116 protein-coding genes, 1 tRNA gene and 1 pseudogene (2 of these 118 cut by a window edge) are annotated in these 112990 nt (G+C 70.7%); 86 read left to right on the top strand and 32 right to left on the bottom strand.

Features of this window, described 5'->3' with window-relative positions:
• The 4 genes from ACIBFB_RS18145 to ACIBFB_RS18130 form a co-directional block, all read left to right on the top strand.
• A protein-coding gene (locus ACIBFB_RS18145) for a MaoC family dehydratase N-terminal domain-containing protein (protein WP_397231469.1) crosses the window boundary here: on the top strand, window positions 1-32 show its 3' portion. 409 nt of this gene lie to the left of the window's left edge; the window shows 32 of its 441 coding nt (coding positions 410-441); its start codon lies off the left edge, out of view; the stop codon is at window positions 30-32.
• Between the two features lie 34 nt (window positions 33-66).
• Window positions 67-489: a MaoC family dehydratase gene (locus ACIBFB_RS18140; RefSeq protein ID WP_397231467.1), complete on the top strand. Its 423-nt coding sequence runs from the start codon at window positions 67-69 to the stop codon at window positions 487-489.
• A 64-nt stretch (window positions 490-553) separates the two neighbouring features.
• Window positions 554-1636, top strand: coding sequence for a UDP-N-acetylmuramate dehydrogenase (locus ACIBFB_RS18135; RefSeq protein WP_397231465.1), 1083 nt, complete (start codon window positions 554-556; stop codon window positions 1634-1636).
• Window positions 1637-1969: 333 nt separating this feature from the next.
• Window positions 1970-2563, top strand: a complete 594-nt coding sequence (locus tag ACIBFB_RS18130; protein WP_397231463.1) for a TMEM165/GDT1 family protein — start codon at window positions 1970-1972, stop codon at window positions 2561-2563.
• Window positions 2564-2583: 20 nt separating this feature from the next.
• Here ACIBFB_RS18130 and ACIBFB_RS18125 read toward each other — a convergent pair whose 3' ends face one another.
• Both ACIBFB_RS18125 and ACIBFB_RS18120 read right to left on the bottom strand, forming a co-directional pair.
• Window positions 2584-3633 carry an adenosine deaminase gene (locus ACIBFB_RS18125; RefSeq protein WP_397231462.1) on the bottom strand — a complete coding sequence of 350 codons (1050 nt, stop codon included), beginning with the start codon at window positions 3631-3633 and terminating at the stop codon, window positions 2584-2586.
• Window positions 3634-3822: 189 nt separating this feature from the next.
• Window positions 3823-5031, bottom strand: coding sequence for a pyridoxal phosphate-dependent aminotransferase (locus ACIBFB_RS18120; RefSeq protein WP_397231460.1), 1209 nt, complete (start codon window positions 5029-5031; stop codon window positions 3823-3825).
• Between the two features lie 217 nt (window positions 5032-5248).
• Between ACIBFB_RS18120 and ACIBFB_RS18115 the strand changes: the two genes are divergently transcribed.
• The 5 genes and pseudogenes from ACIBFB_RS18115 (at window position 5249) to rplA (ending at window position 8227) form a co-directional block, all read left to right on the top strand.
• Window positions 5249-5321, top strand: a tRNA-Trp gene (locus ACIBFB_RS18115).
• Between the two features lie 99 nt (window positions 5322-5420).
• A pseudogene (secE, locus tag ACIBFB_RS18110) lies at window positions 5421-5654 on the top strand (preprotein translocase subunit SecE); the annotation flags it as partial.
• 299 nt (window positions 5655-5953) lie between these two features.
• Window positions 5954-6763: a transcription termination/antitermination protein NusG gene (gene nusG, locus ACIBFB_RS18105; protein ID WP_397231458.1), complete on the top strand. Its 810-nt coding sequence runs from the start codon at window positions 5954-5956 to the stop codon at window positions 6761-6763.
• 240 nt (window positions 6764-7003) lie between these two features.
• Entirely contained in the window at window positions 7004-7432 is a 429-nt protein-coding gene (rplK, locus tag ACIBFB_RS18100) for a 50S ribosomal protein L11 (RefSeq protein WP_397231456.1), read from the top strand.
• Window positions 7433-7549: 117 nt separating this feature from the next.
• On the top strand, window positions 7550-8227 hold the full coding sequence (gene rplA / locus ACIBFB_RS18095) for a 50S ribosomal protein L1 (RefSeq protein WP_397231454.1): 678 nt from the start codon (window positions 7550-7552) through the stop codon (window positions 8225-8227).
• Window positions 8228-8316: 89 nt separating this feature from the next.
• On the opposite strand, the gene ACIBFB_RS18090 is transcribed toward rplA, so the two are convergent.
• Window positions 8317-9162 (bottom strand): hypothetical protein, encoded by an 846-nt coding sequence (locus tag ACIBFB_RS18090; protein ID WP_397231452.1) that lies wholly within the window; start codon window positions 9160-9162, stop codon window positions 8317-8319.
• 443 nt (window positions 9163-9605) lie between these two features.
• On the opposite strand from ACIBFB_RS18090, the gene rplJ reads away from it, so the two are divergent.
• From rplJ to truA, 41 genes are all read left to right on the top strand, one after another.
• On the top strand, window positions 9606-10133 hold the full coding sequence (rplJ, locus tag ACIBFB_RS18085) for a 50S ribosomal protein L10 (protein WP_397231450.1): 528 nt from the start codon (window positions 9606-9608) through the stop codon (window positions 10131-10133).
• A gap of 96 nt (window positions 10134-10229) precedes the next feature.
• On the top strand, window positions 10230-10619 hold the full coding sequence (rplL, locus tag ACIBFB_RS18080; RefSeq protein WP_397231448.1) for a 50S ribosomal protein L7/L12: 390 nt from the start codon (window positions 10230-10232) through the stop codon (window positions 10617-10619).
• A 767-nt stretch (window positions 10620-11386) separates the two neighbouring features.
• Window positions 11387-14854, top strand: a complete 3468-nt coding sequence (rpoB, locus tag ACIBFB_RS18075; RefSeq protein ID WP_397231446.1) for a DNA-directed RNA polymerase subunit beta — start codon at window positions 11387-11389, stop codon at window positions 14852-14854.
• Window positions 14855-14888: 34 nt separating this feature from the next.
• A complete protein-coding gene (locus tag ACIBFB_RS18070) occupies window positions 14889-18767 on the top strand; it encodes a DNA-directed RNA polymerase subunit beta' (protein WP_397231444.1) in 3879 nt (1292 codons plus the stop codon).
• A gap of 140 nt (window positions 18768-18907) precedes the next feature.
• Entirely contained in the window at window positions 18908-21757 is a 2850-nt protein-coding gene (locus ACIBFB_RS18065) for a hypothetical protein (protein ID WP_397231442.1), read from the top strand.
• A 486-nt stretch (window positions 21758-22243) separates the two neighbouring features.
• Window positions 22244-22615: a 30S ribosomal protein S12 gene (gene rpsL, locus ACIBFB_RS18060; RefSeq protein ID WP_014912437.1), complete on the top strand. Its 372-nt coding sequence runs from the start codon at window positions 22244-22246 to the stop codon at window positions 22613-22615.
• A gap of 2 nt (window positions 22616-22617) precedes the next feature.
• Window positions 22618-23088 (top strand): 30S ribosomal protein S7, encoded by a 471-nt coding sequence (gene rpsG, locus ACIBFB_RS18055; RefSeq protein WP_017598533.1) that lies wholly within the window; start codon window positions 22618-22620, stop codon window positions 23086-23088.
• 39 nt (window positions 23089-23127) lie between these two features.
• Window positions 23128-25239, top strand: coding sequence for an elongation factor G (fusA, locus tag ACIBFB_RS18050; protein WP_397231439.1), 2112 nt, complete (start codon window positions 23128-23130; stop codon window positions 25237-25239).
• Window positions 25240-25321: 82 nt separating this feature from the next.
• The gene (gene tuf / locus ACIBFB_RS18045) at window positions 25322-26515 is read left to right on the top strand and encodes an elongation factor Tu (RefSeq protein ID WP_397231437.1); all 1194 of its coding nucleotides are present in this window, start codon (window positions 25322-25324) and stop codon (window positions 26513-26515) included.
• A gap of 248 nt (window positions 26516-26763) precedes the next feature.
• Window positions 26764-27072 carry a 30S ribosomal protein S10 gene (gene rpsJ / locus ACIBFB_RS18040; protein WP_358565284.1) on the top strand — a complete coding sequence of 103 codons (309 nt, stop codon included), beginning with the start codon at window positions 26764-26766 and terminating at the stop codon, window positions 27070-27072.
• 12 nt (window positions 27073-27084) lie between these two features.
• On the top strand, window positions 27085-27735 hold the full coding sequence (gene rplC / locus ACIBFB_RS18035; RefSeq protein ID WP_358565287.1) for a 50S ribosomal protein L3: 651 nt from the start codon (window positions 27085-27087) through the stop codon (window positions 27733-27735).
• Window positions 27736-27738: 3 nt separating this feature from the next.
• On the top strand, window positions 27739-28407 hold the full coding sequence (gene rplD / locus ACIBFB_RS18030; RefSeq protein ID WP_397231434.1) for a 50S ribosomal protein L4: 669 nt from the start codon (window positions 27739-27741) through the stop codon (window positions 28405-28407).
• Window positions 28404-28694, top strand: a complete 291-nt coding sequence (rplW, locus tag ACIBFB_RS18025) for a 50S ribosomal protein L23 (protein WP_075928305.1) — start codon at window positions 28404-28406, stop codon at window positions 28692-28694. The genes rplD and rplW overlap by 4 nt, the downstream gene beginning before the upstream one ends.
• A gap of 56 nt (window positions 28695-28750) precedes the next feature.
• The gene (gene rplB, locus ACIBFB_RS18020; protein ID WP_017598540.1) at window positions 28751-29590 is read left to right on the top strand and encodes a 50S ribosomal protein L2; all 840 of its coding nucleotides are present in this window, start codon (window positions 28751-28753) and stop codon (window positions 29588-29590) included.
• A 12-nt stretch (window positions 29591-29602) separates the two neighbouring features.
• Complete coding sequence (gene rpsS / locus ACIBFB_RS18015) at window positions 29603-29881, top strand: 30S ribosomal protein S19 (protein WP_073700518.1); 279 nt, start codon at window positions 29603-29605, stop codon at window positions 29879-29881.
• Window positions 29882-29953: 72 nt separating this feature from the next.
• Window positions 29954-30322 (top strand): 50S ribosomal protein L22, encoded by a 369-nt coding sequence (gene rplV / locus ACIBFB_RS18010; protein ID WP_075928304.1) that lies wholly within the window; start codon window positions 29954-29956, stop codon window positions 30320-30322.
• Window positions 30322-31113, top strand: coding sequence for a 30S ribosomal protein S3 (gene rpsC / locus ACIBFB_RS18005; RefSeq protein WP_397231430.1), 792 nt, complete (start codon window positions 30322-30324; stop codon window positions 31111-31113). The genes rplV and rpsC overlap by 1 nt, the downstream gene beginning before the upstream one ends.
• Before the next feature lie 3 nt (window positions 31114-31116).
• Entirely contained in the window at window positions 31117-31530 is a 414-nt protein-coding gene (gene rplP, locus ACIBFB_RS18000; RefSeq protein WP_075928302.1) for a 50S ribosomal protein L16, read from the top strand.
• On the top strand, window positions 31530-31784 hold the full coding sequence (gene rpmC, locus ACIBFB_RS17995; protein ID WP_017598545.1) for a 50S ribosomal protein L29: 255 nt from the start codon (window positions 31530-31532) through the stop codon (window positions 31782-31784). The genes rplP and rpmC overlap by 1 nt, the downstream gene beginning before the upstream one ends.
• On the top strand, window positions 31781-32053 hold the full coding sequence (gene rpsQ / locus ACIBFB_RS17990) for a 30S ribosomal protein S17 (RefSeq protein ID WP_017598546.1): 273 nt from the start codon (window positions 31781-31783) through the stop codon (window positions 32051-32053). Before rpmC ends, rpsQ begins: the two co-directional genes overlap by 4 nt.
• Window positions 32054-32295: 242 nt before the next feature.
• The gene (gene rplN / locus ACIBFB_RS17985) at window positions 32296-32664 is read left to right on the top strand and encodes a 50S ribosomal protein L14 (RefSeq protein WP_075928301.1); all 369 of its coding nucleotides are present in this window, start codon (window positions 32296-32298) and stop codon (window positions 32662-32664) included.
• Between the two features lie 3 nt (window positions 32665-32667).
• The gene (gene rplX / locus ACIBFB_RS17980) at window positions 32668-32973 is read left to right on the top strand and encodes a 50S ribosomal protein L24 (protein WP_397231426.1); all 306 of its coding nucleotides are present in this window, start codon (window positions 32668-32670) and stop codon (window positions 32971-32973) included.
• Entirely contained in the window at window positions 32973-33548 is a 576-nt protein-coding gene (gene rplE, locus ACIBFB_RS17975; RefSeq protein ID WP_358565308.1) for a 50S ribosomal protein L5, read from the top strand. Before rplX ends, rplE begins: the two co-directional genes overlap by 1 nt.
• Window positions 33549-33561: 13 nt before the next feature.
• Window positions 33562-33747, top strand: a complete 186-nt coding sequence (locus ACIBFB_RS17970) for a type Z 30S ribosomal protein S14 (RefSeq protein ID WP_017598549.1) — start codon at window positions 33562-33564, stop codon at window positions 33745-33747.
• A gap of 283 nt (window positions 33748-34030) precedes the next feature.
• Window positions 34031-34429 carry a 30S ribosomal protein S8 gene (gene rpsH, locus ACIBFB_RS17965; protein WP_397231647.1) on the top strand — a complete coding sequence of 133 codons (399 nt, stop codon included), beginning with the start codon at window positions 34031-34033 and terminating at the stop codon, window positions 34427-34429.
• Window positions 34430-34446: 17 nt separating this feature from the next.
• Window positions 34447-34986 carry a 50S ribosomal protein L6 gene (gene rplF, locus ACIBFB_RS17960; RefSeq protein ID WP_397231422.1) on the top strand — a complete coding sequence of 180 codons (540 nt, stop codon included), beginning with the start codon at window positions 34447-34449 and terminating at the stop codon, window positions 34984-34986.
• Between the two features lie 2 nt (window positions 34987-34988).
• On the top strand, window positions 34989-35369 hold the full coding sequence (gene rplR / locus ACIBFB_RS17955) for a 50S ribosomal protein L18 (RefSeq protein WP_397231420.1): 381 nt from the start codon (window positions 34989-34991) through the stop codon (window positions 35367-35369).
• Window positions 35370-35419: 50 nt separating this feature from the next.
• Window positions 35420-36022 (top strand): 30S ribosomal protein S5, encoded by a 603-nt coding sequence (gene rpsE, locus ACIBFB_RS17950; RefSeq protein ID WP_017598553.1) that lies wholly within the window; start codon window positions 35420-35422, stop codon window positions 36020-36022.
• A 2-nt stretch (window positions 36023-36024) separates the two neighbouring features.
• Entirely contained in the window at window positions 36025-36210 is a 186-nt protein-coding gene (gene rpmD / locus ACIBFB_RS17945; protein ID WP_017598554.1) for a 50S ribosomal protein L30, read from the top strand.
• Window positions 36207-36671: a 50S ribosomal protein L15 gene (gene rplO / locus ACIBFB_RS17940; protein WP_397231417.1), complete on the top strand. Its 465-nt coding sequence runs from the start codon at window positions 36207-36209 to the stop codon at window positions 36669-36671. Before rpmD ends, rplO begins: the two co-directional genes overlap by 4 nt.
• 283 nt (window positions 36672-36954) lie before the next feature.
• Window positions 36955-38268 carry a preprotein translocase subunit SecY gene (gene secY / locus ACIBFB_RS17935; protein WP_397231415.1) on the top strand — a complete coding sequence of 438 codons (1314 nt, stop codon included), beginning with the start codon at window positions 36955-36957 and terminating at the stop codon, window positions 38266-38268.
• Entirely contained in the window at window positions 38269-38934 is a 666-nt protein-coding gene (locus ACIBFB_RS17930; RefSeq protein ID WP_397231413.1) for an adenylate kinase, read from the top strand.
• Window positions 38934-39758 (top strand): type I methionyl aminopeptidase, encoded by an 825-nt coding sequence (gene map, locus ACIBFB_RS17925; RefSeq protein ID WP_397231411.1) that lies wholly within the window; start codon window positions 38934-38936, stop codon window positions 39756-39758. Before ACIBFB_RS17930 ends, map begins: the two co-directional genes overlap by 1 nt.
• A gap of 60 nt (window positions 39759-39818) precedes the next feature.
• Complete coding sequence (locus tag ACIBFB_RS17920) at window positions 39819-40283, top strand: DUF1707 domain-containing protein (protein ID WP_397231409.1); 465 nt, start codon at window positions 39819-39821, stop codon at window positions 40281-40283.
• Window positions 40284-40587: 304 nt separating this feature from the next.
• Window positions 40588-40809, top strand: a complete 222-nt coding sequence (gene infA, locus ACIBFB_RS17915; RefSeq protein WP_013156135.1) for a translation initiation factor IF-1 — start codon at window positions 40588-40590, stop codon at window positions 40807-40809.
• A gap of 53 nt (window positions 40810-40862) precedes the next feature.
• Window positions 40863-40976 (top strand): 50S ribosomal protein L36, encoded by a 114-nt coding sequence (gene rpmJ / locus ACIBFB_RS17910; RefSeq protein ID WP_013156136.1) that lies wholly within the window; start codon window positions 40863-40865, stop codon window positions 40974-40976.
• A gap of 207 nt (window positions 40977-41183) precedes the next feature.
• Entirely contained in the window at window positions 41184-41564 is a 381-nt protein-coding gene (rpsM, locus tag ACIBFB_RS17905) for a 30S ribosomal protein S13 (protein ID WP_075928291.1), read from the top strand.
• 62 nt (window positions 41565-41626) lie between these two features.
• Window positions 41627-42034 carry a 30S ribosomal protein S11 gene (gene rpsK, locus ACIBFB_RS17900; protein ID WP_017598561.1) on the top strand — a complete coding sequence of 136 codons (408 nt, stop codon included), beginning with the start codon at window positions 41627-41629 and terminating at the stop codon, window positions 42032-42034.
• 181 nt (window positions 42035-42215) lie between these two features.
• Window positions 42216-43238, top strand: a complete 1023-nt coding sequence (locus ACIBFB_RS17895; protein WP_075928290.1) for a DNA-directed RNA polymerase subunit alpha — start codon at window positions 42216-42218, stop codon at window positions 43236-43238.
• A gap of 70 nt (window positions 43239-43308) precedes the next feature.
• Window positions 43309-43782, top strand: coding sequence for a 50S ribosomal protein L17 (rplQ, locus tag ACIBFB_RS17890; RefSeq protein ID WP_397231404.1), 474 nt, complete (start codon window positions 43309-43311; stop codon window positions 43780-43782).
• A 99-nt stretch (window positions 43783-43881) separates the two neighbouring features.
• A complete protein-coding gene (gene truA / locus ACIBFB_RS17885; protein ID WP_397231402.1) occupies window positions 43882-44727 on the top strand; it encodes a tRNA pseudouridine(38-40) synthase TruA in 846 nt (281 codons plus the stop codon).
• A 61-nt stretch (window positions 44728-44788) separates the two neighbouring features.
• Here the strand turns inward: truA and ACIBFB_RS17880 are convergent, their stop codons facing one another.
• Window positions 44789-45583 (bottom strand): hypothetical protein, encoded by a 795-nt coding sequence (locus ACIBFB_RS17880; RefSeq protein ID WP_397231400.1) that lies wholly within the window; start codon window positions 45581-45583, stop codon window positions 44789-44791.
• Window positions 45584-45742: 159 nt separating this feature from the next.
• Here ACIBFB_RS17880 and ACIBFB_RS17875 point away from each other — a divergent pair, with 159 nt between their 5' ends.
• The 5 genes from ACIBFB_RS17875 (at window position 45743) to ACIBFB_RS17855 (ending at window position 50691) form a co-directional block, all read left to right on the top strand.
• The gene (locus ACIBFB_RS17875; protein WP_397231398.1) at window positions 45743-46216 is read left to right on the top strand and encodes a hypothetical protein; all 474 of its coding nucleotides are present in this window, start codon (window positions 45743-45745) and stop codon (window positions 46214-46216) included.
• An 842-nt stretch (window positions 46217-47058) separates the two neighbouring features.
• Window positions 47059-47508, top strand: a complete 450-nt coding sequence (rplM, locus tag ACIBFB_RS17870) for a 50S ribosomal protein L13 (protein WP_358565357.1) — start codon at window positions 47059-47061, stop codon at window positions 47506-47508.
• A gap of 37 nt (window positions 47509-47545) precedes the next feature.
• Complete coding sequence (rpsI, locus tag ACIBFB_RS17865; protein WP_397231395.1) at window positions 47546-48055, top strand: 30S ribosomal protein S9; 510 nt, start codon at window positions 47546-47548, stop codon at window positions 48053-48055.
• A 161-nt stretch (window positions 48056-48216) separates the two neighbouring features.
• Entirely contained in the window at window positions 48217-49554 is a 1338-nt protein-coding gene (gene glmM, locus ACIBFB_RS17860) for a phosphoglucosamine mutase (RefSeq protein WP_397231393.1), read from the top strand.
• Between the two features lie 156 nt (window positions 49555-49710).
• The gene (locus tag ACIBFB_RS17855) at window positions 49711-50691 is read left to right on the top strand and encodes an ROK family glucokinase (RefSeq protein WP_397231391.1); all 981 of its coding nucleotides are present in this window, start codon (window positions 49711-49713) and stop codon (window positions 50689-50691) included.
• 200 nt (window positions 50692-50891) lie between these two features.
• Here ACIBFB_RS17855 and ACIBFB_RS17850 read toward each other — a convergent pair whose 3' ends face one another.
• The 3 genes from ACIBFB_RS17850 to ACIBFB_RS17840 form a co-directional block, all read right to left on the bottom strand.
• Window positions 50892-51350 carry an ATP-binding protein gene (locus ACIBFB_RS17850; RefSeq protein ID WP_397231389.1) on the bottom strand — a complete coding sequence of 153 codons (459 nt, stop codon included), beginning with the start codon at window positions 51348-51350 and terminating at the stop codon, window positions 50892-50894.
• Window positions 51351-51728: 378 nt separating this feature from the next.
• Window positions 51729-52325: a Uma2 family endonuclease gene (locus ACIBFB_RS17845; protein ID WP_397231387.1), complete on the bottom strand. Its 597-nt coding sequence runs from the start codon at window positions 52323-52325 to the stop codon at window positions 51729-51731.
• 106 nt (window positions 52326-52431) lie between these two features.
• On the bottom strand, window positions 52432-53199 hold the full coding sequence (locus ACIBFB_RS17840) for a GntR family transcriptional regulator (RefSeq protein WP_397231385.1): 768 nt from the start codon (window positions 53197-53199) through the stop codon (window positions 52432-52434).
• A 189-nt stretch (window positions 53200-53388) separates the two neighbouring features.
• On the opposite strand from ACIBFB_RS17840, the gene ACIBFB_RS17835 reads away from it, so the two are divergent.
• From ACIBFB_RS17835 to ACIBFB_RS17770, 14 genes are all read left to right on the top strand, one after another.
• The gene (locus tag ACIBFB_RS17835; protein WP_397231383.1) at window positions 53389-54393 is read left to right on the top strand and encodes a Gfo/Idh/MocA family oxidoreductase; all 1005 of its coding nucleotides are present in this window, start codon (window positions 53389-53391) and stop codon (window positions 54391-54393) included.
• Window positions 54394-54515: 122 nt separating this feature from the next.
• The gene (iolC, locus tag ACIBFB_RS17830; protein WP_397231645.1) at window positions 54516-55448 is read left to right on the top strand and encodes a 5-dehydro-2-deoxygluconokinase; all 933 of its coding nucleotides are present in this window, start codon (window positions 54516-54518) and stop codon (window positions 55446-55448) included.
• Complete coding sequence (locus ACIBFB_RS17825; RefSeq protein WP_397231381.1) at window positions 55438-56331, top strand: aldolase; 894 nt, start codon at window positions 55438-55440, stop codon at window positions 56329-56331. The genes iolC and ACIBFB_RS17825 overlap by 11 nt, the downstream gene beginning before the upstream one ends.
• Window positions 56328-57218: a 5-deoxy-glucuronate isomerase gene (iolB, locus tag ACIBFB_RS17820; protein ID WP_397231379.1), complete on the top strand. Its 891-nt coding sequence runs from the start codon at window positions 56328-56330 to the stop codon at window positions 57216-57218. Before ACIBFB_RS17825 ends, iolB begins: the two co-directional genes overlap by 4 nt.
• Window positions 57218-59107, top strand: coding sequence for a 3D-(3,5/4)-trihydroxycyclohexane-1,2-dione acylhydrolase (decyclizing) (gene iolD / locus ACIBFB_RS17815; protein WP_397231377.1), 1890 nt, complete (start codon window positions 57218-57220; stop codon window positions 59105-59107). The genes iolB and iolD overlap by 1 nt, the downstream gene beginning before the upstream one ends.
• A gap of 26 nt (window positions 59108-59133) precedes the next feature.
• A complete protein-coding gene (locus ACIBFB_RS17810; protein ID WP_397231375.1) occupies window positions 59134-60630 on the top strand; it encodes a CoA-acylating methylmalonate-semialdehyde dehydrogenase in 1497 nt (498 codons plus the stop codon).
• 92 nt (window positions 60631-60722) lie between these two features.
• Window positions 60723-61634, top strand: coding sequence for a TIM barrel protein (locus ACIBFB_RS17805; protein ID WP_397231373.1), 912 nt, complete (start codon window positions 60723-60725; stop codon window positions 61632-61634).
• A gap of 114 nt (window positions 61635-61748) precedes the next feature.
• Window positions 61749-62738, top strand: coding sequence for a substrate-binding domain-containing protein (locus tag ACIBFB_RS17800; RefSeq protein WP_397231371.1), 990 nt, complete (start codon window positions 61749-61751; stop codon window positions 62736-62738).
• Complete coding sequence (locus tag ACIBFB_RS17795; protein WP_397231369.1) at window positions 62738-63802, top strand: ABC transporter permease; 1065 nt, start codon at window positions 62738-62740, stop codon at window positions 63800-63802. The genes ACIBFB_RS17800 and ACIBFB_RS17795 overlap by 1 nt, the downstream gene beginning before the upstream one ends.
• A gap of 14 nt (window positions 63803-63816) precedes the next feature.
• Complete coding sequence (locus tag ACIBFB_RS17790) at window positions 63817-64704, top strand: ATP-binding cassette domain-containing protein (RefSeq protein ID WP_397231366.1); 888 nt, start codon at window positions 63817-63819, stop codon at window positions 64702-64704.
• 115 nt (window positions 64705-64819) lie between these two features.
• Window positions 64820-65827, top strand: a complete 1008-nt coding sequence (locus ACIBFB_RS17785; RefSeq protein WP_397231364.1) for a Gfo/Idh/MocA family protein — start codon at window positions 64820-64822, stop codon at window positions 65825-65827.
• A 16-nt stretch (window positions 65828-65843) separates the two neighbouring features.
• Window positions 65844-66710: a sugar phosphate isomerase/epimerase family protein gene (locus tag ACIBFB_RS17780; RefSeq protein ID WP_397231362.1), complete on the top strand. Its 867-nt coding sequence runs from the start codon at window positions 65844-65846 to the stop codon at window positions 66708-66710.
• Between the two features lie 242 nt (window positions 66711-66952).
• Window positions 66953-67453, top strand: coding sequence for a hypothetical protein (locus tag ACIBFB_RS17775; protein ID WP_397231360.1), 501 nt, complete (start codon window positions 66953-66955; stop codon window positions 67451-67453).
• A 14-nt stretch (window positions 67454-67467) separates the two neighbouring features.
• Window positions 67468-67950 carry a hypothetical protein gene (locus ACIBFB_RS17770; RefSeq protein ID WP_397231358.1) on the top strand — a complete coding sequence of 161 codons (483 nt, stop codon included), beginning with the start codon at window positions 67468-67470 and terminating at the stop codon, window positions 67948-67950.
• A gap of 53 nt (window positions 67951-68003) precedes the next feature.
• Here ACIBFB_RS17770 and ACIBFB_RS17765 read toward each other — a convergent pair whose 3' ends face one another.
• Entirely contained in the window at window positions 68004-70556 is a 2553-nt protein-coding gene (locus ACIBFB_RS17765) for a M48 family metalloprotease (protein WP_397231356.1), read from the bottom strand.
• Window positions 70537-71046 (bottom strand): hypothetical protein, encoded by a 510-nt coding sequence (locus ACIBFB_RS17760; RefSeq protein ID WP_397231354.1) that lies wholly within the window; start codon window positions 71044-71046, stop codon window positions 70537-70539. Before ACIBFB_RS17760 ends, ACIBFB_RS17765 begins: the two co-directional genes overlap by 20 nt.
• 423 nt (window positions 71047-71469) lie before the next feature.
• Between ACIBFB_RS17760 and ACIBFB_RS17755 the strand changes: the two genes are divergently transcribed.
• On the top strand, window positions 71470-72243 hold the full coding sequence (locus ACIBFB_RS17755) for an SDR family NAD(P)-dependent oxidoreductase (RefSeq protein WP_397231352.1): 774 nt from the start codon (window positions 71470-71472) through the stop codon (window positions 72241-72243).
• Between the two features lie 10 nt (window positions 72244-72253).
• The gene (locus tag ACIBFB_RS17750; protein WP_397231350.1) at window positions 72254-73018 is read left to right on the top strand and encodes a crotonase/enoyl-CoA hydratase family protein; all 765 of its coding nucleotides are present in this window, start codon (window positions 72254-72256) and stop codon (window positions 73016-73018) included.
• A gap of 76 nt (window positions 73019-73094) precedes the next feature.
• Here the strand turns inward: ACIBFB_RS17750 and ACIBFB_RS17745 are convergent, their stop codons facing one another.
• Complete coding sequence (locus tag ACIBFB_RS17745; RefSeq protein ID WP_397231348.1) at window positions 73095-74522, bottom strand: DUF418 domain-containing protein; 1428 nt, start codon at window positions 74520-74522, stop codon at window positions 73095-73097.
• Window positions 74523-74640: 118 nt separating this feature from the next.
• Window positions 74641-76776, bottom strand: coding sequence for an acyltransferase family protein (locus tag ACIBFB_RS17740; protein WP_397231346.1), 2136 nt, complete (start codon window positions 76774-76776; stop codon window positions 74641-74643).
• A gap of 612 nt (window positions 76777-77388) precedes the next feature.
• Here ACIBFB_RS17740 and ACIBFB_RS17735 point away from each other — a divergent pair.
• On the top strand, window positions 77389-78450 hold the full coding sequence (locus ACIBFB_RS17735) for a CDP-alcohol phosphatidyltransferase family protein (RefSeq protein ID WP_397231344.1): 1062 nt from the start codon (window positions 77389-77391) through the stop codon (window positions 78448-78450).
• Between the two features lie 33 nt (window positions 78451-78483).
• Here the strand turns inward: ACIBFB_RS17735 and ACIBFB_RS17730 are convergent, their stop codons facing one another.
• The 5 genes from ACIBFB_RS17730 to ACIBFB_RS17710 all read right to left on the bottom strand — a co-directional run bounded on the left by ACIBFB_RS17730 (window position 78484) and on the right by ACIBFB_RS17710 (window position 84842).
• Window positions 78484-80034: an NCS1 family nucleobase:cation symporter-1 gene (locus ACIBFB_RS17730; RefSeq protein ID WP_397231342.1), complete on the bottom strand. Its 1551-nt coding sequence runs from the start codon at window positions 80032-80034 to the stop codon at window positions 78484-78486.
• Between the two features lie 250 nt (window positions 80035-80284).
• Window positions 80285-81295, bottom strand: a complete 1011-nt coding sequence (locus tag ACIBFB_RS17725) for a TIGR03842 family LLM class F420-dependent oxidoreductase (RefSeq protein WP_397231340.1) — start codon at window positions 81293-81295, stop codon at window positions 80285-80287.
• Window positions 81296-81309: 14 nt separating this feature from the next.
• A complete protein-coding gene (gene hydA, locus ACIBFB_RS17720; RefSeq protein WP_397231338.1) occupies window positions 81310-82716 on the bottom strand; it encodes a dihydropyrimidinase in 1407 nt (468 codons plus the stop codon).
• 12 nt (window positions 82717-82728) lie between these two features.
• On the bottom strand, window positions 82729-83571 hold the full coding sequence (locus ACIBFB_RS17715; protein WP_397231336.1) for a nitrilase-related carbon-nitrogen hydrolase: 843 nt from the start codon (window positions 83569-83571) through the stop codon (window positions 82729-82731).
• 383 nt (window positions 83572-83954) lie between these two features.
• On the bottom strand, window positions 83955-84842 hold the full coding sequence (locus tag ACIBFB_RS17710; RefSeq protein ID WP_397231334.1) for a hypothetical protein: 888 nt from the start codon (window positions 84840-84842) through the stop codon (window positions 83955-83957).
• A gap of 272 nt (window positions 84843-85114) precedes the next feature.
• Here ACIBFB_RS17710 and ACIBFB_RS17705 point away from each other — a divergent pair, with 272 nt between their 5' ends.
• Together ACIBFB_RS17705 and ACIBFB_RS17700 are read left to right on the top strand one after the other, a co-directional pair.
• Entirely contained in the window at window positions 85115-85573 is a 459-nt protein-coding gene (locus tag ACIBFB_RS17705) for a flavodoxin family protein (RefSeq protein ID WP_397231332.1), read from the top strand.
• A gap of 288 nt (window positions 85574-85861) precedes the next feature.
• Window positions 85862-86161: a hypothetical protein gene (locus tag ACIBFB_RS17700; protein ID WP_397231330.1), complete on the top strand. Its 300-nt coding sequence runs from the start codon at window positions 85862-85864 to the stop codon at window positions 86159-86161.
• An 81-nt stretch (window positions 86162-86242) separates the two neighbouring features.
• On the opposite strand, the gene ACIBFB_RS17695 is transcribed toward ACIBFB_RS17700, so the two are convergent.
• Both ACIBFB_RS17695 and ACIBFB_RS17690 read right to left on the bottom strand, forming a co-directional pair.
• Window positions 86243-87007, bottom strand: a complete 765-nt coding sequence (locus ACIBFB_RS17695; protein ID WP_397231328.1) for a peptidoglycan recognition family protein — start codon at window positions 87005-87007, stop codon at window positions 86243-86245.
• A 159-nt stretch (window positions 87008-87166) separates the two neighbouring features.
• Complete coding sequence (locus ACIBFB_RS17690) at window positions 87167-88714, bottom strand: hypothetical protein (RefSeq protein WP_397231326.1); 1548 nt, start codon at window positions 88712-88714, stop codon at window positions 87167-87169.
• Window positions 88715-88981: 267 nt separating this feature from the next.
• Here ACIBFB_RS17690 and ACIBFB_RS17685 point away from each other — a divergent pair, with 267 nt between their 5' ends.
• On the top strand, window positions 88982-89437 hold the full coding sequence (locus tag ACIBFB_RS17685; protein WP_397231324.1) for a DUF6069 family protein: 456 nt from the start codon (window positions 88982-88984) through the stop codon (window positions 89435-89437).
• 70 nt (window positions 89438-89507) lie between these two features.
• Here ACIBFB_RS17685 and ACIBFB_RS17680 read toward each other — a convergent pair whose 3' ends face one another.
• Entirely contained in the window at window positions 89508-90884 is a 1377-nt protein-coding gene (locus ACIBFB_RS17680; protein ID WP_397231322.1) for an aspartate aminotransferase family protein, read from the bottom strand.
• A gap of 233 nt (window positions 90885-91117) precedes the next feature.
• Here ACIBFB_RS17680 and ACIBFB_RS17675 point away from each other — a divergent pair, with 233 nt between their 5' ends.
• The 7 genes from ACIBFB_RS17675 (at window position 91118) to ACIBFB_RS17645 (ending at window position 99025) form a co-directional block, all read left to right on the top strand.
• Complete coding sequence (locus ACIBFB_RS17675) at window positions 91118-92566, top strand: gamma-aminobutyraldehyde dehydrogenase (protein ID WP_397231320.1); 1449 nt, start codon at window positions 91118-91120, stop codon at window positions 92564-92566.
• Window positions 92567-92672: 106 nt separating this feature from the next.
• Window positions 92673-93833 (top strand): ABC transporter ATP-binding protein, encoded by a 1161-nt coding sequence (locus ACIBFB_RS17670; RefSeq protein ID WP_397231318.1) that lies wholly within the window; start codon window positions 92673-92675, stop codon window positions 93831-93833.
• Between the two features lie 69 nt (window positions 93834-93902).
• On the top strand, window positions 93903-95171 hold the full coding sequence (locus ACIBFB_RS17665) for a PotD/PotF family extracellular solute-binding protein (protein ID WP_397231316.1): 1269 nt from the start codon (window positions 93903-93905) through the stop codon (window positions 95169-95171).
• A 5-nt stretch (window positions 95172-95176) separates the two neighbouring features.
• Window positions 95177-96031 (top strand): ABC transporter permease, encoded by an 855-nt coding sequence (locus ACIBFB_RS17660; protein ID WP_397231314.1) that lies wholly within the window; start codon window positions 95177-95179, stop codon window positions 96029-96031.
• Window positions 96028-96900, top strand: coding sequence for an ABC transporter permease (locus tag ACIBFB_RS17655; protein ID WP_397231312.1), 873 nt, complete (start codon window positions 96028-96030; stop codon window positions 96898-96900). The genes ACIBFB_RS17660 and ACIBFB_RS17655 overlap by 4 nt, the downstream gene beginning before the upstream one ends.
• A 219-nt stretch (window positions 96901-97119) precedes the next feature.
• Entirely contained in the window at window positions 97120-98544 is a 1425-nt protein-coding gene (locus ACIBFB_RS17650) for an NAD(P)/FAD-dependent oxidoreductase (RefSeq protein WP_397231310.1), read from the top strand.
• Window positions 98545-98725: 181 nt separating this feature from the next.
• Window positions 98726-99025: a hypothetical protein gene (locus tag ACIBFB_RS17645; protein WP_397231308.1), complete on the top strand. Its 300-nt coding sequence runs from the start codon at window positions 98726-98728 to the stop codon at window positions 99023-99025.
• A gap of 295 nt (window positions 99026-99320) precedes the next feature.
• Here the strand turns inward: ACIBFB_RS17645 and ACIBFB_RS17640 are convergent, their stop codons facing one another.
• The 11 genes from ACIBFB_RS17640 to ACIBFB_RS17590 all read right to left on the bottom strand — a co-directional run bounded on the left by ACIBFB_RS17640 (window position 99321) and on the right by ACIBFB_RS17590 (window position 107187).
• A complete protein-coding gene (locus ACIBFB_RS17640) occupies window positions 99321-100886 on the bottom strand; it encodes a polyamine aminopropyltransferase (RefSeq protein WP_397231306.1) in 1566 nt (521 codons plus the stop codon).
• A gap of 71 nt (window positions 100887-100957) precedes the next feature.
• Window positions 100958-101386, bottom strand: coding sequence for a DUF350 domain-containing protein (locus tag ACIBFB_RS17635; RefSeq protein ID WP_397231304.1), 429 nt, complete (start codon window positions 101384-101386; stop codon window positions 100958-100960).
• Window positions 101387-101464: 78 nt separating this feature from the next.
• The gene (locus ACIBFB_RS17630) at window positions 101465-101761 is read right to left on the bottom strand and encodes a hypothetical protein (RefSeq protein WP_397231302.1); all 297 of its coding nucleotides are present in this window, start codon (window positions 101759-101761) and stop codon (window positions 101465-101467) included.
• A 206-nt stretch (window positions 101762-101967) separates the two neighbouring features.
• A complete protein-coding gene (locus ACIBFB_RS17625) occupies window positions 101968-102480 on the bottom strand; it encodes a DUF2617 family protein (protein ID WP_397231299.1) in 513 nt (170 codons plus the stop codon).
• A gap of 7 nt (window positions 102481-102487) precedes the next feature.
• Window positions 102488-103114 carry a DUF4178 domain-containing protein gene (locus ACIBFB_RS17620; protein ID WP_397231297.1) on the bottom strand — a complete coding sequence of 209 codons (627 nt, stop codon included), beginning with the start codon at window positions 103112-103114 and terminating at the stop codon, window positions 102488-102490.
• 165 nt (window positions 103115-103279) lie between these two features.
• Window positions 103280-104140, bottom strand: coding sequence for a sulfurtransferase (locus tag ACIBFB_RS17615; protein ID WP_397231295.1), 861 nt, complete (start codon window positions 104138-104140; stop codon window positions 103280-103282).
• An 87-nt stretch (window positions 104141-104227) separates the two neighbouring features.
• Window positions 104228-104674 carry a hypothetical protein gene (locus ACIBFB_RS17610; protein WP_397231293.1) on the bottom strand — a complete coding sequence of 149 codons (447 nt, stop codon included), beginning with the start codon at window positions 104672-104674 and terminating at the stop codon, window positions 104228-104230.
• Window positions 104667-105029, bottom strand: a complete 363-nt coding sequence (locus tag ACIBFB_RS17605; RefSeq protein WP_397231643.1) for a hypothetical protein — start codon at window positions 105027-105029, stop codon at window positions 104667-104669. The genes ACIBFB_RS17610 and ACIBFB_RS17605 overlap by 8 nt, the downstream gene beginning before the upstream one ends.
• 172 nt (window positions 105030-105201) lie before the next feature.
• Window positions 105202-105567 (bottom strand): CU044_2847 family protein, encoded by a 366-nt coding sequence (locus ACIBFB_RS17600; protein ID WP_397231291.1) that lies wholly within the window; start codon window positions 105565-105567, stop codon window positions 105202-105204.
• Window positions 105568-105642: 75 nt separating this feature from the next.
• Window positions 105643-106161 carry a hypothetical protein gene (locus ACIBFB_RS17595; RefSeq protein ID WP_397231290.1) on the bottom strand — a complete coding sequence of 173 codons (519 nt, stop codon included), beginning with the start codon at window positions 106159-106161 and terminating at the stop codon, window positions 105643-105645.
• 54 nt (window positions 106162-106215) lie between these two features.
• On the bottom strand, window positions 106216-107187 hold the full coding sequence (locus tag ACIBFB_RS17590) for a serine protease (RefSeq protein WP_397231288.1): 972 nt from the start codon (window positions 107185-107187) through the stop codon (window positions 106216-106218).
• 559 nt (window positions 107188-107746) lie between these two features.
• Between ACIBFB_RS17590 and ACIBFB_RS17585 the strand changes: the two genes are divergently transcribed.
• Together ACIBFB_RS17585 and ACIBFB_RS17580 are read left to right on the top strand one after the other, a co-directional pair.
• The gene (locus tag ACIBFB_RS17585; protein WP_397231286.1) at window positions 107747-108541 is read left to right on the top strand and encodes a DUF4352 domain-containing protein; all 795 of its coding nucleotides are present in this window, start codon (window positions 107747-107749) and stop codon (window positions 108539-108541) included.
• Window positions 108542-108644: 103 nt separating this feature from the next.
• Window positions 108645-110141, top strand: coding sequence for an NAD(P)H-hydrate dehydratase (locus ACIBFB_RS17580; protein ID WP_397231284.1), 1497 nt, complete (start codon window positions 108645-108647; stop codon window positions 110139-110141).
• Window positions 110142-110143: 2 nt separating this feature from the next.
• Here the strand turns inward: ACIBFB_RS17580 and ACIBFB_RS17575 are convergent, their stop codons facing one another.
• Window positions 110144-110629 carry an NUDIX domain-containing protein gene (locus ACIBFB_RS17575; protein WP_397231282.1) on the bottom strand — a complete coding sequence of 162 codons (486 nt, stop codon included), beginning with the start codon at window positions 110627-110629 and terminating at the stop codon, window positions 110144-110146.
• A complete protein-coding gene (locus tag ACIBFB_RS17570) occupies window positions 110626-111300 on the bottom strand; it encodes a TetR family transcriptional regulator (protein ID WP_397231280.1) in 675 nt (224 codons plus the stop codon). The genes ACIBFB_RS17575 and ACIBFB_RS17570 overlap by 4 nt, the downstream gene beginning before the upstream one ends.
• A 100-nt stretch (window positions 111301-111400) precedes the next feature.
• Between ACIBFB_RS17570 and ACIBFB_RS17565 the strand changes: the two genes are divergently transcribed.
• On the top strand, window positions 111401-112426 hold the full coding sequence (locus ACIBFB_RS17565) for a hypothetical protein (RefSeq protein ID WP_397231278.1): 1026 nt from the start codon (window positions 111401-111403) through the stop codon (window positions 112424-112426).
• Window positions 112423-112990: the start of a methyltransferase family protein gene (locus ACIBFB_RS17560; RefSeq protein ID WP_397231276.1), read on the top strand. The gene runs 725 nt beyond the window's last position; the window shows 568 of its 1293 coding nt (coding positions 1-568); it begins with the start codon at window positions 112423-112425; its stop codon lies off the right edge, out of view. The genes ACIBFB_RS17565 and ACIBFB_RS17560 overlap by 4 nt, the downstream gene beginning before the upstream one ends.

Raw genomic sequence — 112990 nt, 5'->3', positions numbered from 1 at the left:
CGGGCATGATGCTCGTCGTCCGCGGCGAGTGACCCTTCCGACCAGCAGAACGTGAGGAACGCGACCGTGAGCCTGCGCCACGCCGACGTCGAGGTCGGCGCCGACATCCCCGAGCGGACCTTCCGCGTCCGCCGCCTGGACCTGGTCCGCTACGCGGGCGCCTCGGGGGACTTCAACCCCATCCACTGGAACGAGCGCTTCGCGAAGTCCGTCGGTCTGCCCGACGTGATCGCGCACGGCATGTTCACCATGGCCGAGGCGGGCCGTCTGCTCACCGACTGGACGGGGGACCCGGGCTGCGTCGTCGACTACTCGGTGCGCTTCTCCGCGCCCGTGGTGGTCCCCGACGACGAGGAGGGCGCCGAGATCACCGTCGGCGGGAAGGTCAGGACCAAGAACGACGACGGCACCGTCAACGTGCTCCTGACCGCGCGGTCCGGCGGCGCCAAGGTCCTGGCCAAGTCCACCGCCGTCGTGCGCCTGGCCTGACCGCCGGGCCCGCGCCGCTCCCCGCGACGGCGGCGCGGCGGCAGTACCCAGTGAGGGAGAACCCGTGTCCACACTCTCCGGAGCCCCGCTCTCCGACCACACCACGCTCGGGCTGGGCGGCCCGGCCAAGAGCCTCGTCGCCGCGTCCACCACCGCCGCGCTGGTGGACGCGGTCGCCGCGGCCGACCGGGACGGCGACCCGCTGCTGATCCTGGGCGGCGGGAGCAACCTGGTCATCGCCGACGACGGCTTCCCCGGAACCGTGGTGCGCGTCGACACGCGCGCCGTCTCCCTCGCCGAGGCCGGACACGACCCCGAGACCGGGGAGACCCTCGTCCACCTGCGCGCCGAGGCCGGCGTCGAATGGGACTCGCTGGTGGAACTCACGGTCGGCGAGGGCCTCAGCGGTGTCGAGTTCCTCTCCGGCATTCCGGGACGGGTCGGCGCCACCCCCATCCAGAACGTCGGCGCCTACGGGCAGGACGTCAGCCAGACCGTGCGCGAGGTGTCCGTGTACGACCGGCGCACCGGCGAGCGCCGGACCATGACCAACGCCCAGTGCGGGTTCACCTACCGCGACAGCGTCTTCAAGGGCGGGGACCGGTACGTGGTGTGCGGGGTCGTCCTCGAACTGCGCCGCTCCGAACTGAGCCGCCCGATCCGGTACGCCGAGGTGGCCCGGACCCTGGGCGTCGAGTCGGGCGAGCGTGTGCCGCTGGAGAGGGCCCGGGAGACCGTCCTGGCCCTGCGCGCGGGCAAGGGCATGGTCCTGGACCCCGGCGACCCCGACACGCGCAGCGCCGGATCGTTCTTCACCAACCCCGTGGTGACCGCGGAGCAGTTCGCGGCCGTCCGCGACCGCGTCGCGGCTCGTCTCGGGACGGACGTCGAGGTCCCCGGGCACCCCGACGGCGACGGCAACGTCAAGCTCTCCGCCGCGTGGCTCATCGACCAGGCCGGGTTCACCAAGGGATACGGGAGCGGCCCCGCGCGGATCTCCGGCAAGCACACGCTGGCGCTGACCAACCCGGGCGGCGCGACCACGCGCGACCTGCTCGACCTGGCACGCGAGGTGCGGGCGGGGGTCGAGGAGGCGTTCGGCGTCCGTCTGGTCAACGAGCCCGTGATGATCGGCGTGACCCTGTAAGGAAAGCCCCAGCCTTTCGAGGGCCGTACCCAATTCTTGAGTTGGGTACGGCCAACTTGTTTTTCAGGACATCCTGATAAACAAATTCGCCGAGCTGATGAATTGCTATTCCACGGTGTTTTGCTAAAGTCGTGGGAGTCGAAGGGGAGTAGTCCCCAATGCGCGCGATCGACACACTGGCCGCCCGGCGGCCCGGTCGCGCGAGCCCATCGCCCCAGCGCCGGACAGGCGCGGCGCAGGGCGGACGAGACCTTTGACCCGGTAGGAAACAGCCGGGTTGAAGGGGCGTCCGCACCCTCCTTCCGCCCGAAACCCCTGGTCGGAGGAGGACGAGTGTCGGCATTTCTCACGGGCCTGGCGGTCAGCACCGTCGCCATTCTCGTCGCGGAGATGGGGGACAAGACCCAATTGGTGGCGATGTCCCTCGCGACCCGCTACCGCGCTCCCACCGTCATCCTCGGCATCACCGCGGCGACCGCCGTCGTCCACGCGGGCAGCGTGCTGCTGGCCGAGGTCCTGGGCGCCAGTATCCCCACCGACTGGCTGACCTTCGTCGCCGGACTCGCCTTCGTCCTCTTCGGGTTCTGGACCCTGCGCGGGGACGAGATGACGGCCAGGGACGAGGAGCGCGCCGCCTCCCGGCGGATCCGCTCCGGACTCCTCACCGTCTTCGTGGTCTTCCTCACCGCCGAGCTGGGCGACAAGACCATGCTCGCCACCATCACCGTGGGCACCCAGCACCACTGGCTGGCCGTGTGGATCGGGTCCACCGTCGGCATGGTGGCGGCCGACGCGGTCGCCATCGTGCTCGGCGCGGTCCTGGGAAAGAAGCTCCCCGAACGGGCCGTGCGGGTGGGCGCCGCGGTGCTGTTCTTCGCGGCGGGGACCGTCATGGCCGGCCAGGGCGCCTGGCTGCTCCTGGCCTGAGCCGACGGGCGGGGCGCCGCTCAGGAGCCGTCGTCCTCCGGCGGCGCCGCCAGCCACGCGTCGATCCCCGACAGCAGCTCCTTGCGCACCGCCTCCGGGGCCCCCGAACCGCGCACCGACATCCGCGCCAGCTCGGCCAGCTCCGCGTCCGAGAACCCGAACACCTCCCGCGCGATCCGGTACTGCTCGACCAGGCGGGGACCGAACAGCAGGGGGTCGTCGGTGCCGAGCGCGATCTGCACCCCGGAGTCGAAGAGCCTGCGCAGCGGCAGGTGCTCCAGCTTCTCGAACACCCCCAGCCCGACGTTCGAGGTCGGGCAGATCTCCAACGTCACGCCCTGGGTGGCGATCCGCTCCACCAGGTGCGGGTCCTCCACCGCGCGCACACCGTGGCCCACCCGGTCGGCGTCGAGGTCGTCCAGGCACTCACGGACGCTGCGCGGCCCCAGGAGCTCGCCGCCGTGCGGCGCCGACAGCAGCCCCGCGCGCCGGGCGATCCGGAAGGCGGCCTCGAACTCGCGCGCCCGCCCCCGCCGCTCGTCGTTGTTCAGGCCGAAGGAGACCACGCCCCGGCCCGCGTACTGCCGCGCCAGCCGCGCCAGGGCCCGGGCGTCCATCGGGTGCCGCGTGCGGTTGGCGGCCACCATCAGGCCGATGGGGACGCCGGTCGCGTTCTCGGCGGCGCGCGCGGCGTCCAGGATCAGCTCCAGGGTGGCGGTCAGGCCGTCGAACAGTGCGGCGTACCCGCTCGGGTCCACCTGGATCTCCAGCCAGCCCGACCCCGCCGCGCGCTCGTCCTCGGCGGCCTCCCGCAGCAGCCGGTACACGTCCTCGGGTCTGCGCAGCACCGAACGGGCGATGTCGTAGAGGCGCTGGAACCGGAACCAGCCGCGTTCGTCCGTGGCGCGCAGGCGGGGCGGCCACTCGTCGACCAGGGCCTGGGGGAGGCGGATCCCGCGCTCCTCCGCGAGTTCCACGAGGGTCGAGTGGCGCATCGATCCGGTGAAGTGCAGGTGCAGGTGCGCCTTGGGCAGCCGGTCCAACCGGCGGGCGCTGGTCGGTGTCTCCATGACCCAAGCCTGCCGTACACCGCGCGCGCGTGGTACCGGGACCGGAAGACCGACCGGGAAACGGCGGTCGAACGCGGGCGCCGCGCCGCAGGCGTCCGTCGAGGATGCCCGCCCCGCCGCGGAGCGGCCCCCGGGTGGCGGCGGGCGACGGGAGGTCCCAGGCGGAGCGGAGGCCCGAAGCGGGCGCGGCTACTCGGCCTCGGCCAGCAGCTTCTGGATGCGGCTGACGCCCTCGACGAGGTCCTCGTCGCCGAGCGCGTAGGACAGGCGGACGTAGCCGGGGGTGCCGAACGCCTCACCGGGCACGACCGCGACCTCGGCCTCCTCGAGGATGAGCTCGGCCAACTCGGCGGAGGTGCTCGGCCGCTTGCCGCGGATCACCTTGCCCAGGACGCCCTTGACGGACGGGTAGGCGTAGAAGGCCCCCTGCGGCTCCGGGCAGAGCACGCCGTCGATCTCGTTGAGCATCCGGACGATCGTCGTGCGGCGGCGGTCGAAGGACTCGCGCATGGCGTCCACGGCGGACAGGTCGCCGGAGACGGCGGCCAGCGCGGCGGCCTGCGACACGTTGGCGACGTTGGAGGTGGCGTGCGACTGGAGGTTGCCCGCCGCCTTGATCACGTCCGCGGGGCCGATGATCCACCCCACGCGCCAGCCGGTCATCGCGTAGGTCTTGGCCACGCCGCTGACGATCACGGTGCGCTCGGCCAGCTCCGGAACCTCGACGGGGATCGAGGAGAACTCGGCGTCGCCGTAGACCAGGTGCTGGTAGATCTCGTCGGTCAGCACCCACAGGCCCTTGTCCAGAGCCCACTGGCCGATCGCGCGGACCTGCTCGCGCGGGTAGATCGCGCCGGTCGGGTTGTTCGGGGAGACGAACACCAGGACCTTGGTGCGTTCGGTGCGCGCGGCCTCCAGCTGCTCGACACTGGCGAGGTAGCCGGTGGTCTCGTCGGTGGTGACGTACACCGGTACACCGCCCGCGAGCTTGATCGACTCGGGGTAGGTGGTCCAGTAGGGGGCCACGACGACGACCTCGTCGCCCGGGTCGAGCATCGCGGCGAAGGCCTCGTAGATCGCCTGCTTGCCGCCGTTGGTCACCAGGATCTGGGAGGGCTCGACCTGGTAGCCGGAGTCGCGGGCGGTCTTCTCGGCGATGGCCTTCTTCAGCTCGGGAAGGCCGCCGGCCGGGGTGTAGCGGTGGAAACGCGGCTCGCGGGCCGCCTCGACGGCGGCCTCGACGATGTAGTCGGGGGTCGGGAAGTCGGGCTCTCCGGCTCCGAAGCCGATGACGGGACGCCCCTCCGCCTTCATGGCCTTGGCCTTCGCGTCGACGGCGAGGGTGGCCGACTCGGAGATAGCGCTGATACGTGCAGAGACTCGCGGTCGCTCAGTCATGCCCTCCATGGTGTCATGCGCCCCCGACCAGGGTGGCGGGGGACGGTACGGGGCGCCCACGGGGGTGTGCGGGGGCGGTGTTCGGGGAAAGCGGTTTGGTCCCGGGAGCACGCAGGCCTTACACTCGTGCGAGCCGACCGGTCGACGGGTCGCGTTCCACGGCGTGGGGTGCGGACCCGGTGACGACCGGCTATGGTGGGGACGCAGTTTCCGTCCGAGGGCAGTGGCTCAATTGGTAGAGCACCGGTCTCCAAAACCGGCGGTTGGGGGTTCGAGTCCCTCCTGCCCTGCACGAACGCGCGGTGTGGCGGTCGTTTCGGCCGCCGCACCACGCGGGGCGTTACGGAACTACGGGGATGACCAGCAGCCCGCGACCCTAAGGACCCCAGGTGACCCAGACTGACGCCGACGCCAAGCCCGACAAGGAGCCCAAGCGTCGTACCGGTCCTGTGACCTTCACCAAGCAGGTCGTCGGAGAGCTCCGCAAGGTCCGCTGGCCCACGCGCCGCGAACTGGTCACCTACACCATCGTCGTCCTGGTGTTCGTCGTCCTCGTCCTCAGCTACGTCTCGCTGCTCGACTTCGTCTTCGCCGAGCTCACCACGTGGCTCTACGCCGGGTTCAGCCTCGAGGGCGAGTTCCAGGCCCTGCCGCTGTGGACCAGCATCGCGACCGGCGGTCTCGCGGTCATCCTCGGCGCCATGGGCATCATGCGCAGCAGGGGCGACTAGCCCCCCGGGTACACGAGCCCGCGCGGGCACGACGGCGGTCCGGATGTGACACCGCTCGCCGTCGCTCCGCACCTGTGCCTGGTCCCATCCCGCGCGCCGAGACCGTAAGCTGGCAGGACGGGGTTCGACGTCGACCGCTGTCCGGCGCGCGTCGGCCCGCAGTAGCGCATCCGACGAGAGAAAGAGCAGCCGTGTCCGAGTCCCCACTGACCCCTGACGACTTCCCCGAAGAGGAGCCGGGTCAGCCGTCGGAGGAAGAGACCGGCCTGGCGGGCGAGCTGTCCGAGGACGCGGCCGAGCAGTCCGAGACCGAGGGCCAGGAGCTGGCCGACGAGGCGGACGAGCAGGCCGGTGACGCGGACGAGGAGGCCGGGCAGGAGCCCGAGCTCCCCCGGCTCGACCCCGTCGAGGAGTTCCGCGCCGAGCTGATGCTGCTCCCCGGCGACTGGTACGTCGTGCACACCTACGCCGGGTACGAGAAGCGGGTCAAGGCCAACGTCGAGAGCCGCACCCAGTCGCTCAACATGGAGGAGTACATCTTCCAGGTCGAGGTGCCCGAGCACGAGGTCACCGAGGTCAAGAGCGGCAAGCGCCAGCAGGTCACCGAGAAGGTCCTGCCCGGCTACGTGCTCGTGCGCATGGACCTGACCGACGAGTCCTGGTCGGCCATCCGCAACACCCCGGGCGTGACCGGTTTCGTGGGCCTGTCCAACAAGCCCGCCCCGCTCAGCCTCACGGAGGTCGCCAAGCTCCTGGCCCCCGAGCCGGAGGAGGAGCCGGAGGAGGAGCGCAAGGCCAAGGCCGCCGGCGCCGGCGAGGCGCGTTCGGACGTCGCCTACGAGGTCGGGGAGTCCGTCACCGTCATGGAGGGCCCGTTCGCGACCCTGCCCGCCACGGTGAGCGAGATCAACCCCGACACCCAGAAGCTCAAGGTGCTCGTGTCGATCTTCGGCCGCGAGACCCCGGTCGAGCTGTCGTTCAACCAGGTCGCCAAGATCTGACCCGTCCGGGCAGTGATCCGGCCGACGTAGACTTGGTGGGTCCGCCTCCGGGCGGACCCGCTCGTGCGCTCCGCCCAGCGCGGGGCGCCCCGGCCCGCCCGGTCCCGGCGGGCCGCCGTCCCCGTGCCCGGGGACGCGCCCTCCCCGGCAGCGGCGCCCGGTGCGGTCCACGCGACCGCGCGGCGCCGTCAGGAGGGCCAGGGGACCAGCACACACCGCATATCAGGCAAAGGACCCGACATGCCTCCGAAGAAGAAACTGGCCGCACTCGTCAAGGTGCAGCTCCCCGCCGGTCAGGCCACCCCGGCGCCGCCCGTCGGTACCGCTCTCGGTCCGCACGGCGTCAACATCATGGACTTCTGCAAGCAGTACAACGCTGCCACGGAGTCCCAGCGCGGCAACGTCATCCCCGTGGAGATCTCCATCTACGAGGACCGTTCCTTCACGTTCGTCACCAAGACGCCCCCGGCGTCCGGGCTGATCCTGAAGGCCGCCGGTCTGGACAAGGCCGCGACGGACCCGGGCCGCAGCACGGCCGGTTCGATCACCGCCGACCAGGTCCGCGAGATCGCGCAGACCAAGCTGCCCGACCTCAACACCGACGACGTCGAGGCCGCCGCCAAGATCGTCGCCGGCACCGCCCGCTCGATGGGCATCGAGGTCAAGTAGCCCCCTCGCACCGGGGCGCCGGGCGACCGCCCGCGCCGCGTGGGGTGCCGACGTCAAGCACCGACAGTGGCAGGGCCAGGCGCTGGCCCACCGACCACACGTTCCTAGGAGAACCGCGTGAAGCGCAGCAAGAACCACCGCAAAGCCAGCGAGCTGGTGGACCGTGACAAGCTCTACAGCCCCGCCGAGGCCGTGAAGCTCGCCAAGGAGACCTCCACCACCAAGTTCGACGCGACCGTCGAGGTCGCCCTGCGTCTGGGCGTCGACCCGCGCAAGGCCGACCAGATGGTCCGCGGCACCGTGAACCTGCCCAACGGCACCGGTAAGACCGCTCGGGTCCTGGTCTTCGCGACCGGTGAGCGTGCGGAGCAGGCTCGCGCCGCTGGCGCCGACCACGTCGGCGACGACGACCTCGTCCAGGAGGTCCAGAACGGCTTCCTCGACTTCGACGCCGTCGTCGCCACCCCGGACCTCATGGGCAAGGTCGGCCGCCTCGGCCGCGTGCTCGGTCCGCGTGGTCTCATGCCGAACCCCAAGACGGGCACCGTCACCCCGGACGTGGCCAAGGCCGTGACCGAGATCAAGGGCGGCAAGATCGAGTTCCGTGTCGACCGCCACGGCAACCTGCACTTCATCATCGGCAAGGCGTCCTTCGACGAGGCCAAGCTGGTGGAGAACTACCAGGCCGCGATCGACGAGGTGAACCGCCTCAAGCCGTCCGCCGCCAAGGGCCGCTACATCAAGAAGGCCGTGGTCACCACGTCCATGGGCCCGAGCATCCCGCTCGACGCCTGACAGCGGGCGCCCGAACGGCGCGTGGCGCGACGGCCCCCGGTTCCCTCGCGGAACCGGGGGCCGTCGCCGTGCCGGAGGGCCGCCGTCGACTACACGTCGGTGATCTCGTCCTCGGAGGGCAGCTCGAAGGAGGTCTCGCCCAGGGCGGAGAAGACCATCGAGAGCTCTCCGGCCCCGTCGTTGAAGTCCATCCGCATGGGGAAGCCGTCGTCCGCGATCCAGATGGACACGTCCATGGCGCCGGTGGTGTCCCCGATGAGGTCGGACAGGGCGCCGCTCTGCTCCTCGGTGAGGGCGTCGATCTCCTCGGCGGTGAAGGATCCCTCGAGGCGGGTGGTCCCGACCCCGCTGATCTCCTCGGTTCCGGCCTCCTCGATCGTCTCGATCGCGGCGACCGCACCGGCCAGCTCCGGCAGGTTCGAGGTGTCGAACATGGTCTCGGTGACGGGTTGCAGGCCGCTGCTGTCGACTCCGCGGGCCCAGGCGGTGTCCACTTCCTGGAGGCCGTTGTGGTTGGAGATCAGCATGTCGCCCCCGGCCGGGACGATGACGACCGACGTGCTGAGCTCCTCAGCGGTCAGGTCCGTCGCCCGGCCGCTCAGCTCGGCGAGTTCCAGGAGCATGTCGCCCATGGCGGGCATGTACACGGTGACCTGCGCCGCCTGGGGCTCGTCCATGACCTCGTACGTGAAGTCCATCTCCGTCTCGCCCGCTTCGGGGTCGGACACGGTCATCGACATGTCGAGGGTGTAGTTGTCGACCGCCTCGGTGCTCGCGGCCAGGTCGGCGAGGAGGCTCGTGACGCCTCCGCCCCCGCCCTCCCCGCCCGCCGCGTCGGCGGTCTCCTCGGGCTCGGCGGACGCGCCGCCGCCGCAGGCGGCGAGGGACAGGCTCAGGGCGCCGGCGGTCAACAGGGCCGGCACACGGGTCTTCATGGGGTTGGATACCTTCGTCTGGGGATGGTGGAATGCCGAAGGGAGCGGGCCTCCAGCCGGACATGGTGCCACGCGCGTGCGACGTCCGGGGCGCGGGGCGGCGTTCGTTACTGGGACGTTGTTCCACTTCGTCGGGTTCCGCGGTGTGGGGGCCGTCACGGGTGCGCCGCCCGTCCGGAATCCGTTCCCGGCATTCCTCCGCGTCCTGTAGCATGGGTACTTGCCGAAGACCGCTGGTCGTCACCCGAACGGGTGACCTAAGGACCCATCCGCGATGGGCGCCCGCGCAGGTGTCACCAGAGCTTTCCCGTCCCGGGCGCGTTCCCTCGCCCCGTGGACGCGGTCGTGCCCCGTGCGCCTCGCGCTCGGGGCCTTTTCTCGTGCAGACGCCGATCGCGTGAGTCCTTGGGAACCAACCAGCGTTCACTGTTGGAAGGAGTCCCATGGCGAGGCCGGACAAGGCCGCCGCGGTCGCCGAACTCACGGAGGAGCTCCGCGAGGCCAACGGCGCCGTGCTGGCGGAATACCGGGGACTCACTGTGGCCGGGCTCAACGAGCTCCGCCGCAGCCTCGGCCAGAACGCGCGTTTCCGCGTCGTGAAGAACACGCTGACCAAGATCGCCGTGAGCGAGGCCGGGGTCGACGAGAAGGTCAAGGACCTGCTCGAGGGCCCCACCGCCGTCGCTTTCATCCGCGGTGACGTGGTCGAGGCCGCCAAGAGCCTGCGTGACTTCGCGAAGGCGAACGAGCCCCTGGTGATCAAGGGCGGCGTCATCGACGGCAAGTCGATGACCGCCGACGAGGTCACCAAGCTGGCCGACCTGGAGTCCCGCGAGGTGCTTCTCTCGAAGATGGCCGGTGCGCTCAAGGCCAAGCAGGGCCAGGCCGCCGCCGTCTTCCAGGCGCTCCCGACCAAGGCTGTGCGTCTCGCGCAGGCCCTGGCGGACAAGCGCTCCGAGGAAGCGGCCTAGACAACCCGATCCCGGTGGGTGCGGACGTCACCCGCCTCAAGGCTCGCACGTGGCGTCGACGGACGCGCGTGTCCGTAGAGAAAGAGAGATCGCATCATGGCGAAGCTCAGCAACGAGGACCTGCTTGCCGCGTTCGAGGAGATGACCCTCCTCGAGCTGTCCGAGTTCGTGAAGCTGTTCGAGGACAAGTTCGACGTCGAGGCCGCCGCCCCGGCCGCCGTCGTCGCCGCTGCCCCGGGCGCCGGTGGCGGCGCCGCCGAGGCCGTCGAGGAGAAGGACGAGTTCGACGTCGTCCTCGAGTCCGCCGGTGACAAGAAGATCCAGGTCATCAAGGAGGTCCGCGGCCTCACGAGCCTGGGCCTCAAGGAGGCCAAGGACCTGGTCGACAACGCTCCGAAGCCGCTGCTCGAGGGCGTCAACAAGGAGACGGCTGACAAGGCCAAGGCGGCCCTCGAGGGCGCCGGCGCCACCGTCACCCTCAAGTAGTCCCACGCGGGCCGTACGGGCCCGCTGGTACGCGCCACGCGGCCGTTCCTCCTCCGGGAGGGGCGGCCGCGTCGTCGTTTCCGCACGGCTGGGCGTTCCCCGGCAGGAGCGGCCGCATGCGGGGTGCCCCGTTCGGGGCCGAGTGGCCCGGGGAGTGGAGAATGGTTCCGTTCGCCGGGTTTCGCGCCGTGTCCGACGCCGGACGGTCGTCGAGGTGTGCGAAGCTGGGGCGGTCGCGGTCGCGGCGCGGGCGCCACAAGGGGCGTCCGTGTGTGCGAAGTGTCCCTGGGGCGCGATAATCTCCGGTCCCGGGATTCTTGACGGGCCCCGGGGAGAGTGTTTACCCGCCCTGGGCGGGGGAACCCTTCCGGGTGTCCGATGGCTCGTACCCCCGGGGCCAGGGCAGGCGCGCTGGACCGCACACACGGTCCCGTCGGGTCCTCTCGGGTGGAATCCGTGGTCGGGTTCCACACAAAGGACGACGTACGGGCTTGACGGATCGCCCGCCACGGGTGATCCTGCGGGTGTCGTGAGTGGCGCCGTGGACCGTGAGTGGACAGCGGTGTGGTGTTCGGCTACACTGCTCTTTTGCGCTGCCCTTTGGTGATCCCTGTGTCGGTGTACGGCTTCCGCCATCCCGTTTTCGTCTGGACACGGTAGCCCGTTCCCGCTCGTGTGACCGTCTCAACCGTGTTGCGGCGGTCCTCCCGTGACGGATCGTCTGGCGTGCGCGCTTCAACCGCCACAAGCCTTCGGAAGGACCCCTGTTGGCAGCCTCGCGCAACGCCTCCGCTAACGCCCTTGGTCCGCACCGCGTTTCGTTCGCCCGTATTCAGGAACCGCTCGAGGTCCCGAACCTGCTCGCCCTGCAGACCGAGTCGTTCGACTGGCTGCTGGGCAACGAGAAGTGGAAGACCCGGGTCGAGACGGCCCGAAACGCTGGCCGCAAGGACGTTCCGGAGCAGTCCGGTCTCGAAGAGATCTTCGAGGAGATCAGTCCGATCGAGGACTTCTCGGGCACGATGTCGCTGTCGTTCCGCGACCATCGGTTCGAGCCGCCCAAGTACTCCGAAGAGGAGTGCAAGGACAAGGACATGACCTACTCCGCCCCGATGTTCGTCACGGCGGAGTTCATCAACAACGACACCGGTGAGATCAAGAGCCAGACGGTGTTCATGGGCGACTTCCCGCTCATGACCGTCAAGGGCACCTTCATCATCAACGGCACCGAGCGCGTCGTCGTGTCCCAGCTGGTCCGCTCCCCGGGCGTGTACTTCGACCGGTCGGTCGACAAGAGCTCGGACAAGGACCTGTTCGGCTGCAAGGTCATCCCGTCCCGCGGCGCCTGGCTCGAGTTCGAGGTCGACAAGCGGGACTTCGTCGGTGTGCGCATCGACCGCAAGCGCAAGCAGGGCGTCACCGTCCTGCTCAAGGCGCTGGGCTGGACCACCGACCAGATCCTCGAGCGCTTCGGCCAGTACGAGTCCATCCGCAACACGCTGGAGAAGGACCCGACCGCGGGCACCGACGACGCGCTGCTGGACATCTACCGCAAGCTGCGTCCGGGGGAGCCGCCCACGAAGGAGTCGGCCCAGGCGCTGTTGGAGAACCTCTACTTCAACCCCAAGCGCTACGACCTCGCCAAGGTCGGCCGCTACAAGATCAACAAGAAGCTCGGTCTGGAGACCGACTACACCCAGGGCACCCTCACCGAAGAGGACATCGTCGCCACCATCGACTACCTCGTGCGCCTGCACGCGGGTGAGGTCGAGCACGAGACGGCGGTCGGCACCCGGCCCGTCGAGACCGACGACATCGACCACTTCGGCAACCGGCGCCTGCGCACGGTCGGCGAGCTCATCCAGAACCAGGTCCGCCTGGGCCTGGCCCGCATGGAGCGCGTCGTCCGCGAGCGGATGACCACCCAGGACGTCGAGGCGATCACGCCGCAGACCCTGATCAACATCCGCCCGGTCGTGGCCTCCATCAAGGAGTTCTTCGGCACCTCGCAGCTGTCCCAGTTCATGGACCAGACCAACCCCCTGGCCGGTCTGACCCACAAGCGCCGCCTCTCGGCCCTGGGCCCGGGCGGTCTGTCCCGTGAGCGCGCGGGCTTCGAGGTCCGTGACGTCCACGCCTCCCACTACGGCCGTATGTGCCCGATCGAGACCCCCGAGGGTCCCAACATCGGTCTGATCGGCTCCCTGGCCGCCTACGGCCGCGTCAACTCCTTCGGGTTCGTCGAGACCCCGTACCGCCGCGTGGTCGACGGACGTATCACCGACGAGGTCGACTACCTCACCGCGGACGAGGAGGACCGGTACGTCATCGGCCAGGCCAACACGCCGATGAACCCGGACGGCACCTTCGCCGAGTCCCACGTCCTGGTGCGCCGCAAGGGCGAGGAGTTCGAGCAGGTCCGCTCGGACGAGGTCGACTACATGGACGTGTCGCCGCGCCAGATGGTGTCGGTCGCCACCGCCATGATCCCGTTCCTGGAGCACGACGACGCCAACCGCGCGCTCATGGGCTCCAACATGCAGCGCCAGGCCGTGCCGCTGCTGCGCGCCGAGGCCCCGTTCGTCGGCACCGGCATGGAGTACCGCGCCGCCACCGACGCCGGCGAGGTCATCCTCGCGGAGAAGGCCGGTGTGGTCGAGGACGTCACCGCCGACTACGTCACGGTGATGGCCGACGACGGCACCCGCAAGACCTACCGCCTGGGCAAGTTCCAGCGCTCCAACCAGGGCACCTGCTTCAACCAGCGGCCGATCGTGCACGAGGGCCAGCGGGTCGAGGAGTCCCAGGTCCTGGCGGACGGTCCGTCCACCGACCAGGGCGAGATGTCGCTGGGCAAGAACCTGCTCGTGGCGTACATGTCCTGGGAGGGCCACAACTACGAGGACGCGATCATCCTCTCCCAGCGCCTGGTGCAGGACGACGTCCTCTCCTCGATCCACATCGAGGAGCACGAGGTCGACGCCCGCGACACCAAGCTGGGCCCGGAGGAGATCACGCGCGAGATCCCCAACGTCAGCGAGGAGGTCCTGGCCGACCTCGACGACCGGGGCATCATCCGCATCGGCGCCGAGGTCGTCGACGGCGACATCCTCGTCGGCAAGGTCACCCCCAAGGGTGAGACCGAGCTGACCCCGGAGGAGCGCCTGCTGCGCGCCATCTTCGGCGAGAAGGCCCGCGAGGTCCGGGACACCTCGCTCAAGGTCCCGCACGGCGAGACCGGCAAGGTCATCGGCGTCCGCGTGTTCAGCCGCGAGGACGGCGACGAGCTCGCCCCGGGCGTCAACGAGATGGTCCGCGTCTACGTCGCCCAGAAGCGCAAGATCACCGACGGCGACAAGCTCGCCGGCCGCCACGGCAACAAGGGTGTCATCGCCAAGATCCTGCCCCAGGAGGACATGCCCTTCCTGGAGGACGGCACGCCGGTCGACATCATCCTCAACCCGCTGGGCGTCCCCGGCCGGATGAACGTCGGCCAGGTCCTGGAGGTCCACCTGGGCTGGCTGGCCAAGAACGGCTGGACGGTCGACGGACTCGACGAACCGTGGAAGCAGTCGCTGCACGACATCGGCGCCTCGGAGTCCGAGCCCGACTCCAGGGTGGCCACGCCGGTCTTCGACGGTCTGCGCGGCGACGAGCTCAACGGCCTGATCACGTCGGTCCGCCCCAACGAGGACGGCCACCGCCTGATCAACGACGAGGGCAAGGCGCGGCTGTTCGACGGCCGCACCGGAGAGCCGTTCGCCGAGCCGATCTCCGTCGGCTACAAGTACATCCTCAAGCTCCACCACCTCGTGGACGACAAGATCCACGCGCGCTCCACCGGCCCGTACTCGATGATCACCCAGCAGCCGCTGGGCGGTAAGGCGCAGTTCGGCGGTCAGCGCTTCGGTGAGATGGAGGTGTGGGCGCTGGAGGCGTACGGCGCCGCCTACGCCCTCCAGGAGCTGCTCACCATCAAGTCCGACGACGTGGTGGGCCGGGTCAAGGTCTACGAGGCCATCGTCAAGGGCGAGAACATCCCCGAGCCGGGCATCCCTGAGTCCTTCAAGGTGCTCATCAAGGAGATGCAGTCGCTCTGTCTGAACGTGGAGGTGCTGTCCAGTGACGGTATGTCCATCGAGATGCGGGACAGCGACGAGGACGTCTTCCGCGCGGCGGAAGAGCTGGGAATCGACCTGGGTCGGCGCGAGCCGAGCAGTGTCGAAGAGGTCTAACTTCCGCGATCTTCGAGAGCAGGGGACGAATTAAGTGCTCGACGTCAACTTCTTCGACGAGCTGCGCATTGGCCTGGCCACGGCCGACGACATCCGCCAGTGGTCGCACGGCGAGGTCAAGAAGCCCGAAACCATCAACTACCGCACCCTCAAGCCCGAGAAGGACGGACTCTTCTGCGAGAAGATCTTCGGTCCGACCCGGGACTGGGAGTGCTACTGCGGCAAGTACAAGCGCGTCCGCTTCAAGGGCATCATCTGTGAGCGCTGCGGCGTCGAGGTGACCCGCGCCAAGGTGCGCCGTGAGCGGATGGGCCACATCGAGCTGGCCGCGCCCGTCACGCACATCTGGTACTTCAAGGGTGTGCCCTCCCGCCTGGGTTACCTGCTGGACCTGGCGCCGAAGGATCTCGAGAAGATCATCTACTTCGCCGCCTACATGGTCACGTGGGTGGACACCGAGGCCCGTGAGCGCGACCTCCAGTCCCTGGAGGCGCGGATCTCGGTCGAGAAGCAGCACCTGGAGCAGCGCCGCGACTCCACGATCGAGGAGCGCCACCGCAAGCTCGAGGCCGACCTGGCCGAGCTGGAGGAGCAGGGCGCCAAGGGCGACGCCCGCCGCAAGGTGCGCGAGGGCGCCGAGCGCGAGATGCGCCAGCTGCGCGACCGCGCCCAGCGCGAGATCGACCGCCTCGACGAGGTCTGGAACCGCTTCAAGAACCTCAAGGTCCAGGACCTCGAGGGCGACGAGATGCTCTACCGCGAGATGCGGGACCGCTTCGGGAAGTACTTCCGCGGCGGCATGGGCGCCCAGGCCATCCAGGACCGGCTCTCCAACTTCGAGCTGGACCAGGAGGCGGAGAAGCTCCGCGAGACCATCCGCACCGGCAAGGGCCAGAAGAAGGCCCGCGCCCTCAAGCGGCTCAAGGTCGTCTCGGCGTTCCTCAACACCACCAACAGCCCCATGGGCATGGTGCTCGACTGCATCCCGGTCATCCCGCCGGACCTGCGTCCGATGGTGCAGCTGGACGGTGGCCGCTTCGCGACCTCCGACCTCAACGACCTGTACCGCCGGGTGATCAACCGGAACAACCGCCTCAAGCGACTGCTCGACCTCGGCGCCCCCGAGATCATCGTCAACAACGAGAAGCGGATGCTCCAGGAGGCCGTCGACGCCCTGTTCGACAACGGCCGCCGCGGCCGTCCGGTCACCGGGCCGGGCAACCGGCCGCTCAAGTCGCTGTCCGACATGCTCAAGGGCAAGCAGGGCCGCTTCCGCCAGAACCTGCTGGGCAAGCGCGTCGACTACTCCGGCCGTTCGGTCATCGTCGTCGGCCCGCAGCTCAAGCTGCACCAGTGCGGTCTGCCCAAGCAGATGGCCCTGGAGCTGTTCAAGCCGTTCGTGATGAAGCGCCTGGTCGACCTGAACCACGCGCAGAACATCAAGAGCGCCAAGCGCATGGTCGAGCGGTCCCGCCCGGTCGTGTGGGACGTCCTGGAAGAGGTCATCACCGAGCACCCGGTGCTGCTCAACCGCGCTCCCACCCTGCACCGCCTGGGCATCCAGGCCTTCGAGCCGCAGCTGGTCGAGGGCAAGGCCATCCAGATCCACCCGCTCGTGTGCACGGCGTTCAACGCCGACTTCGACGGTGACCAGATGGCCGTGCACCTGCCGCTGTCCGCCGAGGCCCAGGCCGAGGCGCGGCTGCTGATGCTGGCCACGAACAACATCCTCAAGCCGTCCGACGGCAAGCCCGTGACCATGCCCACCCAGGACATGATCATCGGTCTGTACTACCTGACGACGGAGAAGGCCGACGCCACGGGCGAGGGGCGGGCGTTCCTGTCCCCGGCCGAGGCGATCATGGCCTACGACATCGGGGACCTGGACCTGCAGGCGAAGATCCGCCTGCGGATCGCCGACGGCGCTCCCGCGCCCAAGGACTGGACCCCGCCGGAGAACTGGCAGCAGGGCGAGCCGTACACCCTGGAGACGACGCTGGGCCGGTACCTCTTCAACGAGGCCACCCCGGTCGACTACCCGTACGTCAACTTCCAGGTGGGCAAGAAGCAGGTCTCGGCCCTGGTCAACGACCTGGCCGAGAACTACCCCAAGGTCCAGGTCGCCACGACCCTGGACGCCCTGAAGGACGCCGGCTACCGCTGGGCCACCCGGTCCGGTCTGACCATCGGCATCGAGGACGTCGTCGCGCCTCCGGCCAAGACGGAGATCCTCGAGGGGTACGAGCGCAAGGCCGACAAGATCCAGCGCGAGTACGACCGCGGTCTCATCACCGACGACGAGCGCCGTCAGGAGCTCACCGAGGTGTGGACCCAGGCCACCGCCGAGGTCGCCCGGAACATGGAGGAGAACTTCCCCGCCGACAACCCGGTGTGGATGATGGTCCAGTCCGGCGCCCGAGGCAACCCGATGCAGGTGCGTCAGATCGCCGGCATCCGCGGTCTGGTCTCCAACACCAAGGGTGAGACGATCCCGCGTCCGATCAAGTCCTCCTACCGCGAGGGCCTGTCCGTCCTGGAGTACTTCATCTCCACGCACGGTCAGCGCAAGGGTCTGGCCGACACCGCCCTGCGTACCGCCGACTCGGGTTACCTGACCCGTCGTCTGGTGGACGTCGCGCAGGACGTCATCGTCCGCGAGGTCGACTGCGGCACGGACCGCTCGCTGTGGCACGAGATCGGCGAGAAGTCCGCCTCCGGCGTCGTCGTGCGCAAGCACAACGTCGAGAACACCGGTTTCGGCCGTACCCTCGCCGAGGACACCGTGGACGCGGACGGCAACGCCGTCCTGCCCGCGCTGGCCGACACCTCCGAGCAGAACATCGACAAGCTGATCGCGGCGGGCGTCACCCGCGTGCGGATCCGCTCGTCGCTGACCTGCGAGGCGAAGATCGGCGTGTGCTCCACCTGCTACGGCCGGTCCATGGCGACCGGCAAGCCGGTGGACGTCGGCGAGGCGATCGGCATCATCGCGGCGCAGTCCATCGGTGAGCCCGGCACCCAGCTGACCATGCGGACCTTCCACATGGGCGGTTCGGCCGGTCAGGACATCACCCACGGTCTGCCCCGTGTCCAGGAGCTCTTCGAGGCCCGCATCCCCAAGGGTGTGGCGCCGATCTCCGAGGTCGAGGGCCGGATCCGGATCGACGACACGGAGAAGAGCCGTAAGATCGTCGTCATCCCGGACGACGGCACGGACGAGATCGCCTACCCGGTGCCGATGCGTGCCCAGCTCCTGATCAGCGACGACGACCACGTGTCGGTCGGCCAGCAGCTGATCCAGGGTGCGATCAACCCGCACGAGGTGCTCCGCATCCAGGGCCCGCGCGCGGTGCAGCAGCACCTCGTGTCGGAGGTCCAGGAGGTGTACAAGTCGCAGGGTGTGTCCATCCACGACAAGCACATCGAGATCATCGTCCGCCAGATGCTCAAGCGGGTGAACATCCTGGAGTCGGGTGACACCGAGCTGCTGCCGGGTGAGATGGTCGAGCGGCCGAAGTTCGAGCGGATCAACCGCCGTGTCGTGTCCGAGGGCGGACAGCCCGCGGCCGGACGTCCGGTGCTGCTGGGCATCACCAAGGCCTCGCTGGCCACGGAGTCCTGGCTGTCGGCGGCCTCCTTCCAGGAGACCACCCGGGTGCTGACCGAGAACGCGATCCACGGCAAGAGCGACCCGCTGCTCGGCCTCAAGGAGAACGTCATCATCGGTAAGCTCATCCCGGCCGGTACCGGTATTCCGCAGTACCGCAACATCCGGGTCGAGCCGACCGAGGAGGCCAAGGCCTCGATGTACTCGGTCTCCGGCTACGAGGAGCCCAGCGAGTACACCTTCGGGCAGGGATCGGGCGAGGCCGTTCCGCTGGAGGAGTACGACTTCGGGCCGTACAACCGGTAAGAGCGGTTGGCTGAACGGACGGCGGCGGTCCACCACCTCCCCTGGGGGGTGGTGCCGCCGCCGTTTCACGTTGTCGATCCGCACATCGCGGTGTGGATGGGGAGAGGGCGCTTCGGCGCTGTCGGGAGAGCAGGCACACAGTGACTGAAAACGGGGGCGGACGGGACTCGGCCTCGCGGGACGGGGACTCGTGGTTCAAGCCGAGCGAGAACCGCTACCGCTCGCAGTCGGAGTACCAGGACCCGATGGAGGACGGGACGGCCGGCGACACGGTCTTCCCGGACAGCGGAGGCTACGCGGGGCTGAGCACCTCGCGGCCACCCATGGTCGAGCCGTACCCGGAGGCGCTCGGAGGACCACCGCAGCCGGGCCCGCCGACTTCGGGCGCCATCTCCTACCCCGGTGCGGGGGCGTCGGCCTACGAGCCGCTGACGCGGATCCCGGGGGAGCCCGACCCGTACGACGAGCCGAGCATCCCGGGGATCGCCGCGAGCGCTGAGGTGCCGCTGCCGCCGGAGGCCCCGGAGGACACCGGTCGGGGCCGCGACCCGTGGTCCGCCGAGTCCTCCGACGCGTGGGCGGCCGAGCCGTGGTCCGCCGACGGGGCCGACGACGGCGCGGCCCGCGCGGACGACGAGCCGTGGGCGCCCGGCGCCTCTCCGGACCGGAGCGTCGAGCCGGGGTCCGGCGCCGAGGGCTTCGGTGAGAGCCCCTGGCCGACTGAGGCGTCCGGGGGAGATGAGGACGGTTGGTCCCCGCCGCTCGCCGGCACATCCGCCGCCCTGGTGTCCGACGAGCCCTTGAGCCCCGAGCCGTTCGCGCCGTCGGGCGGGTCGGCCTGGGGAGCCGGGTCGGGTGTCCGTGAGGAGCCGTGGGCCCCCGATCCGTCGGGGGGATCCGACGAGCCGCCGTGGTCCCCGCGCGTCGACGTGCCGTCCGCCGGTGAACCGTGGGGCTCCGAGGCCTCCCCCGACGGGGGCGCCGCGTCGCGCATCGGCGGTGAGGAGCCGTGGTCACCGGACGACGACGCTCCCTGGTCCGCCGATTCCGGGTCCGTCGGAGACGACCGCCCGTGGTCGCCCGACGCCGCCCTCGACGGGGGCGTCGGTTCGCGGTCCGGTGGTGCGGGCCCCGGGGAGGCGCCCTGGTCGCCCGAGGCGGACGCGGACGGATGGTCGCACACGCTCGCCGGCGGGTCCCCTGCCCCGGAGTCCGACGATCCTCTGTCGCCCGAGCCGTTCGGTGCGTCCGGCGGGTCCGCGTGGGACGCGGAGTCCGGCGTGCGTGATGAACCGTGGTCCACGGGACCGGACCACGACGCTCCCTGGTCCGCCGACGGCGCGGCCCCCGCGAGCGGAGAGCCGTGGGCTTCCGACACCTCCTTCAGCCGGGGCGACGAGCCGGGGCCCGGCGAGGAAGCCTGGTCCGCGCCCGTGTCGGACGAGCCGTTGACCCCCGAGCCGTACGGTGCGTCCGGCGGGTCCGCGTGGGACTCCGGGTCCGCTGTGCGCGACGAGCCGTGGCCGTCCGGGAGGGCGGGGGGCGCGGACGATGCGCCGTGGGCACCGGACGCCTCCCTCGATCAGGACTTCGACACGCGGTCCGGTGCTTCCGGCCGGGCTGAGGAGTCCTGGTCCCGGTCCACCGACGATCCGCTGTCGCCTGAGCCGTACGGTGCGTCCGGCGGGTCCGCGTGGGACTCCGGGTCCGCTGTGCGCGACGAGCCGTGGCCGTCCGAGGGGGCTTCCGGCGATGCCCCGTGGGCACCCGACGCCGCCCTGGACGGCGGCGTCGGACCCCGGCCCGGCGGCGCGGCTCCGGCCGAGGAGTCCTGGTCGCCGTCCGGGTCCGCGGCGCCGGACGAGGCCCTGAGCCCCGAGCCGTACGGTGCGCCGGGCGCGCCCGAGTGGGACGCGGAGTCCGGCGTGCGGGACGAGCCCTGGACGCCCGACGCCGCCCTCGACCGCGTCAACGACACCTGGTCCTCGAACACCCCCGCGGCCAGCGAACCCTGGACCCCCGGAGACGGCGGCCTCGGGGCCCGGACCCCGAGCCCCTCGGCGAGCGGTCCGGACACCTGGGAGGACGAACTCGGCCCGCGGTCGGACGCGCCCTCCTCCTGGGACGGACGCACCGAGGACCTGGACACCTGGGCCGGGGCGGGCGGTCCCGCGACGGACCGCTACGACGACGAGCTCTCGCCCGCGCCCGGCGGCGGCACCGGCAACACGTGGGTCTTCTCCCGCGAGGACGCCCGTCTGCCCGAGTCGGTGCGCGAGGCCGAGCGCCGCCGCCGCGAGAGCGGACCCGCCCAGCCCGAGTACCGGGACTGGGGCGGGGACTCCGGAGAGCCGGACGACGACGGCCCGGGTGAGCCGGCCGGTGCGACGCAGATGTTCGACGCGCTCTCGTACGACGAGGCGCAGGACGCCTACGCCGGCCAGACGTACGACTCGCGGTACCACGACACCGGCTTCGACGGCGACCCCGACGAGGTCTACGAGGACGAGGACGCGTACGACGACCCCGCCCCGGGCGTTCCGTCGGACCTCGGCCCCGAACCGGATCCGGAGCCGGATCCCGCGTACGACGACGGCTTCACCCCGGCCGACTACGGCATGCCGGTGGACCGGTCGAAGGCGCGTCGGAGGCGCGACCCGATCGCGGGCGACTTCCCGGGCTTCGACGACCGTCCGCCCGGCGGCGAGGCGGGCGACGCCTACCCGGGCTACGACAGCATCGACTTCCTCGCCGACACCGAGCGGGGGGCGCTCGTCACCCTGTGGCTGGGGCTGGCCTCGCTGCTGCCGGGCATCGGCCTGGCCACCGCGGTCCTGGCGCTGTTCGTCACCGGCCCCAAGGCCAAGCGGGCGATCCGCGGTTCGGGGGGCACGCTCGACGGACTGGGCTTCATCACCACCGGTACCGTGTTCGCGGTGATCGGCATCCTGGTGACGGTGATCTCCGTCGCTCTGTTCCTCGTCCTCTAGCACACCGGCCGCCTTCCCCGGGACATCCCGGGGGAGGCGGCCGTGCACGTGTGGGCGACTCCATCCCCCGTCCCTGGGGAAACCTGGGACGAAACGAGCGACGAAGCGCGTAGACTGGGGGGGACCCACGGCTACGCGAGGATCGCAATCACGGTTCTCGCCATGTCGCACACCGTTTTGACCGTGTACTCGGCGAACGGTAGCCTGTGTGATTGTGCCCGTGAGTCGACGGGTCACACGTGTGTGTGCGGCGCCTTTCGCCCGACCGGGAGCGGCTTGACCCTCCCGAGGTTCGGCACTGGCGTGCCGCTCATGTGAACCCCCTCCCAGCAACGGCCCCAGGCCGGGTGTGTTCGGCTTCGCCATGCGCCAGAACAGGCGCGACACGCCCGACATCGGGGGTCGGGGAGGTTCGGGAAATCCAGCAGGTCAATAGCGATATCGGCTACGAGAACCGGCGTAGGTCACGAGGAAGACGGAGACGCGGTGCCCACCATCCAGCAGCTGGTCCGTAAGGGCCGACAGGACAAGGTCGCAAAGAACAAGACCCCGGCGCTGAAGGGGAGTCCGCAGCGTCGTGGTGTGTGCACGCGTGTCTACACCACTACGCCGAAGAAGCCCAACTCCGCTCTGCGGAAGGTCGCTCGCGTGAAGCTGAGCAGCGGCATCGAGGTGACTGCCTACATTCCCGGCATCGGTCACAACCTCCAGGAGCACAGCATCGTGCTCGTCCGTGGTGGTCGTGTGAAGGACCTGCCGGGCGTCCGCTACCGAATTGTCCGCGGTTCGCTCGACACCCAGGGTGTCCGGGGCCGCAAGCAGGCGCGTAGCCACTACGGCGCCAAGAAGGAGAAGTAAGCATGCCGCGCAAGGGCCCGGCGCCGAAGCGCCAGCTCATCACCGACCCGGTCTACGGCTCGCCGCTCGTCACGCAGCTGATCAACAAGGTGCTGCTCGACGGCAAGCGCTCCATCGCCCAGCGCGTCGTCTACGACGCCCTGGAGGGCGCTCGCGAGAAGACCGGCCAGGACCCGCTCGTCGTTCTCAAGCGCGCCCTGGACAACGTCAAGCCCGCGCTCGAGGTCCGCAGCCGCCGCGTCGGTGGCGCGACCTACCAGGTGCCGGTCGAGGTTCGCGCCTCCCGGTCCACCACGCTGGCCCTGCGCTGGCTGGTCTCCTACTCGCGTCAGCGTCGTGAGAAGACCATGACCGAGCGTCTGATGAACGAGCTGGTCGACGCCAGCAACGGTCTCGGCGCGGCCGTCAAGAAGCGTGAGGACACGCACAAGATGGCCGAGTCGAACAAGGCCTTCGCTCACTACCGCTGGTAAAGCGGCTGGATCGGAACAGACCGAGGGACGACGAGCCTCATGGCTAAGACTTTGCTTGACCTGGCCAAGGTGCGAAACATCGGCATCATGGCCCACATCGACGCGGGTAAGACCACGACGACGGAGCGCATCCTCTACTACACCGGTGTCACCCACAAGGTGGGTGAGGTCCACGACGGCGCCGCCACGATGGACTGGATGAAGGAGGAGCAGGAGCGGGGTATCACCATTACCTCCGCTGCCACCACCACCCACTGGGCCGACCACACCATCAACATCATCGACACGCCCGGCCACGTCGACTTCACGGTCGAGGTCGAGCGTTCGCTGCGTGTCCTGGACGGTGCGGTCGCGGTGTTCGACGCCAAGGAGGGTGTGGAGCCCCAGTCGGAGCAGGTCTGGCGTCAGGCTGACCGCTACGGCGTCCCGCGTATCTGCTTCGTCAACAAGATGGACAAGATCGGCGCCGAGTTCCAGCGCTGCGTGGACATGTTCCGCGAGCGTCTGGGCGCCAACGCGATGCCGATCCAGCTGAACATCGGTGCCGAGAGCGACTTCAAGGGCGTCATCGACCTCGTCCGCATGAAGGCCTACGTCTGGAACGAAGAGGCCGCGCTGGGCGAGATGTACGACACGGTCGACATCCCGGACACCCATGCGGACGCCGCCCGCGAGGCGCGCGACCAGTTCATCGAGACGCTGGCCGAGGCCGACGACGAGATCATGGAGCTGTTCCTGGAGGGCCAGGAGCCCACCGTCGAGCAGCTGGTCCCGGCGATCCGCCGCGCCACCATCTCCGGTACCGCCGTGCCGGTGCTCTGCGGCACCGCGTTCAAGAACAAGGGCGTCCAGCCCCTGCTCGACGCGGTCACGGACTACCTCCCCTCGCCCCTGGACGTCGAGGCCATCGAGGGCCACGACCCCAAGGACGAGACCGAGGAGACCAAGCTCTCCCGCAAGCCGAGCGTCGACGAGCCCATGTCCGCCCTGGTCTTCAAGATCATGAGCGACCCGCACCTGGGCAAGCTGACCTACGTGCGCATCTACTCCGGCGTGCTCCAGACCGGCACCCAGGTGCTGAACAGCCTCAAGGGCCGCAAGGAGCGCATCGGCAAGATCTACCGCATGCACTCCAACAAGCGTGAGGAGATCGGCGAGGCGGGCGCGGGCGACATCGTCGCGGTCATGGGTCTGAAGGACACCACGACCGGCGAGACGCTGTGCGACCAGTCGGCTCCGATCGTCCTGGAGTCCATGTCGTTCCCGGCTCCGGTCATCGAGGTGGCCATCGAGCCGCAGACCAAGAGCGACCAGGAGAAGCTGGGCATCGCGATCCAGCGCCTGGCCGAGGAGGACCCCTCCTTCCAGGTGGCCACGGACGACCAGACCGGCCAGACCGTGATCTCCGGCATGGGCGAGCTGCACCTCGAGGTGCTGGTCAACCGCATGCGCGACGAGTTCAAGGTCGCGGCGAACATCGGCAAGCCCCAGGTGGCGTACCGCGAGACCATTCGCAAGAAGGTCGAGGGGCACGTCTACACCCACAAGAAGCAGACCGGTGGGTCGGGCCAGTTCGCCAAGGTCAAGATCAACATCGAGCCCCTCGAGACCGAGAGCGGCGACGCTACCGGCTACGAGTTCGTCAACGCGGTCACCGGTGGCCGCATCCCGCGGGAGTACATCCCGTCGGTCGACGCGGGCTGCCAGGAGGCCGCCGAGCTGGGCGTGCTCGCGCACTACCCGCTCGTGGGCGTCAAGGTGACCCTGACGGACGGTCAGTACCACGAGGTCGACTCCTCCGAGATGGCCTTCAAGACCGCCGGCTCGATGGCCTTCAAGGAGGCCGTCAGGCTCGCGAAGCCCACGCTGCTGGAGCCGGTCATGGCCGTCGAGGTCACCACTCCCGAGGACTACATGGGCGACGTCATCGGCGACCTGAACTCCCGTCGTGGACAGATCCAGTCCATGGACGAGCGTTCCGGCGTCCGGGTCGTCAAGGCCCAGGTTCCTCTCTCCGAGATGTTCGGCTACGTGGGTGACCTTCGTAGCCGCACGCAGGGTCGAGCCAACTACTCGATGGTGTTCGACTCCTACGCGGAGGTTCCGTCCGCTGTCGCCCAAGAAATTGTGGCGAAGGTCCGCGGCGAGTAGTCGCCCGCGGACACGTAACCAGCCCGCTCCCGCGGCCGCGGGGGCGGGCACCAGATAGCTCTGTACGTCTAGGAGACATCCAGTGGCGAAGGAAAAGTTCGAGCGGACTAAGCCGCACGTCAACATCGGCACCATCGGTCACATTGACCACGGCAAGACCACGCTGACCGCGGCCATCACCAAGGTTCTGCACGACGCGTACCCGGACCTGAACCCGTTCACCCCGTTCGAGGACATCGACAACGCTCCCGAGGAGCGCGAGCGCGGTATCACCATCTCCGTCGCCCACGTCGAGTACCAGACCGAGGCGCGTCACTACGCCCACGTCGACTGCCCGGGCCACGCCGACTACGTGAAGAACATGATCACGGGTGCGGCCCAGATGGACGGCGCGATCCTGGTCGTGGCCGCCACCGACGGCCCGATGCCGCAGACCAAGGAGCACGTGCTCCTGGCCCGCCAGGTCGGCGTGCCCTACATCGTGGTCGCCCTGAACAAGGCCGACATGGTGGACGACGAGGAGATCTTCGAGCTCGTCGAGCTCGAGGTCCGCGAGCTCCTCAGCGAGTACGAGTTCCCGGGCGACGACGTCCCCGTCACCAAGGTCTCGGCGCTCAAGGCCCTCGAGGGCGACGCCAAGTGGGGCGAGTCCGTCCTCGAGCTCATGAAGACGGTGGACGAGTCCATCCCCGAGCCCGAGCGTGACACCGACAAGCCGTTCCTCATGCCGATCGAGGACGTCTTCTCCATCACCGGTCGCGGCACCGTCGTCACCGGTCGCATCGAGCGCGGCATCGTCAACGTCAACGAGACCGTCGACATCGTCGGTATCAAGGACGAGAAGCAGACCACCACGGTCACCGGTGTCGAGATGTTCCGCAAGCTGCTCGACCAGGGCCAGGCCGGCGACAACGTCGGTCTGCTCCTGCGCGGCATCAAGCGCGAGGACGTCGAGCGCGGCCAGGTCGTCATCAAGCCGGGCACGACCACCCCGCACACCGAGTTCGAGGCCCAGGTCGTCATCCTGTCCAAGGACGAGGGTGGCCGCCATACGCCGTTCTTCAACAACTACCGCCCGCAGTTCTACTTCCGCACGACCGACGTCACCGGCGTCGTCACGCTGCCGGAGGGCACCGAGATGGTCATGCCCGGTGACAACACCGAGATGACCGTCAACCTCATCCAGCCGGTCGCCATGGAAGAGGGTCTGAAGTTCGCCATCCGCGAGGGTGGCCGGACCGTCGGCGCCGGTCGCGTCACGAAGATCCTCAAGTAGTACCCGGGTCGGGGTGGTGATTCGCCACCCCGACGCGGTGGTCGGGCCGTGTCCGCACGGCCCGGCCTCCGCACCACTCAAGACGTCATCGGGCTCTGTGACGGTGACGCACCGCAGGGGCAAGCCCTGTTGCGGTTTCTCAAGGGAATAGGGGCTCACGGCACACGGCGGTCTCCGCCGGGGCCTGGGCGTCTGTGACCGGGACAGAACACCGTTACGGACACTGAAGCGAAGGACGAACAGGCCACATGGCGGGACAGAAGATCCGCATTCGGCTAAAGGCCTATGACCACGAGGTCATCGACAGCTCGGCGCGCAAGATCGTCGAGACTGTGACGCGAACTGGCGCACAGGTCGCGGGCCCGGTGCCGCTGCCGACGGAGAAGAACGTTTACTGCGTCATCAAGTCGCCGCACAAGTACAAGGACTCGCGCGAGCACTTCGAGATGCGCACGCACAAGCGGCTGATCGACATCATCGACCCGACGCCGAAGACCGTCGACTCGCTCATGCGGCTCGACCTTCCGGCGGGCGTTGACATCGAGATCAAGCTTTAAGGACGCACAGACATGGCCACCAAGCAGATCAAGGGAGTTCTGGGCGAGAAGCTCGGCATGACCCAGGTCTTCGACGACGCGGGCAGGATCGTGCCCGTGACGGTTCTGAAGGCCGGTCCGTGCGTCGTGAGCCGCATCCGGACTCCGGACACCGATGGCTACTCCGCTATCCAGCTCGGCTACGGGCAGATCAACCCGCGCAAGGTGAACAAGCCGCTCGGCGACTACCTGCGCAAGAACGACCTGACCCCGCGTCGGCACTACGTCGAGGTCCGCACCGAGGACGCCTCCGAGTACCAGCTCGGCCAGGAGGTCACCGCGGACTCGTTCGAGAGCGGCCAGAAGGTCGACGTCACGGGTAAGAGCAAGGGCAAGGGCTTCGCCGGTGTGATGAAGCGCCACGGTTTCCGTGGTCTGTCCGCCTCGCACGGCACGCAGCGCAAGCACCGCTCTCCCGGTTCCATCGGCGGCTGCGCCACGCCCGGCCGCGTTTTCAAGGGCATGAGGATGGCCGGGCGCATGGGCAACGTGCGCAAGACCGTCCAGAACCTGACCGTCCACTCCGTGGACGCGGAGAAGGGTCTCATCCTGGTCAAGGGTGCTGTTCCCGGTCCCAACGGCGGTCTGGTGCTCGTCCGCACCGCTGTGAAGGGGGACAAGTAAGCCATGGCCGAGATCGAGGTCAAGAACCCCGAGGGCGGCGCCAAGGGCAGCGTCGAGCTGCCGGAGAGCGTCTTCGCCCAGCAGGTCAGCATCCCGCTGATCCACCAGGTCGTGAACGCCCAGCTGGCCGCCGGCCGTCAGGGCACCCACGCCACCAAGACCCGCGGCGACGTCCGCGGCGGTGGTAAGAAGCCCTACCGCCAGAAGGGCACCGGTCGGGCCCGCCAGGGCTCCATCCGCGCCCCGCAGTACACCGGCGGCGGCACGGTCCACGGTCCGCAGCCGCGCGACTACTCCCAGCGCACCCCGAAGAAGATGAAGGCCGCCGCCCTGCGCGGTGCCCTCTCCGACCGGGCGCGTCACGGGCGTATCCACGTCCTCACCACCTTCGTGGCCGAGGACGCCGACACCAAGCTCACGCAGACGGCCCTCACGTCGCTGCGTCAGGTGACCGAGTCCGACAAGGTCCTGGTCGTCCTGGCCCGCGAGGACGAGCACAACCGGCGCGCCCTGCGCAACCTCGAGGAAGTCCACATCCTCGACGCGGACCAGGTGAACACCTACGACGTCCTCTACTCGGACGACGTGGTCTTCACCGAGGCGGGCTACGCCGAGTTCCTGGCCCACGCGGCCGGTGCCAAGGCCGCGCAGTCCGAGGAGGACGACCAGTGAGGATCGCCGACCACCGGGACATCATCATCGAGCCGGTGATCTCCGAGAAGAGCTACGGGCTCATGGACGAGAACAAGTACACGTTCATCGTTCGCCCGGACGCCAACAAGACCCAGATCAAGATCGCGGTCGAGAAGATCTTCGAGGTGAAGGTCACGAGCGTGAACACGATCAACCGCAAGGGCAAGCGCAAGCGGACCCGCTTCGGTTACGGGAAGCGTCCGGACACCAAGCGCGCGATCGTCAGTGTCGCCGAGGGCGACCGGATCGACATCTTCGGTGTCTGACCTTCCGGGTCTTGACCGCTACACACAAGTAACACGTAAAGGAATGCGCGAAGAAGATGGGCATTCGTAAGTACAAGCCGACGACACCGGGTCGTCGCGGTTCCAGCGTGAGCGACTTCGTCGAGATCACGCGCTCGGAGCCGGAGAAGTCCCTGGTGCGTCCGCTCCACTCCAAGGGTGGGCGTAACGGCCACGGTCGCATCACCGCCCGCCACCAGGGCGGCGGTCACAAGCGGGCCTACCGCGTGATCGACTTCCGTCGCCACGACAAGGACGGCGTGCCGGCCAAGGTCGCCCACATCGAGTACGACCCCAACCGCACGGCTCGCATCGCACTGCTGCACTACGTCGACGGTGAGAAGCGCTACATCCTGGCGCCGGCCGGTCTGAAGCAGGGCGACCGCGTCGAGAACGGTCCGCAGTCGGACATCAAGCCCGGCAACTGCCTGCCGCTGCGCAACATCCCCACGGGTACGTTCGTGCACGCGGTGGAGCTCAAGCCGGGCGGCGGCGCCAAGCTCGGCCGCTCCGCGGGCTCCCAGATCCAGCTCCTGGCCAAGGAGGGCCGGTACGCCACGCTGCGTATGCCCTCCGGCGAGATGCGCATGGTGGAGATCACCTGCCGCGCGACCGTGGGCCAGGTCGGCAACGCCGAGCAGTCGAACATCAACTGGGGCAAGGCCGGCCGCTCGCGGTGGAAGGGCAAGCGCCCGACCGTCCGCGGTGTGGTCATGAACCCGGTCGACCACCCGCACGGCGGTGGTGAGGGCAAGACCTCCGGCGGACGGCACCCGGTCAGCCCCTGGGGCAAGAAGGAAGGCCGGACCCGGGCCAAGAACAAGGCCAGCGACAAGCTCATCGTGCGGCGTCGGCGTAGCGGTAAGAAGAAGCGGTAAGGAGCACGTCTGATGCCACGTAGCCTGAAGAAGGGTCCCTTCGTCGACGACCACCTGATCAAGAAGGTGGAGACGCAGAACGAGAAGGGGACCAAGAACGTCATCAAGACGTGGTCCCGGCGGTCCATGATCGTCCCGGAGATGATCGGCCACACGATCGCCGTCCACGACGGTCGCAAGCACGTCCCCGTGTTCGTGTCCGAGTCGATGGTCGGCCACAAGCTCGGCGAGTTCGCTCCCACGCGTACTTTCCGCAGCCACGTCAAGGAAGACCGCCGTAGCCGCCGTTAGCGGTTGCAGCAGGAGAAAGAACCATTTCTCCACGGTGAGTGGAGATGAATTTCCGTGAGCGAGGGAAGAGCGATGGGAACGAGGGCTCAGGCACGGTTCGTCCGTGTTACGCCCCGGAAGGCCCGCCGGGTGGTGGACCTTATTCGCGGGTTGCCCGCTGACGAGGCACAGGCGGTGCTCCGGTTCGCGCCCCAGTCGGCGAGCGAGCCTGTTGGCAAGGTACTGGCCAGTGCCATCGCCAACGCTGAGCACAATGACAAGCTGGACCGTGAGTCGCTGGTGGTCGAGCGCGCGTGGGTGGACGAGGGTCCGACCCTGAAGCGCATTCGTCCGCGAGGCTTCGGCCGAGCCTTCCGGGTGACCAAGCGCACGAGCCACATCACCGTGGTCGTCGCTGAGGACTCGGGCGCCTCGTCCAAGACGAAGGAAAGGACCCGATAGTGGGGCAGAAGGTTAACCCGCACGGGTTCCGTCTCGGTGTCACCACCGACTTCAAGAGCCGCTGGTACGCGGACAAGTCCTACAAGGACTACGTCAAGGAAGACGTGGCGATCCGCCGGATGCTGACCCGCGGCATGGAGCGCGCGGGCATCTCCAAGGTCGAGATCGAGCGCACCCGTGACCGTGTCCGCGTGGACGTGTACACCGCCCGGCCGGGCATCGTCATCGGCCGCCGCGGCGTCGAGGCGGACCGCATCCGGACCGACCTGGAGAAGCTGACCGGCAAGCAGGTGCAGCTGAACGTCTTCGAGGTCAAGAACCCCGAGATCGACGCGCAGCTCGTCGCCCAGGGCGTCGCCGAGCAGCTGAGCAGCCGTGTGGCCTTCCGCCGCGCGATGCGCAAGGCCATGCAGAGCGCCATCAAGAGCGGCGCCAAGGGCATCCGCATCCAGTGCGGCGGGCGTCTGGGCGGGGCTGAGATGTCCCGTTCGGAGTTCTACCGCGAGGGTCGGGTCCCGCTGCACACGCTGCGCGCCGACATCGACTACGGCTTCTTCGAGGCCCGTACGACCTTCGGCCGCATCGGCGTGAAGGTCTGGATCTACAAGGGCGACGCGCCCGCGACCCGCGCCGAGCGCGAGGCGGCCCAGGCCGCCCAGCGTTCCGCCGGTGGCGGCGGCGGTCAGCGCCGTGAGCGTCCGCAGCGCCGCCGTCGCGGCGGCGGTGGCGGCGGCCAGCAGGGCGCCGAGTCCAAGGCCCCGGCCGAGTCCGCGAAGACCGAGGGGAGCTGACCAGTGCTTATTCCTCGTAAGGTCAAGTACCGTAAGCAGCACCACCCCGACCTCCGTGGCAAGGCCAAGGGCGGGACCACGGTGACCTTCGGCGAATTCGGCATCCAGGCCCTGGAGTCGGCCTACGTGACGAACCGCCAGATCGAGGCCGCGCGTATCGCCATGACGCGGCACATCAAGCGCGGCGGCAAGGTGTGGATCAACATCTTCCCGGACCGCCCGCTGACCAAGAAGCCCGCCGAGGTCCGGATGGGTTCCGGTAAGGGTTCGCCCGAGTGGTGGGTCGCGCCGGTCAAGCCCGGCCGTGTGATGTTCGAGCTGTCGGGCGTGCCCGAGGCCGTGGCCAAGGAAGCCATGCGTCGTGCGATGCACAAGCTCCCGATGAAGTGCAAGTTTGTTAAGCGGGAGGGGGAGTGATGGCGAAGTCCGTGACTGCCCACGAGCTGCGCGACCAGTCCGTCGAGGACCTGGTCGAGAAGCTCAAGGAAGCGAAGACCGAGCTCTTCAACCTCCGCTTCCAGGCCGCCACCGGCCAGCTCGACAACCACAGCCGGCTGCGTACCGTCAAGCGTGAGATCGCGCGGATCTACACGGTCCTGCGCGAGCACGAGCTGGGCATCGTCCCGCTGTCTGGTGAGTCGGCTGAGGAGACGAAGGAAGCAGCCGAATGAGTGAGAACCAGACCGCGACCCGCAACTACCGCAAGGTGCGCGAGGGCTACGTCGTCAGCGACAAGATGGACAAGACCGTCGTTGTCGAGGTCGAGGACCGCGTCAAGCACGCCCTGTACGGCAAGGTCATCCGTCGGACGACCAAGTACAAGGCGCACGACGAGGCGAACTCCTGTGGCGTCGGTGACCGGGTCCGTTTGATGGAGACCCGGCCGCTCTCCGCGACGAAGCGTTGGCGCGTCGTGGAGATCCTGGAGAAGGCTAAGTAACCCCGGCCTGGGGGGGGGGGGGGGGGGGGGGGGGGGGGGGCGGGGGGGGGGGGGGGGGGGCGGGCGCGCCGGGGGGGGGGGGGGCCGCCGCCCCGGCCCCCCCCCCCGGGCCCCCCCCCCGACCCCCCCCCCCCCCCCCCCCCCCCCCGCGCCCCCCCCCCCCCCCCCCCCCCCCCCCCCGCGAGGGGTGAGACCACCTAGCCGTGCGGCAGTGGACCGCACGCATCACATCAGGAGCAGACGTGATTCAGCAGGAGTCGCGACTCAAGGTCGCCGACAACACGGGTGCCAAGGAGATCCTCACCATCCGTGTTCTCGGTGGCTCGGGTCGGCGCTACGCCGGGATCGGCGACACCATCGTCGCCACGGTGAAGGACGCCCTGCCTGGCGCTGGAGTCAAGAAGGGCGACGTCGTCAAGGCCGTTGTCGTGCGCACCGTCAAGGAGCGCCGCCGGCCCGACGGCTCCTACATCCGCTTCGATGAGAACGCTGCCGTGCTCATCAAGGACGGTGGGGACCCGCGAGGCACCCGTATCTTCGGCCCGGTCGGCCGCGAGCTGCGGGACAAGAAGTTCATGCGCATCATTTCGCTTGCGCCGGAGGTGCTGTAGGCGATGAAGATCAAATCTGGCGACGAGGTCATCGTCATCGCCGGCAAGGACAAGGGTGCCACGGGCAAGGTCGTCAAGGCCCTGCCGCGCGAGGACCGTGTCGTCGTCGAGGGCGTCAACCTGGTCAAGAAGCACAGGAAGGCCAACCCGGCGGGCGGCCAGCAGGGCGAGGTCGTCACCAAGGAGGCCCCGATCCACGTGAGCAACGTCGCGCTCGTGGAGAACGGCAAGGCCTCCCGGGCGGGCTACCGCTTCGAGGAAGACGGAACCAAGGTTCGGGTCTCCCGCCGCACTGGTAAGGACATCTGATGACGGTTACCAACGACATCACGGTCCCTCCGATGCCGCGGCTGAAGGAGAAGTACCGTAACGAGATCGCTCCCGCCCTCAAGGAGGAGTTCGAGCTCGCCAACATCATGCAGATCCCCGGTCTGACGAAGATCGTGGTCAACATGGGTGTCGGCGAGGCGGCGCGGGACGCGAAGCTGATCCAGGGCGCGATCGCCGACCTGTCGGCGATCACCGGTCAGAAGCCGCGGATCAACCGCGCGAAGAACTCCATCGCGCAGTTCAAGCTGCGCGAGGGTCAGCCGATCGGCGCCAGCGTCACGCTGCGCGGCGACCGGATGTGGGAGTTCCTCGACCGGCTGCTCTCGCTGGCCCTGCCCCGGATCCGGGACTTCCGCGGTCTGTCCCCGAAGCAGTTCGACGGCAACGGGAACTACACCTTCGGCCTGACCGAGCAGGTCATGTTCCACGAGGTGGACCCGGACAAGGTCGACCGGCAGCGTGGCATGGACATCACGGTCGTCACCACGGCGACCAACGACGACCAGGGCCGCAGCCTGCTCAAGCGGCTCGGTTTCCCGTTCAAGGAAGCCTGAGGGGTAACCACAGATGGCTAAGAAGTCCCTGATCGCGAAGGCGGCCCGCAAGCCGAAGTTCGCCGTTCGCGCGTATACTCGATGCTCGCGGTGCGGCCGCCCCCGCGCCGTCTACCGGAAGTTCGGCCTGTGCCGTATCTGCTTCCGCGAGATGGCCCACCGGGGCGAGCTGCCCGGTATCGCCAAGTCGAGCTGGTAGTTCCCGGTGGGGACGGCCCCGTGGGACCTCTCGTCGAGGGAGGATCACGGGGCCGCCCCCCGGAGCCACCGCTCTGTGGCTCAACAGCAGTGGCCGGACCCGCCCGACGCGGGATTCGGTCCGGTATCAACCAACCATCAGGGCACGGCAGTCCCCCCGGGGATCGCGGTGCCCACGACCACGCCGTAGGTCCGTTTGTGCACCCTCGCGGGATCACCCGCGGAGGGACAGGCCCTGGGAAGGCCCGCACTCGGAAACCGCGGTGAGGAAGGGCCAGTCGGCCATGACGATGACCGACCCGATCGCAGACATGCTGACGCGTCTGCGCAACGCGAATTCGGCGTACCACGACACCGTGGTGATGCCGTTTTCCAAGATCAAGGCGCACATCGCCGAGATCCTCCAGCAGGAGGGCTACATCCAGGGCTGGCGTACCGAGGAGGCCGAGGTCGGCAGGAGCCTCGTCCTGGAGCTCAAGTACGGCCCCACCCGTGAGCGCTCCATCGCGGGCATCCGCCGGGTCTCCAAGCCCGGTCTGCGCGTGTACGCGAAGAAGGAGAACCTGCCCCGGGTGCTGGGTGGGCTCGGCGTGGCGATCATTTCGACGTCCGGCGGCCTGATGACCGACAAGCAGGCCAAGAAGCGTGGCGTTGGCGGCGAAGTCCTCGCCTACGTCTGGTAACAGGGAGAGATTGAAGCATGTCGCGTATCGGTCGACTGCCGATCTCGGCCCCCAAGGGCGTCGAAGTCACGATTGACGGGCAAGACGTCACTGTCAAGGGGCCGAAGGGCGAACTCAAGCACACCGTCACCGAGCCGATCACCGTCTCCAGGGACGAGTCCGGTGTCGTCACGGTGGCGCGTCCCGACGACAAGCCGGAGAACCGGTCGCTGCACGGTCTGACCCGTGCGCTGATCGCCAACCTCATCGAGGGCGTCTCCAAGGGCTACGCCAAGACGCTGGAGATCCACGGTGTGGGTTACCGCGTCCAGGCACGCGGTTCCAACCTGGAGTTCTCGCTGGGCTACAGCCACCCCGTCGTGGTCGAGCCCCCGGAGGGCATCACCTTCCGGGTCGAGAAGCCGACCCTCCTCCACGTCGAGGGCATCGACAAGCAGCTGGTGGGCCAGGTTGCGGCGAACATTCGCTCTCTGCGCAAGCCTGACCCGTACAAGGCCAAGGGCGTGCGGTACCAGGGTGAGCACATCCGCCGCAAGGCCGGAAAGGCTGGTAAGTAGGCATGGGCATCACCGTGAGCCGCAAGCGGACCGCCAAGCGCACCGTCTCGCGTGCGCGCCGCCAGTTCCGCGTCCGCAAGAAGGTGCTGGGCACCGCCGAGCGTCCGCGCCTGGCCGTGTTCCGCTCCTCCAAGCACATCGTCGCGCAGGTCATCGACGACACGAAGGGCCACACGCTGGCCGCCGCGTCCTCCGTCGAGGCGGACGTTCGTGGGGTCGACGGCACGAAGTCCGACAGGTCCGCCAAGGTGGGCGAGCTCCTCGCGCAGCGCGCGAAGGACGCGGGTGTCTCCAAGGTCGTGTTCGACCGCGGTGGTAACCAGTACGCCGGCCGTATCGCCAAGCTCGCCGACGCGGCGCGCGAGGGCGGACTGGAGTTCTAGCCGATGACCGCTGTACTTGGCAAGATCAACCACGAGAAGAGGAACCACTGATGGCTGCAGCACCGCGGCGCGGCGCCGGTGGCGAGCGGCGTGATCGCCGTGACGATCGCCGCGGCGGCGCCGCAGACAAGGGTGTCTCCTACATCGAGAAGGTCGTGACCATCAACCGGGTCGCGAAGGTCGTCAAGGGCGGCCGTCGCTTCTCCTTCACCGCCCTGGTCGTCGTCGGCGACGGCAACGGCATGGTCGGTGTCGGTTACGGCAAGGCCAAGGAGGTCCCGGCCGCGATCGCCAAGGGCGTCGAGGAGGCGAAGAAGAACTTCTTCCGCGTTCCCCGCGTCCAGGGCACGATCGTGCACCAGGTCCAGGGCGAGGACGCCGCCGGCGTCGTCCTGCTCCGTCCGGCCGCCCCGGGTACCGGTGTGATCGCCGGTGGTCCCGTGCGCGCCGTTCTGGAGTGCGCCGGCATCCACGACGTCCTGAGCAAGTCGCTCGGTTCGTCGAACCCGCTCAACATCGTGCACGCCACCGTGGCGGCTCTGAAGGGCCTCAACCAGCCCGAGGAGATCGCCGCCCGCCGGGGCCTGCCGATCGAGGACATCGCTCCGGCCGCGCTCCTGCGTGCTCGTGCCGAGGCGAAGGCAGGAGCCTGACCATGGCCAAGCTCAAGATCACGCAGACCCGTTCCAAGATCGGCGGCAAGGAGAAGCAGCACGCTGCCCTCCAGTCGCTGGGCCTGGGCCGGATCGGCAAGTCCACCGTCCGTGAGGACCGCCCCGAGGTTCGCGGGCAGATCACGATCGTCTCGCACCTCGTCTCTGTCGAGGAGGTTGCCGAATGAGCGACTACAACCCCGACGAGCTGCTCAAGCTGCACCACCTGCGGCCGGCCCCGGGCGCCAACAAGGCCAAGACCCGCAAGGGCCGCGGCGAGGCGTCCAAGGGCAAGACCGCCGGTCGCGGCACCAAGGGCACGAAGGCTCGTAACACGGTGCGCCCCGGCTTCGAGGGCGGTCAGATGCCGCTCATCAGGCGGGTGCCCAAGCTGAAGGGCTTCAGCAACGCCCGGTTCAAGACGACCTACCAGATCGTCAACCTGGACCGTCTGACCGAGCTCTACCCCGAGGGTGGCACGGTCACGGTCGAGGACCTGGTCGCCAAGGGCGCGGTTCGCAAGAACCAGCCCGTCAAGGTGCTGGGTACCGGTGAGATCACCGTCGCCGTCCAGGTGAGCGCGAACGCGTTCTCCGCCTCGGCGAAGGAGAAGATCACCGCCGCCGGTGGCTCCGTCACCGAGCTGTAGGGGTCTTCCCCGCGATGCGACTCCAGGGGCGCCCGCCCGGCAGGTCAGTGACAGACCCGTCGGCGGGCGCCCTCGCGCGTTGCGAGCGGCGATCGTTATGACGGTCGGTCCGCCGTCGGCGCGTGATGACTGTTACAGTGCCATCTGTTCGAGCCCCCCACTTGACGTAATGTGAATACTTCCGAGCACCGGGCGCGTGCCCCGTGCTGACGATCAACGACGATTCAGGATCGGCCGCGATGTCTGGAACCCGTTCCGCCGCCGAAATCGCGCAGGAGGAGACGTGCTAGGTGCGTTCGTCCGTGCATTCCGCACGCCCGATCTGCGCAACAAGTTGCTGTTCACACTGTTCATCCTGACGCTGTTCCGTCTGGGGTCGGTCATTCCCGCGCCGGGTATCAACTCGGCGGCGATCCGGGACCAGATGGAGGCGCTGCGGGCCGGGGACGAAACCGGCGTGTACGCGCTCGTCAACCTGTTCAGTGGTGGCGCTCTGCTGCAACTGGCGGTGTTCGCGCTCGGGGTCATGCCCTACATCACCGCGAGCATCATCATCAACCTGCTGACGGTGGTCATCCCCCGCCTGGAGTCCCTCAAGAAGGAGGGCCAGGCAGGCCAGGCGAAGATCACGCAGTACACCCGCTACCTCACCCTGATGCTCGCGGTCCTGCAGTCGACCAGCATCGTGGCCATGGCCCGTACGGACCTGCTCTTCCAGGGCGTGATCCCGGTCCAGGCGTACATGCCCAACCAGGACATCATCACCCTGGTCACCATGGTCTTCGTCATGACCGCCGGTACCGCGCTGGTCATGTGGTTCGGTGAGCTCATCACCGAACGCGGCGTCGGCAACGGCATGTCGCTCCTGATCTTCACCACCGTCGTCGCCATGTTCCCGGCCTCGATCATGGGCATGTACGAGGAGCGCTCGGTCTGGGTCTTCACCATCATCTGCATCGCGGGCCTCGCCCTGGTCACCGCCGTGGTCTTCATCGAGCAGGCGCAGCGGCGCATCCCGGTGCAGTACGCCAAGCGGATGGTGGGCCGCCGGATGTACGGCGGCAGTTCGACGTACATCCCGCTGAAGGTCAACCAGGCGGGCATCATCCCGGTGATCTTCGCCTCGTCGATGCTGTTCCTGCCGCAGATGATCGTGAACCTCGTGGGCCCGGAGTCGGACAACGTCGTGATCGCGACGCTCCAGACCTACTTCCTCACCGGTACGCACCCTGTGTACATGGTCACGTTCTTCCTCATGATCGTCGGCTTCGCGTTCTTCTACGTGGCCATTACCTTCAACCCCGTTGAGGTGGCCGACAACATGAAGAAGTACGGTGGGTTCATCCCGGGTATCCGACCGGGGCGTCCGACGGCCGAGTACCTCGACCACGTGTTGAAGCGGCTGACGACACCCGGCTCCCTGTACCTGGGCGTGATCGCTCTCCTGCCGATGGTGGCTCTGGGCGCCACCGGCGCCTCGATGAACTTCCCCTTCGGCGGTACGAGCATCCTGATCATGGTCGGTGTCGGGCTGGACACGGTGAAGCAGATCGAGAGTCACCTCCAGCAGAGGAACTACGAAGGTTTTCTGCGATAAATGCGTGCAGTATTGGTGGGACCCCCTGGGGCCGGTAAGGGCACCCAGGCCCAGATCCTCGCGGCCGAGTTGTCGGTCCCCAAGGTGTCCACGGGCGACATCTTCCGGGCGAACGTCAGCGGCGGCACCGAACTGGGCAAGAAGGCCAAGGAGTACATGGACCGCGGCGACCTCGTCCCCGACGAGGTCACGAACGCCATGGTCAAGGACCGCCTGGCTCAGGACGACGCGGCCCCGGGCTTCCTGCTCGACGGTTTCCCGCGCAACGTCCCCCAGGCCGAGAAGCTCCGGGAGATGCTCGGGGAGCTCGACACGACCCTGGACGTGGTGTTGGAGCTGAGGGTCGACGAGGACGAGGTCGTCAAGCGGCTCTCGGGCCGTCGGTCCTGCCCCGAGTGCGGCCGGGTGTACCACGTGGAGTACGACGCGCCGAAGTCGGCGGGGCGCTGCGACACCGAGGGCGCCGCGCTGTACCAGCGCGAGGACGACCGCGAGGAGACGATCCGTCACCGCCTCAAGGTCTACCGTGAGCAGACCGCTCCGCTCGTCGAGTTCTACGAGTCCGAGGGGCTGCTGGCCACGATCGCCGCGGCGGGCGCCGTGGAGGACGTGACGGCCCGCGCCAAGGCCGCCATCGAGGAGAAGGCGCGAAAGGCCGGCGCCTGATGTTCCGTAAGGCGGAGCCGGACGTGCAGATCAAGACGCCGGAACAGATCGCCAAGATGAGGGCGGCGGGCCAGGTCGTGGCCCGCGCCCTGGACACCCTCCGGGCCGCGGTGCGGCCCGGAGTGTCCACCCTGGAGCTGGACTCGGTCGCGGAGAAGGTGATCCGCGACGCGGGGGCCGTCCCTTCGTTCAAGGGCTACCACGGTTTCCCCGGCTCCATCTGCGCCTCGGTCAACGAGGAGGTCGTCCACGGCATCCCCAGCGCCGAGCGGGTCCTGGCCGAGGGCGACATCATCTCCATCGACTGCGGCGCGATCCTGGACGGCTGGCACGGCGACTCGGCGATCACCGTCGCGGTCGGCGAGGGCCGCCCGGAGGACCTCCGGATGATGGAGGTCTGCGAGGAGTCCATGTGGCAGGGGATCGCCCAGCTGCGCCCCGGCAAGCGCCTGGGCGACGTCGGCCACGCGATCGCCGCGCACATCTCCAAGCACGGCGGCTACGGCAACGTCCGCGAGTACGGCGGCCACGGCATCGGCACGGAGATGCACATGGACCCGCACGTGCTCAACCACGGTCGCCGGGGCAAGGGACAGCGCCTCGTCGAGGGCATGTGCCTGGCCATCGAGCCGATGACCACCCTGGGCCGGCACGACGTGGTCCAGCTGGACGACGGCTGGACCGTCGTCACCCGGGACGGCAGGCGCGCCGCGCACTTCGAGCACTCGGTGGCGATCACCGCCGAGGGCCCCGTCGTCCTGACCGCCCGCGAGTCCAACCGCGATAAAATCGCGGAGATGGGGTTCGTCCAGCCGACCTGGTAGTCGCCTCCGCGCCGGAGGCGGCGCGCGGTACCTGCCGGGTGGAGATGCGAGGTGTGCGCGGTGTCCGAGCCGGTTCCGTCCATGCGTACGTCCGACGGCGAACGCGACCGCGTCGCGCAGCTCCTCCAGGAACAGTTCGCCCAGGGCCGCCTCGACCAGGACGAGTTCAGCGAACGCCTGGGACAGGCGTACAAGGCCCGGACCGTCGGTGAGCTGGCCGAGGTCACCCGGGACCTGCCCGAGCGCGACCTCGCGGACCTGGGCGGCGCGCAGCCGCGCGACGCCGAGTTCGCCGCGCCGCCGCGGATCTCCATGCGCGATCCCGCGCTGCTCGTGCCGTGGATGCTCTACGCGGGTGTCAACGTCCTGTGCTTCGTCATCTGGCTCATCCTGTTCCTCACCGGCCAGAACGACTACCCCTGGTTCCTGTGGGTGCTGGGTCCATGGGGGATCGTGATGGGCGTGGTGACCGTCGGCGTGCTCGGCGCCCAGCGCTGGCAGGCCGGCGACGACGGGTCGGCCTGAGGGTCCGGCCGTTCCGTCGGGCGCACCGACGGTGTAGGCTGCTCTGCCCGTTGGTTAGGAGCACTTGTCCGAAGGCGATAGACTGACACTGCCCATACGCGGGCTGTTGGGTCAGTCTGCCTTCTCCGTGCCCCGTCCTCGCGACGACGTACGCTCTCGCAGTTGACCCGATCTTCCAGTGTGCTTTGGCTTCGACGGCGGCCCGCTTCCGCGCACCGCCGTCGGGGCCGTCGTGTCATGCGAGGCGCACGGGGACCCGTCGGGTTGTCCTGATCAACCAATCGATGAGCGAGGCGTGGAGGACATGGCAAAGAAGGACGGCGCCATCGAGATCGAGGGTTCCGTTGTCGAGTCCCTACCCAACGCTATGTTCAAGGTAGAGCTCGACAACGGGCACCAGGTCCTTGCCCACATCAGCGGCAAGATGCGGATGAACTACATCCGCATTCTCCCCGACGACCGCGTCGTCGTGGAGCTGAGCCCGTACGACCTCACGCGCGGGCGCATCGTTTACCGCTACAAGTAGCCCGTCGAGGGGCCGCAGGGCCCAGGGCGGGCGACATCGAGTTCGGAGTCACCATGAAGGTCAAGCCGAGCGTGAAGAAGATCTGCGCGAAGTGCCGCGTGATCCGCCGTAACGGCCGGATCATGGTCATTTGCTCGGACCCGCGGCACAAGCAGCGCCAGGGCTAGCACCCGCGCTCGCCGCGGCTTCCGCGTCGCGACGGCCCGTCCGGGGAGACGAGTTCCCCTCAGGGCCAGCAAGAACGAACACCTGTTCCGATTCCCGGGAGTGCCCGGGAACCACCCCCGGTCGGAGGCCGGGGCCTCGTCGATTGGGCGACGGGAGGGTGGAACGGGTCAGACCTCCGCACACACATTGGATGGAGTCTCGCCCACATGGCACGTATCGCCGGCGTTGACCTCCCCCGCGACAAGCGGGTGGAGATCGCTCTCACGTACGTCTTCGGGGTCGGCCGCACCCGCGCGCTCGAAACGCTGAAGAACACCGGTGTCGACGGAGACACGCGCGTCTACAACCTGTCCGAAGAGGACCTGGTCAAGCTGCGCGAGTGGATCGACGCCAACTACCAGGTCGAGGGCGACCTGCGTCGTGAGGTCCAGGCCGACATCCGTCGCAAGATGGAGATCGGCAGCTACCAGGGCATCCGGCACCGTCGTGGCCTCCCGGTCCGCGGTCAGCGCACGCAGACGAACGCCCGTACCCGCAAGGGCAAGAAGAAGACCGTGGCCGGTAAGAAGAAGGCCGGTAAGAAGTAGTCCGCTCGGACTGTCGACCGCGTCCGAGACACACGGACCGATGATCTCTGGGAGTTTCGCTCATGCCGCCTAAGGGCCGTCAGCAGGGTGCCGCGCGCAAGGTGCGCCGCAAGGAAAAGAAGAACATTGTCCACGGACACGCTCACATCAAGAGCACGTTCAACAACACGATCGTGAGCATCACCGACCCGACCGGTGCCGTGATCTCGTGGGCCAGCTCCGGACAGGTGGGCTTCAAGGGTTCGCGTAAGTCGACCCCGTACGCCGCGCAGATGGCCGCCGAGGCCGCCGCGCGCCGTGCCCAGGAGCACGGCGTCCGCAAGGTGGACGTCTTCGTGAAGGGCCCGGGTTCCGGCCGGGAGACCGCCATCCGTTCGCTCACCGCGACCGGCCTCGAGGTGGGCTCCATCCAGGACGTCACCCCGGTGCCGCACAACGGCTGCCGTCCGCCCAAGCGCCGCCGGGTCTGACCCCCGGCCGTCGCGCCGCGCCTCCTACCGCGCGGACGCGTTCGCGGCGCTCGGCCCGCGTGGTCCCTTCGGGGCCGCGCGGGCTGGGTAGGAATCCGAGTAGTGGACACCGCCGTCAGGGCGGTGTCCGTCCGATGGCCGTCAAATAGCGGTCGGCCATGTGGAAGGGAAGACACGGACCATGTTGATCGCACAGCGTCCCACGTTGACCGAGGAAGCCGTCTCGGACCTGCGTTCGAAGTTCGTCATCGAGCCGCTGGAGCCGGGCTTCGGCTACACCATCGGCAACTCGCTTCGTCGCACCCTGCTGTCCTCCATCCCCGGCGCGGCTGTCACCAGCATCCGCATCGAGGGCGTCGAGCACGAGTTCACCACCGTGCCCGGTGTCAAGGAGGACGTCACCGAGATGATCCTCAACCTCAAGGGCCTGGTCGTCAGCTCCGAGCACGACGAGCCGGTGCTGATGTACCTGCGCAAGCAGGGCCCGGGTGTGGTGACCGCCGCGGACATCGCTCCGCCGGCCGGTGTCGAGGTGCACAACCCCGACCTGCACATCGCCACGCTCAACGGCAAGGGCAAGCTGGAGATGGAGCTGACGGTCGAGCGCGGCCGCGGCTACGTCTCCGCGACGCAGAACAAGCAGGCGGGCCAGGAGATCGGCCGCATCCCGATCGACTCCATCTACTCGCCCGTGCTGCGTGTGACGTACAAGGTCGAGGCCACCCGTGTCGAGCAGCGCACCGACTTCGACCGCCTGATCGTCGACATCGAGACCAAGCCGGCCATCCGTCCCCGTGACGCGGTCGCCAGCGCGGGCAAGACCCTGGTCGAGCTGTTCGGTCTGGCGCGTGAGCTCAACGTCGACGCCGAGGGCATCGACATGGGCCCGTCGCCGACGGACGCCGCCCTCGCGGCGGACCTGGCGCTGCCGATCGAGGACCTCAACCTGACGGTCCGGTCCTACAACTGCCTCAAGCGTGAGGGCATCCACAGCGTTGGCGAGCTGGTTGCCCGCTCCGAGCAGGACCTGTTGGACATCCGCAACTTCGGTGCCAAGTCCATCGACGAGGTCAAGCAGAAGCTCGTCGACATGGGCCTGTCCCTGAAGGACTCCCCGCCCGGATTCGACCCCGGTGCCGCGGCCGACTCCTACGGCTCCGATGACGACGAGGGCCAGTCCTTCGTCGAGACGGAGCAGTACTAACCGACCTTCGTCGCCCACATGGTCCCCGGCCGAGTGCGGCCGCGGACCGCATCACTAGGAGAACGACACCATGCCCACGCCTACCAAGGGCGCCCGTCTGGGTTCCGGGCCCGCTCACGAGCGGCACATCCTGGCGAACCTCGCCACCGCGCTGTTCCAGCACGGCCGTGTCCGCACCACCGAGGCCAAGGCCAAGCGCCTGCGCCCCTACGCCGAGAAGCTCATCACCCTCGGCAAGCGCGGTGACCTGCACGCCCGCCGCCAGGTCCTGACCAAGATCACGGACAAGTCGGTCGTGCACGAGCTGTTCACCGAGATCGGTCCGCGCTACGAGAACCGCCCCGGCGGTTACACGCGCATCACCAAGATCGGTCCGCGCAAGGGCGACAACGCCCCGATGGCGGTCATCGAGCTGGTCGAGGCGCTCGCGGCTCCGGCCGCCCCGGCCGCGGCCCCCGCCGCCGAGGCCACCGAGGCCCCGGCCGAGGCTCCCGCGGAGGAGACCGCCGAGACTCCCGCCGAGGAGAGCTCCGAGAGCAAGTAGGGCGGTCACGGCGTGTTCGGGCGAGGGCCCGCCGCCGACCGTCCGCCGAGTGCCCGATCCCCGTGGGGTCGGGCACTCGTGTTTTCCGGGATGGGAGCGATGGACGAGAACGACACGGTGGTCCGGCTCCGGTTGGACATCGCCTACGACGGCACGGACTTCTCCGGGTGGGCGACGCAGCCCGGTCGGCGCACGGTGCAGGGTGAGCTGGAGTCGGCGCTGGCGCGGGTGCTGAGACTGCCCGCGGTGTCGCTGACCTGCGCGGGGCGCACCGACGCCGGAGTGCACGCGCGGGGGCAGGTGGCCCAGGCGGACGTCCCGGCGGCCACCTGGGAGAGCGAGGGGGAACGCGTGGCGCGCCGACTGGCCGGTGTGCTGCCCAGGGACGTGCGGGTGACCGGGGTGCGGGTGGCGCCGCCGGGGTTCGACGCGCGCTTCTCGCCGCTGTTCCGGCGGTACGCCTACCTGGTGAGCGACGCCCCCTACGGCGTCGACCCGCTGCTGCGGCGGCACGTGCTCTGGCACCGGAGCCCGTTGGACGCGGACCGGATGAACGAGGCGGCCGCGCGGCTCGTGGGCGAGCACGACTTCGCGGCGTTCTGCCGGAGGCGGGAGGGCGCCACCACGATCCGGGAGCTGCTGCGGCTGGAGTGGGAGCGCACGGACGAGTACCTGCTGCGCGGAACCGTCCAGGCGGACGCCTTCTGCCACAACATGGTCCGCGCGCTCGTGGGCGCGCTCCTGGCGGTCGGGGACGGCCGCCGGGGGGTCACGTGGCCGGGAGAGGTGTTGGGCGCCGCTGTGCGCGACTCGTCGGTGCACGTGGTGGGCCCGCAGGGGCTCAGTCTGGAGGAGGTGCGCTACCCGGCGGACGAGGAGCTGGCCGAGCGCGCGTCGGCCACGCGCAGGGTGCGTGAACTGCCCTGCCCGGGGCACCGGGACTGAGCCGACGGAGACGCGTGAGGGCGTCCGGCGCGGCGCCGGACGCCCTCACGCGTGTGCTGGGTCAGCCGTCGGTGAGGCTGGCGAAGGCCTCGTCGAGGAAGCCCTCGCCGATCGCCTGGAGTTCGGTGGCGACCTCCGAGTCCTCCTGGGCGTTGGTGCCGTCGCTGTTGGCGGCCAGCGAGAAGACCAGGAAGTTGCTCCACTGGCCGCTGCTGGCGTGGCCGCCGGAGTAGCCGAGGCGCTCGGCGCTCGTCCCCTCCTCGCCCGCGAGCCCCGCGAACCAGTCGGCGCCGACCAGGTCCTGGCCCTCCTGCGCGGTGACGGCCTGGTCCTCGGTGCCGAGGGCGGCGACGCCGACCGTGACGGCGCGCGTCTCGTCCTCGTTGAGGTAGGTCGCTCGGACGACCTGCGCGCAGTCCTGATCGGCGAGGACCTGGCCGTAGCCGCCGTGGGCGGCGGTGGCGCACTCCTCGGTGCCGTCCGTCGTGACGCGGGTGAAGGCGCCCGCGCCCTCGATGTCGACGGTCTCCGGGAACAGGGACTCCGCGGACAGCGGGGTGTCGGGGGCCTGGCCGCCGCCCCCGGAGGAGCCGTCGGACTCGGAGCCGGCACGCGCGAAGAGGAACGCGCCGCCGCCCGCGAGGACGAGGAGTGCGGCGAAGCCCGCGATGAGGAGGATCCGGGTCCTGCCGCCGGAGCGGCGGGAGGGGCTCGGACCCTGGTCCGCGTAGCCGTCGTAGTCGTCGAAGTCCTGGAGGTCGAACTGGGCGGTGTCGGCGCCGGCGTCGCCGGGGACCTCGTCGCGGTAGAGGGGGCGGTCGGCCCGGCGGCCGGGAGCGGCGGGAACCGCCCGCATGTGCTGTGTGGGGCCCGAGGCGTCGACCGGGAACGCGGGCTGCTGAGCGTACGGCGGAGGGCCGATGGGCGCTCCGCGCGGCGGTCCGGCGGGGAGACCGGCCTGGGGACCCATGGCGGGCTGGCCGTCCGAGGGGCCGCCAGGGAAGCCCGTCGGCGGTTGTCCTGGAGCCTGCGGGCCGGGGCGCCCCTGCTGTCCGGGGAACCCCGGCTGCCCCTGGATTCCTCCCGCCTCCTGGGGGCCCGGCTGGCCGTCCCGCCCCGGGTGCCCCGGTTGTCCAGGCGGACCCGGTGGTCCCGGCGGACCCGGTTGTCCGCCGGGACCCTCCGGGCCCCGCGGCGCCGCCTGGCCGAGAGCGCCCGGCCCGTACTGCCCGGGGCGGCCGCCATCCTGCTGGCCGGACTGCCCCGGCTGCCCCTGGCCTGCCGTCAGACCCTGCGGTCCCACCTGGCCGGCCTGCCCCGGGAATCCTGTCGGCCCCGCCGGTCCCTGCTGCCCGAGCGGGCCCGCCTGCCCCGCCTGTCCCTGGGCTCCCCGCTGTCCGGGGTGCCCGGGCCGCGCCCACGGCTCCGGCTGCCCGTGCTGTCCGATCGGGCCCGCCTGCTCCGCCGGGCCCTGCTGGCCGGGGGGTAGGGCCGGGAACGCGCTCTGGGGGCCGGAGGGGGCCCGCGGCGGCTGGTTCGGGCCGCCGGGGGTGAGATGTCCCATGCTCTGCTGGCCGCCCGAACCCGGGAACGGGCCCTGGGGGGCGGGAGGCTGCGGCTGGCTGTAGGCGTCGGGGTGGGGCGGAGGCGGCATGTGCCGTCCCGGCGCGCCGTGCGCCGGCGGGGCGGGGTATGTGGGATGCTGACCGTCGGGCCGGGCCGGGCCGGAGCCGAGCAGGTCCTGTCCGTCACCGCTCTCCTGGCCGGTGGGATACCCGTCGGGGCCGGGCTGCGGCTGGTTCGGGTGCGTACTGATGGGTGTCTCCGAAGGCTCAGAGGGGGGACTGGACGGCCGCCGGGTCCCTGCGCGGGGCACCGTGACGGGCGTCTCCACGATTCGCGTCCACGCCCGTCGGCGCGGGCGGGGAACGGCCTTTCGGTGCAAGCGTAACCAACACGGGGGCGGGGGCAGGACGAAGCACTCCCGGCGACAGGCATAATAAAAGGCGGAGAGGTCACGGATGTGACCCCGTGCCGGCGCTTTCCCGCCAGGCGTGGTCTTGCCGGGTCGCCCCACCGCTGGCTTTGACCTGCGCATGGCGGCCGGGTAGGATATTCCGTCGTTGTGCGTTGAGTTGCCGTGGGCCCCAGACTCGAGAAGTCGGGTGCCGATCCACGCACCATCGTCTGCGCACTCACCTCCGGATCGTCCTCATTGGCATGGGACATCCGGCCAAGTAACGCCCCGCACCCGCGGCGGCGTTTCGTAATACGAGTCCGCCATCCCCGTAAGGGATGGGGCAGCCGACTGAAGAGCGAAGGCAAACGATCGTGCGCACATACAGCCCCAAACCAAGCGATGTTCAGCGTCAGTGGCATGTCGTCGACGCCACCGATCTCGTGCTCGGGCGTATGGCGAGCCAGGTTGCCACGCTCCTCCGGGGCAAGCACAAGCCGTACTACGCGCCCCACATCGACACCGGCGACTTCGTGATCGTCGTGAACGCCGAGAAGGTCGCCCTGACCGGCAACAAGCTGGCTCAGAAGCGTGCCTACCGGCACTCCGGCTACCCCGGCGGTCTGCGTTCCGTCGCGTACGCGGACCTGCTGGAGAAGAACCCCGAGCGGGCCATCGAGAAGGCCGTCAAGGGGATGCTGCCCAAGGGCTCGCTCGGCCGCCAGATGGCCAAGAAGCTCAAGGTGTACGCCGGGCCGGAGCACCCGCACCAGGCCCAGCAGCCGGTGCCGTTCGAAATCAGCAAGATCGAGCAGCCCGCCTAGGCGTTCGCGAGACTTTACAAGAAGCACGAGGAGAACCGTGTCCGAGCCCACCGGCATCGAAGACGTCGCCCAGGACTACGCGGAGAACCCGGAGGAGTTCCCCTCCGAGTACACCACCGAGTCCGAGGAGACGACCGCCGCCTACGTCCCCACCGCGTCCGGCCCCAGCGCCGGCACCGGTCGCCGTAAGCAGGCCGTCGCCCGTGTCCGCATCATCCCCGGCTCTGGTGAGTGGAAGGTCAACGGGAAGCCCCTCGAGGTGTACTTCCCGGACAAGGTCCACCAGCAGACCATCAAGGAGCCGTTCGTCTCCCTCGGGTTCGACGGCGCCTACGACGTCTTCGCCCGTCTGGACGGCGGCGGCACCAGCGGCCAGGCCGGCGCGCTGCGCCACGGCATCGCCCGTGCGCTCGCGTCCCTGGACCCGGAGAACAACCGCCCGACCCTGAAGAAGGCCGGCTTCCTCACCCGTGACTCCCGCGAGGTGGAGCGGAAGAAGGCCGGTCTCAAGAAGGCGCGCAAGGCTCCCCAGTTCTCCAAGCGCTAGTGCTCATGCGCCGGCGTTCGCTCGGCTGAGTCTCCACCCGTGCGTCGTCCCCGAGTCGGGGGCGGCGTACGGGTTTTTCGTTCATCCGGTGGCGACTTCGCCACGACGATCTTCTCCTCCGGCGCCGGACGCGGCGCCGTTCTCGAAAGGGGCTGTGGCCTGTGGCACGGCTGTTCGGAACAGATGGTGTACGGGGCGTCGCCGGTCGGGACCTGACCGCCTCGCTGGCCCTGGACCTGTCCATCGCGGCTGCCCGCGTGCTGGCCGAGCGCACCGAGGGGCGGCGTCCCCTGGCGGTCGTCGGCCGGGACCCGCGGGCCTCGGGCGAGTTCCTGGAGGCGGCCGTGGTCGCCGGGCTGGCGAGCACCGGCGTCGACGTGGTCCGGGTCGGCGTCCTGCCGACCCCCGCCGTCGCGTTCCTGACCGGTGAGCTGGACGCCGACTTCGGCGTCATGCTCTCCGCGAGCCACAACCCCGCCCCCGACAACGGGATCAAGTTCTTCGCGCGCGGCGGCCAGAAGCTGGAGGACGCGCTGGAGGACGAGATCGAGGGCATGCTCGGCGTGCCGTCCACCCCGTCCGTGGGCGACGACGTCGGCCGGGTCACCGACGCCGCCGACGGCGTGGAGCGCTACGTCGAGCACGTGCTGACGTCGCTGCCGTACCGCCTGGACGGGCTGAGGGTCGTCGTGGACTGCGCCAACGGGGCCTCCTCGACCGTGGCGCCCGAGGCGCTGCGCCGCGCGGGGGCCGAGGTCATCACGATCGGTGACCGGCCGGACGGGCGGAACATCAACGAGGGCTGCGGCTCCACGCACCTGGACGCGCTCAGGGAGGCGGTCCTGACGCACGGCGCGGACGCCGGCATCGCCAACGACGGCGACGCCGACCGCTGCCTCGCCGTGGACGCGGAGGGCCGGGTGGTCGACGGTGACCACATCCTCGCGATCCTGGCCGTGGAGGCCAAGGAGGCCGGGCGTCTGTCCGAGGACACCCTGGTCGTGACGGTCATGTCCAACCTGGGACTGAAGCTGGCGATGGAGCGGGAGGGCATCGCCGTCGCGGAGACCGCGGTGGGCGACCGCTACGTGCTGGAGGAGATGAAGCGCGGCGGGTTCAACCTCGGCGGCGAGCAGTCCGGCCACGTGATCCTGCTCGACCACGCCACCACCGGTGACGGGCTCCTGTGCGGCCTGCACCTGCTCGCGGCGATGGCCCGGCGCCAGCTGGGCCTGGCGGAGCTGGCCAAGGTGATGACCCGGCTGCCGCAGGTGCTGGTCAACGTGTCCGGGGTGGACAAGTCCCGGACCCACGAGTCCGCGGAGCTGGCCGCCGCCGTGCGCGCGGCCGAGGCCGAGCTGGGCGGGACCGGCCGTGTGCTGCTCCGCCCGAGCGGGACCGAGCCGAAGGTACGCGTCATGGTCGAGGCCCAGGAGCAGGAGCAGGCCGGGGCGATCGCCGAACGGCTCGCGGACGCGGTGCGGTCGGCGCTCGGGTAGGGCGCGTTCCGTGGTCGCCGCCCGCCGCGAGACGGGGTGCGGGTCCGCGGAGCACACGCCCCGAGGGCACAGACGGGCGCGTGAGGGTGTTGTGCTGACCGGGGGCCGTGACAGCGGCCCCCGGTCATCGTGTGTCGGGCACAGGGGTGGAGCGGGATGACGGAGTCACGGAGTGGGGACGCCCTGACGATCGGGGTGGACATCGGCGGAACGAAGGTGGCCGCCGGTGTGGTCACGGCCGGGGGGCATGTGCTGGCCCGCCTGCGGACCGAGACGCCCGAGCGGAGCAAGAGCCCGGCGGTGGTCGAGGACACGATCGTCGGGGTCGTGCGCGAGCTGACGCGGGAGTTCGCCGTGGCCGCCGTGGGGGTGGGCGCCGCGGGGTTCGTGGACGAGCAGCGCGCCAACGTCCTCTTCGCGCCGCATCTGTCGTGGCGCAGGGAGCCGCTGCGCGACGCGCTCGCCGACCGGCTCGGCCTGCCGGTCGTGGTGGAGAACGACGCCAACGCCGCCGCCTGGGCGGAGGTGCGCTCCGGGGCGGGACAGGGCGTGGACGACGTCGTGGTGGTCAACCTGGGCACCGGGATCGGCGGAGCCGTCGTCGTCGGCGGCCGGCTGCACCGGGGCCGCTACGGCATCGCGGGTGAGTTCGGGCACATGACGGTGGTGCCGGGCGGGCACCGGTGCGAGTGCGGCAACCGGGGTTGCTGGGAGCAGTACGCCAGTGGGAACGCGGTGACGCGTGAGGCCCGTGAACTGGTGCGCGCGGAGTCGCCTGTCGCGCGGGTCCTGCACCAGGCCGTCGGCGGCGACGCGGCGCAGATCACGGGCCCGCTGGTCAGCGAGCTGGCGAGCAAGGGCGACCGGGCGTGCGTGGAGATCCTGGAGGAGGTCGGGACGTGGCTGGGCAGCGGCCTGGCGAACCTGGCGGCGGCGTTCGACCCGGAGCTGTTCATCATCGGGGGAGGGGTGTCGGAGTCCGGTGAGCTGCTGCTCGGTCCGGCGCGCACCGCGTTCGAGCGCAACCTGACGGGACGGGGCTACCGCCCGGCCGCGCGCGTGGTCCCGGCGGCGCTGGGCAACGAGGCGGGCCTGATCGGCGCCGCGGAGCTGGCCCGCGAGGCGTTGGAGCCGTAGTGGCCCGTGCGCCGGCACGCCCTACGCGGTGCGGCGGACGCCGCACCGCGTAGGCGCACTGACCTGGGAGGTGGGCTACGCGGGTGGCCCGAGGGCCGCCGGGCGGGGTGCGGACCGGGTGGTGCTCGTCGTGACGCGACCAGCCGAACGCCTCCGCCGCTCGGTCCCGCGACGCGGGCCCGAGCCCGCGCCCGCGTCGGTCAGGCGAGGACCTCCGCCCAGGCGTGGGTGCCGTAGGGCAGGCGGTGGCCGATGCCCCAGTGGGCGGCGGTCCGGGCGACCAGGGACAGGCCCCGCCCCGACTCGGCGTCGGGGGCGGCCTCCCCGCCCGTGGCCGGGGCGCCGGACGGGCCGTCGCCCCGGTCGTGCACGTCGATCCGCAGCCCGGACGGCGCCCAGGTGACCGCGAGGTCGATGGGCGGCTGACCGTGGTGGATCGCGTTGGCGACGAGTGCGCTGACGATGAGGTCGGAGCGGTGGTGCAGGTCAGCGCGGTCCCGGGCCCCTACGTGGATCAGGTTTGCGACGAACCCGGTGACGAGGCGGCGGGCGAGGCGGTCGGCGACCGGGGTGTCCGGGAGCCGCCAGAGAGCCCGTGCGCGTGTGTCCCCCGAACACGCGGGGTCGGTGGGTGTGGCCTCGGTGCTGCGCGTGTGCATCTCGCCTTTTCCTTCGGGAAGGGACCGACGCGGAGCCTGGACGCGGACGCGGGGATGGGCGTGTCCCCGTCGCGGGATGCGAGAGTCCGAACGGTGTGTGTTCCGCGCGGCCGATGGGAGGTGCGCCCGAACCGGATTCCCGTGGGTGAGCTCCCCGTGTGACGCGGATCACTGATGTCTCAGGTTTAACGCTCTCTGGACAAGATGTCAATAGGTTGTCTAGACATAGCTACATGGAAATCAGCGTATGGCCCCGCGAGTCCGCGGGCGGGAGCGGCTGAACGTGCTGTGCAGCCGGGGGCGAGGCGTCGGCGCGGTGGTCCGGCGCCGGCCGGGCGCTGCGCCCGCCGACGCCGAACGGTCTCGGTCTCTGGGGCTCTACCGCCTGGCCAGCGCCTTCACGTCGATGTCGATGGTGAACGGAACGTCCAGCTTGAGCCGGTCCCGCGCGATGGTGATGGGGACGTACCTGGGATCCCGCACCCCGTCGAGTTCGTAGACGTGGATCGCGGGGCCGCCGTCTTCCTGCTCGATCCGCCAGAAGTGCGGGATGCCCGCCTGCGCGTACTTGAGGGGCTTCGTGGTGCGGTCCCGGTCCTGCGACTCCTCGGAGACGATCTCCACGGCGATGAGCACGTCCTCGGCCGGGACGTGTGTCGCCCTGTACCAGTCGAGGTGCTCTTCGTCCCCCTCCTCGAACCGGTAGACGAGCACGTCGGGTTCCGGACGCTGGTACTTGCCCAGCTTCATGGTCATCTCGTGCATGACGTCAACCCCTGCGGGGGAGGCGTCCTCCAGGGCATTGGCCAGTCGACGCATGACCTTGCTGTGGAATCCGGTCTGGGGGGACAGCAGAACGAGCGCTCCGTCGATGAGTTCCATCCGGGGGGCGCCCGGAGGAAGATCGTCCATGTCATCGGCGGTCCAGCCGCCGGGCGGTGGTGTGAACCAGTCGGGGAGCGGCTCGGCGGTCATCGAATCCTCCGGGGTCGATTCCTGACGCCACTCTAGTATCGCCGGTCTTCTCATGACAGGAACGTAGCGCAGGGTGACGACACGACCGCGGGGATGCGCGGGGAGGTCAGTCGGTCAGGGTGAGCTCGAAGGAGTAGCGGGACGCCCGGTAGACGTGCGAGCCGACCTCGACGACGCGGCCGACGTCGTCGTACACGGTGCGCTCCATGGTGAGCAGCGGGGCGCCGCGCGACTCGCCCAGCACGCGCGCCTCGGCCGCCGTGGCGTTGCGCGCCCCGATGCTCTGCGAGGCGATCTTCATCGTGACGCCCGCCGCCCGGAGCAGCTGGTAGAGCCCCTGGTGGGCGAGGCGCTCCTCGTCGAGCGCCACCAGTTCGGTCGGCACGTAGTTGTGCATCAGCGCGAGCGGTTCGTCGCGCGCGTACCGGAGTCGTTCGAGGACGTACACCTCGGTGCCCGGGTCCACCTCCAGCGCGGTCGCGATCGCGTCCGGCGGCGCCTCCACGGCCAGCCGCAGGACGTCCGTACGCGGCTGCTCGCCGGTGCGGCTGAGGTCGTCGTACAGGCTGGACAGCTCCAGCGGCCGACGCACCCGGGGCATGACCACCTGGGTGCCCACGCCGCGCTTGCGCACCAGCAGGCCCCGGTCCACCAGGTACTCGATGGAGCGGCGGAGTGTGGGCCGGGAGAGTCCGAGGCGTTCGGCGAGCAGGAGTTCGTTCTCCAGCTTCGTGCCCACGGCCAGCTCGCCCGCCATGATGCGCCGCTCCAGTTCCTGCGCCACCTGGAAGTACAGGGGTACCGGGCTGGAGCGGTCGATGGGGATCGACAGCGGGGTCTGGGTCACGGGCTCGTCCGTTCGTCGCTGGGGCATCGGAAGGGCGTTCCCCTCCAAGGGTCAGTGTAGTGATGCCCAGTTGTCCGCACGTTTATAGGTACTTATGTCTAGACAAACTATTGACAGGTCTGTTTCGGCTGGGTGAACATGGGGCTGTGGCTGTGACCCAGGGAACAGTCACCCCGGGGCGACCGTCCCGGGATCCGGACACCGAGAGGGGTGGGCATGCGCGTCGGACTGGTGGGCGCAGGACGGATCGGCGAGTCGCACGCGGCGGCCGTCGCCGCGCGGCCGGAGGTCGAGGAGCTGGTCCTGGCCGACGCCGACCCCGCCCGCGCCCGGGAGGTCGCCGGGCGGGTCGGCGCGCACGTCGCGGGGACCGTGGACAACCTCCTCCGGCCGGGCGCGGTGGACGCGCTCGTGATCACCGCCGCCACCTCGGCGCACGCCGAGCTGATCCTCGCCGGGGTCCGAGCGGGGGTGCCGGTCTTCTGCGAGAAGCCGGTCGCGCCGACCGTCGGCGAGACCGTCCAGGTCCTGCGCGAGGTCGACGAGCGCCGGGCTCTGGTGCACATCGGTTTCATGCGGCGCTTCGACGCCGGGTACGCCCGGGCGCGCCGGGCACTGCGCGACGGCGAGCTGGGCGAGCTGCACCGCGTGCACGCCGTGACGTGCGACGCGGCGCCGCCGCCCGCCGCCTACATCCCCACGTCGGGCGGGCTCTTCCGCGACTGCAGCGTCCACGACTTCGACGTCCTGCGCTGGATCACCGGCCGCGAGGTGGTCGAGGTCCACGCCTACGGGGCCAACCGGGGCGCCGACTACTTCGCCGAGGCCGGGGACGTCGACACCGCCGTCGCGGTCCTGCGCATGGACGACGGGGTCCTCGCCACCGTGCAGGGATCCCGCTACAACGGCGGCGGCTACGACGTCCGGATGGAGCTGGCCGGATCGGCCGGGACCATCGCCGTCGGCCTCGACGACCGAACCGCCCTGCGCTCGGCGGAGGAGAAGGCGGCCTTCCCCGGGCAGGAGCCCTTCCGCGAGTTCTGGTCCCGCTTCGCCTCCGCCTACGAGGCCGAGGTCACCGCCTTCCTGAGCGCGGTGCGCGAGGGAGGGACCAGCCCCTGCACGGTCGCCGACGCCCTGGAGGCGCTCCTGGTCGCGGAGGCCGCCGAGCGGTCCCGCCGCGAGGGCCGCCCGGTGCGCATCGAGGAGGTGCGCCCGTGACCCCGGCACCACCGACAACGACGAGAACAGAGAAGGCGAGCACCGGTGTACCGCAACCTACGGAGGTCCCCGTGAAGGCCAGTGCAGGACGTGGCCCCGACGGGCCGCACGGCGTCGTCACCATGGGCCGCGTCGGCGTCGACGTCTACCCCGAGCAGACCGGGGTAGGACTGGACGAGGTGCGTTCCTTCGGCAAGTTCCTGGGCGGCAGCCCGACCAACGTGGCCGTCGCCGCCGCGCGGTACGGGCACCGGTCCGCGGTGATCACCCGCACCGGCGACGACCCCTTCGGCCGGTTCGTCCACCAGGCGCTGCGCGGCTTCGACGTCGACGACCGCTTCGTCTTGCCGGTCGCCGGCCTGCCCACCCCCGTCACGTTCTGCGAGATCTTCCCGCCGGACGACTTCCCCCTCTACTTCTACGGCCGCGACCCCATCGCGCCCGACCTGATGATCCGGGCCGAGGACCTCGACCTGGACGCGATCGCCGCGGCGGACGTGTTCTGGGTGACCGTCACCGGCCTGAGCCAGGAGCCGAGCCGCACCGCCACCCTGGAGGCCCTCCGGGCACGCGGGCGCCGGGGCATCACCATCATCGACCTGGACTACCGGCCGATGTTCTGGGAGTCGCGCGAGGAGGCCCGCCGCTGGGTCGCCGAGGCGCTCCCGTACGCGACCGTCGCCGCGGGCAACCTCGACGAGTGGGAGACCGCCGTCGGGGACCGCGACCCCCAGGCCGCGGCCAAGGCCGGGCGCGAGGCCGGGCTCGACCTGGCCGTCGTCAAGCAGGGGCCCGCCGGTGTGCTCGCCGTGGACGACTCCGGGCAGGTCAGCGTCCCGCCCGTCCCGGTCGAGGTGGTCAACGGCCTCGGCGCGGGCGACGCCTTCGGCGGCGCACTGTGCCACGGACTGCTCTCCGGCTGGGACACCGAGCGCGTCATGCGCTTCGCCAACGCCGCGGGCGCCATCGTCGCCTCCCGACTGTCCTGCGCCGACGCCATGCCCACCTCCGCCGAGGTCGAGGCGAAGCTGGAGGAGGCGGCCCATGTCGGCTGACATGCTGCGCACGATCGTCGAGACACGCCTGCACCACCCGGACGCCATCGCCGAGGCCGCGGCCAGCCGGACCCGGCCCACCTCGCCCGTGGGGGAGAGCGGCAAGGCGATGATCGTCGCCGCCGACCACCCCGCCCGGGGCGCGTTGCGCTCGGGCTCCCGCCCGATGGCCATGGCCGACCGCGCCGACCTGCTCGACCGGCTGCGCACGGCACTGGCGCGCCCCGGCGTCACGGGCGTGCTGGCCACGGCCGACATCATCGAGGACCTGCTCCTGCTGCGGAACCCGGACGGGACCGGGGTCCTGGACGGCAAGTCCGTGTTCGGCTCGATGAACCGCGGCGGGCTCGCGGGCGCGGCCTGGGAGATCGACGACCGCTTCACCGGCTACGACGCCGCCGGGATCGCCCGGATGGGGTTCGAGGGCGGCAAGATGCTGCTGCGCCTGGACTACGACGACGACCGCACCATTCCGACCCTGGAGAGCTGCGCCAAGGCGGTCAACGAGCTCAACGCCGCCCGCCTCGTCGCGATGGTCGAGCCGTTCATCTCCGCCCGCAGTGAGGGCGTGGTCCGCAACGACCTGTCCCCGGACGCGGTCGCCCGGTCCGTCGCCATCGGCTCCGGGCTCGGCAACACCTCGGCCCGCACCTGGCTCAAGCTCCCGGTCGTGGACGAGATGGAGCGGGTCATGGCCACCTCCACCCTGCCCACGGTGTTGCTGGGCGGAGAGCTGTCCGAGGACCCCGACGCCGCCTTCGCCCGTTGGGGCGAGGCGCTGAAGCTGCCCAACGTCATCGGACTGACCGTGGGCAGGTCCCTGCTGTACCCGGCCGACGACGACGTCGTGGCCGCCGTCGACACCGCTGTGGGGTTGTTGTGACTTCAACGAACGGTAAGCACTACCTGCCCGCGGGGAGCACCGCCGCGCCGCCCTTCCGCACGGTCATCACGCCCGAGTCCGCCGGGTGGGGATACTCGGGGCTGCGGGTCCTGGAGCTGGCCCCCGGCGCCAGCGAGGAGATCAGCACCGGCGACGCCGAGACCCTGGTCCTGCCGCTCGAAGGCGGCTGCTTCGTCTCCGTGGACGGCGAGGACTTCCGCGTGACCGGGAGGAACAGCGTGTTCTCCCGCGTCACCGACTTCGTCTACCTGCCGCGCGACGCCCGCGCCACGATCACCAGCACGCGGGGCGGCCGGTTCGCCCTCCCGTCCGCGCGCTGCGACCGGCGGCTGCCCGCCCGCTACGGCGCGGCCGAGGACGTCCCGGTCGAGCTGCGCGGAGCCGGGCAGTCCAGCCGCCAGGTGAACAACTTCTGCGTTCCCGGGACCTTCGAGGCCGACAAGCTCATCGCCTGCGAGGTGCTCACCCCCTCGTCCAACTGGTCCTCCTACCCGCCGCACAAGCACGACGAGGTCACCGCGACCGAGTGCGAGCTGGAGGAGATCTACTACTACGAGGTCTCGGAGGGGCCCACCGGCCCCGGAATCGGCTACCAGCGGGTCTACGGCACGGAGGGGCGTCCCATCGACGTCTTCGAGGAGATCCGCGCCGAGGACGCCGTGCTCATCCCGCACGGCTGGCACGGCCCCTCCATGGCCGCGCCCGGGTACGACCTCTACTACCTGAACGTCATGGCGGGCCCCGGTGAGGAGCGCGCGTGGAAGATCTGCGACGACCCCGCCCACGGATGGGTGCGCGCGACCTGGGCGGACCAGGAGACGGACCGCCGCCTGCCGCTGACCTCCACCGCCGAGAGGGAGGCGTGATGACCCAGTCGACCCGGACCGTCCGGCTCACCACGGCGCAGGCCCTGGTCCGCTTCCTCGCCGCGCAGTACAGCGAGCGCGACGGCGTCGAACAGCGGTTCATCCCCGGCGTGTGGGGCATCTTCGGGCACGGCAACGTCGCCGGTCTCGGCCAGGCGCTGCTCCAGGCCGCCCGGACCGGCGAGGCCGACCTGCCCTACTACCTGGCCCGCAACGAGCAGGGCATGGTGCACGCCAGCGTCGGGTTCGCCAAGACCCGCAACCGGCTCCAGACCTTCGCCTGCTCGGCCTCCACCGGCCCCGGCTCCACCAACATGGTCACCGGAGCCGCGCTGGCCACCACCAACCGCATCCCGGTCCTGCTGCTGCCCAGCGACATGTTCGCCACCCGCTACCCGGACCCGGTGCTCCAGCAGTTGGAGGACACGCGCGGCGGCGACGTCACCGTCAACGACGCGTTCCGGCCGGTCTCCAAGTACTTCGACCGGATCACCCGTCCCGAGCAGCTGATCCCGGCGGCCCAGGCCGCCATGCGGGTGCTCACCGACCCGGTGGAGACCGGCGCGGTCACGCTGTGCCTGCCCCAGGACGTCCAGGCCGAGTCCTACGACTGGCCGGCGGAGTTCTTCCGCAGGCGCGTCTGGCACATCGGCCGACCCGTGCCCGAAGCCGACGCCCTGGCCCGCGCGGCCTCGGTGATCCGGATGGCCGAGCGGCCCCTGCTGGTCGCGGGCGGCGGCGTGGTCTACTCCGAGGCGTGCACGGCCCTGCGTGAGTTCGCCGAGGCCACCGGCATCCCGGTCGCCGACACCCACGCGGGAAAGGGAGCGCTCCCGTGGGACCACGACCGCGCCGTGGGCGGGGTCGGCTCCACGGGCGCCAAGAGCGCCAACACGCTCGCCCGCGAGGCCGACGTGGTGATCGGCGTCGGCACCCGGTACAGCGACTTCACCACCGCCAGCCACACGGTTTTCGCGAACCCGGACGTCACGTTCGTCAACCTGAACGTGGCCCGGTTGGACGCGGCCAAGCACGCGGCCACCCAGCTGGTCTCCGACGCGCGCACGGGCCTGGACGCGCTGCGCCGGGAACTGGCCGGCTGGGAGGTCGCGGCCGACTACCGGGCACGCACCCGGGAGCTGGCCGACGAGTGGGCCGCGATCACCGACGCCTGCTACACCGTCGAGCACGGCCCGCTGCCCGCCCAGACGGCCGTGCTGGGGGCGCTCAACGACGTCCTCGACGACCGCGACGTGGTCATCAACGCCGCCGGGAGCATGCCCGGCGACCTGCAGATGCTGTGGCGGGCCAGGGACCCGAAGGCCTACCACGTCGAGTACGCCTACTCCTGCATGGGCTACGAGGTGGCCAGCGGCACGGGCGTCAAGATGGCCGACCCCTCCCGCGAGGTGGTCGTCCTGGTCGGCGACGGGTCCTACCTGATGATGGCCCAGGAGATCGTCACCATGGTCTCCGAGGGGATCAAGGTGATCATCGTCGTGGTCCAGAACCACGGCTTCGCCTCGATCGGCTCCCTGTCCGAGTCGCTCGGCTCCCAGCGGTTCGGCACGAAGTACCGCTACCGCGACCCGTCCACCGGCCAGCTCGACGGGTCCGTCCTGCCCGTCGATCTGGCGGCCAACGCGGCCAGCCTCGGCGCCCGCGTCATCCGCGCCGACGGCATCAAGGAGTTCCGCGCGGCCCTCGCCGAGGCGAAGGCCGCCGACACGACCACCGTCGTGCACGTCGAGACCGACCTGGAGGGCCCCAACCCGCCCGGCAGCGCCTGGTGGGACGTGCCGGTCAGCCAGGTCTCCGACCTCGACAGCACCCGCGACGCGTACCTGACCTACCACTCGCACAAGCAGGGACAGCGCCACTACCTGTGACGCCTTCCGGACCAGAGGAATCCACCGTGAAGACCATCCAGCACTGGATCGACGGGGCCGCGACCTCCGGGGCCTCGACCCGCACCGCGCCGGTGTGGAACCCGGCCACCGGTGAGCAGCAGGCCGCCGTCCTGCTCGCCGAGCCCTCCGACGTCGACGCCGCGGTCGCCTCGGCCGCCAAGGCCTTCGAGAGCTGGGGCGAGTCCTCGCTGACCAAGCGCACGCGCGTGCTGTTCTCGCTGCGCGAGCTCCTGGCCAGGCACGAGGACGAGATCGCCCGGATCATCGCCGCGGAGCACGGCAAGGTGATCGACGACGCCAAGGGCGAGATCGTCCGCGGGCGCGAGGTCGTCGAGTACGCCTGCGGCATCATCAGCGCGCTCAAGGGCGGGTACTCCGACCAGATCTCCACCGGGATCGACTCCTTCGACTTCCGCCAGCCGCTCGGCGTCGTCGCGGGGATCACCCCGTTCAACTTCCCGATCATGGTGCCCCTGTGGATGCACCCGGTCGCGATCGCCTGCGGCAACACGTTCGTGCTCAAGCCCAGCGAGCGCGACCCGTCGGCGTCCAACTTCGTCGCCCGGCTCTACGCCGACGCGGGGCTGCCCGACGGCGTGTTCAACGTGGTGCACGGCGACAAGACCGCCGTGGACACGCTCCTCGACCACGAGGACGTCGAGGCCGTCTCCTTCGTCGGCTCCACCCCGATCGCCAGGTACGTGCACGAGCGCGGCACCGCCTCCGGCAAGCGGGTCCAGGCCCTCGGCGGCGCCAAGAACCACGCGGTCGTCCTGCCCGACGCGGACCTCGAGTTCGCCGCCGACCACCTGACCGCCGCCGCGTTCGGCTCCGCGGGTCAGCGCTGCATGGCGATCTCCGCCGCGGTCGCCGTCGGCGACGCCGCGGACGCGCTGGTGCCGGTGCTCGCCGACAAGGCCAAGGCGGTCAGGGTCGGTCCCGGCCAGGACACCGCCAACGACATGGGCCCGGTCATCACCGCGCAGGCGCGCGACCGCGTCGCCGGGTTCGTCTCCTCCGGCGAGGAGCAGGGCGCGGTGGTCGTGGTCGACGGCCGCGACCTGAGCGTCGAGGGTCACGAGGAGGGCTTCTTCGTCGGCCCGTCGCTGCTCGACAAGGTCACCGCGGACATGGACGTGTACAAGGAGGAGGTCTTCGGGCCCCTGCTGGTGATCGTCCGCGCCGCCGACCTGGACGAGGCGATCGAGCTGATCAACGCCAACCCGTACGGCAACGGCACCGCCATCTTCACCAGCGACGGCGAGGCCGCCCGCCGCTTCCAGCGCAAGGTCACGGTCGGGATGATCGGCGTCAACGTGCCGATCCCCGTACCGATGGCGCACTACTCCTTCGGCGGTTGGAAGGACTCGCTCTTCGGCGGCAGCCACATCCACGGACCCGAGGGCGTGCGGTTCTACACCCGCGCCAAGGTCGTCACCAGCAGGTGGCCGCACGTCGACCGGTCGGTCGAGGCCGCCTTCAACTTCCCCACCCACGGCTAGCCCGGAGGCCGGTCGGGCGCCGAGTGCGCGGCGCCCGACCAGCCGGCCCCGGCCGTGTGAGCCAGCCACGTCCTTCACGAAATGAGACCGTCATGACGGAGAAACTGGTCCTCGGATCCGCCCCCGACTCCTGGGGGGTGTGGTTCCCCGAGGACGAGCACCAGACCCCGTGGAACCGCTTCCTCGACGAGCTGGTCGAGGCCGGGTACACGTGGCTCGAACTGGGTCCGTACGGGTACCTGCCCACCGACCCGAAGCGCCTGGCCGACGAGGTCGGACGGCGAGGCCTGAAGGTCTCCGGCGGCACGGTCTTCGGCAACCTGCACAACCCTGACGCCTGGGACGACACCGTCACCACCGTCCGGAAGGTCGCCGAGCTGACCGCCGCCGTCGGCGCGCACCACCTGGTCTTCATCCCGCCCATGTACCGGGACGAGAAGACCGGGGAGTTCTCCGAGTCGCCGACGCTCGACGACGGCCAGTGGAGGAACCTCCACCGGTCCGCCGACGAGCTCGGCAGGATCCTGCTGGGCGACTACGACGTGCGGCTGTGCCTGCACTCGCACGCCGACAGCCACATCCAGACCCAGGCGGAGATCGAGCGGTTCCTGGACGGGACCGACCCCGAGTACGTGTCCCTGTGCCTGGACACCGGACACGTCGCCTACGGCGGCGGCGACGCCGTGGACCTGATCCGCCGGTACTCCGAGCGCGTCGACTACGTGCACATCAAGCAGATGGACCCGGAGATCGTCCGGCGGGTCCACGAGGAGAAGCTCAGCTTCGGCGAGGCCGTCAAGCTCGGCGTGTGCGTGGAGCCCCCGTCCGGGGAGCCCGCGCCCAAGGCCGTCATCGACGCCCTCGAGGAGGTCGACGCCCGGCTCTTCGTGATCGTCGAGCAGGACCTGTACCCCTGCGAGCCGGACGTCCCGCTGCCCATCGCGGTCCGGACCCGCGAGTACCTCAACAGCTGCGGATTGGGGGCGCGCTACCAGAAGGCCTGACACCCGCTCCAGACGCTGAGCCCGCCGTCTCCGACGGACTCCCCACAAGTCGCATCGGCCCCTGCGACCACCACAGGTTGAGTGAATCCCCCAGACCGAAAACGAGGTCGAAGCATGAAGCGCAGCACCACGTACACCGCCCTGATCGCAGGGGCCGCGAGCCTGCTGCTCGTCGGCACGGCGTGCAGTTCCGAGGGAGGCCGGGAGGAGAGCGGCGGAGCCGGCGGCGACGTCGAGACGCCCGACATGACCATCGCGATGATCACCCACGAGGTCCCGGGCGACACCTTCTGGGACATCATCCGCGCGGGCGCCGAGGACGCGGCGGCCAAGAGCGGGATCGAGCTGGAGTACTCCTCCGCGCCGGAGGCCCGGGAGCAGGCCAACCTCATCCAGAGCGCCATCGAGCGCGGCGTGGACGGCATCGCCGTCACCCTCGCCAAGCCCGACGCCCTGGAGGGCGCCATCTCCGACGCGGTGGACGCGGGCATCCCGGTGGTCGCGTTCAACGCGGGTATCGAGGAGTGGCAGGACATGGGCGTGCTGGAGTACTTCGGCACGGACGAGCACCTGGCCGGCACCGCGTTCGGCGAGCGGTTGAACGACGTCGGCGCGGAGAAGGTCATGTGCGTCATCCAGGAGCAGGGCCACGTGGCCCTGGAGACCCGGTGCGCCTCCCTGGGCGAGGCCTTCGAGGGCGAGTCCGAGGTCGTGTACGTGGACAGCGCGAACATGCCGGAGGTGCGGACCAGCATCGCCTCGACCCTCCAGGCGGACGAGGACTTCGACTACGTGGTCACCCTGGGCGCGCCGATCGCCATGACCGCGGTCGACGCGGTCGACGACGCGGGCAGCGACGCGAGGGTCGCCACCTTCGACACCAACGGCGAACTGGTCGGCGCCATCCAGGGCGGCATCGTCGACTGGGCGGTCGACCAGCAGCCCTACCTGCAGGGCTACCTGTCCGTGGACGGCCTGTGGCTGTACAACACCAACGGCAACGTGTCCGGCGGCGGGACCGAGCCCGTCCTGACCGGCCCGGCGTTCATCGACGAGACCAACGCCGACGCGGTCGCCGAGTACTCCGAGGGAGGCACCCGATAATGAGCCACGTCCTCACGGCCAAGGGCTCGTCCCCGGGCAACGGCTCGGAGAAGACCCTGCGGGTGAGCAGCAGATCCACGCTTCGGCGCTTCATGACCCGGCCCGAGGTCGGCTCCTTGGTCGGCGCGGTGATCGTGTTCACCGTCTTCTTCACCATCGCCGAGCCGTTCCGCTCGGCCGGGGCGTTCACCAACATCCTCTACGCCAGCTCCACGATCGGCATCATGGCCGTGGGCGTGGCGCTGCTGATGATCGGCGGCGAGTTCGACCTCTCCGCCGGGGTCGCGGTGATCAGCTCCGGACTGGCCGCGTCGATGTTCGCGTGGTATTTCTCGCTGAACGTCTGGATCGGAATCCTGTTCGCCCTGGCGGTGTCGCTCGCCATCGGGTTCCTCAACGGGTGGCTGCTGGTCCGCACCAAACTGCCCAGCTTCCTGGTGACACTGTCGATGTTCCTCATGCTCCAGGGACTCAACATCGGCATCACCAAGCTGGTCATCGGCACCGTCTCCACGCGCAACATCTCGACGATGGACGGCTTCGAGCAGGCCCGGGCGATCTTCGCCTCCAGCTTCAACGTCGCCGGGGTCGAGGTCCGGGTGACCGTCCTGTGGTGGATGGTGTTCGCCGGCCTGGCCACGTGGGTGCTCATGCGCACCAAGGTGGGCAACTGGATCTACGCGGTCGGCGGCAACGCCGAGAGCGCCCGGGCCGTCGGCGTGCCGGTCGCCAAGGTCAAGATCGGCCTGTTCATGACGGTCGGGTTCATGGCCTGGTTCTCGGGCATGCACCTGCTGTTCATGTTCAACACGGTGCAGTCCGCTGAGGGCGTGGGCAACGAGCTGCTGTACATCATGGCGGCCGTGGTCGGCGGGTGCCTGCTGACCGGCGGCTACGGCACGGTGATCGGCGCCGCGATCGGCGCGTTCATCTACGGCATGACCCGCCAGGGCATCGTGCTCGCCGGATGGGACAACAACTGGGTGTTCTTCTTCGTGGGGGCGATGCTCCTGCTCGCGGTCGTGGTCAACGGCTGGGTCCGTACGCAAGCGAACAAGAGGTGACCGAGGTGAGCACCATGACTGAAGCGGGCACCAGGTCGAGGGGGGCCGAGGGCGCCTCGCCGGAGAACGCGCCGCTGCTCGAACTGCGCGACGTCGGCAAGGCCTTCGGCAACATCAGGGCGCTGACCGGGATCAGCCTGAAGGTCGACGCCGGCGAGGTCACCTGCATCCTCGGCGACAACGGCGCGGGCAAGTCCACACTGATCAAGATCATCGCCGGGCTGTACAAGCCGACGACGGGCGACTATCTGGTCGATGGCGAACCGGTGAACTTCGCGTCGCCGCGGCAGGCCCTCGACCGGGGCATCGCCACCGTCTACCAGGACCTGGCGATGGTCTCCCTGATGCCGGTGTGGCGCAACTTCTTCCTCGGTTCCGAGCTGCGCAGGGGCTTCGGCCCCTTCCGGATGCTCGACGTCGCCCGGATGCGCCGCATCGCGGACGAGGAACTGAGGAAGATGGGCATCGACCTGCCCGACATCGACGCGCCCGTCGGCAACCTGTCGGGTGGTCAGCGCCAGGTCGTGGCCATCGCGCGGGCGGTGTACTTCGGCGCCCGCGTGCTGATCCTGGACGAGCCGACCGCGGCGCTCGGCGTCAAGCAGTCGGGCGTGGTCCTGAAATACGTCAGCGCGGCCCGTGAGGCCGGGCTCGGCGTCATCTTCATCACGCACAACCCGCACCACGCGTACATGGTCGGCGACCACTTCGTGGTGATCAAGCTCGGCGAGACCGAGCTCGACCGGCCCCGTTCCGAGCTCACTCTCGACGATCTCACCCACCACATGGCGGGCGGCGCCGAGTTGGACGCGCTCCAGCACGAGCTGGAACGGGGTGGATCTCCGCAGGTCGATCCGCTGCACGACGCGGCGGGCGAGGGCCCGGACGTCCAGCAGCTGTGACTCCGGCCGGCCGCGGCCTCTGGTCGGCCCGGGCTTCGGCCCCGGTCGGCCGGGGACTCCGACCGGAACGGACGGGTGGCGACACCCGCGCAACAGTCAAGGAAGGTAAGAGACGATGACCGTCAAGGTAGGAGTGATCGGCACCGGCTGGATCGGCGCCGAGCACATCCGCAGGATCACCGCCTCGGTGGGCGGTGCCGAGGTCGTGGCGGCGACCGACATCGACGCCGACCGCGCCGCCAGGGCGGTCGAGGGCACCGGCGCGCGGGTGCTGGCCACGGGTACGGACGTGGTCACGGACCCGGAGGTCGACGCGGTCGTGGTCACCTCCTGGGGACCGGCGCACGCCGAGTCGGTCCTGGAGGCCGTCGCCGAGGGCAAGCCGGTCTTCTGCGAGAAGCCGCTGGCCACCACCGCCGAGGACGCCCAGCGCATCCTCGACGCCGAGGCCGCGCACGGTTCCCGCCTGGTGCAGGTCGGGTTCATGCGCCGCTTCGACACCGGGTACCGGGAGATGAAGGAGGCCATCACGGCGGGCGCGATCGGCACACCGCTCCTCGCGCACTGCGTGCACCGCAACCCCACCGTGCCCGAGGCCTACCACTCCGAGATGGCCTCCCAGGACACCGCCGTCCACGAGGTGGACGTGATGCGGTGGCTGCTGGACGACGAGATCTCCTCCGTCCAGGTGATCGTCCCGCGCTCGACCACGAAGAGGTTCGAGCACCTGCGCGACCCGCAGATGCTCCTCTTCGAGATGGCCAGCGGAGCCCGGGTGGACCTGGAGGTGTTCGTCAACTGCCAGTACGGCTACGAGATCGGCTGCGAGGTCGTGGGGGAGGAGGGCACGGTCCGGCTTCCGGAGCCTCCTGGCGCGGTCGTGCGCTCGGCCGCCCGCCAGAGCACGCCCGTCCTCCAGGACTGGGTGAAGCGGTTCGCCGCCGCCTTCGACGCCGAGTTCCAGGCGTGGGTGGACGAGGTGGCGGCCGGTACCCCGACCACCGGGCCGAACGCCTGGGACGGCTACGCGGCGGCGGTCGTCACCGACGCGCTGGTGCGGTCGCTGCACGGCGGCGGGGTCGTCGAGACCGGAATCAAGGAACGTCCGGCGTTCTACGCCTGAGAGGGAGGCAGGAGATATGAAGATTGCCCTTGACCCGTACATGTTCCGAGGTCTCCCGGTGGCCGAGATGGTGCGGACCGTGGCGGACCTCGGGTACGAGTACATCGAGCTGTCGCCCCGGGCGGAGTTCATGCCGTTCTTCCTCCACCCCCGGGCCGACGACGCCCGTGTGGCGGAGCTGAGGAGCGCGCTGCGGGAGACCGGAGTGAAGCTCTCCTCGATCCTGCCGCTGTACAAGTGGTCCAGCCCCGTCGAGCAGGAGCGCCAGGACGCCGTCCGCTACTGGAGGCGGATGATCGAGGTCGCCGTCGAACTCGACGTGAACCTGATGAACTCCGAGTTCAACGGCCGCCCGGAGAGGGCGGCCGAGAGCGAGGGAGCGTTCTGGCGGTCGATGGAGGAGCTGCTGCCGGTCTTCGAGCGCGAGGGGATCGCCCTCAACCTGGAGGCGCACCCGGACGACTTCTGCGAGGAGAACACACCGGCGGTGGACCTGGTCCGGGCGATCAACCGGCCCTGGGTGAACTACCTGTACTGCGCGCCGCACACGTTCCACCTGTCGGGACAGGAGCCGGGCGCGGACATCCGCCGGATGATGGAGTACGCGGGGGACAAGCTCCAGCACGTGCACATCGCCGACTCGTTCGACCACAAGGGCTCGTCCGGGCTGCGGTACATCCTCAACCCGCCGGGCACGCCCGCCCGGATCCACCAGCACCTGGACATCGGCCAGGGTGAGGTGGACTGGGACGAGTTCTTCGGCACACTGCGGGACCTGGACTTCGACGGTGTGGCCACGGTGTGCGTGTTCGCGTGGGAGGAGAGGGCGCGCGAGTCCTCGGAGTTCATGCTCAAGAGGGTCACCCAGGAGCTCGCCTCCTGACCAGGGCGCCGGGGCGTCACGTCGGTCAGTCACAGAGGGCGGCCGAGGGGCCGGACGCCTCGGTGGGGCGCCGCACGCGATCGTGTGCGGCGCCCTTTTCGGGTTTCCGCGCGCGGCGCGGGTTCCTTCCGGGTAACGTGCGAGCTCACACCACGCTTATGTAAGGTAGCTCGGACTTTCGTGGGCTCCGCGCCCCGCGGGGCCGAGCCCTCCCCCCGTCCCCAAGAGAGCCACCGCACGCGATGACCCGCACATCTCATCCGACGGGCCTCCGGCGCAGTGAGGCCCGCCGCCTCGAACGTCGCCGCCAACGTCTCCTCCAGGCCGCGATCGCCTGTTCCATGGGCGTCCTCGTCATGTCGGGAGTCCTCGTCTTCGTCCTGGTGTCCCAGCGTCCCGGCGAGCCCGGCGAGGATGATCGCCAGCGCATGGGGCAGGCCCAGGAGCTGCCCTCAGACGACCCCGCCGACCCGGACGACCCCGCCTCCACCTCCGGCCCCGCGCCCACCGCCTCGGCCTCGCCCTCGGACGATGAGACGGACGAGGAGACCGAGGAGGAACCGTCGCCGTCGGCGTCCCCGGAGGAGTCCCCGTCCGAACGTCCGTCCGAGCCGTCCGAGGAGGAGCCGGAACCGGAGCCCGAACCGGAGCCCGAACCCGAACCGGAGCCCGAACCGGAGCCCGAGCCGGATCCCACGGACGAGCCCACGGAGGAGGACCCCGTCCCCTGGTGGCCCTGGTAGCGCGAGGAGAAGCCATGACCCGCATCGGTATCACCGGGCACTCGAACCTCGCCCCGGCCAGCGTGCCGCTCGTCCGAGCCGCCCTGGCGGGGGCGGTCGCCCCGTACGTGAACGGTGAGCTGACGGGGGTGTCGTGCCTGGCGCGCGGGGCCGACCAGCTCTTCGCGGAGGTCGTGCTCGACGCGGGCGGTCGGCTGGAGGTGGTCCTGCCCTCGGTGGACTACCGGGAGGCCAAGGTCGGGCCGGACGACCTGGAGCGGTTCGACGGCCTGCTCATGCGGTCGGCGTCGGTCAGGTACATGCCGTTCCGCAGCGCCGGCGAGGAGGCCTACGCCGCCGCCAACGCGGTGGTGCTGGGCGGCGTCGACCGGCTGTGCGCGGTCTGGGACGGTCGGCCGGCGGGCGGCAGGGGCGGTACGGGCGACGCCGTCGCGGCCGCCCGGAGGCGGGGGGTCCCGGTCGACGTCCTCTGGCCGGAGGGCGCCCGCAGGGAGTGAGAGCGGCGGATCCGCCCCGCTCCCCGTTCCGCCCTCGCTCGGCCGACCCACGGTCAGTCGGCCGCGCAGTAGGAGCGCGCCGCGCCGAAGAGCCTGGCGCTGGGGGTGCCGGACTCGTCCAGCGCGGCCCGGCCGAAGGCGGCCAGCACGGGATCGCGACTCGATGCCAGGGCGACGACCCCGGCCTCGACGCCGTCGGTGATCAGGCCCGACGGGGAATCGTCCACCCGCAGGTCCACGGCGGTCGAGGTCTCCGCGCAGGTCTCCTCCCGGCCCAGCGCCGCGGGTTCCACCCGGGCGCGCAGGGACGGGCGGGCTTCGGCCTCGACGCGCGGCGCGTCGTCCTGGACGTGCGAGACGACGATCGAACCGGCCACGACCACGGCGGCCGCGGCCGCCGCCCACACGCCCACTGTGTGCCGCCTCGTCCTCGGCGCCGGGACGAGGGGCGGCCGTCCGGGCGTTCCGGTCGCCGAGCGCAACCGCGAGCCCGTGGCCGCTCCGGCACCGCACAGGAGCAGGAGGACCGGCAGTCCCAGCCGGACGATGATCGGCTCGGCGTACCCGGCGGCGACACCCCGGGCCGTCGCCGCCGGGCAGGTCGGGGGCGCCTCGGTCGCCACGCACGGGATTCCGTGGATCACCGCGGCGAAGACGAGGGGCTCCCACGACGCCAGGGTGAGCACGGCGACGGCGGCGACGCAGGGCCCCGCGCCCCGGAGGCCGTGCCCCCCGGACCACGCGCCCAGGGCGACGCTCACGACCACGGCGGCCAGCAGGACCGTGAACAGGACGGAGACCAGGGTGAGGTCTCCGGCGGAGGGGCTCACGGCAGCCGCGGCCAGGAGCAGGGCCGCGTACACGCCCGCCAGGGCGCACCCGGCCACGACGGGCGTGAGGGGGCGCCGGGCGATCGCGTTCACGCGTGATCCGAGGACCAGACCGCTGAACGCGAACACCGTCGCGCAGGCGACGGCCGCGGCGAACCGCCAGTCCGCCGAGAACGCGGTGACCGGGGCGCCCAGCAGGCCGACCCACCCTCCGCCGGCCTCGGCCCCGAGCACCCCGTGCACGTGGATCCATGTCCCGAACCCGCAGCCGAACACGGCCGCGCCGCAGGCCATGCCCACGAAGCACACCGCTCGCCCGCGTCCGGCGTCGGGCAGCCACGCTCCCGCGCACAGGGCCGCCCACCGCAGGAACAGCAGACACGCCCCCCACAGCACGAGGACCGACACCGCGGCCGACACGGGGGCGGCGACGAGGAGCGCGGGCCACCAGGTTCCGGGCTGGAAGGGCGGGAGCAGACCGAGGAGGATTCCCGTGGACAGGGCCGTGGCCGCCGTCCGCCATCGGTGGGCGCCCTCCGGGTACGCGTGGACCGCGTTCCACACGATCGCCGTGACGAGCGCGCCCACGGGCACGGCCACGAGCGCGGCCGTGTCGAGGGTCCCACTCGGTCCATGGGCCCGGCCCAGTCCGCCGGCGGTGCTCAGATGCAGGTGGGCGGCGCCCAGTGCCATGCCCGCGATGGCCAGGTCCACTCGGCTGACGGCGCTGAGGCGCCGGGGTTCGTCGAGCACGTCCAACCTGGAGCGGTGGGAGGGGTGGTACCCGTGTCGCGCCCGCCACCACCGCCGCGGCCGGGAGCCACGCCGCGGTCGCCGCGGCCGTGCCAGGAGTTGGCGCAGAACGGCCCCGACCCGGTCGGCCTCCGCCGCCCGCACGTCGGCGTAGTGCTCGCGGGTGCGCAGGACCCTGGCCCGGGCCGTCCGCAGCAGGACGAGGACGGCGGCCGTGAGGAGCGACGCGGGCAGCGCGCTGTGGACGAGGAGGAACGGATCGCCGAGGACCAGGAGGGCGTACACGGCGGCGTACACGTAGAGCGCCAGCGGGCCGGAGACGAGGAGGACGAACGCCCACCACGCGGACATCGCCAGGTACGTGATGTCGACGTCCCGGTTGCGCAGGTGGGCCGCCTCGTGTCGGATCACCGCCACGGCCCGTGCGTCGAGCGCGCCGTCCCCGCGCGGGACGAGCAGGGACGTGTCGACGGCGACGCGGTACCGCCCGAACGCCCCGAACACCCGCGCCCCGCCCGCGGTTCCCGGGGTGGCGAGCAGCGAGACCCGCCCGCCGGCACCGTCCAGGGCGGCGTCCACCTCCCGGCGGGCCGCGCGCGCCCCGTCGTCCTCGGGGAGCCGGACCGGGCGCAGCCGCCACTGGAGGAAGACCGGGTACAGAGCGTGGACGACGATCGTCAGGCACGCCCACGCGGGACCGGGAGCGACCATCCACAGCAGGACCCGACGGTCCGAGGCCGCGACGCACTCGGCGAACGCGTCGAGGAGGGCGTGGTCGGCGAGGCGGGCGGCGTCGGCGCGGGCCCCGTCGGCACAGGCCTCCCGGGCGGCGGTGCCCACGCTGTCCGCGCCGAGGAGGGGCGGGACCGGCGTGAACCAGAACGCGACGTACATGGCGCCCGCCCCGGCGACCAGGATGATCAGGAAGAACCGGATGCTGGTCGCGCTGGGCAGCAGGAACGGGTCGTGGCGTCGGGGGGTGCCCGGAGCGGTGTCCGTCCCGTCAGGAAGGGGTGCCCGCACCGTCGCCGCCGTCGGGTCGGTCCCGGGAGAGGAGCTCGGCGACGATCGCCTGAGCCAACCGCTCGGCCTGTTCCGGCGGCAGACCGGCGCTGAGCGCGTGCTCGTGGACCGACGCGAGGACGGCGGGCGCCTCCCCCGGCGTCAGCGCGCGCAGGGCGGTGCCGGGTTCGATCCCGGGGCGGCGCCCGAACCGCGGCAGGCCCGCCGCCCACCGCCAGGCCCGCCGCCACCAGGGGCGGACGGTGTCGGTGAGCGATTCGACCGCCAGGTCGTGCAGCACCGTGAGCACGATTCCGGTGACGACGCCGATGACGACGTCGCCGAAACCCAGAGGATTGTCCTCGGTGCGGCCGGCCCTTCCGCGCGCGAAATACTCGTCGCGCACACGCGGGTAGAAGGCGGTCTCATTCGGGGCGATCCGGGCGATCACCGACCTGGCCGCATCGTCGACGGTGAAGGGTCGTCCCGGGGGAGCGGGGATTTCGGGCACAGGGTCTGTCCTCTCGACCTGTGTTCGAATTCGGATGCTCCAGGCTATGCCCTGATTCCCGGTTCCGCCAGCGGGCGGGGAGGTCGGCCGTATTCTTGGGTGGATATGTCCTGAGCTGGAATGGTGACAAATCTGGTGGCATTGTGGAAAACCGCTGAAAACGGAGAATGCGCGACGTCGACGCAATGTCAGGCGCCGGGGTCGGCGGCGTCGTCCCCTTCGGGCACGGTACGCAGAAACGGCCCCCTCGGGCCGTGCGGTCCTCAGGTATGTCCCGTAGGCCCCGGCGTCCCTCGTCTCACCCGCGCCTGGCTCGGCCGACACCGCCGTGGTCCGGTCCCGGCGTGCCCCGCGGAGTCCGACCCGGCGAATAACCGAACCTGGTTCTAGTGCGTGGGTCACATCGTCTGTAGAGTGCGCCCCATGGATCTGAACGGAATCTCCGCCCTCGTCTCGGGCGGCGCCAGCGGCCTCGGCGAGGCCACCGCCAAGGAACTCGCGAGCGCCGGTGCGACCGTCGTCATCGCCGACCTCAACGCCGAGCGCGGCGAGGCCATCGCCAAGGAGATCGGCGGTGTCTTCGTCAGGACCGACGTCTCCCAGGAGGACCAGGTCAAGGCCGCCGTGCAGGCCGCCGTCGACACCGGGAAGCCCTTCCGCGCCGCCGTCTCCTGCGCCGGGATCGCCTGGGCGAACCGCACCGTGGACCGGCACGGCACGCCGCACGACCTGGACAGCTACCAGAAGGTCATCCAGGTCAACCTCATCGGCACGTTCAACGTGCTGCGCCTGTCGGCCGCCGCGATCGGCCGGACCGAGCCGGTCAACGAGGACGGTGAGCGCGGCTCCATCGTCAACACCGCGTCCCTGGCGGGCATCGAGGGCCAGATCGGCCAGATCGCCTACTCGTCGTCCAAGGGCGGCGTCATCGGCATGACCCTGCCCGCCGCCCGCGACCTCGCGGCCGTCGGGATCACGGTCAACACGATCGCCCCGGGCATCCTGGAGACCCCCATCTACGGGGACGGTGAGGGCGCCGAGGAGTTCAAGGAGCGCCTCGCCGCGCCCGTGCCCTTCCCGAAGCGCCTGGGCACCGCCGCCGAGTTCGGGAGGCTCGCCCGGGCCCTCCTGGAGATCAGCTACGTCAACGGCGAGGTCGTCCGCATCGACGGCGCCCTGCGCATGCCGCCGAAGTAGGGGGGTTCCCGTGTCCGACGAGGTGCTCTATTCCACCGAGGACGGCATCGCCGTCATCACCATCAACCGGCCCGAGGCCAAGAACGCGGTCAACGCGGCCGTGGCCAACCGGATCGCCGAGGCGCTCGACGACCTGGACGCGCGCAAGGACCTGAGCGTCGGCATCATCACCGGCGCGGGCGGCACCTTCTGCGCCGGGATGGACCTCAAGGCGTTCATGAGGGGCGAGGTTCCACTCGTCGAGGGGCGCGGGTTCGGCGGCTTCGCCGAGCGCGGTCCCAAGAAGCCCCTCATCGCGGCCGTGGAGGGGTTCGCCCTGGCGGGCGGCTTCGAGGCGGTGCTCGCCTGCGACCTGGTGGTCGCCGCCGAGGACGCCCGGTTCGGCATCCCCGAGGTCAAGCGCGGCCTCGTCGCGGGCGCGGGCGGCCTGCTCCGCCTGCACCGCCGGATCCCGCGCAACATCGCGATGGAGATGGCCCTGACCGGCGACTTCGTCGATGCCGTGCGCCTGGCCGAGTTCGGTCTGGTCAACAAGGTCACGACCAGGGGCGGAGCGCTGGCGGGCGCCCGCGATCTGGCCGCCCGCATCACGCCGAACGGGCCGCTCGCCCTGAAGGTCTCCAAGGAGGTCGTGCAGGCCTCCGACGACTGGTCCGCCGAGGAGATGTGGGACAGGCAGAACGAGCTGGTGGGCCCCGTGTTCGTCAGCCAGGACGCGATGGAGGGCGCGGCGGCCTTCGCCGAGAAGCGCGCCCCCGTGTGGAAGGGCGAGTAGCCTCCCGGACCGCCCCTGACGGCCGCCCGCCCCGTCACGGGGCGGGCGGCCGTTCCCGGACGGGGTCGTCCGGCGCTCAGCGGTCCCCCGACGGCGCGTCGCCCCCGGGCCCACCGTCAGGCCCGGACGGATTGCCGACACCGTGCGACGCCGCCGCCCGGGTGCGGATCAGCCGTCGGGACACGGTGTTCGCGGTCCAGGTCAGCGGGCGTTCCATCGGTCCGGCGCCGAGGAAGCGCCGCCACAGGGGCGCACCCACGAGCGCGACGAGGAAGAAGATCTCCACGGTGTAGGTCGCCAGGAACTCGGCCCACTCCGCCTCGGACGGCACGTGGAACAGCGCCCACAGCCCGATCCCGTGGGCGGTGTAGAGCGTGAGCGTCATCGCGCCCGCCGCGGCCAGGGGGTACACGAGCACCCGGGCGCGGTCGGCGACCAGGAGACACAGACCGAGCACCGCCACTGCCACGCCGGTGTTCCCGACGACCTCCAGCGTCGTGTTGCTGTGCGAGTAGGAGGCGAACAGCTCCGAGTACAGGTAGTCGCCCCCGGGCAGGACACCCGAGAACGGGTGGACGAGGAGCCAGGAGGTTCCGTACCCGGCGACCGCCGTGGCGACGCCGCCCCCGAGGAGCCACAGCCGTGTCCGGAGCGCCCGCAGATCGAGACGGCCGACCACCATCCCGGCGATCACGTAGGCCATGAACACGACGGCCGGGTAGATCCCGAGGACCAGCAGGTCGAGGGGCGTCTCCAGGAGACTGACATCGAACAGCGGCATGCCGGCGGGCTCCTCCTCCCACGTCGCCTCCTGTTCCGCGACCCACGCGGGGTCGTCCCACTTCTCCTCGCCCATGGAGTCCCACTCGGCGTCCGACGCGACCTCCCACTCGGTCGCCGTGCCCGAGGAGTAGCCGCCCTCGTTCCACGGGAGGTACTCCGACACGTAGGGGTACAGGGCCACCTGCGGACCGATCAGCAGGACCGCCGCGCCGACCACCAGCAGGTGACGGATCCGCAGCCACAGCAGCGGGATCGCCAGGAGGAAGAAGAGCCCGTAGAAGTGCAGGATCACCGCGAGCGAGCCGAGCGTCGCCAGCGCGTACCCGAGGGCGATGAGCAGGATCGCGCGGACCGCCACCTTCACCCGGACACGGTTGCGGTCCTCCCGCCTCCCGGGACGGGTCCGACCGGCGACCAGGACCAGGGAGAGCCCCGCGAGGAAGGAGAACAGCGCGGCCGAGCGGCCGCTGACCGCCGTGCCGACCCACGAGACGACGATCCCGCCGAACCCCTCCGTCGCGTAGTCGACGTAGGCGGCCGGATCCGTGCCGTCCGCCGCCGGCGCCAGGAACGCCGTCAACGGCACCCCCATGTGCGCGATGAACACGCCCAGGATCGCCAGTCCCCGGGCGACGTCCACGCCCGCCACCCGTGGCCTGCGACCGGACGCCCGCGCCCGCTCCGGCTCCCTCGACGTGTCCACCGCGTCGGTGACCGCCATGCGCATCCTCGTGTCCTCTCCGTGGACCGGTTCCGGTCCGGCGGGGTGATGAACGCGGGCACGACGCGGATCGGTTCACTCCGGGCGGCGGGGGAGGTCCCCGGGCGGGACCGAGGGGCTACGGGCCCGTCGACTCCCCGTACAGCACCGCCGCCGACTCCACCAGGCTCGCGTCCGCCTCGGGCGCCCCGGGCAGCGCGTCGAGCAGGTCCGGCTCCAGCACGGTCGCCATCGAGCGCGAGAACGCGAAGGACATGTGGTTCGAGTCGTAGTACGCCAACTGGTTCCCGATGACCCCCGGGCAGACGCCGTCCGAACACAGGTACTCGGTCATGTCCACGAAGGCCGTGTTGCCCGGGACGTCCTCCAGGGCGTTCGCCGGGGAGGTGCGGGCCATCGAGTAGGACTGCCGTTCCGCGCACGCCGCGGCGTCGTCCCCGTGCCGGTCCACGCACTCGGGCACGTCGAACCCGAACCGCGGCGTGTCGCGCACGGCCACCACGGCGATCCCCAGCGCGTCGAGCTCACGCCACCGCTCGACGTACCCGTCCGGCACGTGCTCCGGCCGGTCGGACCCGACCCGCGTGCGCGTGCCCGTGGTGAACACCGCGTCGGGCCGCAGCCCGCGCAGCTCGGCCATCACCTGGTCGTTCCACGCGTCGCACTCCCCGAACGCCTCGCCGCGGTAGGTGTGGTCGGCCGCGCTGAACTGGCAGGCGTTCTTCGTCATCACGACCAGGCGCCACCCGTGGCGGTCGGCCAGTGTGTCGAGCGCCTGGTACCAGTGCCGGGCGTGCGAGCTTCCGATGAGCGCGACCGTGAACCCGGCCCCGGGGTCACCGGCCTCGCACCGGACGAGTTCGGTGTCGTCGATCAGCGCGTTGCACGCCCGGGTCTGGTCGATCGTGTCCTGGGCGACCGTGGTCGTGTCGGGGTACACGGGCAGGTCGGGCAGGCCCTCGGCCAGTGCCGGGCTCAGGTGCACGCCCGCGCCCGGGTAGGCGGTGGGGTCGGCGGCCAGCTCCAACCGCGTCTGTTGGTCGCGCTGGATCGCGTGGCCCCACACCAGTCCGCCGAGCAGGACGGGCACGACGAACAGGACCCCGGCGGCCAGTGACCACGACGGCGCCGTCCGCGTCCCGGTCAGCCGCGCGAGACCGCCGTCGACCACCCGGCTCGTGGCGAGCGCGGCGGCGAAGGACAGGCCCAGCACGAGGAACCCGCCGCCGAGCGTGGGCCGCTCGGCGCCGGTGACCTCCAGGTGGAAGACGAGGATCGGCCAGTGCCAGAGGAACAGCGGATAGGCGTGCCGGCCCAGCCAGGGGAGCGGCCCCCAGCCGAGCAGCCGGGTGGCGGACAGGCGTCCGGCGGTCGTCCCGGCGCCGGCGACGATGACCAAGACCGCGGCGAGTGTCGGCCACAGCGACGCGAACCCCGGGTAGGGCAGCCGGTCGCCGACGACGACACCGCACAGGACCAGGGCCGTCAGGCCGGTCCACCCGGCGGCGCCTCGGACCCGGCCGGGCAGGCGCAGGCGCGGCAGGACCAGCGCGAGCAGACCGCCCAGGGCCAGCTCCCACAGGCGGGCCCCCGTGTCGAAGTAGGCCCAGACGGGCTCGTGCGCCGTGATCCACAGCGAGTACCCGAACGACGCGGCGCACACGGCGGACAGCGCGGCGACCGCACCCGTGCGCACCCGCGCGCCCAGCGCCGCCGCGCCCAGCCCGGCCACGGCGAGCAGCAGCGGCCACAGCAGGTAGAACTGCCCCTGCACCCCCAGCGACCAGAAGTGCTGGACCGGGCTGGCGGCGGCGTTCTCCGCCATGTAGTCCACCGAGCCGAGCGCGAGGCGCCAGTTCCCGTGGTAGAGCGCGGCGGCCTGGACGTCGTCGATGATCCCGGTCCACCGGGAGCGGGGCAGGAGCAGGTAGGCGCCGACCAGGACCGTGCCCAGGACGACCGCGCCCGCCGGGAAGAGGCGTGTGACGAGCTTGGCCCAGAACGCGCCGAACGCGATCCGGCCGTCGCGCTCCAGCGCGCGCACCAAGGACCCCGTGATGAGGAAGCCGGTGAGGACGAGGAAGACGTCGACGCCGCCGGAGACCGTGCCGAACCAGATGTGGTAGACGGCGATCAGCAGGGCGGCGACGGCGCGCAGCCCCTCGATGTCGGAGCGCCTGCGGCGGGCGGCGGACGCGGTGGTGGGAGGGACGCGAACCGCGTCGGTGGCGCGGTTCGGGGCGGGTTCGGACACGAGTCAGCCTCAGGTCGGGCGAAGGCGGAGGCAGGGGCGCGGCGGAGGCCCCGAGGTGGGGGGCCTGGCGCGGCGTCGGGGCCTGGGCGACGGTTGGCCGGAGCTGCCCTGCCGGTCCAGTATCAGCGTCCCCCGGCACCGAACCCGGGGAAGCGCGGGTCATGTTGTCGAGTCGAGATGAAATCTGTGTGCACGCGTAGCCACGGGGGGGAGAATCGGGTGTTTCGCGTCACAAGGGCTTCCGAGGTTGGCATCAGGCGTGGAGAGATGGGACACATTCGGACGTTCCTCGCGGGTGGGGCGCGGAACCGATCCGCCGTGGGCGGACGCCGTGACCGGAGCCGTCGGGTTCGGTCACGTTCACGTTCTGTTTAGGTCACCTCGGGTAGACCTGGGTCTCATCGTAGATATCGATTCGGGTCATGAATCGTGCGCGCCTGTGAACCCGAGCGTTCGAGCGGGCGTCCACTCTGCGTGACCGGAGTGACGTGGTCCCGGCCCTCCCGGGCGCCTCCGGTTCTGGCGTCGTGAACCCGCGCCCACGGTGTTCGTGCGTTCCCGCTGTCGCACGACGGCCCTGATCGATCGTCCACCGCGCCAGGAGCCTCTCCCATGCCATCGTTCACACTTCGCGACGTGCAAGAACAGACCTACAAGTCACGTGACTCGTGGTGGACCGTGTGGTTGGTCGATCCGCTCGCCTCGCGCCTGGTCAGAGTGACCGCGAACCGGACCGGCATCACCCCCAACCAGCTGACCCTCGCGGCGCTGGTCCTGGGCCTGGCGGCGGCGGTGTGCTTCTACCTCGCCGACGGGTACTGGCTGCTGGCCGGCGCGCTGCTGTTCCACCTCAGCTTCGTCCTGGACTGCATGGACGGCAAGATCGCCCGGCTCAAGGGCAACGGCTCGGTCTTCGGCAGCTGGCTCGACTACGTCTTCGACCGCGTCCGCGTCCTGATCTGCGCCATCGCGCTCATGGGCGGTCAGTTCGCAGCGACCGGGGAACCGATCTTCCTCTGGTTCCTCCTGGGCATCGTCTTCACCGACATGTTCCGGTACCTGAACTCCCCGCAGATGGCCAAGGTGCGCGCCACCATGCGCCGCCACATGGTCCAGGCGATCCGGGAGGTGGAGAACGGGGGCGACGAGCGGGGCGGCCAGGAGGTCCGCGAGCTGGCGGCCCGGTTCCGCTGCGGCGCTCCCGCCGACGACGCCGACGACGAGGGCGGCGTCCCCCCGGGTGACGCGGGGCGCGCCTTCGCCCCCGCCCGGCCGACCGGGTCCGAGGAGGGGGACTCGGCCGAACCGGCCGTGCTCACCCCGGGCCGCAAGGCCCGGCAGATCCAGAGCACCGCGCTCCAGGAGGGGTTCCACAAGCGCTTCCCGTGGTACCGGCGCGTGCGGGACGTCCTGCGGGAGAACCGGATCCGCCCCCACCTGTTCAGCGGGATCGAGTTCCAGATGGGCGTGTTCATCGTCGCCCCGCTGGTCGGCCTGTTCTCCACGACCGGCATGCTCGTGACCATCGCCGCGTCCGGCTGCATGATGCTGGCCTTCGAGCTGGTGATCATCTACAAGCTGTGGCTGTCCACACGCGAGTTCACGCGGGTCACCCGCGACATCGACACGGTGCTGGCCCGACTCGAACCGGAGGAGCAGCGCCCGGCCGCCTGACCCGGGCCAGCCGACCGGCGCGCCCCACCCGTCTCAGGGGGTTCCCGCGCGGGAGCGCCGGTCGGGCGCCGCCACCCCCAGACCCCAGTGGAGGACCAGCGCCGACACGAAGCCGACGACCCAGCCGTAGTCGGCCAGCGGCGCCAGGGCCGGGATCAGGCCGATCTCGGGGAAGGGGCCCTCCCCCGGCGCCGAGTGCGATCCGCCCACCGCGAGCACGGCGCCCGCGGTGAAGGCCGCCAACGCCCGCCAGTTCCACCCGCCCGTGTACCAGTACGCCGAGTCGCGCGTGTAGAGGGCGGTGAGGTCCATGCGGGTCCGGCGCAGCAGCCAGTAGTCGGCGACGAGGATGCCGCCCACGGTGCCCAGCACGCCGCCGACCGTGCCGAGCCAGGTGAAGATGTACACGTTCGGGTCCGAGATCAGCCGCCAGGGGAAGATCAGGACGCTGACCACGCACGTGATGACCGCACCGGTCCGGAAGCTGATCAGCTTCGGCTTCAGGTTGGACAGGTCGTAGGCCGGGCCGACGAGGTTCGCGGCGATGTTGGTCGAGACGGTCGCCAGCAGCACCACGAAGATCGCGAACAACAGCGCGAGGCCGTTCGACATCTCCGCCACGATGTCCACCGGGTCCCACAGCGGGGCGCCGTACACCGCCTGCGTGCCCGCGGTGACCATGACGGCCAGCAGCGCGAACGCCGCCATCGTGGTGGGCAGGCCGAACGTCTGCCCCAGAACCTGCGCGCGCTGGGAGGAGGCGAACCGCGTGAAGTCGCTGATGTTGAGGCTCAGCGTCGCCCAGAAGCCGATCATGGCCATGAGGGACGGGAAGAACAGCGCCCAGAACTCCGGTCCCCAGCCGAGTTCGGAGTTGACCGCCAGCAGCGGGCCGAAGCCGCCCGCCTGCACGACCATCCATCCCAGGAGCGCGACGCCGCCGACCAGCATGAGCGGGGCCGCCCACACCTGCACCCTGCGCACGCCCTCCATGCCCCACAGGATGATCCCGAGCTGGGCCACCCAGAACAGCCCGAAGGACAGCCACATCGTCCACGGCTGCCCGCCGACCTCGGCAGCGCCGCTCCACCCGTCGCCGAACACGCGACCCGCGAGGATGTGGACGCCCTGGCCGCCGATCCACGTCTGGATGCCGTACCAGCCGCACGCCACGGCGCCGCGGATCAGCGCGGGCAGGTTCGCGCCGCGCAGCCCGAAGGAGGCGCGCGCGAACACGGGGAACGGGACTCCGTACTTCGCGCCCGCGTGTCCGGTGAGGACCATGGGGACCAGGACGATCAGGTTGCCCAGGGCGATCGTCAGGACCGCCTGCCGCCAGTCCATCCCCACGGCGATCAGGCCGCTGGCCAGGGTCCAGGCGGGCAGGTTGACCGACATGCTGATCCACAGGGCCGTGAAGCTGCCGGTGCCCCAGGTGCGCCGGGACATGGGCACGGGGTGCAGGTCGGCGTTGACGAACGGGCCCTCGGGCAGGTCCCGGCCCTCGGGCATGGAGATCCGGCCGTCGGGGTGGGTGACGAAGGGCGGGGCGGCGGGGTCGGGTGAGGGAGGAGCGTGGGTCACGGGTCACCTGGTTTCGGCGGTGCTGGCGGGGGATCGAGGTGGGCGGGGGCACGGGCTGGACCCGCGCCGGTGGGGGAGCGGGCCGGGGTGCGTCCCCGGCCGCCGATCATTCTCACATGTCAGGACGGCTGGCCCGGAGCCCCGGGCCCGCCGCGCCCCGGGGGCACGGCGGGCGGAGGGGGCGTGCGGCCCCGGGGATCGTTCGTCCCGCACGTCCGACAGTCTGCGAGACGCGTGTTGACTCGGTGTTTCAGGACACCGCCGGGATCACGTCACGGCCGTAGACGTCGATGACCCCGTCCACGTCGTCGTGCATCGCGTACACCGCGAACTGGTCGACGCCCGCCTCACGCAGCCGTTCCAGCTTCGCGACGTGCTCCTCCACCGGGCCGACCAGGCAGAACCGGTCGACGATGGCGTCGGGCACGAACTCGGTGTCCGGATTGCCCGCCCGGCCGTGGTGGCTGTAGTCGTAGCCCTTCCGGGAGCGGATGTAGTCGGTCAGCTCCTCCGGAACGGCCCCCGAGTGCTCGCCGTACCGCTCCACCAGGTCGGCGACGTGGTTGCCCACCATCCCGCCGAACCACCGGCACTGCTCGCGCGCGTGCGCCAACCCCTCGGCGGAGCCGTCCGTGACGTAGGCGGGCGCCGCCACGCACACGGTCACGTCGTTCGGGTCCCGGCCGGCGTCCGCCGCCGCCGACCGCACCGCCTTGACCATCCACTCGGTCAGGTACGGGTCGGCCAGTTGCAGGATGAAGCCGTCGGCGCGCCGGCCCACCAGGTCCAGCGCCCTGGGCCCGTAGGCGCCCATCCACACCGGCAGGCAGCCGTCCCTCACCCACGGGATGCGCATCGACGCCCCGTCGACGTCCGCCTCCCGGCCCTCGGCCAGATCCTTGATCGCCCGCATGGCCTTCTCCAGCCGGGCCAGCGTCGCGGGCCTGCGCCCCGCCACGCGCATCGCCGAGTCGCCGCGCCCGATCCCGCACACCGTCCGGTTCCCGAACGTGTCGTTGAGCGTGGCGAAGAGCGAGGCGGTCACCTCCCACGTGCGCGTGCTCGGGTTGGTCACCATCGGTCCGACGACGAGGTTCTCCGTGCGGTCCAGGATCCGGCTGTAGATGACGAACGGCTCCTGCCACAGCACCACGGAGTCGAAGGTCCACCCGTGGGTGAACCCGAGCCCGTCGGCACGCGCCATCCGCTCCACCAGCAGGTCGGCGGGCGGGTCGGTCTGGAGGACGAGTCCGATGTCCATGCTGTCTTCTCCCCTCAGACCAGGTACTGGCAGGTGGACCGGGGCACGTACCGGCCGTGCCCGGCCTCGCCCAGGTAGGATCCGTCGTCGACCACGACGCGTCCGCGCGAGAGCACCGTCCTGGCCCTGCCGGTGACGCGTCGGCCCTCGTAGGCCGAGTAGTCGACGTTCATGTGGTGGGTCCGCGCGGACACCACCTGTTCGGCGCGGGGGTCGTAGACCACGATGTCCGCGTCCGCCCCCGGCGCCACCGTTCCCTTCCGCGGGTGGAGGCCGAACATGCGGGCCGGCGTGGCGCAGGCGATCTCGATCCACCGCCGCCTGCTGATGTGCCCGTCCACCACGGCCTGGTGCAGCAGGTCCATCCGGTTCTCCACGCCCGGCAAGCCGTTGGGGATCTTGGAGAAGTCGCCCACGCCGAGGTCCTTCTGCCCGGTGAAGCAGAACGGGCAGTGGTCCGTGGAGACCACGGACAGGTCGTTCGTGCGCAGCGCCCGCCACAGGAGCTCCTGGTGCTCCCTGGGCCGCAACGGCGTGGAGCACACGTACTTGGCGCCCTCGAACCCCGGCTCCGCCAGGTTGTCCGTGGACAGGAACAGGTACTGCGGACAGGTCTCGCCGAAGACGTTGAGCCCCTTGTCCCGGGCGCGGGCCAGCTCCTCGACCGCCTCGCCCGCCGACACGTGCACCACGTACAGCGGGGCCCCCGCCACACGCGCGAGCTGGATCGCCCGGTGGGTGGCCTCCGACTCCAGCAGCGCCTTGCGGACCTCGCCGTGGTGACGCGGGTCGGTCCTGCCCTCGGCCAGGGCCTGCTCGACCAGCACGTCGATGGCGATGCCGTTCTCCGCGTGCATCATCGTCAGCGCGCCGTTGGCCGCGCCGCGCTGCATCGCGCGCAGGATCTGGCCGTCGTCGCTGTAGAAGACGCCCGGGTAGGCCATGAACAGCTTGAACGACGTGACGCCCTCGTCGACGAGGACGTCCATCTCCTTGAGCGAGGACTCGTTGACGTCGGACAGGATGGCGTGGAAGGCGTAGTCGACCGCGCAGGTCCCGTCGGCCTTGGCCATCCACGTGTCCACCCCCGCGCGGACGGACTGCCCGGGGCTCTGGATCGCGAAGTCGACGATGGTGGTGGTGCCGCCCCAGGCCGCGGCCCGGGTGCCGGTCTCGAAGGTGTCGGCCGACCGGGTGCCGCCGAACGGCATCTCCATGTGGGTGTGCGCGTCCACGCCGCCCGGGATGACGTAGTGGCCGGCCGCGTCGATGACGGCGGCGTCGCCGCGCGCCCAGCTCTCGGCGGTCTCGGTCCCGCGCAGGGCCAGGGCGGCGACCCGCTCGCCCTCGACCAGGACGTCGGCCTCGACCTCCTCCGCCGCGGTGACGACCAGGCCGCCTCGGATCACGGTGCGTCCCATGCTCGCCGCCCCCTAACCCTCGGCCAGCGGGCCGTAGGCGTCCGGGCGCCGGTCCCGGAAGAACGCCCACTGCTGGCGGACCTCGTCGATCATGTCGAGGTCGAGGTCGCGCACGACCAGCTCCGCCTCGGCGTCGGAGGCGACGTCGCCGACGAACTGGCCGCGCGGGTCGACGAAGTAGCTCGTCCCGTAGAAGTCGTTGTCGCCGTACTCCTCGACGCCCACGCGGTTGATCGCGGCGACGAAGTAGGCGTTGGCCACGGCCGACGCGGGCTGCTCCAGCTTCCACAGGTAGGCGGACAGGCCGCGGCTGGTCGCGGACGGGTTGTACACGATCTGGGCGCCGCCGAGTCCCAGCGCGCGCCAGCCCTCGGGGAAGTGGCGGTCGTAGCAGATGTAGACGCCGATCCGCCCGACGGCGGTGTCGAAGACCGGCCAGCCGAGGTTGCCGGGACGGAAGTAGTACTTCTCCCAGAAGCCCTTGACCTGGGGGATGTGGTGCTTGCGGTACTTGCCGAGGTAGCTGCCGTCGGCGTCGATGACGGCGGCGGTGTTGTAGTAGAAGCCGGGCCCCTCGACCTCGAAGACGGGGAGGACCATCACCATGCCCAGTTCCTTGGCCAGGGCCTGGAAACGGGTGATCGTGGGGCCGTCGGGCACGGGTTCGGCCCAGCGGTGGTGCTCCGCCTCCTGGACCTGGCAGAAGTAGGGGGCGTTGAAGACCTCCTGGAACCCGATGACCTGTGCCCCCCGCGCGGCGGCGTCGCGCGCGTACTTCTCGTGGGCGGACAGCATGGATTCGGTGTCGCCGGTCCACTCGGTCTGGACGAGTGCGGCACGGACGGTGTGCGGCATGGTTCCCTCGCTCCTCACTGAGCGCCGCCCGGTCCGGGCGGCCAAGAACGCCTGAAGTGTCCGCGTATGGCCTGTTCGCACGGGTGGTGGGAGCAGGTGGTGCGCGTGCCGTCGCACCCTAAGGAAGAGGGGAATGGCCGGTCAACGTCCGACATTCTTGCGGCCGTGATTCGGTCCTGTTGCGCATATTCGCTAATGGGACGGTTGGTAGCTAATGTCCGTTCAGCGGGCGTGATTATTCGGAGGAAATGCCAGGTTTGGTGCGGATTCTCCGATGAATTTCAGAGGTCCGTACAGGACACGCGCGAGGGCCGCCGGTGGTGGTCCGGCGGCCCTCGCGGCGGTCGCGTCGCCGTGGGAGACGGGTCGGGCGACCCGGCGCGTCAGTCGACGAGGGACACGTTGGTCTCGTTGCCGCCGTAGGTCTCCGAGCTGACGCCCATGTGGGTGATCGCGCTCGCGTCCGGGACGTCGAAGGCGACGGTCACGCTGGAGAACTCACCCTCGTCGCCCAGCGTGACGTAGGCGCTGTCGTCGTTGAGCTGGCGCGTGAGGTCGTAGTCCTCCTCGTACTGGGTCCCGTCGGCCTCGTAGACGTGCTGCTCGTCCATCCAGAACCAGCTGGCGGAACCCTCCGCGTCGGCGACGTCGATCTCGACCACGAGGTACTCGCCGGTCGGGGTGTAGCCCTCCAGCTCGTCGACGACGTCCACACCGGTGATGACGTAGGTCAGACCCGCGTGCTCGAACTCGCTGCCGACCGTCCACATGTCGGAGGTGTCGATCTCGGGGGCGGCGGGCTCGTCCGGATCCGCGGGCTCCTGCGGCTCCTCGCCGCCGGGCTCCTCGTTCTGGGAGGTGCCGCCCGGATCGCGCGGCTCGACGGACGGGTCGTCCCCGTTGAAGACGACCACGAGCAGGACCACGAGCACCACGCCGATGACGAACAGCGCGGCGCAGCCCAGCCCGAGGAAGAGCCACGGGGACTTCTTCTTCTGCTGCGGGGGCTGCTGGCCGTACGGGTTGCCGTAGGGGTCGACCGGCGGGGCGGCGTAGGGGTCGCCGTGCTGCTGGGCGTACGGGTCCCCGGGCTGGCCGTAGGGGGCGCCGCCCTGGTTGTACGGGTCGCCGCCGTGGCCGTACGGGTCACCCGGGTTGTACGGGTCGCCGGGGGCGCCGGGCATCCCCGGACCGCCCGGGGGCGGGCCCATGGGCGGCTGGCCGCCGGTGGGCGGGCCCATGGGCGGCTGACCGCCGGTGGGAGGACCCATCGGAGGTTGACCGCCCGTGTGGTGCCCCTGCGGGGGCATACCGGGCGGAGGGCCTTGGTAGGGGCCGTTCGGAGGAGGCTGGCTCATGGCGGTCCTTGGCTTTCTGCCGTGGTGCGGGGCGAACCCGAGCCCGGGGGAGAGGGTCCCTACCCGCGGTTCGGGTCGAGGCGTCGGCCGGGGGCGCCCGCGATCAGCGGCTGCTCGTTCTGTGTCGGGTCAGACGCCCGCGGGAGCGGATCGGTTCTCCCGCGCGACGTGCCTACTGTGGGGTCATGGCACGACTGCTCATCGTTCACCACACCGTCTCGCCCGCCACCCAGGAGATGCTGGCCGCGGTGCTCGACGGTGCCCACACCGACGATATCGAAGGCGTGGAGGTGCGGACGAAGCCAGCCCTGGGCGCGACCGTCGGCGACCTGCTGGACGTGGACGCCGTACTGCTCGGGACGCCCGCCAACATCGGCTACATGAGCGGAGCCCTCAAACACTGGTTCGACACGGTGTACTACCCCGCCCAGACCGACACCGAGGGGCTGCCGTACGCGCTGTTCGTGCACGGGGACAACGACACCTCCGGGGCGGTGCGCGCGGTGGAGTCGATCGCCAAGGGGATGGGGTGGCGGCGCCAGCGCCCGCCGGTGTCCGTCACCGGTCGGCCGGACGCCTGCGCCAGGGAGGCGTGCTGGGAGCTGGGCGCGGTGATGGCGCTCGCGGCGCTCGGGGAGGCCTGACGCGGCCCGTTCCGGCCGGTGGGGCGGTCCTCACCGGCGGGGCCGCAGATCGCGCGGGGGTTCAGCTCCGGCCACCCGGATCCATCGATATCGGATCGCACGAATCCACGGCGATTCATGTGGTTTCGCGGGGTGTGCGGACGGAGTTCGCGGGACGAATCCACGTATCCACGGCACTCGGGGTTCACTCCCCATCGACTCGGAGAGTAATTCGAAAGTTTCGCACTGCTCCCGATGTCCCTCATCGGATCTCTCCGCAGTGCGGTGTCGTCATGAACGGAGTGAACGATGAAGCGTGTGCTCGCCATCGCGGCGGCGGCGGCCACCCTCACGATCGGGTCGGTGGCACCGGCCTCCGCGGCCCCGGGGACCCTCTGGTGGACCTTCGGCGACGCGTGGTTCCGCCACGACAACCCGGCCGAGGGCTGCTACACGATCTCCGAGGGGGATCCGGCCGTCGAGTTCCAGAACCACACCGCGGAGCTGGTGTACGTCTATCTGCTCCCCCGGTGCGATGGACCCTACGAGCCGGTCGCGCCCGACGGCCGCACCGACTTCTCCACACGCAGCTACCTCGTGCTGGACTAGGCGAGGACGTCGTGTGGGGCGACTGACGCGGCACCGGCCCCGCCGGGAGACGGATCTCTCCGGGCGGGGCCGCGGCGGGAGTCAGCCCCCGGCGGACTGGTGGCGGGCGAGCTGGGCGTGCAGCTGGGCGAGCGCGTAGGAGGTGACGGTGTCGCCGTCGGTGGCGGACGAACCCATCTGCCTGCGCACCCAGAGCAGGGCGTCGGAGGTCTCCTGGCCGTAGGAGCCGTCGACCCCGTACTTCGGCAGGCTGGCGCCCGCGTACTTGAGCATCTGCTGGAGCAGCGTGACGCGGCTTCCAGAGTCACCGACCTTGAGTCCGAGCATCTCGTCTCCTGATCCTGGGGCGGTTCCCGGGGGTTGGGTGAAGCTGCCGTCCTCGACCAGGGCGTAGAGCACGCTCCCCGGACACGAGGTGGATACGAAGTCGCGGTGGCCGAGGACCCTGCCGGAGACTCCGTGCTCGGAGGTCAACCACGCGCGCAGACGGCGGACACCGTCGACCTGCGCGTCGGTGGGCCGCTCGCCCTCGCCGATCATAAGGGTGACGCTGTAGTAGCCGGCATTGCCCGATCTGGTGCCCTGGGCGGCCTGGTAGCGGTACAGCCCCCGGCCCTCGAAGACGTCGCCTCCGACCGAGACGCCGAAGCTGTACCCGATGTCGGCCCAGTCGCGTCCGTTGACGTGGTGGTCACGGGTGCTCTTCCAGTAGGAGACGCACTCCGCGTGGTCGTCGAGGTGGGTCGCGGGCCCGTTGTAGTGGACGACGAGACCGGACTCGGGGTCGGCGTAGTCGGCGGGAGACGTCGCGGACCAACCGAAGTAGGTCCGCGGGTAGTCGATCACGGGTACCTCCTGCGGGTAGCGGGGAAGAGGACTCGCTGAGACAGGCCCCTACGCTGGATCACGAGGCGTTCACTGATTGTGCGCTCTCTTCGCGACGAATACCAGCCCCGATACCGGGAGGAATCGGACGAACATGACGTGGCTTCGCGGTGCGGCCCCTCACGTTCCGCGCAGGGCGCGTCGGATGGTGGTCCGGGCGAGGCGAGCGGCGGGGCTGGTCCGGGGTGACGGCCCCCTTCCCGCGGCGACGGCGGAGGAGACGTCGCCGCCCTCCCCCCTCCCGGCGGCCTGCCGCTTGGCGCGGAGCGCGTCGGCGATGGTGGGCGCCGGCCGGACTCCGGCCGCTCGCGTCGCCGCCTGGCCCCGCGCCCGCAGCATCGCCTTCAGAGTTCCCTCACCCTCGACCGTGGCGGCTCCGCGGGCGAGCAGGTTCCCCAGCGCCTGTCGTTGGTGGCTGATCGCGCGCTTGAACGATCCCAGGGCGCTCTCGGTACGGCCCGCCTCCAGTTCGTCCCGGCCGTGGGAGAACTCCATGGCGGCCAGGGACTCGGCGGCTCTGCCGACCCGCTCGTCGCTGGCGCCGAAGATCTCGGCGAGCCGGGTGGGAAGCGAGGCGTGCTCCTGTCGGGCGGCGGTCCACCTCTCCGGGCCCGCCTCCGCCAAAGCCGAGAACAGGTCGAAGGAGTCGGCGACCCTCCGCTCCCTGTCCTCGGGAGGCGCCTTGGCGCCGGAGGCGAGGGCCTCCTCCAGCAGCTCCACGCGTTGGCGTACGGCTGCCCGCTTCTGTGCCATCGACCGCTCGTCCCAGCCAGGGCCGCCGGGGGCGAGGGTGCCGGCGTGGACACGAGCGATGTCGCGCAGCGCCAGAAGGGCATCCCGGGTGTCCAGGCCCGGGACGCCATCCCGGTCGCCCCGCTCGAGATAGGTGACGACGGCCCGCATGTTGGTCGTGACGCGGGCAGCGACGGATTCGCTGAACTGGGCGCCCTCGGCGATCTCCTGCCGCAGCAGCCGGGCGTAGGTGTACGCGGTGGCTCGCAGTTCGGGATCGGCGGCGTCCAGTGGCCGCTCGGTGAGGAGATCGAGTGCGGTGCGCAGGGCGTCGATGCGCTGGTATCGGGTGAACGGCTCCTCGGGGCTGGTCGCGAGGAATTCGAGGCGGCGATCGAGAAGCTGGAGGCGTAGGTCCTGCAACAGACGGGGGTCCGCACCGGGCAGTGTCGCCTCGATGCGGACCGCCACGCTCAGCAGTTGGATCGAATCCTCGAGAGACGCGTTCGCGGACTGTGCCACCAGCGCGGACTTGGCTCGCCTCAGGTCCGCTTCGACGGCGCCCACCTTCAAGAACAGGTCATCGTCGGCAGGCAGGGCCTCCAGCATGTTCGCGCGGGCGTCCAACAGGTTGGTGGACGCATGGCGGTACTGCCCCCGTTGGAGCTCGCTGCGCCCCGCGATCAGTCCCGCCTCCACCCTGAGGGCGGGAAAGCGCTCCATGCCGGGCCTCTCAATCGCGATGAGGACTTCCTCAGCCGACCGCTGCGCCCTCGTGAACAGAAGCTGGGCCTCGACGTCCCGGCCTCCTTCGGTGGCGGCCTCCAGGCCTCGTGTGTACAGGTCCGTGGCGAACTGGACCTGCGAGTCCAGTTCCCTCGCGAGGGCCTGTACGAACATCTCCGTGCTGCCGTGGAGCTTCCTCAGTTCCCGCACGCGCTCGCGGATGTTCGGTGGCTCGTGAGGCTCCGCCGACGCTGCCGAATCCCGTTCCGCCATGATGACCCCGTTCGCGCGCCAGGAGTGGATGGTCCCGAGAGGATAGCGCCAAGGGGGGACGCGGCGGCCGGCCGCCGTCCTCGACCTTCGCGAGCACGGGGGCGCCCACGCGCCGGTGATCCCCGACACAGCGCTTGACATCAACAAATATTGAGGTTGGAGGATCGTCCCCACAAGCACCGCACACGTGACATGGAGATCCCCATGACGGTCACCGACCAGACCCCCGCCCGCACTCCCGCCGCCCCGGCCGCACGGCGTCCCGGTGCGTCCTGGTGGGCGGCGGGCGCCGTCGCCGTCGCGGCGGCCACCGCCGCCAACCTGGCGCTCCTCGGGCTGGGCCACCTCATCGGAGCCTCGATGCAGCACCCCGACCCCTCGGGCGCGACCGTCTCCGTCCCGGCGGGAGGCGTGGCCGTCATGAGCGCCGGACCGCTCGCCGCCGGCCTCCTCGCGGCGGTGCTGCTGTCGTTCCTGTGGAAGGGCTTCCTGCGCGTCGGCCAGATCGTCGGCAGCGTGCTCGCCGGAGCCTCCACCCTCATGCCGTTCTTCGCCGAGACCGACACGGCCACCCAGGTCGTCCTCGGGCTCATGCACGTGACGCTGGTCCCGGCGGTGTGGTTCGGGCTCGGCGCCGTCCGCCGCAGGGCCCTGGGGTAGGCCGGAGAAAGGGGCGTGCCCCCGCCCGGAAGTCGGGGGCGGGGGCACGCGGATCGGGAGGGCGACGGCGTCAGAGCCGCTCCCACGCCTCCGTGAGGACCTTGCGCAGGATGCGCTCCATCTCGTCGAAGTGCTCCGGGCCGCAGGTCAGCGGCGGCGAGAGCTGCACGACGGGCTCGCCGCGGTCGTCGGCGCGGCAGACCAGTCCGGCCTCGAACAGCGCCTGGGACAGGAAGCCCTTGAGCAGCCGGGTCGACTCCTCGGCGGTGAAGACCTCCTTGGTCTCCTTGTCCTTCACCAGCTCGATGCCGTAGAAGAACCCGTCGCCGCGCACGTCGCCGACGATCGGCAGGTCGAGCAGCTTCTCGAGCGTCGCGCGGAACACCGGGGCGTTCTCGCGGACGTTGTCGAGGATGCCCTCCTTCTCGAACAGGTCCAGGTTGGCGAGCGCGGCGGCCGCGGCGACCGGGTGACCGGCGAACGTGATGCCGTGCAGGAAGACGTTGCCCTTCTCCTTGAACGGCTCCATCAGCCGCTCGCGGGCGATCACCCCGCCCAGCGGCACGTAACCGCTGGTGGCGCCCTTGGCGAAGGTGATCATGTCCGGCAGGTAGCCGTACCTGGTGGCGCCGAAGTACTCACCGAGGCGGCCGAACGCGCAGATGACCTCGTCGGAGACCATGAGCACGCCGTAGCGGTCGCAGATCTCGCGCACGCGCTGGAGGTATCCGGGCGGCGGCGGGAAGCAGCCGCCCGAGTTCTGCACCGGCTCGACGAAGACCGCGGCGACGGTGTCCGGGTCGTTCTGCAGGATCGCTTCCTCGATCTGGTCGGCGGCCCAGCGGCCGAAGGCCTCGGGGTCGTCGCCGTGGACGGGCGCGCGGTAGAAGTCGGTGTTGGGCACCTGGATCGTGCTCGGCACCAGCGGCTCGAAGGGGGTCTTGATGCCCTGGAGCCCGGTGATGGACAGCGCCCCGAGGCTGCTGCCGTGGTACGCGATCCTCCGGCTGATCACCTTGTGCCGGAGCGGCTCACCGACGGCCTTGAAGTACTGGCGGGCGAGCTTCCAGGCCGACTCGACGGCCTCGGAACCGCTGGTGGTGAAGAAGACGCGGTTCAGGTCGCCGGGAGCGAGGTCGGCGATCCGGTCGGCCAGCTCGACGGCCTTCGGGTGGGCGTAGGTCCAGATGGGGAAGTACGCGAGCTCCTTCGCCTGCTCGGCGATGGCGTCGGCGATCTCCGTGCGGCCGTGTCCGGCCTGGGAGACGAACAGCCCGGCGAGGCCGTCCAGGTACTTCCTGCCGTTCGAGTCGTAGACGTACACGCCCTCACCGCGGGTGATGACGGGGACGTCGGCATCGTCGTAGGCGGCCATCTCCGTGAAGTGCATCCACAGATGGTCCTTGGCGGCCCGCTGGAGGTCCTGCGGGCTCAGGCTCGCTGCCACTTGGTGCTCCCATGATCGCTGGGTAGGTGCGGGGACCGTGTGGAAGGTCGGTCGACCCGTGGGCCCCTGCATGGACCCGCTATAGAAATAGTGGCATGTTGACTGATTTTGTCAAGTATCCGTCGCGAAACCGAACCTTTACAACGGAATCCCTTGAACTTGCGCTCATCAGATGGCAACGTGATCTGAGACACGAACACCGCGCGCGAACGTGCTCGACCAAGGGAGCAGACGTGACCGAGAGGCACGACCTCGACCATCTCAGGAACTTCGTCAACGGGGAGTACGTCGACACGGTCGACGGAATCCGCGGCGACATCGTCGACCCGTCGACCGGCAAGGTCTTCGCCACGGCTCCCGTCTCGTCCGCCGCCGACGTCGACCACGCCTTCAGGGTCGCCCAGCGCGCGTTCGACGACGGCTGGCGCGACACCACGCCGGCCGAGCGCCAGATCGCCCTCAACCGATTCGCCGACGCCGTCGAGGCGCGCGCCGACGAGCTGGTCGAGGCCGAGGTGCGCAACTGCGGCAAGCCCGTGGCGCTGACCAGGAGCGAGGAGATCGCCCAGGTCCTGGACGCGCTCCGGTTCTTCGCCGGTGCGGCGCGCAACCTGGAGGGCCGGGCCGCGGGCGAGTACATGGCCGACCACACCTCGTGGATCCGCCGTGAGCCGATCGGCGTCGTCGGGCAGATCTCGCCCTGGAACTACCCGATGGCGATGGCCGCCTGGAAGATCGGCCCCGCGCTGGCGGCGGGCAACACCATCGTCCTCAAGCCCTCGGACACCACACCGGTCTCCACCCTGCTGCTCGCCGAGATCGCGTCCGAGTTCCTTCCCGCGGGCGTGTTCAACGTGGTCTGCGGCGACCGCGACACCGGACGCGCGCTGGTCGACCACAAGATCCCCCAGCTCATCTCGCTGACCGGCTCCACCCGTGCCGGGTTCGAGGTCGCGCAGGCCGGTTCCCGGGACCTCAAGCGACTCCACCTGGAGCTGGGTGGCAAGGCGCCGGTCCTCGTCTTCGACGACGCCGACGTCGAGCGCGCCGCCGCCGGAATCGCCGAGGCGGGGTTCTTCAACGCGGGCCAGGACTGCACCGCCGCCACGCGCGTCCTCGCCGCGCCGGGCATCCACGACGACTTCGCCGCCGCCCTCGCCGAGCAGGCGCGCGGCACGGTGACCGCCCCGCCGAGCAACCCCGACGCGCTGTTCGGCCCGGTCAACAACGCGGGCCAGCTCGCCCGGGTCAGCGGGTTCGTCGAGCGCACCCCGGACCACGCCGAGATCCTCGCCGGCGGTCAGCGGGTCGGCGACGAGGGCTACTTCTACGCGCCCACGGTCGTGTCCGGCCTGCGGCAGGGCGACGAGTTGGTGACCGACGAGATCTTCGGGCCGGTCATCACCGTCCAGCGGTTCACGGACGAGGACACCGCCGTCCAGTGGGCCAACTCGGTCGAGTACGGCCTGGCCTCCAGCGTCTGGACCAGGGACCACGCCCGGGCGCTGCGGGTCTCTCGCCGGCTCGACTTCGGCTGCGTGTGGATCAACACCCACATCCCGATCACCGCGGAGATGCCGCACGGCGGCTTCAAGCACTCCGGCTACGGCAAGGACCTGTCGATGTACTCCTTCGACGAGTACACGCGGATCAAGCACGTCATGAGCTACATCGGTGACTGACCCGGAGTCCGGCCCGGCGGACGCCCGGGACCCCGGCCCGGCGGCCGACCGGCCCGACCGGCATCCCCCGACACCAGGAACGAGAGCTGACAGGAGCCTCCCCGCCATGGCCACAAGCACCACGACACCTCCGCCCGAGGCGCCCGCCGGGACCTCGGCCCCGGCACAGGCCCCGGCCATCGGCCTGGAGGGCGTGACCAAGTCCTTCCGCTCGGGCTCGGAGACGGTCACGGCCGTGGCCGGGGTCGACCTGGCCATCGCCAAGGGGGAGTTCTTCTCGCTGCTCGGGCCGTCGGGCTGCGGCAAGACCACCACCATGCGGATGATCGCCGGGTTCGAGGAGCCGACCGCGGGCGCCGTCCGGCTCGACGGTCACGACGTCACCGGGGTCTCTGCCAACCGCCGCGACGTCAACATGGTCTTCCAGAGCTACGCGCTCTTCCCGCACATGAGCGTCGCCGACAACGTGGCGTTCGGGCTCCGGCGGCGCGGCGTCGCCAAGGCGGAGATCCGCTCGCGGGTCGCGGAGATGCTCGACCTCGTGGAGCTGGGACACCGCGGCAAGCACCGGCCCTCCCAGCTCTCCGGCGGCCAGCAGCAGCGGGTCGCACTGGCCCGGGCGCTGGTCAACCAGCCCGGGGCGCTCCTGCTCGACGAGCCCCTGGGCGCGCTCGACCTCAAGCTGCGCCAGTCCATGCAGGTCGAGCTCAAGCGCATCCAGCGCGAGGTCGGCATCACCTTCGTCTACGTCACCCACGACCAGGGCGAGGCGCTGACGATGTCGGACCGCATCGCGGTGATGAACCACGGCCGCGTCGAGCAGCTCGGGACACCCGCCGAGATCTACGAGCGCCCCGCCACACGGTTCGTCGCCGACTTCATCGGCACCAGCAACCTGCTCAGCGGGACGGTCGGGGACCGCACGGACTCCGGGGCGTGGCGGGTCGGGGTCGGGGACGGCGCGACCGCCCTGGCCGCCGAGCTGCCCGACGGCGCCGAGGCGGGCGCCGAGGTCCACCTGACCGTGCGGCCGGAGAAGGTCCGCATCGCGCTGGACGAGCCCGAGGAAGCGGTCAGCCGGGTTCCCGGCACGGTCGCCGAGACCGTCTACCTCGGCTCGGCCACGCACTACCAGGTCGACATCGGCTCCGACCAGCAGATCACCGTGTACCAGCAGAACACCTCCGGCTCCGGCCTCGTCGCCGAACGCGGCGAGCGGGTGTGGCTGTCCTGGACGCCCGATCACTCCTACGCGCTGTCCGACTGACGCGACCCCGACCCGGACCGTCCGGGCACCACGGCCGCATCCCCCGACCAGAAGCAGGGAACAGACGACATGAACCACCGCTCTCGCCCGATGCCCGCCCCCTCTCTCCTGCGCGGACTCACCCGGCGCCGACAGCGCGGCTCCCTCGCCGTGCCCGGCATCAGCCGCCGCGGCACCCTCCAGGCGGGCGGCGTCGCCGCCGCCGCGCTCGCGCTCTCCGCCTGCGGCGTGCAGGGCCAGCAGCGCGACCCCGCGGAGGACGCCGAGTACTGGCAGGACAAGGAACGGACCGGCTCCCTGCGGTTCGCCAACTGGCCGCTGTACATGGACTCCGACCGCACACAGCTCCTGCAGTTCACCGAGTCCACCGGTATCGAGGTGGAGTACAAGGAGGACGTGCAGGAGGCGGCGCCGTTCTTCGGGCAGATCCAGCCCAAGCTGGCCAACGGCGACGACACCGGATACGACCTGATCGTCCTGCCCAACGGCTTCGAGCTGGCCAAGCTCATCGAACTGGGCTACCTCGTCCAGCTGGACCACACCCGGCTGCCCAACTTCGCGGAGTACGCGGGCGAGGCCTACAAGAACACCGCCTACGACCCGGGCAACCGCTACACCGTCCCCTACGCCTCGGGCATCACCGGCATCGCCTACAACCCGGAGTACGTCGACCGGGAGATCACGAGCATCGCCGACCTGTGGGACCCGGAGTTCGCGGGCAAGGTCGGCATGATGTCCGACGCCCAGGAGATCGCCAACTTCGGACTGCTCCGCAACGGCGTCAACCCGGCCGACTCCACGCCGCAGGACTGGGAGGCGGCGGCCGAGGCGCTGCGCGAGCAGCGCGACGCCGGGATCGTGCGCGCCTACTACCAGCAGGACTTCATCCAGCCGCTGACCAACGGCGACCTGTGGATGACCATGGCCTTCTCCGGCGACATCTACCAGCAGAACGCCGAGGAGGGGACGAACCTCAGGTTCGTCGTCCCCGAGGAGGGCGCCACGCTCTGGACGGACTGCATGATGATCCCCTTCACCTCGCGGGCGCCGGTCGACGCGATCGAGCTGATGAACTTCCTGTACGAACCGGAGATCAACGCCGGGCTCACGGAGTACATCGCCTACATCACGCCGATCCCCTACGTGCAGGAGGTCATCGCCGAGTGGGCCGCGGCCGAGAGCGGTACCGAACGCGGTGAGGCGCTGGCCGAGATGGCCGAGAGCCCGCTCGTGTTCCCGTCCGAGGAGGAGTACCAGCGGCTGCACAACTACGTGACGCTGCCCGCGGCCGAGCAGGACGAGTTCGCCTCCCTCTTCCACGCGATCACGCAGAGCTGAGCACCATGAGCAACCGCGAGTACACGCCGTACGTGCTGGTCCTGCCGGCGTGGGCCTGGCTGGCCCTGTTCTTCGTCGTCCCCATCGGCGGGATGCTGTCGCTGTCGCTGACCACCGGCAACGTGATCACGGGCTTCCAGCAGACCTTCGAGGTGGGCAACTACGCCGCCGCCGTCTCCACGTACTGGGAGCAGATCGTCCGGTCGCTGTTCTACGGGGCCTGCGCGACCGTTCTGTGCATCGTCATCGGCTACCCGATGGCGTACTGGATCGCCTTCCGGGGCGGGACGCACAAGTCCACGTACCTGCTGCTGATCCTGCTGCCGTTCTTCGTGTCGTTCGTGCTGCGGACCATCTCGTGGCGCTTCCTGCTCGCCGACAACGGCGTCGTGCTGGGCCCGTTGAAGTCGATCGGGCTGATCCCGGCCGACCTGGCCGTGCTCAACTCCTCGCCCGCGGTCATCCTGGGACTGGCGTACAACTTCCTGCCGTTCATGGTCCTGCCGATCTACGCGGTCCTGGAGCGGATGGACCCACGGATCGTCGAGGCCGCCCACGACCTGTACGCGGGCCGGATCCAGGCGTTCCTCAGGGTGATCCTGCCGGTGTCGCTGCCCGGTGTGTTCGCCGGTGTGCTGATGACCTTCATCCCGACCAGCTCCGACTACGTCAACTCGTCGGTCCTGGGCGGCACGCACAACACGATGATCGGCAACGTCATCCAGACCCAGTACCTGGTCAACAACAACTACCCGATCGCCTCGGCGATCACCTTCGTCCTCATGGGGCTGCTGCTGGCCGGCATCTTCAGCTACGCGCGGGCCCTGGGAACCGAGAGGGTCATGGAGGTGCACACGTGAGCACCGGAGTCGGCACACCCACGGTGGCCGGAGGGGCCGCCCCGGGCGGTCCCGGGGACGCGAAGTCCGCGGGCGGCTCGCGGCCCGCGCGTGCGCGGCGGCGGATCGACTGGGGGCACGTCTACACGATCGCGGTCCTGGCGTGGCTGTTCCTGCCGATCCTGTTCATGGCCGCGTTCAGCTTCAACGACCCGGCCGGCCGGCACAACATCACCTGGCAGGGGTTCACCTTCCGCTGGTACCAGGACGCGCTGGCCTACCCGGACCTGAACCAGGCGATGTTCAACTCGGTGTCCATCGCGCTCCTGACGATGGTGATCTCCGGCGCGCTGGGCACCCTGCTCGGACTGGCGCTGGGCCGCTTCACCTTCCGGGGCAAGCAGCTCACCAACCTGGTGATGTTCTCCGCGATCAGTGCGCCCGAGGTCGTCATCGGCGCCGCACTGCTGTCCACGTTCCTCATGATGAACGTGACGACGGGCTACTGGACGACGGTCGTGTCGCACGTGATGTTCTGCGTGTCCTTCGTGGCCATCACGGTGCGGGCGCGCGTCATCACGCTCGACCCGCGCATGGAGGAGGCCGCGCGCGACCTGGGCGCCGGGCCGCTCACCACGTTCCGCCTGGTGACGCTGCCGCTGCTGTTCCCCGCGGTAATGTCGGGCGGGCTGCTGGCCTTCGCGCTGTCCATCGACGACTACATCATCACCTCGTTCGTCAGCGGTGACGTGACGACCTTCCCGCTGTGGATCTGGGGCGCCACCCGCGTGGGCATCCCGCCGCAGGTCAACGTGATGGGCACGCTGCTGTTCCTGGTCGGCGTGGCCCTGGCGGTGGTCAACGTGATCAACAGCCGACGCAGGCGGTGAGCGGGGCGGGCGCGCCAGCGGGCACGCCCGCCCCAACCGAGGACCCCGCCGTGGCCGCACCCGGAGATCCCGGATCCCGGGTGTGTCGCACGTGCGGTCGGGGCGGTGATCCGGCACCATCCGTCCATGCCGGACCGCCTCCCCCTCCTTCCCCAGACCGGGGACCCGTGCCCGCCGACGGTCGGCGGACACGGTCATCGACAGACGGAGTGATAACCCATGGCCGACGGAGCGACCGCGCGAGCGGAGAGGGCGCTGAAGGGCGCTCGCCCGAAGGTCTTCTGGCTGGATCCGGAGATCGAGGGCCACGACGTGCCCGAGGCGGCGCCGCCCCTGACCGGTGACGCGCACGCCGACCTCGTCGTGGTCGGCGGCGGGTTCAGCGGACTGTGGACCGCGCTCATCGCCAAGGAGCGCGACCCGAAGCGGGACGTGGTGCTGGTGGAGGCCAGAACCGCCGGGTGGGCCGCCTCCGGGCGCAACGGCGGATTCTGTGCGGCCAGCCTCACGCACGGGTACGACAACGGGGCCGAGCGCTGGCCCGAGGAGATCGCCGAGCTGGAGCGGCAGGGACGCGCCAACCTCGACGGGATCGAGGAGGCGGTCCGGCGGTACGGGATCGAGTGCGAGTTCGAGCGCACCGGGGAGATCCTCGCGGCCACGGCGCCGTGGCAGGCGGAGGGCTTCGAGGAGTCGGCCGCGGCCCTGCACGCGCTGGGGTACGAGGCCCAGGTGTGGGACGCCGAGCGGATGCGCCAGGAGGTGGACTCGCCCGCCTACGTCGGTGCGCTGTACGAGCCCGACGCGGTCGCCATGGTCCACCCGGCCAAGCTGGCGTGGGGCCTGCGGGCCGCGTGCCTGGAGTCGGGCGTGCGGATCTTCGAGGACACGCCGGTGCGCGCGATCAGGTCGACCCACTCCGGGCTGCGCCTGGAGACGAGCGGGGGAGCCCTGCACGCGCCGAAGGTCGCCTGGGGCACCGGGGCCTTCCCGGGTCCGCTGCGCCGCCTGAAGCACTACCTCGCGCCGGTGTACGACTACGCGCTGATGACCGAACCGCTCAGCGACGAGCAGATGGCGTCGATCGGGTGGAAGGAACGCCAGGGTCTGAGCGACGCGTCGAACTTCTTCCACTACTACCGGCTGACCGCGGACAACCGGATCCTGTGGGGCGGGTACGACGTCGTGCACCACTACGGGGGCGGGGTGCGCCCGGAGTACGACCAGCGGCCGGAGACCTTCCTGAAGCTGGCCGAGCACTTCTTCGAGAACTTCCCGCAACTGGAGGGCGTGCGGTTCACGCACACCTGGGGCGGGGTGATCGACACGTGCAGCCGTTTCTCCGGGTTCTTCGGCACCGCGTACCGGGGGCGGCTGGCCTACGCGGTCGGGTACACGGGGCTGGGGGTCGGCGCGACGCGCTTCGGCGCGCAGGTGATGCTCGACCGGCTCGACGGTCTGGACACCGAGCGCACGCGGCTGCGGATGGTGCGGGAGAAACCGCTGCCGTTCCCGCCGGAGCCGGTGCGGTCGCTGGGGATCGGACTGACGCTGCGGGCGACGGCCGCCGCCGACCGGAACGACGGCAGGAGGAACCTCTGGCTGCGGACCCTGGACGCGATGGGTCTGGGTTTCGACAGCTAGGAGGCGGGTGTCCGGGCCCGGAGGGGTGAGGGCTTCCGGGTCCGGGCGACGCCCGGTCTCCAGGCGCTGGAGGCCGGGACCTGAGGGCGCGGGGCGGAAAACCTGGCCACCAGGTGAGTGCCGCCCCGCACTCTCGGAAACGTCACGCGGTGACGTGATCGCAATGAGTGACAGGAGTGTCATGACCACACGTGCCCTGACCCGTACCGCCGCCGCGGCGGCCCTCACGGGCCTCGCCGTCCTGGCCGGGCCGGTCCTGCCCGCCCACGCCGCCCAGGGCGTGCTCACCGTCAGCGGAAACAGGTTCGTGGACCCCAGCGGCTGCTACGAGGGCAGGTTCTGGCCGCTGATCGTCGACAACCAGACCGACGGGGTGGCGGTGGTCTACGACGGACAGAACTGTGAGGGCAACGTGCTCCGGGCCGTCCGCCCCGGCGCGAGCGCGACGGAGGAGTTCGGCGCGAGCGTCCTGGTCCGGTAGCGCCGTAGGCCCGTCCCGCGTGGTCCGGGGCGGGGCGGGCCGTGCTCCGGCCCCGCTCCGGGGCCGATGCCCGCCCTGTCGGAAAGGAACGGGTAAGGCCGGGTCAGGGTTGTCCCGGGCGGTACGTGTCGCGGCGTGGCGTCGCCCCCGGATCGCGCCCCTTGGCGCAGGATGGTGACGTCCGCCCGATCAGGTCCACCGCGTGGCCGCCCACCGGCCCGAGTTCCCAGGCCGCGCGGTGCCGGCGTTCGAGGGCCCGGAGCCCGCAGGGGGTTCCGGGCACGGCGCCGCCTCGTCAGTACCCGCGCCAGGCGCCCTGGTGGTACTCGATCACGCTCGGCCGCATCAGGGTGGACGCCTCCACCCCGGGGTCGCGCCGGTCCATCGGGAACACCAGCGCGGCAGCGAGCAGGTCGTCGTCGAGGAAGCGCAGCGGCGGCGCGTCGTCGGGCAGGGCCGGGGCCGGCGCCTCACCCGTGGTGGCCAGGTAGAATCCCCAGTTCCCGAACGAGGGCACGTCCACGTTGTACGGGGTGGGGGCCAGTCCGGCCTCCTCCAGGGTGTGGCCCACGCTCCAGAACGCCTCCGGCGCGAAGAACGGCGACCCCGCCTGCACGACGAGCCGGCCGTCGTCGGACAGGGCCTCGGCGATCAGCGCGTAGAACTCCGCGGAGTACAGCTTCGATGTGCCGACGTTGTCCCCGTCCGGCAGGTCGGCGACCACCGCGTCGAACTCCCGCCCGTTCTCCTGGAGCCAGCGGAACGCGTCGGTGTACACCACCTCCACGCGCGGGTCCTCGAACGAGTCCTCGTTGAGGCCGCTGATCACCGGGTCGGTCGACGCGAGTTCCACGACGGCCGGGTCGAGGTCGACGACGGTCACCGAGGACACGTCGTCGTAGGCGAGGATCTCCCGCAGCGCCAGGCCGTCGCCGCCGCCCAGCACGAGCACGTCCTCACGGGGCCCGTCCATCACCGGGTGGATCAGCGACTCGTGGTAGCGGTACTCGTCCAGGGACGAGAACTGGAGCGACCCGTTGAGGAACATCCGCACGTCGTCGCCGTCCAGCGACCGCGTGAGCACGATCTCCTGGTACTCCGACCGCTCGGCGTGCACGATCGGGTCGCGGTAGAGGGCCTGGCGCGCGTCGACCTCGAACTGGTCGGCGTAGGCGAAGGCGAGCCCGAGCACACCCAGGACCAGGATCAGCCCGCCGGTCAGCGCGGCGTAGGCGCGTCTGCCCAACTGGGACCGGAACAGCCAGAGCACGACCGCCACCCCCACCACGGCGTTGAGCGCGCCGACCGTGACCGAGCCCTTGGGCAGGCCGAGGAGGGGCAGCAGCAGGAACGGGAAGGCCAGACCGCCGAGGAGACCGCCGACGTAGTCCGCCGCGAACAGGTCGGCGACCGCGTCCGAGGCGTCCTGCTTGCGGATCCGCTGGATGAGCGTCATCAGCAGCGGGATCTCCACCCCGATCAGCGCGCCGATGACGAACGCGAGCAGGACCAGCGCGGGCTGGTAGGCGGAGAACCACGCGAACGCCCCGTACAGCAGCAGGACCGACAGGCCGCCGACCAACGACAGCAGCCCCTCCACGACCGCGAAGGACAGCGCCGGGTTGCCCTGGAGCCGCTTCGACAGCAGCGAGCCGACCCCCATGGCGAACACCATCACCGACAGCACCACGGAGGCCTGGGTGATGGTGTCGCCGAGCAGGTAGCTGCCGATCGCCACCAGCGCCAACTCGTACACCAGACCGCACGCGGCGCAGACGAACACCGCCGTCAGCACGAGGAACCGCGCCACGCGGGGCGGGACCGGCAGCCCGGTCGAGGGTCGGGTGGTGGTCTCGGTCACCGGAACATGCCTCACTCTGCGGGGTGGCCGACCGGAGTCCGGGGTCGGCCGGGGTGGTGGTTCTCGATCCCTCAGGTGAGGGCGGCCGCGATCACCAGGGCGATCGCCACGTGCGCGGTGGCGCTGACCCAGGTGGCCGGGTGCGGCTCGGCGTTGCTGATCATCCGCGCGATCTTGACCGGGGTGACGATGTCGATGAGGACGAAGGCCAGTGCCATGGCGGCGAGGCCGATCGCTCCGTAGACCGCGGTGGAGAGCAGACCGGCGCCCAGCCCCACCTCGGACTCGCTGCTGAGGATCGCCGAGACCACGACGATGGCCGTGCCCAGCGTGTTGGCCGACACCAGCAGGACGGCGTTGGTGTTGCGCTCCTCCCAGATCAGCGTGTGCAGCTTGCCCGGGGTGAGCAGGTCGACGACGAGGTAGCCGGCGATGAGGACGGCGACGCCGACGCCTCCGTAGGCGAGGGCGGACAGGGAGTTGAGGAGAAGGTCGTTCATGATCCTTGCCTGCGAGGTTGGGGGAAGGGGGTCGTTCGTTGGGGATGTGTGCCCTGACGTGCCCGAAGGGTACTCGTTCTACTTGCCGAACCCGGAGCCGCCGCCGCGGAAGTCGCTGCCGCTGCCGCTGCTGTTCGAGCCGCTGCCGCCCCCGGTTCCGCCGAAGAAGAAGAAGCCTCCGCCGGAGTGGGAGCGGCCTTCGCACACGTCGTCGTCGTAGGTCGGGTCGGACACGTAGTCGTCGTCGGGGCAGTAGTTGGTCGTGCTGTTGTCGCATGCGCTGACCAGCACCAGGATGACGACGATGAAGCCGACGATCGCCAAGATGGTGATCCAGGTGTTCCTGGCGGTGTGGTCGGTCGCGTGGGCGTCCATGGAGGGGATCTCCTCACGGGTGTGGGGGATGGTCGGGGGCCGTCGCGCCCGTCGGGCGCGGACACACGTGCCGGGGGGAGCCCGCCCCCCGACTTCGCAGAGTACTGGTCCTGGGAGAGGACCTCCCCGCGGTGGCCGGAGCCGCCGCCGTGCCGGGACCCGGGGTCGGGCTGCGCCCGGTGGCGGCGGGCATGGGGGCTCTCCGGTCAGGGGGTGACGGACGTCGTCGTCGACACCAGTTCGCCGCTCTGGGGGTAGGCGTGCCAGGTCCTCCAGCCCAGTGCCGCCTCGGGGTTCAGGTGCAGCGCGGTGACGGCGAGCGGGTCACCGGGGAAGGTGACGTAGAGACCGCCGGGGGAGTCGGCCACCTCGTCGCGGAGGAGGTCGATCCGCCGGGCCAGACCGTCCGGGGCGAGCGTCTCCACGGTCGACGTGAACCGGTAGTCGCCGTGCCCCCACGAGGGCAGGTCGGCGATGCCGGGCAGCCCGCCGGTGAAGCCGGGCAGGCAGGCGACCGTCTCGACGAGGGGGCCGGTCCCGTCACCCGAATCCCGCTCCACGACGACCTGGTGGGACGCGCCGAGGACCCGCAGCCGCACGCGCAGACCCGGCCGTTCGACGGTGCGGACGGCGAGGGCCTCGACCACGGGGCGGCTCAGTGTCCACACGAGGTCGTCGGCCCTGGTGTCGACGAAGGGCGTGCTGATGCTCGCGCGCACGTGCGGCTCAGCTCCCGGGGTAGATGGTGAAGCTGCCGGGGAGGATCTTCTGACCGGTGGCGGCCTCCCAGCCGCCGTGGTCGAACCGCTCGAAGGAGAGCAGTCGGCCGGTGTCGGACTCGTAGTCGGCGTAGTCCAGACCGCCCTGGGCGCGCAGGCCCGTGGTGCCCTCCGAGCGGTAGGAGCCGGTGCCCCTCTCCTCCAGACGGTAGGTGACGCCCTCGAACTGCAGCGTCTTGGCGTGGGGGGTCAGCTCGGTGTCGGGGCGGCCGGTCCACAGGACCAGCTCCAGGTCGGGGTCCTCCTCCACGGACAGCCAGCGCTTGCCGCCGTCGACCTCGAGGAAGTGCTCCGACCAGGTGAAGCCGCCCTCGGACAGGCGCAGGGAGCCGCGGATCCAGGTGCGCTCGTGCCCCCAGTCGAGCATGTCACCGGCCTTGAGCGTGCGCGGGTCGCCGGTGGTGTCGCCCTCGTTGGCGAACGGGTCCCGGGGCGGGCGCGGCGTCTGAGTCTTCACGTTCTTGTTCTTCTTCGCGCGGTTCGACACCATCGCGACTCCGATCGCGACGCCGGCGACGAGCACGGCGGCGAGGACGACGACGAGGACGACGAGCAGCAGGGCATTGGTGGCCAAGGTTCCTCGCTTCGCTGTGGCGGGGGTGGGTGTTCGACGGCGCCCGCGGGCGTCCTCCCTCTGACGCACCTGACGGCCGCACAGTTTCGTCCCTGGCCGGAAACGGTCAGGAAGAAGGCCGTCCGAAGGGAGTCTCGCGGACGGCCGGGTGGTGACGTGGGAAGACTACCGGGACCCGTGCGGATCCCCGGTCTCGGTGGGCAGGTTCTCGTCGGCCCCCCAGCGGCTCCACGATCCGGGGTAGAGCCGCGTGTGGGTGTACCCGGCGTGCTCCAGCGCCAGGAGGTCGTGGCAGGCGGTGACACCGGAGCCGCAGTAGGCGGTGATGGTGGTGGCGGAGTCGGCCCCGAGCGCGGCGAAGCGCTCGCGGAGGACGTCGGGACCGGACAGGAACCCGTCCCCGTCCAGGTTGCCGGGCCACTCGGCGCTGCGGGCGCCGGGCACGTGACCGGGGCGGGCGTCGACGGGTGCGGGTTCCTCACCCGTGTAGCGGCCGTGGACGCGGGCGTCCAGGAGCAGCCGCGCGGGGTCGCCGATCTCGGCGGAGACCGTCGGGGTGTGCACGACCCGGTCGGCGGGCCACGCCCGCGGTGTGCGGTGGGCGGGCGCGCGGCGGGCGTCGCCCTTCTCCAGGTCGCCGGTCCACGTGCGCAGACCCCCGTCCAGGAACGCGGCGGGGGTGCCGAGGACGCGCAGCATCCACACGAGGCGGGCGGCGACGGATCCGTTCGCGTCGTCGTAGACCACCACGGCGTCGTGGTCGCCGATCCCCAGGCGGCCGAGCGCGGCGGCGAACTCGGTCGGTGAGGGGAGGGGGTGGCGGCCGCCCTCGGGGCTGGGCGGTTCGGCCAGATCGGCGTCGACGTCGGTGAACACGGCTCCGGGCAGGTGCCCGGAGCGGTAGGCCTCGCGCCCGGAGCGGCCGTCGAGGTACCAGCGGGAGTCGACGACGACCACGCCGTCGAGATGGTCGCGGAGCCAGTCGGCGGACACGGCCACCGGGAGGGACAAGGATTGGTCGGACATGGCCGCCAGCCTAGGACCCGCGGGGCGGCGACACACGGGTACCTCGCGGGAAACGGCGTGGCGGGGGCGCCGGCGGGCGGAGCCGGGTCAGGCGCGGTCCTCGGCGGCGGGCCGGTCGCGGTCCATCCGGTGCACACGCAGGATCCACCACAGGCCGAGCACCGGCAGGACCAGGGGGACGAAGCCGTAGCCCGAGCCGAACCGGGACCACACGGTGTCGTCCGGCAGCAGACCGGGGACGAACACGCTGAGCGCGCCGACCAGGAGTACGCCGGCCAGTTCGACGCCGCACGCGGCCAGCGCGACCGTGCGGGACGTGCGCCCGGCGCGGGCCAGACCGACGGCGGCGACCAGGTACACCGCCCCGGCGGCGACTGACAGGGCGTAGGCGAGCGGCGCCTCGTCGAACCCCGTGGCGAGCTGGTAGGAGCCGCGCGCGGTCGCGGCCAGGGCGAACACGGAGTACACCGCGACCAGCAGTCGCCCGGGTCCGGTGCGCAGTGTCCTGTCGGCGGGCGTCGCGGTGTCAGACAAGGGGGTTCCAGAGCTGTTCGAGGCGGACCATGAGCACCGCGAGCACCAGGCAGGCGAAGGCGATGACGGCCGGTCCCCACTTGCTGCGCTCCATGAACCCCCAGACCGCGCAGGCGGGCGGTAGCAGGACCACGGTGGCCAGGTAGGACACGAACATGGCCGTCTCGGCGGGGCGGTCGCCGCCGACCGCGGCCACGGCGGAGACGACGGCCTGGCCGATCACCAGAAGCCACAGGAGACCCATGCCGACCAGGTGGGGGACCAGCATGGGCTGGTCACGGAAGGTCGAGACGAGGCACCAGCCGGCCATCGCCAGCGACGCCACCTGAATCGTCATGGTCAGCCAGTCGACCACGGCGCCTCCGCTCACGCTCGCGTCCGGGCGTCCGCCCGTGTCAGCGGACCGCCGTCAACGACACAGCGTAGTACTCGCGCCCGACCGCCTCGGCCGACCCCCGGCGGGGGACGGGGGCGGTCGGGCGTGCGGCGAACCGTCGCGCACGCACGCCCGACCCGGCTCCGTTCCGTCAGGAGCCCGGCGCGCCGCCGTCGGCGGGGCCGGGGACCGGATAGGTCAGGGTCACGGTCACCGAGGACTCGGCCGACCCGCTGAACAGCACGAGGGACCCCTCGGCGGCGATCGTGACGCCGAACTCCACGGACACCGACTCCGGGCGCGTGGCCTGGCGCGCCAGGTCCCTCACGGTGCCGCCGAACTTGGCCGCCACGCCCCGGACCGCGTCCTGGACCTGGTCGACGGCCTCGGCCGCCTTCTTGGCCACGGCCGCGGTGACGCCGGAGGACATCGGCTCGGAGCCCGGCAGTTGCTGGACCGCGACGTACACGTCCAGGCCGTCGACCGTGATCGGCACGAACTTCTTGGGAAGGGACACGCTTTCGCCTTTCGCGTGGGCGGGGCACGCCGCTCCGTGCCCGTCGGTGGTCGTTCCGGGCGGGGCCCGGACCGTTCAGTTGGGGGAGAGGTGGTAGGCGCCGCGGATCATGTACGCGCCGTCCGACTGGCGGTAGTAGCCGGGGTCCGGCGGGGAGCCGGTCCAGTCCGGCAGGACGCTGACGACGGCTTCCCTGACGGTCTCGCCCAACCCCGTGTGCCGCACCACGTAGCCGACTCCGGCGGCGGCGAGCTTGGCGGGGGTCCGGGCGAGGATCATCTTGCCGATGCTGGCCACGTCCCAGGCGATGTGGGCCACCTCATTGAGGGCGGCGCGCTTCTCGTACCAGTCCTCGGGGCCGGAGTGGTCGAGGGCGAAGAAGTCACCGGACCCGTCGGCGTACCTGACGTGGAAGCCGAGGATGAGCCCGCTGGCCGGATGGATGTAGGAGTCGCCGGACGCGATGTGGAGACTGTCCACGACGCCGTCCGGGCGTTTGAGTTCGAGTTCGAGGTCGGGGTTGGGGGTCTCGCTGTAGGAGGCCATGAGAAGCCAGGTCTCGTAGCCGGGACTGCGCGGACTCTTCAGTTGCATCGTCGTGCGCCTTTCGTGCGGCTGTGGAGGTCGGGGTCCGGGAGGGCGACCGGTTCACAGCAACCAGTCGATGATCGTGCCGACGGTCTTCTTGAGGACGCCCTCCGAGACCTCGGCGGCGGCCTCGTCCGCGACGGCGTCGGAGAGGCCGGAACCGCCCGGGACCTGGTCGGAGACGGGCAGGTCCGCGGCGGAGGACGTGGTGGCGTCGGATCCTTCAGAACCGGAGGGAGGACTGGGCTCCCCGGAGCCGGAGGGGGCGCCGGAGTCACCGGGCCCGGCGGTCCCTCCCGAGTCCGCCGAGCCGTCCGCGGCGGCCGTGTCGTCCCCGGCGCCGCGGTCGCGCACGTACTCGGACACGGTGTAGCCCGCGGCGGCGCCTCCGGCGGCGGCGCCCGCGAATCCCAGCCACCGCCGCTCGTTCCGGGGGACGTGCCCCTTGCACAGTTCGTGCAGCTCCTCGGTGCGGGACACCCACACGCTGTGGGCCATCCACGAGTCGGTGGTGTTGTGGCGGGAGGAGATCACGCCGAGCACGCTGTCGTCGCCGAGGCGCCGGACGGGTGCTCCGCTCATGCCGGGCATGACGTCTGAGGACTGGATGCGCCCCAGGCGCAGGCCGTCGGTGCGGGTGACCTCTCCCTGCCACCTGCCCAGCGCCTCCACCGACCGCGACGGAGGTACGTGGGCCCCGTCCTCGATCACGGCGTGGCCGACCATGGTCACCTCCTCACCCTGTTCGGCGGAGCGGGTGGGGCGCAGGAGGCGCGCGGTCCCGGGCAGGGGCGTGCCGGTCTTGAGCAGGGCGAGATCGGCCCGGTGGTTCCTGGCCACGACCCACGCCCGGGTCGGCTTGACATCGGGATCGCCGAGACTGTCCACGGTGACCTCGACGGTCTCCACCGGAATCTCCTCCAGACCGAGCGTGGTCTGGACGACGTGCCAGGCGGTCACCAGATAGCCGGATCGGTCGATCTGGAAACAGGTTCCCTGCGGGGCGCCTCCGGACGTCAGGATTCTTCCCATGTACCGCGGAACGTGCGGGGAAACGCTCACCCCGGTGTTCCTTTCGCTTGTCTCCATGCGGGAAGGACAGCGGAGAGCACGGGCGTGGTCAGGGCGCCGGTCGCTCGTCGCGGGGGTGCGGGTCGGGCTGGGCCCGGTGGTGTGCGGCAGTGCGGCATTTCGCCCATACCCTGGCGGTCCTCGGGGTAAACGAGGACTCGGCCGTGGGGGAGTCCAGGGGAAATCCCTCCTGAGAGGCGCGGAATTCGACCCTGCCCGCACCGTTTCCGTGTATGGGTCCGGAGGAAATGTGAAAGCCTTTCGCGTGTGATTCCGCGGAGGCGGACGGGAATTCCAATCATCCGACGGTCCGCTGTTCCCGATTCCGGGGGCGCGGGCGTCCGCTCCGGGTGGTGCGCGCCGGACGGGCGGGTTCCGCGAGCGGGCGTGCCGCGTCCGAGCCCGTTCGGGAGAGGCGTTGGATAGGGTCCAGACGCACCCGTTCCACGGGTCGCCACGCGGCACACGGTGCCCCTCCGCCGCCGCCCCCAGTTCCCCTTCCCCGTATCGGAGCGCGTCCATGTCCCACCCGCAGTACCCGTCGGGTCCGCAACAGCCGCACGGTCCCCACGACCACGAGTCCGCGCCCGGCGAACCGCGGTTCGGGCCGCCGCCCGGGGACCAGTACGGCGCGCCGCACTACGGCGACCCGCACCAGGCCGGGCAGCAGTACGGCGAGCCCGGATACGCGCCTCCGCCCCAGGGCGACCCCCTGTACGGCCACCAGCAGGGCGGCCCCCAGTACGGCCCGCCGCCCAAGCAGGGAATGTCCACCGGTGGGAAGGTCGCGCTGGCGATCGGCGGCTCGGTGGGCCTCATCGTCATCGTCGTCCTGGTCGTCGCGATCGCGGCGAACCTCGCCGACGGCGGTGCGGCGGACCCCGCGGCGCCCGTCGCCCAGCCCTCCGCGCAGGAGGAGGCCCCGGCGGAACAGGAACCGGCGCCCGACCAGCCTGCGGAGGAGCCGGCGAGCGCCCAGGGCGTCACCATGACGGCGACTGACGCGGGCACGACGGGCGACGCTCTGGACGAGTCCGCCGTCTACACCGTCGTGGACATCGAGATCGTCAACGACTCCGACGAGTCGATCGAGGTCAACCCCATCTACTTCACCATGACGCTCAGCGACGGCTCGTCCGTGAACGACTGGGCCGACACGCTCTTCGCGGACATCGAGCCGATCATGGCGGGGTCGCTCGCGCCCGGTGACTCGACCTCGGGCCAGATCGCGGTCGTCGGCGAGGTCGAGATCGTCCAGGTGGAGCTGGGCGACCTGATCGGCGAGAGGGAGCCCGTCGTCGCCGACGTGCGGTGACCACCGCTCGGGTCGGGCGACGCGGGTCGGGGTGTGGCGGTGGAAGCATGCCCGGCCACGTGTAGGGCACGATGGTGGACGACGCGTCCCAGGAGGTGACCCCGTGCGGTCCGCACACACCGTCCGCGCCGTCCGCGAGGCCGAGCGCGCTGTCATGGCCCGCCTGCCCGAGGGCGCGCTCATGCGCCGTGCCGCGACCGGGCTCGCGGCGGAGTGCGCCCGACTGCTGCCCCGGGTGTACGGATCGCGCGTGGTGCTGCTGGTCGGCGCCGGGGACAACGGCGGCGACGCCCTCTACGCGGGCGCCCTGCTGGCCGCGCGCGGAGCCGCCGTGCGGGCCGTGCTCGCGGGACCGCGCGCCCACGAACAGGGGCTGGCGGCCCTGCGCGGAGCGGGCGGGCGGGTCCGGGTCTTCCAGGGCGACCCGAACGACGGCGGGGAGCTGTTCGACGCCGACCTCATCATCGACGGGATGCTGGGGATCGGCGGGCGCGGCGGACTCCGCGAGCCCTACGGGACGCTGGCCGTGCTCGCCGAGAACGCGCCCGCGCCCGTCGTCGCCGTCGACCTGCCCAGCGGGGTGAACGCCGACACCGGCGAGGTGCCCGGACACGCCGTACGCGCGGACGTCACCGTCACCTTCGGCGCCCTCAAACCCGGACTCTGCGTCGACCCGGGCGCCGACCGCGCAGGGCGGGTGCACCTCGTGGACATCGGCCTCACCCCGGAACTGGGCGGCCCCGACGTGATCCGCCCACAGGCCGTGGACGTCGCCGCGCTCCTGCCGAAGCCCGGCACCGAGTCCGACAAGTACCGCCGCGGCCTGCTCGCCGTCCGCGCGGGATCCGACCGCTACCGGGGCGCGGCCGTCCTCACCGTCGGCGGGGCGCTGCGCACGGGCGTCGGAATGGTCCGCTACGGGGGCGCGAGCGCCGCCGTCGACCAGGTGCTCGCCCACTGGCCGGAGACGGTCGCCGTCGACCTCGACCCCCAGGGCAGCACCAGGCTCGGTCCCGGACGTGTCTCCGCCCTGGTCATCGGTCCGGGTAGGGGAACGCACCCGGCCAACGCCGACGAGCTGCACGCGGTCCTGGACAGCGACTGCCCCGTGCTGGTCGACGCCGACGCCCTCACCCTGCTCAGCGGCAACGGGGGCATCCCGCTCTCCGAGACGCTGCGGGAGCGCACCGCGCACACGCTCCTGACCCCGCACGCCGGTGAGCTCGCCCGGCTCCTGCCCGGCACCGACCGCTCCGACATCGAGGCCCGCCGTCTGGAGTACGCCCGCCGGGTCGCCGACGAGTTCGACTGCACGGTCCTGCTCAAGGGGTCGACCACCGTCGTCACGCAGCCGGGCCTGCCCGCCGTGGCCAACCCGACGGGCACGCCGCTGCTGGCCACGGCCGGGTCCGGCGACGTGCTGGCGGGGGCGATCGGCGCGCTGCTGGCCAGCGGCCTGCCCGCGTACGAGGCGGCCATGTGCGGCGCCTACCTGCACGGACGGGCGGCGGTGCTGGCGCGCGGCGGGGCGCCGGTCAGCGCGACCGATCTGTTGGACGGCCTGCCGCTGGCGGTCGCCGAGGCGCGCGGGACCGGCTGACGTCAGCCGGTGCGCGCGGCGTCCAGGCCGCGCTGGACGATGTCGGTGATGAAGTAGTCGCCCGGGTCGCGCTCGTCGCGCAGCACGTGGACGGTCGAGTCGTCCACCCACAGGTACTCGGTGTGCTTGTCGGGCTCCAGCCGGGGCGCGGAGAGGTCGCCCTCGACCCGCACGAGGTAGTCGATCTCGCGGCGCGTGACGCCGTCGCCGGGGTCCCAGTCGAGGGAGAACAGCTCGGCGAGCACCCCGGTCAGGCGCCAGCCGGTCTCCTCCGCCACCTCGCGGGCCAGCCCCTCCACCATGCTCTCGCCCTGCTCGACGTGGCCGCCGACGATGTCCCAGCAGTGCGGGAACACCTTGCGCGTGGGGGAGCGGCGTTGCGCGAACACCCTGCCCCAGGGGTCGGCGATCACCGCGCCCGCGACCCACGTCCGGCCGTCGGACGTGTCCGGGAACTCGATCCCGGGCGCCACCTCGATGTCGTTCACGCGTCCTCCTCGGCGTCCTCGGCAAAGCCTACGTCGCCATCGCGTCGGCCGCGTCGGGGCAGCCGGAGCGTGAGCAGCTTGGCGCGCGGAGCCAGCTGCGTGGCCAGGTCGAACACCGCCTCGGTGCGGGAGTGGTCCTCGTCCAGCACCGAGAACAGGTTCACCCCGAGGTAGAAGGTGATCGCGCCGTAGGCCACCTCGCGCGCGGGCACCAGCCTGGCCAGGGCCGACCCGCCGAGCACCCGCTCCCACTCCTGCTCGATGAAGGCGATCCACGGCTCGGCGCGGACCTTGATCTCCCGGCGCAGCTCCGGCTTGGTCACGGCCGCCGCCACCAGCTCGGAGAACTCGGTGATGTAGCCGCGCTCCAGGTCGGTCCGGTAGATCCTGGTCGCCGCGGCCACGAGCTCTTCCAGGGTGCGGGCGCCCGCGGTCAGCTCGCGGTACATCGCCAGGCGTTCGGCGCTCGACCGGTCGAGCGCGGCCAGGAGCAGCTGGTCGACGCCGCCGAAGTGGTAGAAGACCAGCGCCGAGTTGGCCTCCGCGCGCGCCGCGATCGCCCGCGCCGACGCCCCCGCGTACCCCTCCTCCCGCAGGACGTCGCCGGCCGCGGCCAGGAGCCGCTCCTTGGTCTCCTCGCTCGTCCTGCGCCCGCCGCCGCCCTTGGCCATGACCCTCCTTGTGTTCCGGGATGTGTTCATCATACGGTTTAATCACCTGATTAAAGCATCTGGTTTAATCATGTGACCGACCGATGGAGTGTGAGTCGCGGTGTCCGAACTCCCTGAAGCCCCCGGGCCCTCCGAACCCGCGGGACCCGACGAACCGTCCGCGCCCGAACCCCGGGCCCGGCACCGGATCAGCCGTGAACGCTGGATCCTCGCCGGGGCCGTCGCCGCGATCTTCGCCGCCTTCACCTCCCTGCGCGTCACGAGCTGGGGCGGCCTGGACCAGACCGCGTTCCTCTACGTCGGCCTGCCCGCGCTGATCGCCCTGGCCGTCGCGTTCTACGCCAGGCCGCGCACCGCGGTCGGGCTGGGCATGGCCGTCACCACCCTGGCGCTGGCCATGTCGGGCCCCCTGCTGGGCGAGGGGATGGTGTGCCTGCTGATCGCGGCCCCGCTGATGCTGGGGATCGTCGGGCTGGTGATCGCGGTCCTCCGCCTCATCGCCCGAGGCGGACGCGGCTCCCAGCAGGCCCTCCTCGCGGTCCCGCTGCTCTTCGCCCTGGCGCTGGAGGGCGTCGGCGGAACCACGATCCTGCCGAGGGCCGACCAGGGAACGGGCTCGTCGTGGACGGACGCGAGCCCGGACCGGGTCGCCGAGGCACTGGCCGCGCCGCCCGAGTACGCCGAGCCCGACGCCCTCCTCCTGCGCGCGGTCCCCTTCCCCCGGCCCGTCGAGGCGGTCGGGGAGGGGCTGGCCGTCGGTGACACGCGCACCGTCCGCTTCACCCCCGGACAGTCGCTGGGCATCGGCGCCGAACCCGTCCCCCGGCACATGGAGTTGGAGATCACCGAGAGCGAGATCCGCCCCGACGGCGGGCGCGTCGTGTTCACGGTGGTCGAGGACACCGCGCTCGCCCGCTGGATGGACACGCGCCGGGCGCGGGCCGAGTGGTCGGCCGAGGACGGCGGCACGAGGATCACCTGGACCATGGACTTCGACCGCACCTACGAACCGTCCTGGTACTTCGGGCCGCTCCAGTCCCACACCGTCGACCTGGCCGCCGAGTACCTCGCGAACACCTTCGCCTCAGCGACCACGCCGGGCGGCGCCGAAGGAGAGGGCCGGTGACCGCCGACCTCCCCGAGACCCTCGTGCGCGGCCTGGGCCTGGCGTTCCCCTCCCTCGCGCTCGCCGGACTGTGCCTGTGGCGCCCGCCGCGACAGCGCGAGATCGCCGCGATGGTCGTGGCCAGCGCCTGGGCCGTGCTGACCCTCGTGCCGCTCAACCTGTACGCGCTGCGCGCGGGATGGTGGGCCTTCCACGCCGAGGGCGCGGTCTGGTGGGGGATGCCCGTGGACCTCATGCTCGCCTGGGCCCTGCTGTGGGGCGCGCTGCCCGCGCTCCTGATGCGCCTGCTCCCCGTTCCGCTGCTCTCCTTCGTGCTGGTCTGGGCCGACGTCATCCTCATGCCCCTGGCCGAGCCCGTCGTCGTCCTGGACGACCGGTGGATGGTCGGCGAGATCGCCGGGGCCGCGCTGTGCCTGATCCCCGCGCTGCTGCTCGCCTACTGGACGAGGGAGGGCCAGTGGGTCCACGCCAGGATGTGGGCGCAGGCCGCGCTGGCGGGCGGGATCATGGTCGGTGGACCGCTCGCGGCCCTGGGCGAGGACACCACGGCGGCCGAGTACTTCG

The sequence above is a fragment of the Nocardiopsis sp. NPDC050513 genome, assembly GCF_044457925.1.
GTDB lineage: Bacteria > Actinomycetota > Actinomycetes > Streptosporangiales > Streptosporangiaceae > Nocardiopsis.
Note: the sequence above shows the minus strand (reverse complement) of the source record. Positions and strands in the feature narration are given on the sequence as shown.

What these genes read in the sequence shown, in the direction of transcription:
- ACIBFB_RS18125 (WP_397231462.1), bottom strand. Translation starts at nt 3,633, where the DNA reads ATGGAGACACCGACCAGCGCCCGCCGGTTGGACCGGCTGCCCAAGGCG.
- ACIBFB_RS18120 (WP_397231460.1), bottom strand. Translation starts at nt 5,031, where the DNA reads ATGACTGAGCGACCGCGAGTCTCTGCACGTATCAGCGCTATCTCCGAG.
- rplK (WP_397231456.1), top strand. Translation starts at nt 7,004, where the DNA reads ATGCCTCCGAAGAAGAAACTGGCCGCACTCGTCAAGGTGCAGCTCCCC.
- ACIBFB_RS18090 (WP_397231452.1), bottom strand. Translation starts at nt 9,162, where the DNA reads ATGAAGACCCGTGTGCCGGCCCTGTTGACCGCCGGCGCCCTGAGCCTG.
- rplJ (WP_397231450.1), top strand. Translation starts at nt 9,606, where the DNA reads ATGGCGAGGCCGGACAAGGCCGCCGCGGTCGCCGAACTCACGGAGGAG.
- rplL (WP_397231448.1), top strand. Translation starts at nt 10,230, where the DNA reads ATGGCGAAGCTCAGCAACGAGGACCTGCTTGCCGCGTTCGAGGAGATG.
- rpsG (WP_017598533.1), top strand. Translation starts at nt 22,618, where the DNA reads ATGCCGCGCAAGGGCCCGGCGCCGAAGCGCCAGCTCATCACCGACCCG.
- fusA (WP_397231439.1), top strand. Translation starts at nt 23,128, where the DNA reads ATGGCTAAGACTTTGCTTGACCTGGCCAAGGTGCGAAACATCGGCATC.
- rpsJ (WP_358565284.1), top strand. Translation starts at nt 26,764, where the DNA reads ATGGCGGGACAGAAGATCCGCATTCGGCTAAAGGCCTATGACCACGAG.
- rplC (WP_358565287.1), top strand. Translation starts at nt 27,085, where the DNA reads ATGGCCACCAAGCAGATCAAGGGAGTTCTGGGCGAGAAGCTCGGCATG.
- rplD (WP_397231434.1), top strand. Translation starts at nt 27,739, where the DNA reads ATGGCCGAGATCGAGGTCAAGAACCCCGAGGGCGGCGCCAAGGGCAGC.
- rplB (WP_017598540.1), top strand. Translation starts at nt 28,751, where the DNA reads ATGGGCATTCGTAAGTACAAGCCGACGACACCGGGTCGTCGCGGTTCC.
- rpsS (WP_073700518.1), top strand. Translation starts at nt 29,603, where the DNA reads ATGCCACGTAGCCTGAAGAAGGGTCCCTTCGTCGACGACCACCTGATC.
- rplV (WP_075928304.1), top strand. Translation starts at nt 29,954, where the DNA reads ATGGGAACGAGGGCTCAGGCACGGTTCGTCCGTGTTACGCCCCGGAAG.
- rpmC (WP_017598545.1), top strand. Translation starts at nt 31,530, where the DNA reads ATGGCGAAGTCCGTGACTGCCCACGAGCTGCGCGACCAGTCCGTCGAG.
- rpsQ (WP_017598546.1), top strand. Translation starts at nt 31,781, where the DNA reads ATGAGTGAGAACCAGACCGCGACCCGCAACTACCGCAAGGTGCGCGAG.
- rplX (WP_397231426.1), top strand. Translation starts at nt 32,668, where the DNA reads ATGAAGATCAAATCTGGCGACGAGGTCATCGTCATCGCCGGCAAGGAC.
- rplE (WP_358565308.1), top strand. Translation starts at nt 32,973, where the DNA reads ATGACGGTTACCAACGACATCACGGTCCCTCCGATGCCGCGGCTGAAG.
- ACIBFB_RS17970 (WP_017598549.1), top strand. Translation starts at nt 33,562, where the DNA reads ATGGCTAAGAAGTCCCTGATCGCGAAGGCGGCCCGCAAGCCGAAGTTC.
- rpsH (WP_397231647.1), top strand. Translation starts at nt 34,031, where the DNA reads ATGACGATGACCGACCCGATCGCAGACATGCTGACGCGTCTGCGCAAC.
- rplF (WP_397231422.1), top strand. Translation starts at nt 34,447, where the DNA reads ATGTCGCGTATCGGTCGACTGCCGATCTCGGCCCCCAAGGGCGTCGAA.
- rplR (WP_397231420.1), top strand. Translation starts at nt 34,989, where the DNA reads ATGGGCATCACCGTGAGCCGCAAGCGGACCGCCAAGCGCACCGTCTCG.
- rpsE (WP_017598553.1), top strand. Translation starts at nt 35,420, where the DNA reads ATGGCTGCAGCACCGCGGCGCGGCGCCGGTGGCGAGCGGCGTGATCGC.
- rpmD (WP_017598554.1), top strand. Translation starts at nt 36,025, where the DNA reads ATGGCCAAGCTCAAGATCACGCAGACCCGTTCCAAGATCGGCGGCAAG.
- rplO (WP_397231417.1), top strand. Translation starts at nt 36,207, where the DNA reads ATGAGCGACTACAACCCCGACGAGCTGCTCAAGCTGCACCACCTGCGG.
- ACIBFB_RS17930 (WP_397231413.1), top strand. Translation starts at nt 38,269, where the DNA reads ATGCGTGCAGTATTGGTGGGACCCCCTGGGGCCGGTAAGGGCACCCAG.
- map (WP_397231411.1), top strand. Translation starts at nt 38,934, where the DNA reads ATGTTCCGTAAGGCGGAGCCGGACGTGCAGATCAAGACGCCGGAACAG.
- infA (WP_013156135.1), top strand. Translation starts at nt 40,588, where the DNA reads ATGGCAAAGAAGGACGGCGCCATCGAGATCGAGGGTTCCGTTGTCGAG.
- rpmJ (WP_013156136.1), top strand. Translation starts at nt 40,863, where the DNA reads ATGAAGGTCAAGCCGAGCGTGAAGAAGATCTGCGCGAAGTGCCGCGTG.
- rpsM (WP_075928291.1), top strand. Translation starts at nt 41,184, where the DNA reads ATGGCACGTATCGCCGGCGTTGACCTCCCCCGCGACAAGCGGGTGGAG.
- rpsK (WP_017598561.1), top strand. Translation starts at nt 41,627, where the DNA reads ATGCCGCCTAAGGGCCGTCAGCAGGGTGCCGCGCGCAAGGTGCGCCGC.
- ACIBFB_RS17895 (WP_075928290.1), top strand. Translation starts at nt 42,216, where the DNA reads ATGTTGATCGCACAGCGTCCCACGTTGACCGAGGAAGCCGTCTCGGAC.
- rplQ (WP_397231404.1), top strand. Translation starts at nt 43,309, where the DNA reads ATGCCCACGCCTACCAAGGGCGCCCGTCTGGGTTCCGGGCCCGCTCAC.
- truA (WP_397231402.1), top strand. Translation starts at nt 43,882, where the DNA reads ATGGACGAGAACGACACGGTGGTCCGGCTCCGGTTGGACATCGCCTAC.
- ACIBFB_RS17880 (WP_397231400.1), bottom strand. Translation starts at nt 45,583, where the DNA reads ATGCGGGCGGTTCCCGCCGCTCCCGGCCGCCGGGCCGACCGCCCCCTC.
- ACIBFB_RS17855 (WP_397231391.1), top strand. Translation starts at nt 49,711, where the DNA reads ATGACGGAGTCACGGAGTGGGGACGCCCTGACGATCGGGGTGGACATC.
- ACIBFB_RS17850 (WP_397231389.1), bottom strand. Translation starts at nt 51,350, where the DNA reads ATGCACACGCGCAGCACCGAGGCCACACCCACCGACCCCGCGTGTTCG.
- ACIBFB_RS17845 (WP_397231387.1), bottom strand. Translation starts at nt 52,325, where the DNA reads ATGACCGCCGAGCCGCTCCCCGACTGGTTCACACCACCGCCCGGCGGC.
- ACIBFB_RS17840 (WP_397231385.1), bottom strand. Translation starts at nt 53,199, where the DNA reads ATGCCCCAGCGACGAACGGACGAGCCCGTGACCCAGACCCCGCTGTCG.
- ACIBFB_RS17835 (WP_397231383.1), top strand. Translation starts at nt 53,389, where the DNA reads ATGCGCGTCGGACTGGTGGGCGCAGGACGGATCGGCGAGTCGCACGCG.
- iolC (WP_397231645.1), top strand. Translation starts at nt 54,516, where the DNA reads ATGGGCCGCGTCGGCGTCGACGTCTACCCCGAGCAGACCGGGGTAGGA.
- ACIBFB_RS17825 (WP_397231381.1), top strand. Translation starts at nt 55,438, where the DNA reads ATGTCGGCTGACATGCTGCGCACGATCGTCGAGACACGCCTGCACCAC.
- iolD (WP_397231377.1), top strand. Translation starts at nt 57,218, where the DNA reads ATGACCCAGTCGACCCGGACCGTCCGGCTCACCACGGCGCAGGCCCTG.
- ACIBFB_RS17805 (WP_397231373.1), top strand. Translation starts at nt 60,723, where the DNA reads ATGACGGAGAAACTGGTCCTCGGATCCGCCCCCGACTCCTGGGGGGTG.
- ACIBFB_RS17800 (WP_397231371.1), top strand. Translation starts at nt 61,749, where the DNA reads ATGAAGCGCAGCACCACGTACACCGCCCTGATCGCAGGGGCCGCGAGC.
- ACIBFB_RS17795 (WP_397231369.1), top strand. Translation starts at nt 62,738, where the DNA reads ATGAGCCACGTCCTCACGGCCAAGGGCTCGTCCCCGGGCAACGGCTCG.
- ACIBFB_RS17790 (WP_397231366.1), top strand. Translation starts at nt 63,817, where the DNA reads ATGACTGAAGCGGGCACCAGGTCGAGGGGGGCCGAGGGCGCCTCGCCG.
- ACIBFB_RS17785 (WP_397231364.1), top strand. Translation starts at nt 64,820, where the DNA reads ATGACCGTCAAGGTAGGAGTGATCGGCACCGGCTGGATCGGCGCCGAG.
- ACIBFB_RS17780 (WP_397231362.1), top strand. Translation starts at nt 65,844, where the DNA reads ATGAAGATTGCCCTTGACCCGTACATGTTCCGAGGTCTCCCGGTGGCC.
- ACIBFB_RS17775 (WP_397231360.1), top strand. Translation starts at nt 66,953, where the DNA reads ATGACCCGCACATCTCATCCGACGGGCCTCCGGCGCAGTGAGGCCCGC.
- ACIBFB_RS17770 (WP_397231358.1), top strand. Translation starts at nt 67,468, where the DNA reads ATGACCCGCATCGGTATCACCGGGCACTCGAACCTCGCCCCGGCCAGC.
- ACIBFB_RS17755 (WP_397231352.1), top strand. Translation starts at nt 71,470, where the DNA reads ATGGATCTGAACGGAATCTCCGCCCTCGTCTCGGGCGGCGCCAGCGGC.
- ACIBFB_RS17745 (WP_397231348.1), bottom strand. Translation starts at nt 74,522, where the DNA reads ATGGCGGTCACCGACGCGGTGGACACGTCGAGGGAGCCGGAGCGGGCG.
- ACIBFB_RS17735 (WP_397231344.1), top strand. Translation starts at nt 77,389, where the DNA reads ATGCCATCGTTCACACTTCGCGACGTGCAAGAACAGACCTACAAGTCA.
- ACIBFB_RS17725 (WP_397231340.1), bottom strand. Translation starts at nt 81,295, where the DNA reads ATGGACATCGGACTCGTCCTCCAGACCGACCCGCCCGCCGACCTGCTG.
- hydA (WP_397231338.1), bottom strand. Translation starts at nt 82,716, where the DNA reads ATGGGACGCACCGTGATCCGAGGCGGCCTGGTCGTCACCGCGGCGGAG.
- ACIBFB_RS17715 (WP_397231336.1), bottom strand. Translation starts at nt 83,571, where the DNA reads ATGCCGCACACCGTCCGTGCCGCACTCGTCCAGACCGAGTGGACCGGC.
- ACIBFB_RS17710 (WP_397231334.1), bottom strand. Translation starts at nt 84,842, where the DNA reads ATGGGTCCTCCCACCGGCGGTCAGCCGCCCATGGGCCCGCCCACCGGC.
- ACIBFB_RS17705 (WP_397231332.1), top strand. Translation starts at nt 85,115, where the DNA reads ATGGCACGACTGCTCATCGTTCACCACACCGTCTCGCCCGCCACCCAG.
- ACIBFB_RS17700 (WP_397231330.1), top strand. Translation starts at nt 85,862, where the DNA reads ATGAAGCGTGTGCTCGCCATCGCGGCGGCGGCGGCCACCCTCACGATC.
- ACIBFB_RS17685 (WP_397231324.1), top strand. Translation starts at nt 88,982, where the DNA reads ATGACGGTCACCGACCAGACCCCCGCCCGCACTCCCGCCGCCCCGGCC.
- ACIBFB_RS17670 (WP_397231318.1), top strand. Translation starts at nt 92,673, where the DNA reads ATGGCCACAAGCACCACGACACCTCCGCCCGAGGCGCCCGCCGGGACC.
- ACIBFB_RS17665 (WP_397231316.1), top strand. Translation starts at nt 93,903, where the DNA reads ATGAACCACCGCTCTCGCCCGATGCCCGCCCCCTCTCTCCTGCGCGGA.
- ACIBFB_RS17660 (WP_397231314.1), top strand. Translation starts at nt 95,177, where the DNA reads ATGAGCAACCGCGAGTACACGCCGTACGTGCTGGTCCTGCCGGCGTGG.
- ACIBFB_RS17650 (WP_397231310.1), top strand. Translation starts at nt 97,120, where the DNA reads ATGGCCGACGGAGCGACCGCGCGAGCGGAGAGGGCGCTGAAGGGCGCT.
- ACIBFB_RS17645 (WP_397231308.1), top strand. Translation starts at nt 98,726, where the DNA reads ATGACCACACGTGCCCTGACCCGTACCGCCGCCGCGGCGGCCCTCACG.
- ACIBFB_RS17635 (WP_397231304.1), bottom strand. Translation starts at nt 101,386, where the DNA reads ATGAACGACCTTCTCCTCAACTCCCTGTCCGCCCTCGCCTACGGAGGC.
- ACIBFB_RS17630 (WP_397231302.1), bottom strand. Translation starts at nt 101,761, where the DNA reads ATGGACGCCCACGCGACCGACCACACCGCCAGGAACACCTGGATCACC.
- ACIBFB_RS17615 (WP_397231295.1), bottom strand. Translation starts at nt 104,140, where the DNA reads ATGTCCGACCAATCCTTGTCCCTCCCGGTGGCCGTGTCCGCCGACTGG.
- ACIBFB_RS17595 (WP_397231290.1), bottom strand. Translation starts at nt 106,161, where the DNA reads ATGCAACTGAAGAGTCCGCGCAGTCCCGGCTACGAGACCTGGCTTCTC.
- ACIBFB_RS17590 (WP_397231288.1), bottom strand. Translation starts at nt 107,187, where the DNA reads ATGGGAAGAATCCTGACGTCCGGAGGCGCCCCGCAGGGAACCTGTTTC.
- ACIBFB_RS17585 (WP_397231286.1), top strand. Translation starts at nt 107,747, where the DNA reads ATGTCCCACCCGCAGTACCCGTCGGGTCCGCAACAGCCGCACGGTCCC.
- ACIBFB_RS17570 (WP_397231280.1), bottom strand. Translation starts at nt 111,300, where the DNA reads ATGGCCAAGGGCGGCGGCGGGCGCAGGACGAGCGAGGAGACCAAGGAG.